The sequence below is a fragment of the Streptomyces sp. NPDC054813 genome (genome assembly GCF_053611365.1).
In genome coordinates this window covers 66,283-181,625 of sequence record NZ_JBSHAF010000013.1, presented here as the reverse complement: position 1 = coordinate 181,625, position 115,343 = coordinate 66,283, and the positions used below count along the sequence as shown (strand labels likewise).

Below are 115,343 nucleotides of genomic sequence, written 5' to 3'. Positions count from 1 at the left end.
CCACAGCGACACATGCAGATGCAGGCCGTTGGCCCGGCCGGTCTCGGGGGCGGCCATGAACGTGGGTGCTAGTCCGGTGCGCGAGCCCAGGCTGCGGACCGCGTGCTTGAAGAGCAGGTGCTGGTCGCAGGCGGCGAGCGCGCTGCCGTACGGGAAGGTCACCTCGACCTGGCCGGGGCCGGCCTCGGTCTTGATGGCCTCGATGGGCATGCCGGCGCCGGCGAGCGCACGCTGCAGGCGGCGGAAGAAACGGTCGCAGACCGGATCGTGGTCGAGGGCGTAGTCCAGGTTCTCGGTCGTCACCGGCCGCAGCCCGCGGTATCCGGCCTGTTCCGCTTCGGCGTAGGTGCCCTGGTAGAGGACGAACTCGGTCTCGATCCCCGTCTGGGGGTGCAGGCCGTGCCGGGCCAGCCGGGTCAGTTGCTGGTGCAGGATCTGGCGGGGCGCGATCTCGATGGGCGTGCCGTCGTGGTGCACGGCGTGGCCAAGCACCATGACGGTACGCGGCATCCACGGCACGACGCGCAGGGTCGCCAGGGCCGGCTGCACCGTCAGGTCCTGATAGCCGGTCTCCCACGAGGTCAGTGCGAAGCCGTCCGCCGGGCTCATCTCGACGTCGGTCGCCAGGGTGTAGGCGCACACCTCTGCACCGTTGTGCGCCACGCGCTTGAGGAAGTGACCCGCGTCGTACCGCTTCCCTTTCAGTCGCCCCTGCAGATCGGGTAGAGCAAGCAGCACCGTGTCGATCGTGCCCGCCTTAACCAGGCTGCGCAGGTCGGTCAGCGAGACCGGCTTCTCGGAACGCACGCCCGAAGCGGCCGGGGCCGCGGCGGCAAGACGTGCGAGCGTGCCGTTTGCCGTGTTGGTCGCCGTCATCACACGACCTCGTTTTCGTACCGGCTCGCCGAGCGGTCGGCGGTCTGAGCTGGGACCTCGTAGGAGCTGCCCTGCTTGTGCCACCAGCCCCACGCCAGCGCGAGTACGACGAGCAGAGCCACGGGGGCGTAGTTGAACGTCTCGACCGTGATGAAAGCGCTGCCTTCGGGGCGGGTCTGCGGCAGGCAGAACAGCACGGTCACGAACACCACCCAGATGACCGCGATCGTGCCCACGGTCACGCCCCAGCTGCCCAGGTTCCACGGGCCGGGCCTGAACCGGTGCCGGTTCTTCACCCGCAGGAAGATCGGGATCGCGTACGCGGGCGTGATGCCGACCACGTTGATGCTGGTGATCGCCGCGTACGCGACCGGGCTGTACAGGCTCGGCAGGGCCAGCACTGCGGCGCACACCACGGACAGCAGCACGGCCTTGCGCGGGGTACCGGTGCGGCGGTCCACCTGCCGCCACAGGTGCGAGCCCGGCAGCGCCCCGTCACGCGAGAACGCGAAGACCATCCGGCTGGCCGCGGCTGTCTCGGCGTTGCCGCAGCACAACTGAGCGACGATCACGACCAGGAGCAGCGCCTTCGCTCCCGCCACGCCCAGGGCGTCGAGGAAGATCTGCGCCGGTGGCACCCCCGTCGCCGTGCCCACGGTGCCCGCGTAGTCCTGGATCGCGAACGTGAGCCCGGCCAGCAGCACGAACCCGGCCAGCCACGACCAGCCGATCGCGTGGATGATCCCCCGGGACGCGGATACCTGGGCGTCCGTCGTCTCCTCACTCAGGTGCGCGGATGCGTCATAGCCGCAGAACGTGTACTGGGCCAGCAGCAGACCGAGGACCGCCACGTACACGGTGCTGGACCAGCCGGTGTTGTTGACGAACTCCCCGAACACGAAGTCGGCGGACTGGTGGTGGGACGGCACGATCACCAACGCGCCAACGATCACGGTGACGCCGGCCAGGTGCCACCAGACGCTGATGCTGTTGAGGATGCTGACCAGTCGGACCCCGAACAGGTTCAGCGTGAGGTGCAGGGCGAGGATGCACAGAAAGATCACCATGATCTTGCCAGGCGTCGGCGTGAAGCCCCACTGCAGGTTCAGGAAGGCCCCTGTGAACAGCGCGGCCCCGTAGTCGATGCCGGCGATCGCCCCGAGAAGGCCGAGTAGGTTGAGCCAGCCGGTGTACCAGCCCCACTTCCGGCCGCCGAGTTGCTCCGCCTGGTAGTACAAGGCGCCCGAGGTCGGATAGGCGGAGGTCACCTCGGCCAGCCCGGCACCGATGAACATCACCATGGCGCCCACGACGATCCAGCCCCACAGCATCACGGACGGGCCGCCGGTGTTCAGACCGAACCCGTACAAAGTCATGCAGCCGGACAGGACGCTGATCACCGAGAAGCTGATCGCGAAGTTACCGAACGGCCCCATGCGCCGGGTCAGCACCGGCTCGTAGCCGAGCTCCCGTAGGTACGCGTCATCAGCCTTCCGGGGCGCCGCGCGATGGCTGTGGCTTAAACGGGACACAGGACAACCTCCAAGATTCCGGGAAGTAAAGATGGGCGGGTTCATGCCAACTGCACGGAGTGGGCAGCCGGAAGTCGCTTACGGGTGCGGACCAGCGCGCCTCCCGTGGGAGCGGGCGTAGGAAAAGGACTCGGCACGTGCTCGAAGCAGCAGTGCTTCGCCGGGATCCGGTCCTGCGGCCCCTTCGTGCACCGAGGCCCAGGGCTCACGAGCCGCGTACGGGCCTATTACCGCGAGCACCTCGGCGGCTTCCAGATACTGATGCCCAGCCCACAACGCATAGGCGAGACAGTGAAGATCGGCGACCGAACACTGCTCAGGGGGCGTCTTGCGGAACCAGTCGTGGAAGGCGCTGAGCGTGTAATCGAGCGTCGACTCGTGCGCCCACTGCCGCCGCCACAACGGATCGGCGCGCGATCGGCGTCGCTGTTCGATCTGCGCGTACGCGGGCAGAAGCAACAGCGGAGACCCCACCGGCCGTTGTGATGCCACCCATCGCCCGAAGTCGAAGACCGCGGCCAAGGACGCGGCTTGGGGTCCGTCAAGGGCGAGCAGATACTGCAGCACGCGGTGGTAAGCCTCGCGGTTGTACGGATCACGCTGATTGACCTCGTAAAGCAACCCCCACGGTCCGCTCGGCAGCATCGGCTCGGCCGGCGCCAAGCGATGCTCATGACGTAGCTGCCGGGTGTCGATCTGCGCCAACGCCAAAAGGCACACCCACGGCACCGGATCCTGCGGTGCGTGGCGAGCCGCGAACAACGCCTCACGACGCGCCCTGAACTCCAACTCCAAGGTTCCCGGATGCCGTTGACGATGCGCACGCAGCGCACGCTCGACGGCTACGCGAGCACCCATGACCTGCGCGTCGTAGCTGCCGGGCTCCTCGCCGAGCCACACACCGACTACATCCGACCGAGCTGCCGCAACGGCCAACACCTGAGTGCGCGTCGTCCGCAGCGCCCAGTGCGTGCCAGTGTCCAGCAGTAGCTTCCCGACCGTTCGCCAGCGGCCCGCCTCCAGCTCTTCCAAGGCCACGCGCAGGTCGTCGTCATGACCCGCTGGGTGATACACAAGACGCATCACGCGTCCCCGAATCGGTGCGAACGACGTTCCGAAGGCTGAATAGGGCTGCTCGCCTGAGGAACACGAGCAGTTCGACACGGTGTGTGTTTCCGGTGGGGGGTGAGTGTCATCGATGGCCTCAGGGGGATTTGGGGTTTGGGCCGCAGAATGGAAAGCGTGAACCGTTCCATGCGGCGGTAAATGGTTCGGCTAAGGCGCGCGGGTCGTCCTAAAAGTGAATCTGGCCGATCATGTCCGCAACGCCGGTAACGAACCGATTGACGCTCGGCGCCATTGAGGTGCTCGCCAGGAAGAATCCGAAAAGGCTGCAGACGATTGCGTGCATGGCATTCAGCCCACTCTTCTTGACGAAGATGAAAACGAGAATGCCCAGGAGTACAACGGCGGAGATGCTAATGGCCACCGCACACCACCCGGTGACGGTGCACTCCCGCTGGATGAGGTGCATCAAGCAGACGCCGGGGGGACAGGAGCGGGCTCCTGGCCGCCCCTGCTCGTATGGCGGAGGGCAACGTGGACTCCGTTGGAAGAGAGCAGCGACGGGTTCGCGTTTCCCGCAGTTCGATGAGCAGCAGATCGACCGAATGATCACACTCTCATCCGGTTCGTCTCCACGCCATGCCGCGGGACTCCCCAACATTGACGGCAAAACGTGCCGTGCACACATTCCAAGGGTGATATCACTTGTGTGATTCCGGCTCTACCGGGCGTAATTGATTGGCGCGCTCGCTCACGGGGAGGCATGACGTGCGTCAGTAGTCGCTGCGAAGCTGTGACCGGTGCGGTGGCTCGCTGAGCAACTACAACACCGACACCCTGTGCTTCGCGTGCGCGCGCTCCCGAGCCCTGGAAGAGCCCACACCTCTCGTGCCGGAATTTGTGTGGTTCGACCCAGACGTCCGCAGCGCGCTTGCGGCGTGGGACTTCGGGCAGGCCAGCCGGCTGATCCGGCTGCGCGGCTCCCTCCGCCAAGACGAAATGGCCCAACTCACTGGATTGAGTCAGGCGTTCCTGTCCATGCTGGAGGCGGGCAGTCGGCGTCTCACCAATATCGACAAGATCGTCCAGTTCTTGACCGGCCTCGGTGTCCCTGCCGAACTTGTTCCCCTCCCCGTCCCAAGGGCCGCCGTCACAGTGATCGAAGATGTCCCCGGCCTGGTGCCGCGCATGATGGAACTCTTGCCGCAGCGCCTCGCCGCGCACGCCGACGACCTTCGTGAGCAAGGCGTGCTCCTGCCTGGCGCCGTGGACGCACTCAAGGCCGTGCACGCACAGCCGGGCTGCGTTCCTACCGTCGTCACGGGAAACCTCAAGCCCAACGCGCTGCTGAAGCTCGAAGCGTTCCACCTCGACGGGTTCCTTGACACGGAGATCGGCGGATACTCCTCGGACGACGACCACCGCCCGGCTCTCGTCTCCGTCGCACAGGAACGAGCCCAGGCCAAGTACGGAACCACCGCCTTCAGCCGCGCCGACACGGTCATCATCGGAGATTCCCTCGAAGACGTCCGTACCGGGCTTGAAGGCAGCGCTCCTGTGATTGGAGTCGCGTCCGGCAAGACCACCGCCGCCGAACTCTCCACGGCCGGAGCCGACGTGGTCCTCGACAGTCTCGAAGACGTCCCACGGCTCCTGGACGCGATCGTCAAGGCGACCCTCGGCCGCGCCTGATGGCGGCTGCCCGCCAGGGTGCCTCAACTGCCCGTATCACATGAGTGATACCGGCACGCGCGTACCCCGCCTACGCTGTCGGGCGCAGACGAGAAAAACGGGGGTGCGATGCCAAGGCACGCTCGCGTATGCGCTGACTGCGGATGCCGCTTGAGCCAGTACAACGACGAGGACTGGTGTTCCGCGTGCGCGCGCGTCAGGGTTCTCGACTCCCGCCTTCAACGCCGCGTTCCAGACACTGTCTGGCAGCATCCGGAAGTCCACTCCGCCATCGCGGCATGGGACTTCGGGCGCGCGAGCCGCCTCATCCGAGAGCGGGCGAAGCTCCGCCAGGACGACATGGCCCACATGACGGGGCTCAGCCAGGGTTTCCTGTCCATGCTCGAAGCAGGCACCCGCCGGCTGACGAGCCTCGACAAGGTCGCAAGGTTCCTCAACGGCATCGAAACGCCCGACGCCTTGCTCCCCCCACCGTTCCGTGAGCATCACGCAGCCCCCACGCCATTGCCGTTGCCGTACCCAGGGCCACCCGCAGTCGATCTCCAGCTCGCGACCGGCGAGCAGACAATGGACGTCTATGAGCTCGCGACACAAGCTGCGGCCCAGTCGCTGCAGTTCGCGGAAGTGGTCACGAAGAGCAACGTGAGCGACGTCGAGCTTGAGGGGCTGGAGTCCAGGATCACCCGGATCGCGACGGACTACGTCCACGCTCCGCTGTACCCGCTCTTCCACGACCTGCTGTCGACGAGAGACCAACTCTTCTCGCTGCTGGGCGGCCACCAACCCCCGGGCCAAACCCGCGAGCTGTACCTCCTCGCCGGCACGAGCTGTCTGCTCCTCGCCCACGCGTCACAGAATCTCGGTGACCAGGACTCCGCTGTCGCCCAACTCCAGACGGCCGGGACCCTCGCCGAGCATGCCGACCACGACGATCTTCGGGCATGGGTCAAGGGCACAGCCGCACTGATCGCAGAGTGGTCAATTCATCAGCACGCAGCCATCGAGTACACACAACAGGCGATCCGGCTGGCCCCCGTCGGCGAGACCCGGGTCAGAACCGCGGCGATCGGGGCCAGAGCTGCGGCACGCGTCGGAGACCGGAACACGGCACTGGCAGCACTCAAGGAACTTGAGCACGCCCGCGAGCAGCAAACAGCCCTCACCGGACTCACTCGATTCGGGGGGCTGCTCACTTTCCCGGAAGCCAAGCAGGAGTACTACATCGGCGGAACCTACGCGCTCCTCGGCGAATACGAGAGGGCCGAGCAGCACGCCGCCGCCGCGATCGATCTGTACGAGATGGGCCCGAAGGAGCAGCGGTCGTACGGCGACGAAGCCCTGGCGCGCCTGGACATCGTCACAGCGCGCATCGCCGCAGGGGAGATCGAGGGAGCCGCCGAGCAGCTACAGCCCATCCTGGAACTGCCGGGCGACCGTCGTATCCGACAGCTCGGCGACGCTGTGCAGGGAGTAGCTAGGCTTCTCGAAGAACCACGGTTCGCCCGGAGCCGGGTTGCTCGCGAGCTCGCCGACGCCACTCGCGGCTATCAGGTGATCGACACGAGAGCGAAGGCCCTCACCTCATGACAATGACGGTCTCTCCCGAGTCCGCCGCCCGCAAGGCCTGCCAGGCGTCAGGTCTGACAGACCGCTCCCTCGTCCCGCTTCACCACCACGCCACGTCCGTGTTCCTGCTCGCCGCGGAAGGCGTTGTGGTGCGCGTCAGTCCCGCCTCACAGCAGCAGCGCCTCGCGACCGCCGTCGCCCTCACGCGCTGGCTCGTCGCGAACGACTTCCCGGCGACAGAGCCTGTGGATGTACCCCAGCCGGTGGCATACGACCCATATGTTGTCACGTTCTGGCGGCACTACCCGCAACCGGAACACGGCGCACCTCCGCCCGGGCGGTTGGGCGATCTACTGAGAACGCTGCATTCCCTACCGTCCCCGCCGGTGTCACTGCCGCGGCACCAACCGCTTGCCTCACTCAAGACCGCCGTGGAAGCCAGTACCTACCTGGCGTCGAACGAACGGGTGTGGCTCATGGAGCGCAGGCAGGATCTCCTCCACGCATACGAACAGCTGGAATTTCCCTTGGGGCAGGGGCACATCCACGGCGACGCATATCCGGGCAACACGCTCTGGGACGGCGAGGACGTAAGGCTCGGAGACTGGGACGAGGCGGCATTCGGCCCGCGAGAGATCGACTTGGCTAATACGTTCCAAGGAGTCCGCTTCGGGCGAAGCGTCGGACAACTGGATGATTTCAGCGAACGGTACGGTTACGACTTCCGGCAGTGGTCTGGTCAATCGGTTCTCTGTGAAATCCGAGACCTTCACACACTCGGGTCCTTCATTCGACGCGCGGATCAAGGAGATACTGCTGCTACCCAGCAGTTGTCGTACCGTATTGAGACGCTCAGAAACATGGATACCCAAGCTCAATGGGGCGCCGCCTGAAAGAGTACAGGACTCTCGAAGGTCAGGCACCAATTCACGGCGCATTCATCGTGGCCACCATACCGACGATCTCGCGTGCGCAGCCCCACGACAGCGTGACGCCGCTTCCGCCGTGTCCGTAGTTGTGGAGCACGGTGATCATTTTTCCGTGGTTCTCCGCCTCGACGCGCACTTCGGGACGAGTGGGCCTGGCCCCCACTCGGTGGGCGACGACGCGTGCTTTCGCCAGTGCGGGTCTGATCGAAGCGCTGCGGTCCAGGATGGCTCGAGCGGCTTCGGGATCGTCCTGCAGACCCGCCTCACCGTCGAGCGCGGTTCCGCCAAGTACCACCGTGTCGCCGTGCGGGTAGATGCAGAGGAGATCGGAAGACGGACCCGTGTCCTCGGAGAAGAACTCCGTGATGCCGGGGTTCTCCACGACCACGTGCTGACCCCGGATCGGTCGGACATCGGGGTCCCCAGCGAGTTCCCCGCCTCCCAGACCCGCACAGTTAACGATCACGGAGGCATCTTCGAATTCGTCCAGTGAACCGATCACCGCGTGCTGCACCGTCCCTCCCGCCTTCTTGAAACGGCGGAGCAGGTAATCCAGGTAGACCGGCATATCGATGAGAGGCACCGTGAACCGGTAGCCGCTTGCGAAACCGGCGGGCAACTCGTCCGGTTCGCACATGCGGAAGTCAGGCAGCATCGTGCTCCACTCAGGCGCCGGCGTGGGATTGCGAGCCGCCTCGGTCCCGCTGACCATGCGCACGCCGGTCGTGGGGTCGCCTGCGAGGCTCTGGAATTCGCTGAGGGAGGTGAGACTCCACTCGCGTACTCGTGCCCACGGCTCGACAAGGTACGGCCCCCACATCGCCCCAGCAGCGAGGGACGTAGGACCAGGGATCTCTGCCGCCACCAGCCGTACGGGCACCCCTGCTTCGAGGAGGGCAACACCCGTGGTCAGGCCAGAGACGCCCCCACCGACAACGGCGATTCTCGTACCCACAGACATAGATCGACCGTAGCCTGCCGCCAGGCGCGGGCTCCTCTGAGGCGGGGTGGACCGACGCTCAGGCCCGTTCCGCCTCTTCCGATACGAGTCGGCTCGTGAAGCCGTCGCTACGCAACCGTTCGAAAGCCGCCGCCACGTCGTCGGGAATCGCCTGCTCGATCATGAACCCTTGTTGCGGGTACACCATGAGCCGCTGCTGGGCCCCCACCAGCATGTCGATGACCAGACGGGCATCCTGGATCGAATCGACGTACTCGGAGAGCGCCATGGGCGTGGAGGCGCTCACCCACTCGACATCCGGCCAGAGCTTTCGCGCCGTCGCGTAGGCCCGTCGCTCCTCGTACGGCTTGCTGACCAGCAGGACTGACGAGACGGGAACACGCTGTGCTTCGAGCAGAGCGCGGGAGAAACGGATGTTCTGACCCGTGTTCCGGGCCTTCGGCTCGACGATGATGGCGCTCTCAGGCACCCCGAGCGCCACCGCACGGTCCCGATAGTGTTCGGCCTCACCTCGGGGCATCCGCTCACGCGTCGTACGGCTGGTCGCTCCGGTGAAGACGATGAGCGGCGCCATGCCACGGTGGTAGAGGTCTGCGGTGGTGTCGGCCACTCCGAGGTCATGGCTGCCGAGTCCGATCGCCACGGAGCAAGGTCGCAGCTCGTGACCCATCTGCTGGAAGTCCCACAGCCGCCGAGCATCCGCCCATGCCTGCGTTGAGATCACTTGCTCTCGCCCTCCATGTTCGCCGAGGACCTGCTCCCCGCTGTTGCCCTCCGATGGGGTCAGCCTACGTTCCAGATCACACGCGCCGTCAGATGATGGTTCTCCTGTTCCCGCGCGCTCACGCCGTGTGAAACTCGATCGAGCAGGCTGAGGGGAGCACGCCAATGCGGGGAATGACCGACCATCTTCCGTTCGGCAAGCGAGTCCGGTTCTACCGGAAACGCCGAGGTCTGAGCCAAAGGCAGCTCGGCGAACTTCTGGGACGCTCTGAGGACTGGGTGTACAGGATCGAGTCCGAACGCATACCGGTGAATAACGTGAAGATGCTCGCGGACCTGGCACACGCTCTGCGAGTGCACGTTGAGGACCTTCAGGGCACGCCGACGCTCTTGGACGACCGCGGTCGTCACGTGGCCAGCATCCCGGCGATTCGCACCGCACTCATGCAGTCGCGACGGCTGGCGGGCTCGCTGTACGACGGCCGTGAAACCGTGCGCCTCGAACGTCTCTCGTTCGCAGTCGACGAAGCCTGGCGGCTCTTTCAGGATTGCCAGTTCGCGCGCCTTGGAGAGTGCTTGCCCGGGCTACTCGCGGACGCCCGGCTGGCAACACAGGAGCGCACGGCTGGCGCTGGACACGTCGAAGCACTCCGATTGTTCGCACTGACCTGCCACGTGGCAGCGGTACTTCTACGAAAGGTGGGTGAGACCAACCTGGCCTGGACCGCTGTAGACCAAGGCGACATGGCGGCCGCAGAGTCCGAAGACCCCGCCACAATGCTCGCTCTGCGCCGAGGTGTCGCGCATGTTCAACTCGGCGCCGGCATGTCGGCAGAGGCGGTGAACGTCACCCTCGACGCGGCAGACGACCTCGAACCCGGTTGGTGGCGCTCCACGCCGGCTTCTCTCTCCCTGTACGGGACCCTGTTCCTCAACGGAGCCGTCGCAGCAGCCCGGATGCGGAACCGGGCGCTGGCAGATCACATGATGGGTAAAGCCCAAGAAGCAGCGCACCTGCTCGGCGGCGACTCCAACGCGATGTGGACCTCCTTCGGGCCCGGCAACGTAGAGATCCACCGGCTGGCGCTCGCCCTGGAATTCGAGGACGTCCAACTGGCCGTGGACGTAGCGCCGAGAGTCAGAGCGGCAGGACTGCCGGTAGAACGAAGGGGGCGGGCGCGACTGGATGTTGCCCGCGCCTATGCTGAGGTAGGGCGGACAGATGAGGCGATAGACCATCTCAAGCGCGCCTACCGAACCGCTCCCGAGCAGATCAAGGCACATGAGTTCGCTCGGGACCTAGCTCGTCGGCTCCACAAGCGATCCCGCCGTCAGGATGTCCAGGACCTGGCCATGCGGCTCGGCGCCATCAAGTAGCGCTTGCTGTAGAGAGGTTCGTTGGCGGACCCGGAAAAAACCTCCGGGTCCGCCTCCCCATCGGCTTCTACGGTCGTTGCGACCAAGCCACTTGTACGGGGAGGCATCGCAGTGCCTGTGACCTACCAGCCGGATGATGGCGTCGGTCCCAAGAACAGAAGTGCGGTGGTGCTCCGCTGGAGTCGCCATCCGCGCTGCGTCGGCCTTGCGCGTCGTGAACTCCGTAAGGCGCTGGACGGTTGGGGTCTATCAAGTATTGAAGACCCAGCCGTCCTCGTTCTCTCGGAGCTCTTAACCGACGCAGTACGCCATGGTGTTGCGCGGCCGGACGCAGAGATCGAGACTCGGTATCTGCGAGTCGGAAGTGGCCTGCGCATCGAGGTGTCTGACACAGTCCACGAATTACGCCAGCTGACGGCAAGTTCCTCGGAGCCAGATGGAAATCCCCGGCTGAGGCTCGTAGACGCCATGGCCGACCGGTGGAAAATGAACGACCCTATCCGGCTTGGTACATCGGCGTGGGCAGAGATCGACTTTCCGTCGCAGACCGGTGCCCCCGATGTCGACTGATGCCAGCCATCGCTTTCCGCTCGCCTTGGCAGTAGACGAGGAAACCCGCAGGATCCCGACACTCGCAGGCGCAAAGACGGTTGAGGCGGGGATACGGGAAGGAAGCCCCTCGTCCTCGTCTGAGACGGATACCACTGAACGGCATGGACGCCAGTGTCGATGGTGTCGACGCCCCCTGAGCCGATACAACAATGAGCCGTTCTGCAGCGCTTGTTCGCGACATGTACCAGCTACCCCTTCGCCACCGCCCCAGGTGGAGCCAGAGGTCTGGCAGCGAGTAGACGTTCGGGAAGCTCTCTGGGCCCGTGACTTTGGCCGAGTGTGCCACCTTGTGCGAATCGGAAGCTCACTACGCCAGAGTGATATGGCGGAGCTCACGGGTCTGAGCCAAGCCTTTCTGTCCATGCTGGAGTCAGGGGTACGAAGACTCACCAACATCGACAAGATCGTCGAACTACTTGCTGGACTCAACACTCCGGCGGAACTCACCGGCCCCATGCTCCAACCGCTGACAGCGGAAGGCCGACCGTGCGGCCCGTCACTCACAGGGAAGAAAGGGGGATGGCCGGCGTGACGCTCGGCCCGGTAGACCACTCCAGCGACATCGAGAGGGTGCTGTTCGCGTAGAAGGGAAGGAGGGCCTTTTGGCCGCTTCCGTGGCCAGAACCGTCGGAAGACCCGAGCGGTTGGCTATTGCGCCCGGAATCCAAGGATTCAGACGAGATCCACGAAGATAGCTGATAAGTCCGCCGGTCAGATCGCGCCGCCTTACGGCTCGCCGAGCCAGGCATCGATACCCTGCAAGGCCCTTATGGGGACGTGGTCGGGTTGCCCCGGACGATTAGGTCGACGGGCGGGCCAGTGCGTGTCAGCAGTCGAAGGATTGCAACTTAGCGTACTCGCGTGATCCCGCGGATATCACCTCCGTGATATCACCCCCGAGATGTGCTCGCCCTGCGAATCCGGAGCACCCTCATGAGGGGCCCGAACTCCAGGCCTGCACAGCACGACATCAGATCCGAAATGCGCCGCGCCAGCGATAGGAGATGAGTGCCATGCCGACACCACGACGAAACAAGAACGATCACCTGCTCTACGCCGACGTCGTCGATTCCAAGCAGAAGGCCGGAGTCTGGATGGGCGAGCGTGACGCCTTCCAGGCCAAGCAGGCCGAGATCCTGGAAGCGGTGAAGGATCAGGCGGACTGGGTCCCGGTCGAGAACGCCATCATGGTGGTCAGCACCGAGCCCGCCGGCATCACGGTCATCGCCCCGAACCCGACCCTCCCCGGCGTGATCGTCCTCGCCGACGGAGGTTCACCGGAGGCCTCAGCACAGCTGCAGGCCGCCGGTGAGGAGCTCGTCCGCAAGGTTATGGCCGAGCGCGGCATCCTCGAAGAGGAAGCCGCGTAACACAGATGGTCACCTCACAGCTCCTGTGGGGGAAGTACATCCAGTACGTCCGGGATGGCGAGGGCGCTCTCCTCGACCCGGTCACGCTGGACAGTGTGTACCTCGACCGCGGGGAGGTCACCGACCTCTCCGCGGTTCCCCCGACCGCGACCCACAAAGCTCTCGCCGAGCTCGGCTTCACGCCCGACAGCCCTCGCGCTGATCAGCGTGAAGCACTCCATAACCGGCTCCACCAACTCGACCTGGATCCCGTCCCCGTACGGATCAGCGGCCTGCGCGTCGTCCTCACCGACGCCTGCAACATGAAGTGCAGCTACTGCTTCGTCGAGACCAACACCGGCAAGCCGGACATGACCGAGCAGGAAATCGCCGACGGCCTGACCTACCTCTTCGAGACGAACGCCGGTCGCGACGAGGTAGCCATCCAGTGGTTCGGCGGCGAACCGACGACCCGCTTCGACCTGATGCAACACGGGGACACCCTCGCGGACTCTCTCGCCGCGCAGTACGACGTCAAACGGGTCCGCCGAACAGTCGTCACCAACGGGGCCCGCATCACCGACGCCATGATCGACCACTTCGCCCGGTACGAGTACGGCGTCGGGATCTCGATCGACGGACCGCCCGCCATCAACGCCGAGCACCGGCGGCTCCTGGGCGGGCAACCGGCCGACGACCGGATTCGGCGCAACGTCCGCCGACTCCTCGACGCAGGCGGCATCCATGTGGGCTGCAACCTGACCCCCACACCCGCGAACATCGGCCGCCTGGCCGAAACCGTCACCTGGATCATCGACGACCTCGGGTTGAAGTTCATCTACGCCAACACCCCGATACCCACCAGCGGACGCTGGACGGTCAAGGGCAGGGAACTGGCCAGGGAGCTGTACCAAGCACGCCTCGTCGCCCTCGGGCGTGGCGGGATGATGTTCTCCGTCCTCGACCGGGCATTCCAGGCCCTCGACCGGCGCCGCCCCATGCTCTTCGACCACATCCAGAGCGACCGGACCCTGAACGTCGCCCTGCTGCCCGGCAACCGAGTCAGCCTCTGCGACATCAACTTCACCGCACCCTCCTTCCTGCACACCCTCGACGAACTGCGTGCGGACCCGAACCTGCTGGGCGGCATCGCCAAGAACGTCGCCCCCATCCCCGAGTGTGGCCAGTGCCCGGCTCTGGCGATCTGCGGGGGACCCTCACGCAACGAACAACTCCTGATTCGCGGAGACCGGCCGGACCCGCAGATGTGCGACTTCTACAAGAGCACCGTGGAGATCGCCGTATGGGACAGCACGGGGGTGCAGTGAACACCGTCACCCACCCCGAGCGCCCACCCTCGCCAGTCCGGCAGCGGTTCCGCTCCGCGCTCATCAGCACCGCCGGCCACTGCAAGATCGCCTGCGGATTCTGCTTCCGAGCCGACCGAGCCCACGGCTTCCTCGACATCCCCACCTACACCCGGGCACTGTCCCGACTGAAGGAGACGGGTGTCGAAGCGATCTGCCTGACCGGCGGCGAACCCACGCACCACCCCCAACTCCGCCAGCTCGTACGGCTCGCCCACCAGTTCGGGATTCCCGTGTCGATCGTCACCTCGGCCCGAGACCCCGAAGACGTAGACCGGTTGGCCGACAGCGCGCGCCTACTCGCGAACGTCACCGTGTCCGCCGACTCGGCCGGTGCCATGGAACTCGGGCGCACCACCCGTTCCGTGGCATCGGCGATCGCGACGCTCGATCAAGTCCCTACGGCAGAGAGAGTTCTCCACCTCACGTACTGGAAGCTCACAGCCCAGGAGTGCCAGGACATCTACGAGGGCGTCGACAAGTCAGGAGTCCAGATCCAGCTCAGCCCGGTGGCGCTCGACGACACGGCACGCCAGCGTGCCGGCTCCACCTTCTACAACTACCTGGCCCAGCAGCGGGAGGACACCGACCTTCTCGGACGCTACTTCCAGCTCACCCTGCGGTTCCAGGAGTACCTCACCGCCCTGCGAGCCATGCACCTGTACCCCGAGCGACGGCCCTCCTGCGCGTCCGCGACGCTGTACGTGTCCGCCAGCGGCGAGATCCGCCGCTGCCCCTACGGCAAAACGGGGGTGAGCGTGCGCGCGCCTCGCGCGGAGATCAGTCGCTTTCTCCACGCCGAACCGCAGGACCGGACCACCCCAGAGTGCGCGGCCATCTGCCGCGCCGACGACACCCCGTGAGTGGACGATGACGACCCCAGTCACCACACCAGAAGAGTTCATCGAACGGTGGCGGACCCCTCCCAACAAGCGCGTCAGCAACGTCCTCACCGCCACCGGCTTCAGCTTTCCGCCCGCCCTTGACGTCCTCGACGCCGTCCGGCAGGACGAGGAAGTGCGCTTCACCATCCTCGGAGACGAGGACTGGTCCGTACGCATGGACCGTACGTCGGCCTTCCGCACAGCCCCGGTCGAAGAAGTGGCCACCTGGACGTTCCGCCTCGTCCACTTCAACCTCACCCGCTTCTACGACGGACTCCTCAGCGGATTCCAAGAGCAGGTCATGGTCCCCTGGCGAACCCGGCTGTCGAGCTGGGGGTTCACGTGGCAACGGTGCGCGCCGCTGCTGTTCATCTCCACGGGCGGTGCCTCCTCGACGTACCACAACGACAACTCGCACGGGCTCGTGTGGCAGATCGAGGGCACGAAGACGTTCCACAGCTACAGGGACCCCGACCAGCACCTCACGGCCGAGGCCGCTGTGGTGGGCGAGACCACCGCAGAGGAACCGCCCGAACACGACCCGGCCGACCGCGAGTCCGTACGGATGGGGCCCGGTGACCGACTGTGGAGCCACGCCCTGACCCCGCACTGGGTGACCACCGAGTCCCCGCTCGCGATGAGCGTCACCCTCTCCCACGGCGGTCTATGCCGCCAAGGCCGCTTCGCTGAGCGTGAATTGGCACTCCGCGCTTACTGGGACCAGCACCCCGACGAGGCGTGGAAGCTCGATCTGCGTAACGTCCGCTACTGACCGGGCCGGGGCCGCTGCACCCTTCAGAGGAAGCAGCGGCCCCGGCCCTTGGCGTGACTACGGGGTGAGCCGGTTAGGACCACGGAACAGGAACGTGGCCTCCCGGATCGACTCGAGGCCGAGCATCACCATCAGGACCCGCCCGAGCCCCATGCCCAGACCGCCGTGCGGCGGGCACCCGTACCGGAACGCGTTCAGGTAGTCCTGCAGCGGCTCGGTGCTCATCCCCTTCTCCGCAGCCTGCTTCAAGAGCACGTCGTAGCGGTGCTCACGCTGCGCTCCGGTCGTGACCTCCAGGCCCTTCCACAGCAGGTCGAAGCTGAGCGTCACACCCGGGTTGTCCGTCGGCCGCATGTGGTAGAAGGGCCGGATGCTTGTCGGATAGTGCGTGACGAACACCCACTCGTGGCCGGTCTGCTCTTTGATGTGCGCTGCGACCCCGCGTTCGCCCTCCGGGTCCAGGTCCTCCTTCACACCCGCCGGGTCCCAGCCCTTGGATCGAAGGATCTCCTGCGTCTCAGCCATCGTGATCCGCGGGAACGGTGTCGTCGGCACCGTGACCTCGACACCGAATGTCTCCTGGATCGCCTCACCGTGTGCGTCGGCGACCTTGGCGATGGCATGAGCAAGCATCTGCTCCTCGAACACCATCACGTCCTCGACCCCGTCGATCCACGCCAACTCCACGTCCACACCAGTGAATTCGGTGGCGTGCCGGGAAGTGAACGACGGCTCAGCGCGGAAGACAGGCCCGATCTCGAAGACCTTGTCGACACCGGCCGAGATCGCCATCTGCTTGAAGAACTGGGGCGACTGCGCCAGGTAGGCGGAGCGGTCGAAGTAGCCGAGCTTGAATACCTCAGCGCCCGACTCCGAGGCGGTGCCCATCAGCTTCGGGGTGTGCATCTCGGTGCACCCCTGCCGATAGGCGTACTCGCGCATCCCTTGCTCGAAGGTGGTCTGCACAGCGAACAGCAGCTGCGCCTGGGGCCGGCGCCGTACGTCCAGGAACCGCCAGTCCAGGCGATGTTCGAGTCCGGTCTGGTCGTCGATGGGTAGTGGTGTTTCTGCCCGGTTCAGAACCTCGACTGATTCCGGGAGGATCTCCAGGCCGCCGAGTTTCACGATCCGGTTGTCCACCACGCGACCGGTGATCCGGACCGCGGACTCAGGTGTCAGCCCCTCCAGCGCGGCCTCAACCTCGTCACCTTCGCCGCCGCGTTTGTGGGTGACCTGAACCATGCCGGTGTGGTCACGCACCACGACGAATTGCATCTTGCGCTGCAGGCGGAGCGTGTTCACCCAGCCCGACACAGAAACGGTCTGCCCGACGTGTTCTCGCAGGTCGGACACCAGTACACGGCTAGTCGTGTGGATCATCGCAGCCCTCCAAGGGGCGTCGTCATGATCCCTTGGGGGCGCGGACGAGAAGGGTACTCGCGGTGCCACCGCGCCTTTACCGCAGCTCAAAGAGCCACAGCCTCATTCGTGCCCGATGACGGGGGCCAGCCGGCGGGGCATTAGGCCTTCCGTGAGGCCGTTCCTCCCCGCGCTCAGGAGGGTCTTCACCTCGGGGCGCAAGGCCGCCTTCCCAGCTACCAGCGGCTCTCTCTGCTTGCGTGATCCCGCAGCTACTCGTCTCCTTCAACGCGTTGCTGTTGAGCATAGCGGGGCTGGCAGGGATACGACAGCAAGATCACGCGAACGAGGCAGCCTGACACCAATCGGCCACCTTCTAGCACCCGCCTCTGACAATTCGGGCTGCCGAAGGGCTTCTTTCAGTCGTCCCGCCGTTCACCACATCTGAGGGTGCCCGGACGTCGCAGGGGACGCAGCCGGCCCCACCCCCCTTTCGCATCGACATGTGAGCTTTCAAGGAATTGGCCGGAAAACGTGGCTGGTGCCCCCTTCCGGACACACTGATGAGCACGATTCCCGGCAGGCACGCACAGGCATGCCGGTTCAGCGAGGGGGAACGGCCATTACACCGACGCAAGGCAGTGGATCAGGGGCGGGGTTCGGGGACGCGATCACCGCCCTGACACGACGGCGGATCGAGATCTTCGACGGGGCGGGAGGAGACTGGCGCTTCGCCGAGAGCCTGAAGTCCGTCAGCGAGGACACGGCCAAGGAGTACGAGGGCCGCACCATCCTGGAGCTCATCCAGAACGGACACGACGCCCTAGCCGCGGGCGGCACCGGCAGGATCGCCGTGCTGGCGACCCGCCACCAGGACGGCGGCGGTGTCCTGTACGTCGCCAACGAAGGCACCGGATTCACCGTGGAGAACTTCAAGGCCATCACCGAACTGGCCCTCTCCAGCAAGGAAGCCGGTGAGGGCATCGGCAACAAGGGGCTCGGCTTCCGCAGTGTGCTGCAGCTGACCGACTGGCCGGAGATCTACTCCAAGGCGTCGCCCGCCTCCGACTCGTTCGACGGCTACTGCTTCCGTTTCGCCCGACCGGACGACATCCACGCCGTCGTCGACGACCCGGCCCTCGCCGCCCGGGTGATCAAGGATGTCTCCCCGCTGGCACTGCCGGTGCCCGCCGAGGCCGCGGACCCCGTGCTCAAGGAACTCGCCACGGACGGCTACGCGACCGTCGTACGACTGCCGCTGCGCAACGACCACGCCTGGAGCCTCGTCGTGGCGCAGGCCGAGAACGTGGTGGACGACGAGGCGCCCCTGCTGCTCTTCCTCGACCGCGTACGGGAACTGGTCGTGGAGATCCGTGACGGGGCCGAGGACGGCACACGACATGTGCTGTCACGTGCCCAACGCCCCTGCGACATGGTCGCGTCCCGGACCGCGGACTGGATCAGCGAGGTCGACCTCGGTGACGCCGGGCGGTATCTGCTGGCACGGCGGACCCTGGACGCCGAGGCGCTGCGCGTGGCGATCGAGCGCAGCGTCGAGGTCCACGGGATCGACGCGAAATGGCTGGACTGGCAGGGCGAGGCGTGGGTCGGTGTCGCGCTCCGACTGGACCGGCCGCTGTCGCGGAACGGCCGGATGTACACTTTCATCCCGATGTCGGAGGCGTCCTCCGCGCCGTTCCCGGGCCACGCCCACGCGCCGTTCTTCACCAAGCTCGCCCGGCTCGACATCAGCGAGGCGGTGGCCCTCAACGATCTGCTGCTCGACCAACTGGCGGTTCTCTGCGTGGAATCGGCCAGACGCCTGCGTACCGAGACCCCGCACGCCCGCGCCGGGGACCTCGTCCTCGACCTCATGTGCTGGGACACTCCGGCCCGCCTCGGCAAGGCGGTGGACGGGCGGCTCGCCGTCGAGCCGTTCCTCCCCCTGGAGCGCGGGGAGTCCTGGGGCACTCTGAGGGACACCTACGCCTGGCCGGACGGCCGACGCCCCTGGCGGGTCCTCACCGCCGGGGCGCTCGCCAGGGCCGGAGCCCATCTGCTGGCCGCCTCCGCGGGCCAGGTCCGGCACGCCCGTGCCGACCGGCTGGCCAAGGCGGTCGTCTCCCGGGCCCTGCGTCCTCCGCTGCTCAGGACCGCCGACTGGGCCGAGGCGGTGGCCGAGGAGATCCGGGCAGAAGGCGGCGAGTCGCCGAGCCCGCGCTGGGCGGACTTCTACAACGACCTCGCCCAGGCCTTCACCGGCCAGCACACCGCGCTGCGGGGTCGACGGATCGTCCTCGACCAGGACGGCGGCCTGCGGCCGGCGCTCGGCGGTGCGGCGGAGCAGGGAAAGAAGGGCCAGAAGGAAGGCACCGTCTTCTTCCACCCCGGGGACGAGCACGACGACGCCGGCACCCGCGTCCCCGGCGACCTCAAGGCGCTGCGCCGCCGTATCGCCTTCACCCACCCCGACATCACCTGGGAGAGCCCCGGACGGGACTTCCTGCTGCGGGGCGGGCTGGTCCGCTCCTACCAGCTGGACCAGGTCCTCGACGCGCTGCACGACCTGCTCGGGGCACGGCCCTCGGAGGCCCTCAGCCGCGACGCCCTCACCTTCGCCCTGCGGCAGTTCCCGGCGCTCACGCCGGGGCAGCGCGACCGGCTGTCGCGGATCGCCTTCCGGGTGCCGCTCGCCGACGGCGGCTGGGCGAGGGCGGCACGCTGCTCGTACTCACCGGGCTGGGGCACCGAAGGCGCGCAACGGCTGGAGAGGTTCCTCAAAGCGGGCGGTTCCCGGATCCCCGAGCTGGCGGACCAGCGGCGGCACTGGATCAGCGGCCCCGACGACTGGCCCGCGCCGGTCCGGGACCGGGAGGCGTACCTCGAATTCCTCACGGCCGTCGGCGTGGTCGACGGACTGCGGCTGTCCGTTGTCGGGGACCGCCTGGGAGCCCAGCAGGGGAACGATCTGGCACCCCGTGGCCTGGCCCAGCGGTTCGGCCTCGGCGACGACCTGGGGCCTGTGTGGACGGCGGACGTACGGTCCCGGTGGACCAAGTTCGCCCACCCGTGGACGCCCTACGCGTTCCAGCGGCCACTGGCCCATCTCCCGGGAGCGACCGAGGTGGCGAACCTCGGCCCCACCGCACGGCGGGAGTTCGCCGAACTGCTCATCCTGGGGTTCCGCACCTGGGGCGACGAGGTGTTCGACGTCACCGTGTACCGGCCCGAGCACCCGCACAAGAGGGACGAGCACTCCTGGCCCACACCGTTCGCGTCCTTCCTGCGGCGTACGCCCTGGCTTCCGGTGGAGGACGCCGAGTCGGACGGCCCGGTCTTCGTCACGCCCGGCGAGGCGTGGTTCAGCACCGACGGGGAACTACCCGGCTTCGTCCCCTCGTTGCCGCTGCCGACCCGGCGGCTTCTCACCGACAGGATCGCGGCCGCCCGGCTGCGCCGGTGCGGGCTGCGGAGCTGGGAGGACCCTCGGCACGCCGGAGCGGCCGTCAAGCACCTCGGCGAGATCCTCCACCGGGGAGACGTGCCGACGCACCTGAGCGTCTCCTTCAAGAAGCACTACGGGCGGGCGTGGTCGCACCTCGCGCAGAACACCCGCTGGCCGTGGCTCATCGGTGAGGAGGTACGGCTCGTGGTCAGTCGCGGCAACGCCCTCGGCACCTTCGTACCGACGGCCGAGGACGTGGCCGTGCACGTCTGCGACGAGCAGGCGCCGCTGAAGGAGGCACTCGTCGAACTGGCGGGCCATCCCGTCCTGGTCGCCGGACCGGAGAGCGGGGACGCCATCGTGGAGATGGCCGACGCCCACGGCGTCCGCACCCTGCGCACGTCGGCGACCGATGTGCGGGTCCGCCACCGCGACGGCACACCGATCACCCCCAGCGGACACGCCGACACGCTCATCGACGGCAGGGAATGGCTGGTCACGGTGGTGGCCCTAGCCGTGGAACTGAAGTCCGGGTCGTTCCTGCGCCGCAGCGAGCGCGGTGTGCGGGCCCTGCTGGAGCGGCTGCGCACCGTGCGCGTCGTGCGCGCCGACGAGGTAGAGGTCGTCATCTCGGGCGTGCTCACCGAACCACCGCCCACCACCCGCGCGCTGCCGCTGCCGGACGCAGACCATCCCACGGTCGTCGTCTGGCGCAGCGAGGAGGGCTGGGACGAACTGCAGGCGTGCACGTCCGCGCTCGCCCAACTGCTGGGCAGGCCGGGGCTGCAGGACGCGCTGGAGCTGGTCCTGGTCAAGCTGGAACGGCAGCTCGACACCCATGATCCTGAAAGGATCGACGACCGCACCCTGGCGATGGCACTGGACACGACCGAGGCCAAGGTCGCCGAGATCAGACGCAATCTCACGGGAGACGTGCACGACACGGTACGGCTGCTGCGCCCGGTCCTGTGCTGTCTCCTCGGCTCCGCATGGGACGAGGAGGCGGCGCGGACGCTCGACCGCGCGGCAGGCGAGGACGAACTCGTCCAGATCGTCGACCGGTACACCGCCTCGCTGCCCGTACCGGCCGCCGAACTCGTCGCCCTTGTTCGCTCCTGCACCACACCGGCCGAACTCCGCGACGAACTGGGCCTGGACTTCCAGCGCTTCAACGAGGCGCTCACCACGCTCGGCCCCGGCTACGCCCCCTACTCCCACCCCGATCTCCACGAGCAGGCCTTCGGCGACTTCGTACGCGGCCACGCCGGCACCGTGGTGGACCGGCTGCGGGAACGGTACGTGGCGGCGGCCCGCGACGGCGCGGACCTCTCCGCGTACGCCGGGGCCCGTCGACTCCACGACCTGCTGCCCGACCCCGACTGGCTGCCCCGGTTCGTCACCCCGCCCGAGGACGAGATGCGGGCCAGGACACAGGCCTGGCTGCGCTCGCACGGCGCCGACGACGATCTCGGCCGAACCACCGATCTCCCGCCCGTCGACCGGCTCCGCGAACTCAACAACGCCGCACTGGACCCCCTGGTTCCGGCGCTGGCCCGGCTGGTGTCCGCCTGGTGCCGCCGGCACGGAGCACCCGTACCACCCGGCTGGCAGGGCGCGCCCCTGCTGGAGGCGCGGACCTTCCTCGACGGCTCCGGCCTGAGCGACCTCATCGAGCTGAGCGAGGGACAACTGCTCGACGTGGTGCGGCGCGGTGTGGGCTGGCCGACCGGCATGCCGCTCACCGCCGACGCGGGGCTCCTCGGCCTCACCCCCGCCGACCTGGCGCCCCGGACCGAACCAGCGCAGGGCACCGCCGGATCACGCGGGGCGGGCCCGGCCACGATCATGATCGGCGAGAAGGAGGTCGCCGTGGGACGCGACCACTTCTCGGCCATCGCGGACCTAGCCTCCAGGACCGTCGACGAGGCCTTCCTTGCCCAGTCCGGCAAGGTACGCCTGGACACGGTCGCGCCGGTGACCCAGCCCGGGCGGGGCGGGAGTTCCGGCACGTCGCGGGTGGTCGTGGCCCGTCTGCACCAGGTGAGTGAGGACCAGCGGTCGGCCATCGGTCTGGTCGGGGAGGTCGCAGCACGAGCCTGGCTCCAGCGCCATTACTCCGAGGTGCGCTGGCGGTCGGGGTACGCCGCGGTCATCAACGGCGACCGGGAGGCATCGGACAGCCTGGGGTACGACTTCGAGGTCGCCTGGCGTGACACCACACGGCTGTACGAGGTGAAGGCGCTGAGCGAACCCGTCGGCGAGCGCGTGGAGTTCGAGCTCGGGCCGTCCGAGGTGGATGCCGCGCGCACCCACGCGCGTGGCGGTCGGTACCGGATCCTGCTGATCACCGCCGCCCTGGACCCGGAGCACCGTCAGGTGTTCGAGCTGCCCAACCCGTTCTCGGCGGCCGGTCGCGAGCGGTTCCGGATCGTGGGCAAGGGTCTGCGCTATCAGTGCTCGCCGCTGCGGAACAGCCGACGGCCGTGAGCTGAAGTACACGATGTCCCGCGTGCCGGGGATCGAGCCCGGGCATCCCTGACGAGCTCCCGGCCCTGCACTGCATCCCTCTGACCAGGACGCTCCGCCCCCCAGGGCCGCGACATGCCGATCATCCGGCAGGTCACACACCACCTCTCCGCAGGGCCCACCGTGCCAGCAGATCTGCGGACCTTTTCGCCAGGGATTTCTTGGGAGATATCACGGGAGTGATTTTGGGTAGATGTCATCAAGCTTTACGCTGCGTTGGTCAGGTCCTCGCGCGGATTCGCCCACTCCAAGGGTCAGAATGATCTCGAATGCGTCGGCAATCTGCGCGACTCGGCATACATCATTGCCAATTCTAAGCCGACCTGCTTCACGATAACGGGCCCAGCACCCATGAATGATCGGCGAATGTGAACACCGGGCGAACCATCGTCCCGACTTTCCATCACCGACCCTGCGCGAGCGAATCAGCGAAAGGAGCCCTCGCGATGGAAGGAATATCCGCGCCCGGGAATTCGGTTGAGGTAGTCTCAACCCTGCCGTCGGAAGCGCCCGATCACAGTATCAAGTACGTCTTCAAGACGTCAGACAGGGCTACCTTCGAAGCCGTGCAACTCTGGGAGGGAGAGCATCAGGCATATTCAGTGTGCATGTCGGCCCAAGCAGGATGCAGATATGGCTGCACGCACTGCGCCACTACCTTCGCCCGCACGCCCTTCGTTCGAAATCTACAGACGGAGGAGATTACCTCTGCGGTGGAGCAGCTGAATGAGGAAGTGAGGACACAGCAAGGCCCCCTCGTCTGGGTCGATTTCGCCGGGGTCGGAGATGCTGCCGCCAACTGGACTCACGTCACCGCAGCCGCGAGAACGATCGTCGGCCGGGAGTTGGCTCGGGAGGTGAAGGTGACCAGCATCGCCCCGCAGGCTTGGGTGCGTAATCTCCTGAAACCCAAGGCTTGGCTCCCGGATCGCTTCATGTTCTCGCTGCATGGCGCCAATGCTGCTCAGCGCAGGGTAGTCATCCCACGCGCGGACGACCCGTCCACCGTCTTGCCTCTGTGGGCGGCCGTGGCTGAGATACGCCCGGTGCGGCTGAACTACGTTCTTTGCGAGCACAACACGCGACCGGAGGATGAGGCGGCGCTGATCGATCTGCTCGCTCCCTACGCCGGACGCTTTCTCCTGTTGCGGCTCTCCAGTTTCAACCCCGTAAACGGCAGCCCCCTGCGCCCAAGCCAGCGGGAAGAGGAATTCATCACCGCTCTCTCCCATGGCTTGAACGGCTGGACGGTCTCCCATCACTTGTCTGCCGGCCGGGAGTCGGCGGCTGCCTGTGGGCAGCTTCGTGCAGACATCCTGGAACTCGCTCCACCGACCAGGCGCCCAGGATGAGAACCTCAGAAAAAAAGTGACCAGTGCTGCTCTTCGTTCCCCAGTGAGGCGCCTGGGGCAACGGGGTCGGGACCGCACGCTTGTTGAGTGTGCGGGCAGTGCCGCCTTGCCAAGGGCGCCTACGGCGTCGCTACGCGATGGGTGGGTGTTTTTGACCCCTGACTCCGCAGGCCAGCCCGTCCCGAGCGGCGCAGCAGTCACGGGACTATTAGTAGACGCGTATCCGGCTGTCGCCGAGGACGTCGGCGGCCGCTGCTCGGAGGCCCTTCACGGCCTGGTACAGCACGTGCTCCCGCTCGGCGGCGAGCGCGGTGTCCGCGGCCTTGCGGGAGGTGTCTTCCGCGTGGGCATCACGCACCATCCGTCGCATGACCTCGGCGAGGTCGTCGGCCGCGCGGACCACAACGTAGAGCGCCTCCGCCACGGAAGGCGGACCCTCGAGGATGACGAACTCAGCGGCCCGGTGGACGCCGCGGACCTGGGCTGCGAAGCGCTCCATCTTCTCGTCGACGTCCCGCAGGTCCGGTCGGTCCGCCCGCAGCGCGTCGCGCACTGCGTCCAGGGCGACATCGCGGTCGTACACCGCGCCCAGGTAGTTCGCGTAGGCGTCCCGGCGGTGCTGCCGGCGCCACTGGCCGAACTGCGAGCGCGCCGCCGCGCGCCCAGTGACCATCGCGGAGCCCAGGGTGGCAAGTGAGCCTACAGCGGCGCCGAGCAGCGCGGTGAGTCCAGCATCCATGGCCCCATTCTGCCTACCGCCAGGCTGAGTTGAGGCGCAGCCAGAAGCGAAACCAGTTTGCGAGGCGGGGTTGAGCGCCAGGTCGGCTGGCTGTACTGGTAGCTGGTGGACTCCTGGTTAGCCTCGCGCTTTCGCGAGTGGGTCTGTACGGGCCTTGATCAAATAAGTGGAGAGTGCTGCTGACCTGCAACGATGGGACTTGTCGAGGGTCCTGTCAGCTGCGAGGAAAGAAGCACTCTCCAGGTGAAGAAGCGTAGCGGGTCGTATCCGCGTGTCCGTGTCGAGGGCGGTGGCCGTGGGGTGGTCTCGCAGACCGGGTCGATGCTGCTGGCCGAGACGGTCCGCAAGTCCGGTCTGGACACCGCGATATCGGCGGCACTCACGCCGTGGCGCAAGCCGCGGGCCGTGCACGATCCGGGGAAGATCCTGCTGGATGTGGCCGTAGCCGTCGCGCTCGGCGGGGACTGCCTGGCCGACATCGGCATGCTGCGGGCCGAGCCGGATGTGTTCGGCCCGGTGGCCTCCGATCCCACGGTCTCCGGTGTCATCGACACACTCGCCGCATCCGGCCCGAAAGCCCTCGCGGCGATCCGGGACGCACGTTCCCGAGCACGGGGCGGGTCTGGGAGCTGACCGGTGCGAACAGTCCGGCCGCCGACGGCCAGGTGATCGTGGACATCGGCGGAGTGCTGGTCCTCGCGCACTCCGAGAAACAGGACGCCACCGCGACCTGGAAGAAGACCTTCGGCCACCACCCCCTCGTCGCGTTCGTCGACCACGGCCAGGCCGGGTCCGGGGAGCGGGTGGCCGCCCTGCTGCGGCCCGGCAACGCAGGCTCCAACACCGCCGCCGACCACATCGAAACCGCCCGACTCGCCCTGGCACAACTCCCCAAGGCTCTGCGGCGGGGACGGCAGACACTGATCCGCACCGACTCCGGCGGCGGCACCCACGCCTAATGGGCAGTGGCGGGGGCGGCGGCTGTCGTATTCCGTCGGAATGACCATCACCGACGCCATCCACCAGGCCGTGCTGAAGATCCCGAAGAAGGCGTGGACGCCGGCCTACGACGCCGGCGGCACCGAGCGGCCCGGCGCCTGGGTCGCGGAGATCACCGATATGCCCGACCTGAGCACCTGGCCCAGGGGATGCGGCTGGTCGTCCGCAAGGAGCGGCCTCACACCGGCGCCCAACTGCGCTTCACCGACCTCGACGGACTGCGGCTGACCTGCTTTGCGACCAACACCAAAGGCGGCCAGCTCGCCGATCTCGAAGCGCGTCACCGACGGCGGGCCCGTTGCGAGGACCGCATCCGGGGCGCCCGCGACACCGGCCTGCGCAACCTGCCCCTGCACGACACCGCCCAGAACCGGATCTGGCTGGAGATCGTCTCCCTCGCACTCGACCTCCTCGCCTGGCTGCCGATGCTCGCCCTGACCGGCGACACCCGCCGCTGGGAACCCAAGAAGCTCCGCCTGCGGCTGTTCTCCGCCGCCGCCCAGTTCGTGAACACCGGCCGCCGCCACTGGCTGCGTCTGCCCACCCGATGGCCATGGACGCCCGTGATCACCAGCGCCATGAACCGGCTCCAGACCCTCCCAAACCCCGGCTGACCAGCCAATTCGACCGTCCCAACAACCCGCACGACCACCCCGGGAGTGGAACCCGGCGCCCACCCCACGCGACAACCGGGCCATCAGCCTGCCCTACCCCCGGAAAAGCCGCACCCCACACGCACAGAGTCCCCGTCAGCGAACTGACGAGGACTCGTGAACGATCGAGGCTAACCTCCATTCCATGCGGTTCACCCTCGATGGCGAATCCTTCGAGCTGACGCCCACGCTTGTTCGTGGGCGTCTTGCTGGTCACGTGCCCGAGGAGATCCGCGAGTACTGGGTCGAAATAGATGGTTTGCGTTGGCCGGTCAAGCAGGTCATCTCCCTTGCCACAGGTGCCAAGCGCAGCCGGTTTCAGTCGCATGACTCTCGGCGGTGGCTGCAGAACCTCGGGTTCTTGATCGGTGCCGGATCCTCGGCCACCGAGAGCGGCTCGGTCCCGCGGCTGACCGGCGCGTCTCGTCGTGGGTCTTTCGACGAGTCCCAGCTCAAGGAACTGGAGGCGCTCGATGTCCGTGTTGCGTTCTCGTGGCTGAGCGCCGGCCCGATCACGCTGGACGAAGCCGGCCTGCCGAGGTTTCCCGGACTCCCGCGAGTGCCGGGGCTCTACCGCTACGATTTCGGTGTGGACGACGACGGCATCCGCGTGCTCTACATCGGGGAGTCCGTGGAGCTGGCCAGGCGAGCCAGCAACTACCGCAACGCCAAGACGGATCGCTCTCGTCAGCGCACCAGCCGCCGCATCCACAAGGAGATCGTCGGCCACTTGGAGTCCGGTGGTTCGATCGAATTCGCCATCGCAACGTCAGTCCGCTGGGGTGACGATGTCGAGCTGGACCTGCGGCTCAAGTCCGCCCGTCACCTTGCCGAGAACGCTGCGGTGCTCCTCGCGCAGTCGCAGTCCGGGATCCGCGTGCTCAACATCGACGCGGAGCTGGGAGAGGACAGCGAGTGAGCAGTCTCCCGGACCTTCGCTTCCTGCTCTCGATCAACAGCGAGAACGCGTGGAGCGATCTGCTCGCCACCCTCATGAATGCCGACCAGGCGATCACCCGCTCCGTGCTCGGGATCGAGGCTGTTGGCCCGCTCCAGATTCGTCGGGAGGTCTCGAAGTCGCGGGGCCGGAAGGCATCGGATCGACCCGACCTGGTGGTGGAGGCGAACGGTCAGGTTGTCGCTGTCGTCGAAGTGAAGCTGCTTGCTGGCCTCGGAATTGAACAGCTGGAGCGGTACTACAAATACGTCGCCGAGGAGGACCGAGACGACTGCCAGTTCGTGGCGGTCTCGCTTCAGCGCATCCGCCTCGACACCACCCATGCCCAGGACTGGCAGAACCTCACCTGGGAGGAGCTCATCGCTCCCTTCGCCTCGTCCCCGGTGCCGTGGGCCGCGACGACCGCCACAGCCTGGACGAGCCACATCGAGTCCCAGGTGCCGGAGGTGGATGGCGACACCGTCTGGAATCAGATCGACGGTATCGACCTGTACCTCGCCCTCCGGCTTCGTGCTGCCTATATGTACGACAACGTCGCCTTGCCCGGCGGCTCATCGAAGTCCATCCAGGAGATCGGCTCCGGTGGCCTGTACGTCGCGATCGTGGACGCCCCGATTCCGGGCAGCGGTTACACCGTCCGCTGGGAAGCCACCGAGAGTTTGCCGACTCAGGACGTTGGCAAGCTCGTCGACAGCAGCGGGCTTCGTGGGGTCGACTTCCGCTTCTTCCTCGTGCAGCAGCAGGTCACCTCCTCCAAGGCCTACGACTGGGATCACCTGGCGCTGCTCTGGCAGGAGTACCTCGCCCAAGAGGACTGGATTCCGTGGAGACCCCATCCGCCGCGCAAGACGTTGCAGTGGGAGAAGGGTGGCGTGGCTCGGCTCAAGGAACTCGGCGCTCCAGCGTTCCTCGGCAATGGCTACGGCGAGGGGCAGGCCAAGCTCAGCGGTGAGGTCGAGTTCGGCGCGCGCTTCGTGCTGCCGCCCTCAACCACACTCAAGGAAGCCGCCGAGCTGCTTAGCAGGGTGGCCGTGATCGGGTCCCGGATGGCGCAGCACGCGACTCAGCCGCGAGGGAGACTGTGATCGCGTTGATCGACGAAGAATCTGATAGCGGCGATGCAGGGGTGGACGGATAGATGACGGGCGACTTTGGACCCGACCGCTTGCGGCAGCTCTTCGGCGACCCGAACGAGGACGGGGTCTACCTTGTAGGCGTCGTGGAATTCTCGGACGATGCGAGCGAGGACCAGTGGTCGTACGTCGGGAACACTCAGATGGGGACCCTGGAGTCAGTTGCCAGCAGGCTCGGCTATGAGCGGCGTGACATCACGATTTCGGAGCCTTACCGAGAGCCTGGCCGTGGGGTGCTGCCGGACGGAACAGAGCTGGCGGTCACCTCGATTACCGTGCGAGGGAGTGCATCCTGGCGTCGGAGTAGCCGGGAGCCAACGCCGGAGGAACGGCTCCGGTGGGCAGGGCATCCAGTGCCACCGCCACCTCCGCCCGAGCCGGTGCCGGTCGGTCCCAACATGGAGACGGCGAGGCCTCGGATCGAGGAGCACCAGGGGGAGGTCTTCTACACGAAGACCGGCAAGTCCTTCACCTACCGGACCAGCCGCTACACCCTGATCATCGTCGAGAGCCGGCGCAACGTGCAGTGGCACGAGATCAGGTCAGCGCTGGAGGCATGGCCGATCGCGGGGCCGTCGGAGATTCCACGATGCCCCGAACGTTCTGGGCGGTACGTCTACGGGATCGTGTCCGACGAGCGGATCCGACAAGGGGACTGGTGACAACCTTGGACCTGCGGCTCTGTGGCGGCTGATGCGATGCTCGCCGAACCTGCCAAATCGTCGGACGCTGCAGCTACGGTCATGGGTGAGGTTCTACTACCGCGTCTTCCTCGTCGACCGAGCGCCGAGGAAGACCCGAGCACTGACGAGGGCGCATGGCCGAGGACCAGGAGTACGACGAGGTCGACGCAGTTGTTCGTATCCCCAAGGGCGAGCGCCTCGCCGACTCGCGGAAGAGCGAAGGCTGGAGTCGTGGGTTCACTCCCAAGACGAGTGACAAGGGGCCGGAGCACGTCGAGATCCGCCTGAAGGCCGAAAAGGAGTCAGGTCTCACAGACAAGCCCGAGATCGTCTACGTCACCGAGTACGTGGAGGATCAGCGTCCTCAGCTCACCCCCGGCCAACAGGCCGTGGCTGACATCGCGGGCCAGATCATCGGTGATCTCGTAGAAATCGCAAAACCTCACGTTGCCCACTGGTGGCACACCCAGGCCGTGCCGGTCCTCGTTGCCAAGGGCGAAGCCTTGGTGCTGAAGCAACAGGCCCGCAGAGCCCAGAAGAAGGCCTTGCGGGCCGGAGCCACGACGACACCTCCTGTTGCTGTCCCGGGGGTCGAGGCTGACGCGCCTTCCCAAGATGTGGCCACCGCGCCCAACGACCCGAAGGTCACTGTGACGAGCGAGCAGTTCCAGCAGATGTTCATGACTTGGCTCGCTCGTGAGGACGCCCAGCAGGCGCTCTGGAGCCTCATCGTGAATGCCGAGGTCGAGGATGGCGGTGCTGCCACCCTGGCACGGCAGCAGGAACTGAAAGAGCTTTCGCCTGAGCAGCGAACCGAGCGGGTCATGGAGTTCTTCGCTACCAACCCCTCGATCCTGGAGGACTTCGCTCGTCAGCTCATGGGCAGCATGGCCCTCGGGCTCGGCGAGACGACTCTCAGGCGCGACCGGGTGTAGGGCCGTGCCGTTTCAGGATGGCGCGTCACTAGTTAAGGCGAGGGCGCACCACGATCACCCCTCTCGGCATACATCCCAATCTGGAATGAAGTGCGGTTCGAGGTGACCGCCTTGGAGGGCCTGGCCCGAGTGGGAGTCCGGACGGTTCTGGACCGAGGAGTTCGGTCGAGCATGGTGTAGCCGGACAAAGTGTCCGGCCCGTTTTAGGCCCGAGAGCGGATGTTGAGCACGGACCCGCAGCCCGAAACGCTCCCTGATCTCGCGGCCTGCTCGGCCGCTACCGTGGATGACGGACCAAAGAGGGGGAGGCAACGCGCATGCGTGGTCTTGGTGATCACCTCAGCATCGGAGAGCGGATCGCGTTCTACCGCGAGCGCCGGGGCTATACGCAGCCTGTGCTCGCCGGTCTCGTCGGTCACAGCACCGACTGGCTGTCGAAGATCGAGCGAGGCGTGCGGAAGCCGCCCAGGATCGACAAGCTCGCTGAACTCGCTCGTGTACTGCGTGTCCCGCTCGGCGACTTGATGGGCCAGCCCGTCCTCCTGGAGGACGAAGAAAAGCACATGGACGACGTGCCGGCCGTCCGCGATGCGTTGATGAGCCCTCGCCGGCTCTCCAAGCTGCTGTTCGGTCCCACGGCGGAGCGGCAGTTGCCGCGGCCGGACCAGGCGCAGGTCTTCGTTGAACGAGGCTGGGGCGACTACCAGGCTGGCGTTCTTGGCGACGTCATCGCCGTCCTACCCGGCCTGTTGAGGACCGCCCAGGAGCTGGAAGACCTTCCGCATGGCGATCAGCGGAGACACGGCCTCGCCGTCTCGGCTCGTACGCATCACCTGGCGGCGACCACCCTCGCCAAGGTCGGCGAGTCCGACCTGTCGTGGCTCGCGGCGGAGCGGGCCATGCGGGCCGCCGACGAATCCGAGGACCCGCTGTCGCTTGTGTCCGCTGCACGCTCCGGTACGCACGCACTGCTGGCTAACGGGCGGTACGAGGACGCTCTCGAACTCGGCGATACCGCGGCGGCCTGGCTCGCCGGTCAGGTTCGCGACGATGACCCGGCTGCCTTGAGCCTGCTTGGCATGATTCATCTGCGAGCTGCTGTGGCCGCCGCACGTCACCAGGATCGCCCCACCGCCAACTCCCTGCTGGAGAAAGCGAATCGGCTCGCCGACCGGCTCGGTTCCGACGAGAACCACTGGCGGACGTGCTTCGGTCCGACGAATGTCGAGCTGCACCGCCTGTCGATCGAGCTTGACCTGGAGAACATCCCGTACGTCGTCGAGCATGGCGGCATCGACGTCTCCCACATGCCGGCGGAACGCGCCGTGTCGCATCGCATCGACTACGCCCGCGGCCTCTGCCTCAGGGGTCGCGTCGACGAGTCCTTCAGCGAATTGCGGGAGGCCGAACGCACCTCGCCGCAGCTCGTGCGGAACAATCCACGCGTACGGGAGACCCTTCGCGACCTGAGGAAACAGTCCCCGGTCACCGGCGGCAGCTACTCGTCCGAGCTGCTGGCGATGGCCCAACGATGCAGGGCGGTGCAGTGAGTTCGATGCAGGGCAAGGTGCTGGGCGTCGTCGGATCGAGCGCCGGCGGGATCGAGGAACTGCGTACAGGGCTCGTGGTCCCGGCGCTCGAACGGGGCTGGACGGTCGCGGTCACGCTCACACCGACCGCAGGTCAGTGGCTCCGCGCGAGCGGGGAGACGACGGAGCTCGAAGGGCTGACCGGCCTTCCCGTACGGGCCGAATCACGCCTGCCGGGTGACTCCCGGCCGCATCCGCCAGTCGACTGCTACGTCGTCGCCCCGGCCAGTGCCAACACCGTCGCCAAGCTCGCCCTAGGTATCTCAGACAACCAGGCGTTGACGCAGGTCAACGAAGCCATCGGGACATTGGACCTCCCGGTAGTCGTCTGGCCCCGGGTGAACGCCGCGCATACTCGCCACCCCGCATGGGAGGGGCACATCAAAGCCCTTCACGATTCAGGGGTGCGGTTGATCTACGGAGACGAGGTGTGGCCGCTCGCCGAGCCGCGGGCAGGGATGCCGGGGCGCCGGTACCCGTGGGAAGCGGTACTGAATGAGGCCGACAGGATTATCTCCTGACGACCCTTCAATAACGCTAAAACCAAGAGGAATTGGACCCGGACAGTCTGTCCGGGTCCTTCGCTATGACTGGCGCCAGTCTGAGGGCATCACCGACTACCGGAGGCAACGGGTGCCCGATCAGGGATTGAGCACAGCGCTCCTCGACACGAAGGCCTGGGTGACGCATCCAGGAGCTGCCCGAACGCACGCACGGATGGGATGGCCGGCAGTGACTACTCGTCTCGACACTCGTCAGATGCCGCCCTCTCGCCGTCGGGCACGGAGCACATCGTCGTGAACGCCGTGAGAAGCGCTCCCGCACCTGCTGGTGCCACCCGGCTCTGCAGCCTCTGCCGATGCCGTCTGAGTCGGTACAACAGGGAAGACCTGTGTGCCGGTTGCAGTCGCGACAACCGGCACCAGGCACGGACCGCGTGCAGCGTCCCCATGGGCGTCTGGCAGTTACCCGATGTCCGGCAAGCCTTGATCAACCGAGACTTCGGGCGCATGTGCCAGCTGATCAGGCAGCACGGTGGGATCCGCCAAGACGACATAGCCGCAATCACCGGCTTGAGTCAGGCCTTCCTGTCGATGCTCGAGTCCGGAGCCCGCAAGCTGACCAACATCGACAAGATCATTCAACTGCTGGATGGTCTGCAAGCTCCGCCAGAACTCACCGGACCGATGCTGCGGCCTAGCATCCATCACGAGCTTCGTGGCTCTGCGTCGACGGCTCTCTCGCGGCGCTGACCTCGCTGTCTTCACCACCGCCGCCTGCGAAGACAGCACCACCGCCCGGAACCTCGCAGCCATCACAACGCCGTAGCACAACGGGCATCTGTCCGGTTCCGAAGATTCACATACCCAAACCGCGCCGGATGGCGGGCTCCACGGGCGAATAGCGTCCATCCGGCCGTTCGAGCCGATATTGCTCAGCCGGGTACAGCGGCGGTGTGCCAGGAACCGCGGGGACATCCCGCGATGAGGCTGGCAGCGGCGCCGCAGACACCGTGAGGGTGATGACCGATGGCCGATCCGTCCTACACATCGCAAGCGAGGTGTTGGCCGTCACCGGGTGGACCTGCCAGGTGCTCGTGAGAAATCCGTCGCGCAGACCGATGTACTTCCCTCACTCTGACGGAATGCCGAACACCATCACCCCGCGTCTCCAGTACAGCGCCACTGCCGTGCGCCCGCGCTGGGACGACCTCCCGCAGGACATCCGTCAGCTCATCTCCCGACGCCTGGGTGGTGTGGTGGACGCAGGGCCGAGCGCCGGAAGCGGGTTCACCAGCGGTTTCGCCGCCGTGCTCCGTGGAGTTGGCGAGCCCGAGTTCGTCAAGGCGGTCAACGCCAACGACAACGCGGTGATCGCCGACTGCTACCAGCGCGAGGCATTGATCAACCAAGCCCTGCCGATTGAGGTTCCGGCCCCCCGCCTGCGGTGGACTGAGGAGACGGAAGACGGATGGATCATCCTTGGCTTCGACGCGATCCATGGTGGCCGCATGCCGGCCGCTCCCTGGAAACCTGACGAGCTTGCCTCAACCCTCGACGCATGCACCATCAAGGCCGAGGCGCTCTCCACGTCCTCGGCGGCACTCCAGAAGGTCGGGCTCAAGCCGATCGGTGACGGCAGCGATTTCGCGGACTGGCGTGACCTCACCGGAGGCGCCACCAGCCCGAGCATCTTGCCGGAATGGGTGCCTACCAACAGGCTCGACGTCCTGGCCGAGCTGGAAACCCACTGGCGACAAGCCGTGGCAGGACATGCAGTCCTCCACCATGACCTACGTCAGGACAACGTCCTTCTCGATACGAACGGATCTGCGTGGATCTGCGACTGGAACTGGCCGTGTCTTGGAGCGAGTTGGTTCGACCTGGTGCTCCTCCTGGCCACAGCGCACGCCGACGGGCACGATGCCACGCCCCTCTTCGGGAGCCACCCCACCGGCCGTGGAGTCGACGACGAGCAGCTCGACTCAGCCCTGGCTGCACTCTCGGGCTTCTTCCTGGTCTCCGGAGCACAGCCCCCAGCGGACTGGTCCCCATACATTCGCCAGCACCAGACTTGGTGCGGCGAAGTCGCTCTGCGATGGCTGTCCGACCGGCGCAGCTGGACGTTCTGAGTCGGGCGGCAACCCGCGCGACTTCGCCACCCGAGGGCGATGGCGGGCACGACTGAGAAGCCTCCGCCGCCTCCCGTCGACGTGATCCGCCGGTTGTGCCTAGAAGTCGTACACCGCGAAGTCCGTCACCGGGCGGTAGCCGACCCGCTGGTACAGGCCGTTGCTGGTGGGGTTGGCCAGGTCCGCGAACAGCAGCACCTCCGCCGCGCCCGCCGCCAGTGCAGCCCGGCTGACCTCGGCCGTCGCGGCGCCCGCGTAGCCGCGGCCGCGCAGGTGGGCCGGGGTGTAGACGGGGGCCACCCTGATCTGGCCGGCGACCATCGGGGTCACCCCCGCCATGGAGACGGGGGTGCCGTCCGGGGTCTCCCAGAACGTGATGCGTCCGTGGGCGATGCGTGTGTCGGCCCAGGAGCTGGAGTCCGCGGAGGGGACTGCTCCGAGGGCTGCGGCAAACTCTCCGTGCCAGCACATGAGTTGATCGCGGTCCTGCTTGCCCGCGACCCGGCCCCGGCCCTCCGGATGCGGCTCCGGCGGGGTGAGCGTGCCGAGGCGGTACAGCCGCTGGCGCTCGTGGAGTGTTGGCGTCGCGCCCGTGTGCCGTTGCCAGGCCTCGGCGAAGGCGGCGGCGGTGTCGCGGTCCGCGCTGACGCCGGGAATGGGGAGGCCGAGGCCGGCCAGATGGGCGGCGAGGGCGTCGGACTCGTCGGGGGTGAGGGGGGTGAGGTTCAGGCGGTGGGGCGGGGTGCGGAAGTAGGTCGCGCGGACCTCGCCCGCCCTCTCCAGGCTGCCGAAGACAGGGTCTTCGGCGCCGTATGCGTGTGCTCCGCGCGTACGCAGCGCCTCGGTCACCGTCAGGGGGATGGTGTGTAGGGCGGGTCGCGAGTGCAGGAAGTCTCCTGCACGGGCTAGGAAGCTGTCGACGTCATCGGTGAGGTGCCAGTCGTCCGGGCGCATGCCTCATGATCCCGCGCCCTCACGGACTGCGCCCGTGGTTTTCCGACGGGGTGAGGCGACGGGCCGCGGTGAGGATGCGGCCTCCTCTCAGTGACCCCGCCGCCTACTCCAGCTCCGGGTCAGTCGCCAGGCGGCCGTGCATGTGTCCGTTCGTGACGCCACAGGTGTGCCAACAGCGTTGCGTAAGGGTGGAGATCAGCTCGAGTGGGGCAGCTCAGGCTGCGTGATGCTCGACTCGTGCAGGTGCACCGGCTATTGGCACGGGATGCCTTGCAGCGGCATCAGAGTGTGAGGCGGTCACGGCTGCGGTCTCCTCTACGAAAGCGGGGATCGCCAGTTCGAACCAAGTTTTCTTACCCGCTGTACAAGGCTGTGATCCCCAGTCGGTTGCCAATGCGTCAACGAGGAAGAGACCCCGCCCGTTTTCGTCCATCGCCTCGGCCTGGGACGGACGTACCAAGGTGGGGTCAACGTCGGTGACTTCCACGCGCAGCCGCTCTCCGGTCCACTGCACGGATACCACGCACGCGGCCTGCGTGTGCGTGACCGAGTTCGCGACCACTTCCCCGGTGAGCAACCGCAGGTCGTTGCTCAGTTCCTTATCCAAGGCCAGCCCAAGCCGCTGCGCACGGTTGACAACACGGTCTCGCGCGGCTGGCACCGCCTCGACCGAGGGCAGGACAGTGAACGCATAGGGCGAATCTCCGGGCAACCGGGGCATGGCTGTGACCTCTCGCGGGGCGGGAGCGCTAGGGCATCGACGCGATCTCCCATAAGTGAGCGGATCGCTCGCCGACTTCACCGGGCGCGTCCGCAGATACCCAAGCAATCCGACAGCAGCCCAGCAGGTGGCGGAGGACCACCATGGACCACGGGCGGCCTGACTCCCTATCCCTGAGGTGATATCACCACCGCAATGGTCATTTGAGAATGAGCCATTCGGTGTTCCGGGCCGCTGACGTGGTCCATGAACGCCTGCTGGCAGTCGGTCTACCCCGACAATCGAGTGATCAGCAGTGATCCACGTCCCCTCCGGACCGCGCCCCGCGCAGTGAGACTCGGCCCGGTGCCGGCGTACACGTGAACGGGCTCGATCCCGATCTTGCGATGGAGCCCCGTACGCACGACTGGCGCTTCGACAGGGCGAGCCCAGCCAGACCTGGTTGACCGACACCACACGCCAGCCTGGACGCCCCGCATCGTTCCCTATGAGCGGAATTCGGCGAGCGGGTTGGTGACCACCTGCTGCCAGCGCTCCCGGTGGCCAGCTGCGTGGAGCCGGTAGTACACCGTCTCGCGCCGCCGCCCGTCGGCCGTACCGTCGTGGTTGCCGATGTTGTGAGCGAGCAGGTAGTGCGCGAACAGTACGCTGCCGGCGGGGCCGACCGCCTGCAGCGGCTCGCCGAGCTCGATCTTCGGGTACGGGCCCGGATTCATCTCCTCGACGTGTGCCAGGGCATCCGCACCGCGTTCGACGAGGTACTGCCCGAATCGCAGATGTGTGCCCGGCCAGATCCACAGGTTCCCTCGGTGTGGCCGGTCATGATCGGTGAGCCATACGCCGGCCAACAGCGAGAAGGAGCCGGGGCGCCCGTCCGGTTCGCACGGCGTCAAGCCGTCGACGTGGGGACCGCCCGGCCGGTGCGGCCAGGGCGGGATTGTCGTCGCCACCTGCGCGAAATTTGGGTCCTCGACGACGAGATCCGAACGCAGCAGCTGGGCGGCGAGCTCCCCGATGCCGGTCTCGCGGTAGAAGTCGAGCAGCGGATGACCCTCCGCAGCGAAGCGTGGCCACAGGAAATACGGTCCGACGTGATCGTCGGCGGAGGGATGCTGCTCCAGCAGCGCAGTGATGATCTTGCGCCCTGCAGTGATCTGCTCGCCGCTGAGCACACCGGGAATCACCACGAACCCCTGTCGGCGGAACGTGGCCCGGGTCTCGCTGGTGATCGTCGTCGCCATACCGTCAGTGCAGCAGGCAGCGCCTTTCGCCAGCAACCAAATTGTTTTGCCACGGTCGGCACTCCGCAGGGGCACCTATGCCCTGTGCGAGAGGCTCTGGCGGGCGGTGCTGACTTGCTCTGTCTTGGAATCGCGCAGGCGGGTCAGCTTCCAGTCCCAGATGCCGTCAGGCTGTTGAGGAGGGCGTCGGCGACGGCCTCTTCGTAGAGAGCCTGGTTGGCGTGTTTCATGGCGTGTGCGAGTTCTGGGTCCCAGGGCGTGAACTGCGGCTTACCGCGGAGTTGGATGTGGTCGTCGTCCTGGGCGATGCCGGTGTTGTAGTCGGCTGCGGTCATCATCCACGGGCGGGCGTTGTGGCGAGTGGTGAGCTGGTTGGTCATGTCGATGCCGGGCCAGTCGAAGTCGCCGTGGTACAGCAGGGTTCCGCCGCCGAAGGTGATGGCGCGCGCGAGGCGGTGGAAGGCGGTGGAGGGGCGGCCTTCTGCGCAGATCAGCGGTGGGCTGTCGGGGCCGAGTTCTTGTGCGGCGCGGCGCAGGACGGCTGGGTTCTCGCAGGCGTAGACGGTGGGCAGGTTGACCGTGATGGGCAGGGTGACCAGTTGGTGGAGGGTGATGTGGAAGGGGGTTCCGTAGGTGGCGGCGCCGGTGAGCCATTCGCCCAGACCCTGTCCGCGGGCGGGGAGGTTGAGGACGAGGACGCGGCTGGCGAGGTCGTCGACGATGACATCGAAGGCGTCCCAGAGTTCCCGGCGTTCTTCGGCGGTGGACGGTAGGGGGACGCTGTGGGCGTGGGTCAGGGCACGTAGGACGAGGTTGGGCAGAGGGCCGCGGCCGTGGTTGAGGGCTTTTGTGTCGCCGGTGGCGGTCTCGGCAAGGGCCGGCAGCATGAGCGGCGGGGTGTCGGCGGGGCGGGCGTCGAGGTGTTCCAGGACCCGGATGGCGCGGGCGAGTGCTGGTGTGTCGCCTTTGTTGATCAGGGTGGTCACTGTTCCGTCGGTTGCGAGGTCGCTCAACCAGGCCCGGTACCAGGGGTGTCTGGCGTGGAGTGGGCTGGCCTCGGCTTGGGCGAGGAGCTGTGTGCGGGTGTGCTGGAGGGCAGACTTCTCGGCGGGGCGGTTGCGCAACGGTCCGCCGACTTGGGTGAGAAGGTCTGCGAGCGGGGCCCCGGTGGCGGTGTGGATGGCGGCGTCGAGGTCGGCGAGCCGAACAGTGATCTTTGCGGTGCCGGGTGGGCGGTAGGTGCCGGTGAGACCGATGAGGGCTTCGCGTTCGGCGTCGTTCGGTGCGCTGACGCTGATGGTGCCGTCGAGGCGTCCGCCGGTGCGTTCCAGTGAGCGGCGTGCGGCTGCCAGCAGGCGTGCGTATTCGGGCTGCAGGTAGCGCTCACTGGCTGTCACAGGGGTGGTCATGCCTCGTCCGCTTCTTCGTCCGGCTGATCATCTGGGGCGGCGTGGTCGTCCAGGCCGGCGAGCAGGCCGTCAGCGGCGGGGGCATGCCGGCTGGGCGTGAAGCCGAGGAGAGAGGCAGCCAGTTCATCGGATCCGGGATAGCCGAGGTCGTCGAGGATCTGCTGTCCGTCCCAGAGCATGAGCATGGCGGAGACGGTATGGCTGGCCTTGTCGTAGTTCATGTCGTAGTGCGCGATACGGGGAACGGTGGGATAGGTGACCCACAGGTCGTGGCCGGTCATGAACAGGTCGAGATCGAACTTGACGGTCAGGGCGAGCAGATCGGGGCGGTACTGCTCGTCGATGCCGGCGAAGGCTTCGTCGAGGGCGATCAGTCGGGGGCAGGTGGGATGGGCGGAGCCGTACTGGGCGTGGGCGGCGGCGAACAGCGGAAGGTGGATGGAGGCGGATTTCTCGCCGCCGGACATCTCGCTGTGCTTGGAGCGGGTGAGTTTTTCCTCCTTCTCGCCGGGCCGGGACAGCAGCAGTTCGAAGGTGCGCCAGGAGCGGTAGTCCAGGACGTCGGCGATGATCTGCTGGTACGTCTTGCGGCGGTCGCGTGCTTTGCCGGCGCGGATCTGGGCGCGTAGGAGGGAGCGCAGTTCGGCCAGTCCGGCGGGGCCCAGGGCGGCTGCGTCCTTCTTCAGCAGCTGGTTGACGGCGCGCTGTTCGTCGGTGAGCGCGTCGGACTGCACCCAGCGGATGCCGACGGTGGTGCCGGAGGACATGGGTTTGGCGCGGGTGTCGGCGTCCATGGCCTTGACCAGGTTGCGTGCCTCGATGGTGCGGGAGTGGATCTGCTGGGCCAGTCCGGTCAGCAGGGCGTCTTCCATGACGGTGCGTTCGCGGTCTTCCAGCAGGATGTGCTGGTCGGCGACCTGCTCGGCCAGGCGGCGACCGAACTCGGCGACGGGGGCGGGGCCTTCGGCGTCGGAGACGCGGGCGAGGATGATGTCGCCGTCCGGTTCCCACTCCAGGTGGTAGCCCTGATCGGATTCCGCGAGCGCGTTTTCGAGGTCGGTCAGGGCGGTCGAGATCTTCGTGGTGGTGGTCTTGAGAACGTTCTCGGTGGCCCGTCGGCCGTGGGTGGCGGTATCGACGGCGTCCAGGAGCGTGACCGTGGTGGACGGCAGGGCGCTGCGGGCGGCGTCATCCGGGGACAGCTGCGGTGGGTGTGCGGTGAGCTGGGTGATCACCTGGGCGGCGGCCTGTTCGGCGGTGGGCCACGCGCTGACGGGCGACCAGGGGGTGTCGGTGGGGGCTTCCAGCAGGCGAAGCAGGTCGGGGCGGGTGTACGGCTTGAGGCCGGCCGTGGTGCGCAGTTGTTCGTCCAGGGCTGTGGTGAGGGCTTCGCTGATGTGCTCCAGGGCGTTCTCGGCGGTGGTGAGGCGAGTCTGCTGCGCCTGGGCCTCCGCGTCGGCCTGGTCGTGGGCCGTATTGGCTTCCTCCAGCGCGCTCTGGGCTTCCTCGAGCTGCCTTTGAAGATCGCGCAAGGGAGCGTCCAGTAGCGCTTCCTCGGTGCGCAGGCGTTCCACCAAGGCCTCATGGTCGGCCTTGCGAGTGGTCAGCGCCTCGGTTTGTTCGGCATAGTCCTGGCTTTGCTCGGCGATGCTCGCACGGCGGTCGTCAAGATCTTTCTCGGTGCCGCGGATGGTGGATCGCGTGGTGTGGAGGTCATTGCCGGCGGTGACAAAATCGTTGACCGCGCGTTCGACGTCGGCGAGTGCTTCGCGCTGGGCGGGCAGGCCGGCCGCGGTGGCGGCGCGGCGCAGTTGGCGCTCTTTGTCGTGGGTGTTGGCGATGGCCAGATCGAGGGCCCGGTGTGCGGCATCCCTCCGTTTCCGGGCGCCGGCGAGCTGGACGGCGGTGACCTCGACGTCACGGACGGCTTTGGCGATCGACGCCGTGGGCGGCAGTTGCTGGCGAGCGGTGTCGAAGTCCGCCACGGTCTCGGCGGCGGCCTGCTGCGCGGCGACCAGGTCGGCGAGATCGTCTTCCAGCGCGCTGATCGTCTCGTCCAAGGCGTGCAGGCGTTCGCGGCGCCGGGCGGCGCGAGCGGTGGCGCCGATGTACTCGGGCCGGACCTTCGGGTGAGCGCCGAGCTGGATCCCCAGGGTGAACTGCGCTCGGCTGCTTACCGCGGGAGTCTCGCCGATGTCGGGGGAGAGGTCGTCGGTGAGACGCACCGAGGCCAGGACCGCGGCGACGGCTTCGGCCGGGACGCGGGACTGTTCCTCAGGGACGAGGACATCGGCCAGGGTCTGGCCGGTGGGGCGCTGGGCAGCGGGCAGTGGCAGCAGGTAGCCGTCGGACTCGCTGTCGGTGAAGGCCTGCACGGTGGCGTCGGCGTGGGGGTGAAGCCAGGCTGTGAGCAGCCCCGCCCCATACAAGGCACCTTCCACCGCTGCGGCCTGCTCGTGTGGCACGTGGTCGGCGAAGCGGATGAGTTGCCACAGTGGGGCGCCGGCACGACCGTTACGGTCTGCCGGGCGCAAGTCGCTGGCGGGGGGAGCGTCATCTCGTTCGGCGGCCACTTGCGCGCGCTCGGCGCGGACCGCCGCGAGCTGTCCCTGCGTCTCGGTATGGCGGCGCTTGAGGGATTCCTGCTGGGAAAGAGCGCTGGTGCGGCGTTCGTCGGTGAGTGAACGGAAGACCTCGGGCAGCGCGGGCGCATCCGGCTCGCCGACGGCTTCCAGCGCGTCGACGAGAGTTGGTGCGTCCATGGGGATGAGGACGGCGGTCGGGTCCGTGCCCGTCCAGCGGTCGATCATCTTCCGCAGCTCGGCGTCGGCATCGGACCGGGCGGCGGCGAGAATGTCGGCGGACTGGGTGCAGGCGATGTCGTAGTCCGTGACCTCCTTGTCGGCGGCGTCGAACCGGACCTGTTCACGGCGCTGGTCCTGTGCAGCGCGTTCGGCCGCGTCCAGGTAGCCGCGTACCTCACCGATGTCATGGCGGCGTACCGTGGCCCGGCTCTCGACGTGGGTCAGAAGATCAACGGTGAGGTCCAGCGGGTCGTCGTCGGTGACCAGACTGGCGGCCTGCCCTGCCGACAACAGAGTCTGCGTGTGCCGGTCGGCAGCTCCACGCAGCTGATCGAGCCCTTTCTCGACCCCGTCTGCCTCAGATGTCAGGCGGGCCACGCGCTGCCGCATCTTCTCTAGGCGGCTTTCGGTGCTGGCGATGTCCTTGCCCTCGCCACGGACGCGGTCACGGAGCTCTCGCAGCCCGACCTCCTGCTGCAGCGCGTCGTGGTTGCGCAGCCCTTCCACGTGGGCGCCGAGCTTCTTACGCTTCGCCCCTGCCTCGTCCCGGTCTGTCTTCGCGGCCTGGAGGGCCGCGTCCGCCGCACGTCGGTCCTGGGCCGCTGTGGCGATCTTGTCGCAGTGACCGGTCGTGGCTTCGCAGCGTGCGTTGATCTGCTCGATGCGGTCCCGGGCGTGCGCCCGCAGGTAGGCCGTGTAGTCCCGAAGGAAGTCCTGGACGGCACCATCGGCCTTGGTCAGGGAGTCCAGGACGGCTTGGATTTCGGCGAGGTTCTCGAAATCCCGTGCGGCTTGTGCGATCAGGGCATCGTCGACTGGCCGCAGCCCGGCGGTCAGGGTGTCGGAGAGCTTGTCCGGGTCGAGGTCCTTGGCCAGCAACGGGCGGCGCAGCTGGAGCAGCAGGTTGATCAGCTGGGCATAGCGCTGACGGCCCAGGCCGAACAGGCGGTCATCGATGGCCTCCCGGTACTCGGTGGCCGTCTTGCAGACAGCGTCCGGGCCGAGGAGCTTCTCCAGTTCCTTCTTGCGCAGCGGGCGGGAGTCGGCGGTGAGCAGGCCGAAGTCCACGCCGATCCGGCCATCGGAGACAAAGAAGAAGCGGCCCGGGCGTTCCTTGCTCTTCTGAGCCAGCAAGCCGAGGCCGACGGTCACCGCCTCCAGCAGTTCGCCGGCAGCGGTGGTTCGGGTGAACTCCATCCACACGTACCCGTATGCCGATTCCTGGCCCCGGTAGAGCAGGTTGGACTTCATCGTGCGTTCCTCGCCGCTGAACGGATCCAGCCGGCGCGGGTCGATGCTGCCGTCGAGGACCAGAGGGAAGAGCACCTCCAGCGCCTTGGTCTTGCCCGACCCGTTGTGGCCGCGCAGGACGAGACGGCCGTCGGCGAAGACGAACTCCTCGTCCCGGTAGTCCCACAGGCCGATGATCCCGGCGCGTGTGGGCTTGAAGCGGACGGTCGGAGCGTCGCCAGATGGGCTGGGCTCGGCGAGCATCGTCATCAGAAGGTGTCCTCCGCAGCGGAGAAGTCGAACGCGAACTGCCCGTCGGTCTTCGGATGGGGCAGGACGGCGGTGATGTTGCGGTAGCGGCCGGCGGCCGGGCGGACCAGCACGCCGCCGGGCACCGGGTGCACCAGTCGCAGATCGGCGAGGAGGACGAGTGCCTCGGTCAGCAGGCCACGCGGGTCGGCCTGCCACTTGTTGGTGAACGAGGCCGGACCGAACTCCTCATAGAGCTCGTTGATCATCTCGACCAGGCGGGCGTCTTCGACCAGGGGGAGCTCCACGACCCGGAGCGGCTCGGCCACCGCGTCGTCGGCTTCGGCTCTTTCCGGCGAAGCGCTGCTGTCGGCCGCGGGTGCGTCCAGCGCGAGAGCGGCCAGAGTGCCGGCGTGCGGCAGCGCCAGGTCGATACGGGCGAGCAGGTCGGCGTGCTCTTCCATGGGATCCGGCGGTCGCATGCGCTTCAGCTCGCGGGACCGGTCGGGGTCTTCCTGCAGGTCGGCGATCTTGGCCAGGAGCAGCCCGGCCGTACGGTTGACCGCGCCGCCACGGCCCGGGAAGCGCCTGTCGGTGAAGTGACCGGTGGTGTCGACGAGCATGATGCCCTCGGCCCGGCGCTCGATCTGCAATCCCGTCAGCCGCACCAAATCCTCCGCCAATGTGGGCTGCCGCAGTGCGGCGGCGGTCTCCGGGTCGGCGTCGGCGAAGTACACCACCGGATGCTCGATGACGGCGCGGCGCGCCCGCTGCGCGCCGTGCCGGCGTCGGGCATCGCGGCCGACACCGCTGGCCGGGATCTCCAACAATCCGGCGGCGCTCGTCAGGTGCTGCAGGGGCTTGCCGGGACGGAACAGTGCGCTGCACAGCTCATGGTCGATGTCGAACAGGGCGTCCCCGCGATCCGGATCCCGGGCCCAGGCTTGGGTCGAACCGTCCGAGACGCGTAGCACCCCGTACTGCACCAGCCAGTCGATGACGTCCACGATGGCGTCCTTGTGCCCAGGGGCGGTCGGGTCGAAGCCGAGGTGATCGATGGCGTTGGCGTGCGGACTGAAGTCCTTCACCAGGTCGGCGAGGGCGATCTCGACCCGGGAACCGTGCAGGCACGCCAGCACCAGACACAGGTACGCCAACCGTCGCCGGTCGAACGGCCTCCGGCCGCTGTTGGCCGCGACGATCGCCTGGCTGCCATCGAACACATCCAGACGCCGAATCAGCCTCGCGTGCCGGGCGGTGATGTGCAGGGTGTAGCCGAACAGCGAGCGGAAGTCCTCCGCCAGCTCGTCCGCCCAGCGCAGCACCACCGCCAGCGCCCCAGGGCGAGGGTGGCCCTCGCTGATCACACTGTGCAGCAACACCAGCCGGGCGGCCTCCTGGTACGAGCCCAGCTGCGCCGGCTCCACCGCCGCAGCGACCCGGTGAACGGTGGCCATCAGCCCGCCTCCGCCGCGCCGCGCCGGACTGGTCCGGCAGGGGCGAGCTCCAGCGTGAAGCCGGGCAGCACCAGCGTGCCGTGCACAGTGCGCAGCCGACTGCCGGTCTGGCTGGGGATGAGCCGCAACGTCATCACATCGCTCGCCCCGGTGGCCGACCGCAGCTGCCCCGCGACCACGGTCCGGGCCTCCAGCGCCCGGGTGAGCAGCTTCAGCACCGCCCGGGTCTCGGCCTCGTCCAGCACCCGCTCATGGGGACCGTGCTCCAGCAGCTGCTCGGCCGCCGCCCGCTCAGCTGCCCGGACTGCCCGCTGTTTCTCCCGCAGCCGGGCGCGTGCCCCGCGCTCCGTACGGATCGGCTGCGGCCCCCCAGGGGAGGGCCGCTTGCCATGCCGGAACAAGCTGATGCTCACCTCGACGCCAGGAGCGTCCCACCACGTGGAACGGGACGAGATCTGCTCACCATCGTCATGGGCCCCGCCCAGATGCCGGGCCGACCGCAGGTCGAACGCCGCAGCGATCAGCGCGTTCGCCGCCTGCTCGTCCGGCGCCCCCGCGACCCAGGCCGCCAGATGCCGCAACTGCGTCGTGCGGCTCACCCCGCTCCGCCGCGACTCGGTGACCTGCCGCAGCAACGCGATCACACCTGAGATCGCCGTACGCGTCGCCCCCTGCAACTGTTCTGCCTTCGAATCCGCCACTTCACTGGCCAGGAACCACTGGCGAAGCCCAACCCAGCGCCGCCGCCAGTCCTCCCGGCGCGCCTCCAGCCGCATCATCGGCCGCTCGTCTGCCTCCGCCGCCCGCTCCAGCAGCGTCTCGATCCCGCTGTCCTCCACCGCGCGGACCGCGTCAGCCAGGCGCGGCGCGTACCGCTCCAGCTCAGCGGAGAAATCGCTCATGTGCGCCAGTAGGGCGTGCTTGTGCCGCAGGAACGTCTCCGGAGAGACGTCCGTGGTCCGCGCCACGTCATTCAACGTCAGATAGAACCGTGCGGCCCGACGGGCCATGTCATCCAGCACGCTGTCCAGCCGGGAGAGCTTGCGGTAGATCTCTTCCCGGTCCGCACTGAGGTTCGCGGCGGCCAGGGCCTTGAGATCGGCCAGGATGTCGGCGAACACCAGCCGGGACAGGTTGGCATCCTCAACCCGCGCGCCGAGCACATCCTCCACCGCCATATAGGCCCGGTAGCCGATCTCCGTGAACTGGTACACCGACTGCCGGTTCCGGTACGCAGCCAGACTTCCCGCCCGAGCGGCATCCTCCACCCGGCACAGGACCCGGCCGCCGTCCCGTTCGCGGTCCCGGTCCCCAGACAGGACGTCCAGCATCGCCCGCAGATTGAGATCGGTAACGGCTGGAACGTCGGCATGGCCGGCAGCCAGGTCCTCCAGCGCCGCCGCCACGTCGCTGGTGTGCACCTGCACCTGATGAACCGCCCGCAGCGCGTTCATCGCCCGCAGCACCCACAGATACGATGCCGCGTCGTCGCGCTGGGTGAAGTTGAACAGCCTCAGCCGGTCAGCAACCACCAGACCATCAAGATCAAACGACCCCAGCGAATCGGAACCGTCAAACTGCGGCACCTACGCCCCTCCCTGCAGCCTGGACACCCGGGCGACCATCAGTTTCAACTCTGACACGCCCCTACGACAACCAGCGGACTGATACAGGACGTCAGCGAAGCAACACAAACCGCTACGAGAGACTTTCTGGGGTGTGGCGCCGAAACTTGGTCTGAGCCTGCCAGCTTCGTCAGCTTCCGACGCAGCGGCTCCAGCCCGCCCCGCACCGCGGTGTCCAAGCCCAGCACCTCGCCGATCTGCCGGGTTCTGACCGGACCGGCGGCCTGCCGCACGGCCGTCAGGATGCGCTGGTATTCCGCCGACGCGCGGACTGGGCCACCCCTGGCACACGGTCCGGGACCAGCCGCACCGCCCGGCCTGCCATCTGAACGACCGGTGACCCGGCCTCCGCCCGCTCATCGGCGATCTGCTCGCTCCACGGCGAGCTCGTCCCGCTCGGCCCGCACCTCCGCCAACTGCTTGGCCAGCTGTTCTTCGAGTCCGTCCAGCTCCGCACGTCGCGCGGCGATCCGCTCCAGCCTCGGGTCCATCATGCGCCGGAGCGTAAGAGCGGCACCCGCGACGACGGGCGGGAATCCACAAAACCGCCCCGCCAGACGATCTACACCGCAGACTGCCGCCCACGATCAGCACGAGCACCCCGGAACAGCGTCATGCCAGGCCCCTGACCAGCCACTTCAAGATGGCGCAGCTTCACTGATCCGTCTCATCCTCACTGCCTCGCCACCACGGGAGTTCATCGGCCTGAGACACAAATTCCTTGAGGTACTCCAGAACTTCATCCGATGCCTGATAGAGGAGATCTAGGCCATACCGGGCCAGGAGATGGGGTCCGATCGGCGCCTCGATCGAATCCACCACGGATCGATCAAAGTTGATTTCCAGCATTTCCCTGGAATGTGGAACCCTCAACTGGATTGAGTTAACGCGCGCAAGGTCTCCAAGGGCAGAATTCAAGGCATTCATGTCGGTGGAGTCGGTTAACCCGGCTGCCGTACTGCTCTGAATTCTCAGCTTGCTCGTCGGCGCCGTAAATTCGATACCTTCAGCGCTGAATCGATTAATTCGATCCTCGATTTCAGCCCAGCGAGGCGCCCGTCCGAGGTCCCTGTTGCGTCGAGAAATCTTTCTACGATCGTTGACGAACCTGAGTGCAAATTCTGGCGACCCCAGAATTAGCGTGGAATCGGCAATCTCCCAGTGGAGCGGATCCTCCTCATCGTCAAATAGAGTCAGCTCAGACCGGTCAAGTGCCATGCTCTTTGCTTTGACCCGATCCAGATTAACGTTAACGAGGTAGTTCAGGTTGCATCCCGCCTCTACGTGCTCGAGGTTTTCCAAGACATGCAGACTCAGGTTTTCACCCAGCTCCCGCCAGAAGCTGGTGTTGCGGATTTCATCCAACTTGAGAATGAATGGCAGAATCTCGGAAAGCTCTCCAGTCGAGAGCGCCCCGCCTCGCCCTTCACCGGGGAAGTCATCTGCATCACCGCCGCGACTTGCCCACAGAACCTTCATCACTTTCTGCATGCGCGAGAAGAATGGTGGAGTGAAACTACTACTCAATGAGTTGATCACAGCCGCAACAGTCGGTTGGCTGAGGGTCGCCACACCTTCGTCGGCATGACTGACCACCTGCGACATCCGCATTGCCGCTGAACCAACAAGGTATCCCCGACCTCCCTGCAAAAGGGACGTCTTGACCATCTGTGTGATCGGGGTTCGAGCACGTTCGCTGGAAATTGGCTCCAGGGCCGCAGTACTCGAAACCAGACAATTATCGAATACGCCAGCCACATCCGCTGTACGTGCACGCTCTTTGGCGTCGCCGGAAATCCCAATGAACGCAGGAGACTCGGCGTTCAAACTTTCCAAGTCTCTCCACACGGCTGGGCTATTAATGTCAAATCGAAGGTAGACGTCACGGGCCTCCTGTTCATTCCCGCTACCCCAACCGAGCACGAAATCGGGAACGAATGTGTGATTGAAGTAGTCCGTGGACTTAATTGCGACTCGCGGATCAAGAGCCTGTAATTCCCGAGCGACAGCATGTTTGACGTCTCGAATGATTGCTTCGGATGATGATTGCTGCAAGGCGTCTTGGATCTGAACTGAAATATTCGAGCCCATTGCCTATGCTCCCCTGGTCAGGTAGTGGCGAATGTGGCCTAGATAGTCTCGATCCATCATCAACTCTTCTTGCCTCCGGGAAAGGACTATGAGCCAGAGCCTCTCTGCCACCAAACGTCCAATATCCGGATCATAAGCTCGCCCGTCTAGCTTCTGGGGAAACTTTCCCAGAGCATCTTCTATTGCCGAAGGGTCGCAGAGTTTAGTCCAGGACTTCAACGCGAAAGGATGCCAAGTGATCCACATAAATTCATGTTTCTTGTCGTCGCCCTCCTCAATCATCTTGGCTGTCACCGAGTAGCAGTCGGAGAGGTATTCTCGATACGGGGTCCCTTGGTCGTCGGTTTCGTAATTCTTAACCTCGGCGTAGAACATGCTCTTGCCGCCGCCCGTGAAGAAGCCGGCTAGATCCCAAGACTCTTTACTGCCATCCAGGAGGGTCAGGGTGGTCATATGCGGAACCTCATAAACAACCCACGGCACCTGCACTCGCGTAGTGCTCTCGAGCCATTCACGCGCGAAGCGGACACCATCGCGTCCCTTCTCTTGTTGACGCTCACCAGCTGCCATGAGATCAAGTTAAGGGTGGTGACCCGTGGCTGTCACCAGGGCGGTCGGAGCGAGTGCTCTCTGTGATGTCCGTTTTGGCGACGTCGCTGGTAGCACCGCTCCGAGCGTCCTTACATGGGCGCGCGAGCTACCGGGCGCCCCGCCGGGGAGCAGCCGATGAGCACAAAGCCATACAGGCGTGAGGAGCCCAAGAAGTACGAAGTATGAGGAGGCATGGACGTGACAGACGATGAGCAGCGCCGGCAGAACCTTGCTGAGGAGGTCATCACCTCCTACTTCGCTCGGGAGATCGATGCGGCGAACGAGAAGGCGATGGATGCGGTCGGATCAGCGGGCGCTGAGGACCGGAGAGCTGCGGCACTGCAAGCCAGGAGCAACCAGGAGCTGTGGCACGCTCACCGAAACCTAGACAACGACACGGCTCAAACCGTGGCTCGCAGCGTCCTTGAGGAGGTGGAGGAAGCCGAGAAGCTGGTCATCTACGCCGGGGCGCTGCTGAAGGACGTAGAGCGCCACGGGGAGGCCCGGCAGAAGGCTGCCGTGACCCGGCAGTGGCTCTGCGATCAGGGCTACGACATCCCTGACTATGAGCGTGAGCCTGGTTTGTGATTGATCTCTACCGCAGGTAGCCCACGATCAGCACATGCCCCCAGAACAGCGTCACCGGGCCGGGATCGGCTGAGTGAGGTTCACCGGGTTGCCGTCGGGGTCCTGGATGTGGGCGACGCGCTGTCCCCACGGCATGTTGTTGGGGCCGCCGCGGACTGAGCCGCCCAGCGCCTCCACCCGGCCGAGCGTCTCGTCGACGTCGTCGACACCGATGCTGAGCAGGATCCGCGACGCCGCCCCGGTCCCCGGGTTCGCTTTGGCCACCAGCCCGAGGTCGGTGTCGCCGATGCGCAAGCCGAGGTAGAAGGCCGGGCCTTCCGCTGGTACCCGGAAGATCTCCTCTGCGCCGAACAATTTCGTATAGAAGCCGAGCAGAACGTCCTGGTCTGCAGTAATGATCACTGGCTGGATGGTGGACATGGCACTCCTGTCGAGAACGGTCGTGTCGCTGGGTAGACCGTTCGAGGACGGTGAACTCATCGGCAAAACCACCCCGCCGGACGATCTACAACACAGACTGCCGCCCACGATCAGCACGAGCACCCCGAAATGAGGTCACGCCACCCCGCTGACCAGCCACTTCAAGATGGCGGAGCTTCAATGAGAAGATCACATCTAGCAGCTGGCGATGGCGGATGCGGGGAATGTTGGTATGGCGAAGCGATCAGCACTACGGGGATACCTGTTGGAGGAGGCGCTGGCCTGGCTGCTGCGGCACAGCGGCTACCGGCTGCTTGTCGACGAGCGGCAGGATCGTGCCGAACTTACTGGAGCCGGTGGCGCGCTTCGTGTTCGCGGCCGTGGTGCCGTCCACCAGGTCGACGTGCTTGGGGAGTTCGCCTTCACACCCGCCTTCTCCCTCCCCATCCGGCTGTTCCTCGAGGCCAAGTACTACCGGGAAAAGTGCCGGCTGGAGGTCGTGCGCAACGCCCACGGCGTTCTACACGACGTCAACGAGAACTTCATGGACCATGAGGGCACGCGGCCCAGGAGGCGCTACCAGTACACGTACGCGCTGTTCTCCGCCAACGGCTTCACCCCAGAGGCGCAGCGGTATGCGCTTGCCCACCAGATTTCCCTGGTGGACCTGTCCGGGGAGTCCTTCACCTGGCTGCGCAAGGCGATCAGGACCGCGGCGGCTGACCTGTACGAGGCACAGGAAGATCACGCTGTGGGGCGTTTTCCCGTGGCGTGGATGCGTAGGGAGCTCCGTGAGGCCCTCGGCACCTGCCCGCCTGGGGTGCCGTTGTCGGGCGACACCAACGCTGTGCAGTTCAAAGCCTCGGCAACCGTGGTCCTCACGCACTTCGTCGATGCCTTGGAGCAGTACGCCGCGGCCGAGCTTCTGCTGGGATTCCCCTCGGCTCCGTTCATCCTGCCGTTGGCCGCCCAGGACCAGGAGCAGTTCCTGTCCTACGTCGAGCAGTCTCCCGACCACGCCGTGCGCCTGCGGCGCTCGGGGCAGGCGGCGACCGCCGAGTGGACGCTGTCTCCCCGGGAAGATGAAGACGCCTACCGCCTGGCCTTCAAGCTGCCGGAGCATATCGAGGAGTGGATCAGCGGGATTGCGGAGAAGGAGCGGCAGCGCACTCTCGACATCAAGGCGCAGTTCTTGTCAAGTATCACGATCTATCGAATGAACGGCAGCGGCGTCCGTGCTTACCAACTCCGTTACGAGCCAAGCGAGCTGCGACTGCCCTGACGGAGCTGGCGGCTGGGAAGGATCGAGGGGCAGTAGGCGCGGGGCCAGCCCCTCGGTCGTGCGGCACGCCGCCGGGTGCTGCGCGCCTGGCCTGGCGCGAGCCGCTGCCTAGCGGTCCAGGCGAGAGGAGAAGCGTACGGGTTCGTTGAGGACGGACGCCGCACGCTCGGTGGATGCAAGACGCTGTGCCACGGTAGTGCGGGCGAGATGGGGCGGGAGGGCTTCGCTGAACTTCAGGCCGCGGAGGGCCTTGTCGTCGATCTCAGGCAGGCACAGGCGTTGGGCCGCATCAGAGGTGTGCGTGGCCCACATCTGGGGTGTCAAGTCGGGACGCATCCGGACGAACAGTTCGTTGAAGCGCTGCTTTTCGTCGGTGAGCCCTGCGAGTGTGGCGGTCAGTGTGGCGTTGGCGCGAAAGCCGGCCCAGGTCCACCAGCGGACGTCGTCGCCGGCGCGTGTGATGACGGTGCCGCCGGGATGGGTCGTGTCGACGGCCGTCTCGCGGAGCTGTGCGAGGTAGGTAACGGCACGCTCGGTGAGCTGGACTGGCGGGTCCTGTCCGAGTACGACGTCACGCATGGCGCGGGCGAGTTCGTACGAGGCGCCGTCGAGGACGCTGCCGTACCAGCGGGCCTTGCCGCCGCCATCGGCGGGTTCGACAAAGCAGCGGCGTCGGGCCCAGTCGATCCAGTTGACGCGCCAGCTGCGGCCGGCGAGGAGCAGCAGGCGGGGGCCTTCGACCCTCTCGGTGAGCAGCATCGGGTCGGTGCGGCCGATCTCGGTGCGGCCGGACAGCACGACGAATTCCGGGGCGGCGGTGAAGACTGCGGTCAGGTTCATGAAGTGCCGTTGGCCGAAGCGCCGTTCGGCCTCCGGGCCGATGAAGAGCATCCCGTTGTCGGAGTCGACGAAGCCGCTGTCGACGAGGTGCTGGACGATGGGGGCTGCGCTCGGGCCGAAGGGTTCGAGGCCGTTCCAGTGCTCGGCCCAGGTCTGGTCGCCGACGCGCCCTTCTTGGAGGCACAAGGCGAGGAGCTGCTGGGCGGCGATGTGTCGCGGCTCGGGTGGGGCAGTGACGGGTTCGACGAAGCTGCGGCCCCATAGTGAGAGGAGGCCGGCAGCGTGCAGGAGGCGCTGTTCGTCCAGGGCGAGGAATAGACAGTTACGGGTCGTGTCGGCACGGCGTCCGGTGCGGCCGAGCCGCTGGAGGAACGAGGCGACGGTGGCGGGTGCGTTGATCTGGATAACCCGGTCCAGGTCACCCACGTCGATGCCGAGTTCCAGGGTGCTGGTGGCGACGATGACGCAGTCCCGCGCTTCGGCGAAAGCCTCTTCCGCACGGCGGCGTTCGTCCACGGAGAGGGATGCGTGGGAGAGGAACGTGGTGACGCCCTTGGCTCGCAGGGATGCCCCGAGTTCTTCCACGAGCTGCTTGGAGTCGCAGAAGACCAGCCGTTTCTCGCCGCGGTGGAGCGAGGCGATGACCTTTGCCGCGTTGGCGACGCCGCCGACGTAGTCCAGGGTGATGTCGCCTGACGGCGGTGTCGCGGCCTCCGCGGGCAGGGCGGGCATGTCCGGGGCTACGACCTGGGCGGGCCGGCTGTCCTGGCCGGAGCCCTGGAACCACGCCAGGAGATCCTGTGGGTTGCCTACGGTCGCCGACAGGCCGACACGCTGGATGGGCCGACCGGTGATGCGAGTCAGGCGTTCGAGCAAGGCGAGGAGGTGCCAGCCGCGGTCGTCGCCGGCGAAGGCGTGGACCTCATCCACGATGACGGTTCGCAGGTTGGCGAAGAACCACTGGTGCTCGACCTTGGTGCTGACGAGCATGGCCTCGATGGACTCGGGGGTGGTGAGCAGGATGTCCGGCGGGTCGAGAAGGATCTTGCGTCGGCTGGCTGCGGTGACGTCGCCGTGCCACAGGGCGACGCGGCGGCCCAGCCATCCCGTGTACGACTCCAGACGCGGCAGCAGGTTGTTGAGTAGGGCCTTGATCGGGCACACGTACAGGACGGACAGGCCCTTCCACTGCTGCTGTTCCATGGCGGACAGCACCGGGAACGCTGCGGCTTCGGTCTTGCCGCCGGCAGTGGGTGCGAGCAGGAGTGCGTCATCGCCGTTCAGCAGTGGCTCGATGGCGGCTTCCTGGAGCGGGCGCAGACCGGGCCAGCCCAGGGAGTTGGCGATGTGGTGCAGGACGACCGGGTGGAGTTGATCGAGAGCGCTGTCCGTCACAGGAGCCTCAGAGGTCCAGTTCTACGTCGCCAGCCGCTGCGGCGGGGGACATCGCGGCGTTGCGTTCGGTCTCGGTCAATTCGGAAGGCGCCAGGGTGAGGGCGTAGTGCTTGCGCGGGTCGAAGTCCTCGAACTGGTCGATGCGGTCGAGGACGTCGCTCACCAGCTTCTTGAGGAACACGCGGGGCGCGATGCCCACCTTGCCGCCCAGTCCTCCGGCGACGGCCTTGGCAAGGTCGGCCAGGTAGGCGTCGTCCGCGCTGGCGGTGATGCGGTCACTGGCGGTGGATCCGGCGGCGTACAGGTCGCGTACGTGTCCGCCGAGTTCGGTGAGGGACTCGACGGTGAAGCCGGGCAGCCGGATCTGAACCGCCCGGGGATTGTCGAACCGTGCGTCGGTGGTGAAGTCGGTGGCCAGGCGCTGGGCCAGGGGCGGCAGGCGCTGTACCCCTTGCTGGCCGTCGTAGAAGGCGGGCGTGCCGGTGATGATCAGGTAGAGGCCAGGGAAGCGGCCGGAGTGGACTTCGTCGATGAGCTGCCGCAGGGCGTTGAGGGCCTTGTCGCGGGCGTCGGACCGTACCCGTTGCAGCGTTTCGACTTCGTCGAGGACCAGCAGAAGCCCGGGGTGGCCGCAGTCGCGCAGGATGGCGAGCAGTCCTTGGAGGAAGCCGAGGGCGCCGAAGTGGTCGAGATCGCCGCGTACGCCGGCGGCCTTGCGGGCGTTGGCCGCTACATGGGGCTGTCCGCCCAGCCAGGCCAGGATCGCGTCGGCGGTTGGCGCGTCCCCTGCGGCGACTGCGGCGCGGTAGCCGCGCAGGGCTGCCGCGAAGGAGGGTGCGGTGCGGCTGACTTCGGTCAGTCGTTCTGCGAGGAGTGTGTCGACGGCGCTGCCCAGGGCGTCGGGAGTAGCCGTGTCGGTGTCCTGCTCGGCGAGGACGTCTTCTTCGAGCGCGTAGAACCACGAGTCGACGACCGCGCGCAGGGCGCTGGGCGGGAAGCCCGGGGTGGACAGGCGTTCGGTCAGGCGGCGGTAGACCGTCTCCAGCTTGTGCAAGGGGGTCTCGTTCTCGGAGACCTGGACTTCGGCGACGGCGAAGTTGCGGCGCTTGGCGCGTTCGCCCAGCCATCGGGTGACGAAGGTCTTGCCGGAGCCGTACTCGCCGCGCACCGCCTTGAACACGGCTCCGCCGTCGGCGACCGCAGACAGTTCCTCATCGAGTGCGGTGTCGAAGCGGGACAGGCCCACCGCGAGGAGGTCGAGCCCGGATTCGGGGACGGCTCCGCGGCGCAGCGCGTCGATGACCTCGCGCCGCTTGGCGGCGCTGACCTGGTTCACACATCCCCCTTCAGCTCGAACTGGCGGCGTAGCAGGTCCTTGTCCAGGCGGACATTGCGACTGCTGTCGGTCAGCGACAGCACGGCGTAGTCGTCGACGTTGAAGATCCGCTGCAGCACGGTGGCGAACCGTACAGCGCGGTCAGGAAGCTCCCCGGCGCGCTCGCCGAGCACGGCGGTGGGCAGGATGCCGCCCGCCTCCAGCAGGGCCCCGATCGCCGCGCGGATCTTCGGCTTGTGCACCACGCGGGGGGTGAGCGTGCGCCGTGCTTTGAAGATGTCGGAGTCGAGGAGTTCGTCGAGCAGGGCTTCCACACCGCGTGTGGCGGCGAGGTCCAATCCGATCTGTCCGTCTGTGGGTTCGGGCGCTTTCTGCTTCCCGCTCCGTGTGGCGGGTGCCGTCCCCGCCAGCTCGATGGCCGGTACGGCAGGGCCGGCTGTTTCCCACCAGGCTGGGCGGCAGTCCCCCAGGGGACGCCATTGCTCGGGCGGAGATGCGGCGCCCAGCGGCAGGAAGGCCAGCAGGGGGATGGTGACCTCGGCGGCCGAGGCTCCGCCGTGATAGCCCGCCTTGCGGGTCGTGTAGCGAAGCCCGGCGTCCCACAACGAAACCACGCGCTGGCCGGGTCCGACGACGCGCGGTCCGACCAATTCCACCTCGCCGGTGCTCGCCGGGGCAGTGCCCGTGCGGTGCCGGGCTGAGACCGAGTCCTGGGCAGTGCGCAGGTGGCCGTCGCGTTCCAGGACGTGGCCGTGGTCACTGGCGATGATCACCGCACGTCCGTGATAGCTCGCGTGCTCCAGCAAGATCCGCAGCACCCCTATGTCATCAAGGCGCCAGGTGGCGTCGCTGCGCTCGCGGTCCTTGTCCAGAGCATCGTCGATCGTGTTCAGGACCACCCCGACGAGCATGTCGGGAGTGGCCAGGGCCTGGGTGAGTTCGGCACCGAGCATCTCACCGGCTTCGCCCCGTACGTCGGCCTTGTGGAACAGGCGCGCCGTGCGGCCGTTCCAGAAGCCGTGCCGGGCAAAGCGGTCGCGCTCCAGATCTTGTCCGCCCTCGCACAGTTCGCCAGCGAAGAGTGAAGCGCGGGAAACCTTGGTGAGGGTGGGCAGCGCGGCCACTACGCCGCGGCGGCGGGCTGGCTGGCTCTTGGCATTGCGGCTGGTGCCGCCGAGAGGGTCGTACTCCTGCCAGGTGTGGGCCATCTCCGAGGCGATCTCCACCGCCGCGGCGGCACTCATGCCGTCGAGGAGCAGGAACAGCACCGGCCGTTCGCCCGCAGCGACCGGCGCAACGACCTTCTCGAGGAGGTTCTCGACCATGAGCAGCCCATCGCGGGCGGTGCCGTTGCGGGTCCAGTCCTGCAAGCGGAGTGCGAATGCCTCGTCCATGGCCCGGCGCCGCACGGCGACTCGCTCGTGCAGGAGTCGGTACGCGGTCTTGAGGCCCGGGTGGATGTCCTCGCCGGCCCATACCTGGGCTACGGCATGGTCGACCCACCCCCAGTCGCGGATCTGGGCGTCGATGCCGGCCGCGAGCGTCTCTGGGAGCGGAGAGGGATGTGCCAGCCACCGCACCAGGCGCAGCGCCATCCGTGCTCGTTCGACCCGGTGTTGGTGGAAGGTGTGCAGTTGGTGCTCGGCCAGGGCCGCCACGCGGGAGGCGAGAGTGTCCGCGGCAGGGCGGGTGTCGCCGCGCTTGGCCAGACAGGCCGTGAGCGCGTCGGCGACGGCATCGACACGGTAGTTGAACCCGGACCGCAGTACATCGCTGTACGTCGCCGCGTCCTGGGCCCCGAACTGCTCCAGCAGAGCTTCGGCTCGGTCAAGGACCGTGTGCAGCAGCCGGTTGGCGTCCGCGGGGGTGACGCCCGCGCGCTCGGGATCCCATGCTTCGTCGGCTAGTTGAATGACCACCTGGCGGGCGGCCTCCCCGAACGCCTGCATAGTGGCATCGTCGAGCTGCGCGTCGCCGAAGAACCGGTCGACACGGCCCTTTTGCCGGTCCATGCCGACGGCCTGCGGCGACCACAGGGCGTGGCACACCACACCGGCTGCCAGCGCGTCCGGCCCGCGGTCGACATCGATGAGGGCGAACAGAGCCCGGCCCGCTTTGCCCGTTGCGTCGATGAGCCATCGGGTGAGACCGACGCGTTCGGCTGATCGAAGGGAGGCAAGGGACTCGGTCGCGCCCCGCAGAGCCGACCAACGCAGCAGGGCCCTGATGTCCAGGCCCTCGGCACCCAGTCCGAGCCGCTGGTCCAGGCCCAGGCGACTGGCGGCCAGGTGCCGCAGCGCGGTGTCACGGCTGAGGACCTTGCCGGGCAGCCTCGGCCAGCCATTCTGCGGAGGACGGGCGGACATGAGTGCCTCGGCGGCCCAGGCTTCATCCGTGAGCCGCGGCTCCACCTGCTGCGCGCCGAACTGCTCGGCGACCAACGCCCACCGGTCAACGGTGTGCACCCGCTGGCGCAGAGCCACGCTCAGCACAGTGCGGCCGAGCGCGGCCTCCTCCTGGTCGGTGAGGACCACCAGAAGGTCCGCGTCCGGTGCGTCGGCGTGCTGCGTGATGTGGTCGAGCACGCCCAGGGGGGACACGCCCGCCGCCACGCGTACGGTGCGTCCCTGTACCCGCAGGGGCTGGTCCGACTCCCACACCGGTTCGGCACGCAGCAGTACGACCGAGGAGACGGTGTGGTCGGCGGCAGTCGGCCGGTCCAAGTGCTGGCGCAGTAGCTGGGAAACACGCTGCTCCACAGCTGCACGGCCCAGCCGGGGTGCGCGAGACGCGGCGGCCTCGTCCGTCATCGTGCTCACTCGACCACCCGCCACTCCAGCTCCACGACGGCCTGCGGGTTGGTCCGCAGGAACGAGGTGAGCTCCGCCAGCGCCTCGGTGAGGCCGTCGCCCGTGCCCCGGTGGCGTCCTGCCGTGGACGAGGAACTCTTGGCCTGGGTGGTCTCGGAGGAAGAGGAAGAGGACTGGTCGTCCGGAGCGTCCTTCGCGCCCTGCCCCTCAGCCGACGGGGAGGTCGACCTGCTGAGCGCCCGCTCCAGCAGGGCGGCTGCCTCCTTACGTGCCTGGGCCAGGACGTCGACCAGCCCCATCTTGAGCGTCATCTCATCGGCCTGCGCGGCGCCCCGCAGTTTCGCGAAGAGGTCGTTCGCCTCCACGGTGTAGGGACCACCGACTCCGGCGACCAACTTGAAGTTGTCCCAGGGGGCCTTGCGTAGCGCCTCCACCACACGGGCCGCAGATTTGATGGAGCGCCCGGCCCGCTGCGCGGGCCCGCCCAGGTCGGCGTCGGCCAGGTGCTCCACGATCTCCACGCTGCCACTGCGACTGCCCAGGCCCTCCAGCAGGTCGACGGCCATACGAGCGGTGTGCAGCCGACCGGAGGTGGCGTTGGGGTCGATGCCCAACTGCGCGGCGTGCTCTTCGAGCTCGGTGACCAGATCAGTGGCAGCGTCACGGTAGCGGCGGGCGTCATCCGACAGTTGGCGCACGAACATGCCCACCAGTCGCCCCCGCCGCAGCGGCGGCTGGTTGATCCCGAAGAGATCCATCGCCCTGGCACGAGCCCGGTCCCAACACTCCTGGTCGGGCAGGCGCTGCTCGCGCAGCACGAGGTCGTCGGAGATCTGGTTCAGCTCAGGTGCAGGATCGACGATGCCGCCGTGTCGGGTCCATACCCGGTCGGTCATCTCGGCGAAGCAGGCGATCACCAGATTGCCCACCAAGGGCTCCAGCCCTCGCGCCAGAGGGCGATTCGTCCACGCCCGCAGGTCGGGCACCTTCAGTTCGCTGCCGCGGCCGGCCTTGTCGGCCTCGCGCTCGAAATGCTGTGCCCAGGCACGGTCCAGGGTGAAACGAGCCTCGTGCATCGTGCCCAGCCCGAGCGCGTCGGCGACACGTTGCATCACCCCCCGGTCCCCCTTGGCGACTTCGATGCTCGGCTCGGACGACTCCGCGAGCTGACGGATGTAGCCCAGCACGGTGCGAGCGTCGGCCAGTTTGACCGTGGCCTTCACCCGGTCCGGGTCGAAGTCCGGGTGGCCGGGGAACTGATGGGCGAGAGCCTGGTCCGCGATGCTGTGCAGGGCATTCTTCAGGGTGTCCCCGAACGGCAGCGTCGGCTGCAGCGAGGGGCTCAGCGACAGAAGGTGGTCGTTGTAGGGAACCACGTGCCCGGACTGCTGCTGGGCCAAGCCGTACGCCTGCCGCAGCAGATCACGGAAGAGCGTCATCAGGGCTTCGCGCTGGCTCTCCAGCGCGGCACGGGCCCGCTGCCGGTCGGCAGGGTTCAGATGCCCCGCGTAGGAGTCGAACTTCTGGCCGGTCAGCACCTTGTCGATGACGACAAGCTGCCCGAGATCGTTCTCCCGCTCGTGCGTCAGGCCGGCGGGAATCCAGCACACGGTCTGGGCGTGTACCCCGCGTTCGTTGACGAGCTTGTGGACCCGGTCGCGGGCGTCGGCCGGCCCGTAGGTCCCTTCGTCGAACGGGTAGCCGAGGATGAGCCGCCAAGCGGTGTCCTCGCTGGGATGGAACGCATCGTCCCGCACATCGCGTGGATCCCGGACAGTGCCCAGGAGGACCTCGACGCTACGGCGTGAGCCCTTCCACCACACGTCCGCGCGGTTGACGATCTCACCCTCGATTACCCCGAGTTCCTCCCATAGCAGCCGCTTGACCATGGCTTTGCGGGCGCCGGAGGTGTTGTAGCCGGTGGCGGTGGCGAGCACGCTGTCCACGTCGACGCCGACGAGTTCCAGGCGCACGGCTGGGTCGTCACCGTTGTCGACCTTGATTTCGCCGTGCCGCGTGTGCCACATCCGCACCTTCGTGGCCACCTTGGTGACCTCGCCGCCGGGAATGGGGCTGGTGATGCTGCCGTGGTTGAGCGCGGACAGTCGGCGCACGGTCAGGTTCGCCAGCGCGGGAACTGACGGCGCGAGGGCGGAGAGCAGCAGCGTCTTCATCAGCCGGTCATCGCCGGTGAACTCCTTGACGCGGGCGGCCAGTTCTGCCGACACGCTCTCCCCGGTCGCGGTCTGCCCGGTCCCGCCGGCAAGGCGCACCCGCTCCACGTCCTCCTCGCTCAGGGAGTAGTCCGCCAGCAGGCGCGGCCTCAGCCGGGTGTCATACAGCTTCTCCGCATTTTCGAACTCGACCTTCAGCCGCTCGGTAAAGGGCTGCCCACCGTCCCGGGCGATCTCGTCGTACAGATCGCCCAGCGGTACCAGCTGGCCCAGGCGCAAGTCGTTACGGTGTTCGATCAGCAGGTTCCGCATGAGCTTCAGCCCGGTGCGGGATCGCTGCAGCGCGTTGGAGACGTGTACCAGCGTGTCGAGGAACGAGGGGGAGAAGGGGTACGTGGCGCGGAACGAGTCGATGTCGGCGCCGGTGGTGCCCTCGCTGCCCAGCAGCGTGTCCCACACCTCGCGCCGTACCTTGGTGGTGGTCTCGAATGCCTTGTTGATCGCGGCGGCGGCGTCGTCGTTCTTCGGCCTCAGCAGCCGGTGCCGGGCGATCTCCGGGAGGTTCCGGTCCTCCAGGGTGATCGTAGAGAACCTGCCGCTGGCGAGGTTGAGCGTGTCCTGGATCGTCAGCTCGACGGCGCCGGCGGCATCCCCCTTCACCAGGTCACGCATGTCCCGCTGCCGGGCGATGAAGCTGATCACGGGAATCGGCCGGCGGGCGTCGCCGCCCTCGATGAGGTTGCTGAGCTTCTGTACCTCTCGGGCGACGAGCTTCTGGTTGCCCAGCGAGTTGGCCAACCAGAGCACCAGTTCGTCGAGGAACAGGATCAGACCGTCGTAGTTCAGATCCTTGGCGTGCCCGGCGATCTCGCTCAGGCCCCGGTCCAGGGAGACGAACGCCTGGGCGTCTTCCTTCGCGTTGTTGAAGAAACTCGGGAACCAGCTGTTGATCAGGTCGCTGACCAGCTGCTTGCGCAGTCTGTCGTCATACGGGGCCGCCATGGCCTCGTCCAGCTTCGCGGATGTCCAGAATGGCTCCGTGTCACCCCAGGCCGCGTCCTCTTTGGCCCCGGGCAGCTTGGACAGGAACATCTCGTCGCCGAGATTCACCCGGTGGCTATGGACCTGCTCCATGAGGGCGTCGGTTCGATGTACACCCGGCACCGGAGCCTCCGGGTGGAGCTCGCGTACCAACGATGCGTACCCGCCGAGGATCCGCTGCTCCATCGACTTCGCACCCAGCATGTGGTACGGCACGAGCAGGAACCGCCGCCCCTGCATCCACACATCGTGCTTGTCCAACAGCCCCGCGAACTCATCCCGCGACCGGGCCGCGGCCTCCCCGTGGAGCAACGCGTGCAGCACCGCCATGAAGTGCGACTTACCGGAACCGAAGGAACCGTGCAGGTACGTCGCCTGCGACGTCCCACTGGTCACGCCTGCTTGGACCAGACCAAGCGCCTGATCGAAGTTCTCCACCAGTCGGTCTGTGATCACATAGTCGCGCAGGGTGGCTTCGGCGTCCGACACGCCTTCGGCCAACTTCAGGACGAAATCGGAGTCACTCGCCCGTTCGGGGATGTTGATGTACTCACGCAGCAGAGAACCGTTGGGACCAGCCATGGCGTACAGCCTACGGGCCAGCTCTGACACCCCGCAGGCACCTTGGCTCGAACCGATCTTCGACCCGTAGTAGCTGTCGCGTTCCGGCTACCGACTACACCCTGGGAGGCGGCGAAGAACGCCGCCGCTTGCGTCGCAGGGCACACGGTAGGCAACGCGAGTGTCTGTTCGGGAGCGCATCGAACGCTCTAACGCTCACCCGTACTACTCGGCTTGCGCCCACGGCCCAGCTTCTTAGGCGCTCTCCAGGAGGACAGCGCATCATCGGTCAGATGAAGACGGTTGGTTGTTTCGACCAGGAACCCGGCATACACGTTCGCGGGAGAGTCACCGTACGCGATGTTGAAGTCGCTGTGCCACTGTTGAACCCACGGCAGCACCTCGCGTAGACCAGCCAGCAGAGGCGTCAGCCGCTCGGTACTCCAGCCATCGCTTGCCTCTCGCTCCACGATGAGAGTGGCCAGCGCTTGTGCCTGCTCTCGGTGGTCCCAGCCGGCCCAGCCGAGAAGGAGGGCACTATCGCCGTCACGGGAGCCGTACGGATAGGAGACGAACCGCTCTTTTGGGGTGTCGAGCTTGCCGCGATTCCGCCAGTAGGAAGGCTTGAGGAAGTCGGCGGCACTGTATCGGGGAGGAACGCCGATGCTGTTTCGGATTTCTTCTTTCTCTTCCTCTGTCTGTGCTGCGTCCTCTCTGCGCTGCTCATCCCACGTGTGTTCCCAATCGGCGCGCTTGCGCAAGCCAGATTCCTTGTAACGCAGTGCCGAGAGGAAGGGGACATGCTCATCGGCGACCAGCTCAGCGACGAGTGCGCCGAGATCTTTCCCCGGTGCGTACAACTCCGCAACAGCCGCAAAATCACTGTCGAGGGCCAGTGCGTCAGCGAGTTCGGCAGTGGACATGACTCGCGGCTGCTCCATCCCATCCACTTCGTGGAACCATAGTTCCCGCGTCTCGGCACGGTCCAGCAGCCATGTCCGCAAAGCCTTTGCTTGCAGAGAGTCCCAACTCTCTGTGGCCCACCTACGCTTACATTCGGGCCGTTCAATCAGGCTAATTGACCGATTGGTCTCGATGGCTGCAATGCGTTTGGTGACGATATCCTTGTACGCCTGTGGCCAGTGGTTGGGCAAATCTGTGACTGGAATGGATCCGTGCCGGGCGAACCATTGGGTTTCAATCTCACCGCGAGCCATCCTGCGCGCTAGGTCGATCTCGAAAGCGCGTTCACCGAGTTTGATGGCAGGAACGGAATCCGCAGGTGCGCGCAAATCATCTTCCAGTCCGTAGAGAGAGTAAACGTGCCAATCCAGCTCTTCCTGCAGGGCGATCATGCGGGCGCGTGCGGAATGGTACGAGGTGCGGTCCTCGTCGAGCTGAGAGAGTGAAGGAACATCGGGTCTAGCAGGGGCGAAAGGGAACAGCTCTGCCGTACTTTGGGCCAGCTGATCAAGTTCGGTGATCAGACTTGTTGGATATTCTTCAGGTAGAGGGAACTCTTGGATTTTGGTTCCGGTGAACTCGTAACGCTCTTCCCATTCCTCATCCTGCACCCCGCGGCCAAGTCCGCTGCCGCCCTTACCCTGGCTTACTTGCTTCAGCCAAAAGCATGCAGTGGAACTGTTCAGCACTCCCAGAAGCCGCAGGTAATCCTCCTCGCTAGACCCTTCGGGCAGCTTGATGACCGGGGCTGTTCGGATACATGCAAGTGACTCTCGAGCGAACGTGAAGTGATTGTGCGTGGAAACGAACGGATAGCAGATGAATCCTGCCGTCTTGAGGCGGCGGGAATAAAGTTCGCGGAACTCTGTCCAGTGCAGGCCATCGATGTCTTGGACGGGAATTCCAAAGCGGCGGCGCATCTGCAGAACCCTGCGGGCTGGCCACAAGTACCTGTACGTGGGGTCTTCAGGTCCTGGCCTCAAGGGAACAAGGTCGGAGGTGTAGGGCCAGATGGCTTGGCTTTGTTGCTGTACACCATAGTCGCGGACTTGCTCGCCTCGAACGAGCGGGATTCTTGGGACTGCCGACATGCGTCGAATCAAGAAAGAAGGCGCTTCAAAGGCGTCGTCATCGCCCGTGATCGAGATGAAACCTAGATCTGTCGTAACGGAGGAGATCTGGTTCCTTTCGTTATTCAGATGGGCCAGGAGTTTATCGCTGCCGCCGCCGCTCAGGCTCCATGGGAAAGTCTTGAACGATGCGCGATCTGCATCAATTGAACTGACCCATTCGCTCTCGGAATCTGGCTTGTCGATCTGGTCGACGATGGCACGCCAGACTACGCCTCTGTGGGCTTCCTCTGGGACGCCCGGTTCGCCCTTGATCCCGAGCACGGCGCGGATGGATGCGCCGTGATGGAAGTGGGTACGGCGACGCCCTACTAGGATTGCTGTCGGAGTTCCGTGGCCCGGAATGTAGGCTCCGGACGTGTCGATGATCTCACTGAGTTCAGCCTTGAGGCTGAAGAACTCTGTGATTAGTTTGCGTCCAAATTCGCGCTTCATGAACGAGTTGGCGGTGATTTGGCCGACGAATCCAGACCCCCTGCCCTGCTTGTCGGCTTCGCGAGCCAACTGGAAGAATCGTTGAGCAAACGGTACCGACAGGGCGTAGGATCCAGCGCATGCCGAGTAAAGCTCCCTGTAAATTTGATTAAGATTCTTGTCCTTTACTTGAATGTACGGCGGATTGCCTACCACTACGTGGTAACGACCTTCTTGAAGGATGGGGTGGTACTCGCTCAGATCCTCGGTCGTGTATTGAAAATCGGCAAGTTCATCGTTTTCACCGCTGAGGTCTTCGAAGCCCGGCAGGGTGAATTCCCGAGATTTGATCAACGCGTCACCAATGGCGACATTGATAGGGAATCGATAGCCCGCCGCCTCGTTCAGGGTGTGAATTCCTGTTGCGCGCAGCGCTGCAATAACAAGGCGGAATCTGGCAATGGCGACAGCGAATGGATTGATGTCCACGCCGTGTACGGCCTCCAGTGCCAGCTTCACTCGTTCACGCAGCTCCCGCCCGGGAGCATTCCGTTCCCATTCCTTCAGCATGCGTCGGAACGTGCCCAGTAGGAAGTGACCTGATCCGCAGGTTGGGTCGATCATCTTGACTTTGTCGTGGCCGAATTCGTTGATAGCCGGTGTCAGCGTGCGATCGAGGATGAATTCCTCAACGAACTCCGGGGTCTGCAGGAGCGCGTACGTCTTGCGGGCCGCTTCTGAGAGGTCCTGGTACAGGTCGCCGAGGAAGCGGGTGTCCCAGTTGTCGTCGGTGAAGTCGTGAACGAGAGTTCCGTGCTCATTGCGGCGTCGCCAGAAAGCGATGAGTTCCTTCGCCGCGTCGTGTGAGAGCGGGATCTGGTAGAGCGCGTTGTGCCGCTGGTCGAAGAGTAGGGCGCCCGCTTGTGCCTTGGTCATCTCGTCGAAGGCGGCGAGCAGCCAGCCGCGGTCGGTCTGGTTGCCTTGGTGGTCGCGGTAGAACTGGGCCTGAGCCTCTTCTGCGAGGGTCATGCTTTCTTCGTCGGGACCGGCCAGGAATCCCCGCTTGCCCAGGAGCCCGTTGTCTTCGCAGAAGCGGACGAAGACGGTGCCCAGGCCCCAGGCCGCTGCTGCTTGGGTGACGCGTTCGTCGCGCCAGGCCCCCCAGGCAGCGGCGGTTCGCTTGAGCTTGAACGCCTTGTCGTATTCGGCACGCAGCCGGGTGTGTGTTTCCTCGACCGCGGTGACCTGCTGGCGCAGATCGGCTTCCAGGGTCTTCACCTGGCGCTGCAGGTCCTTGAGCAGCGCGACGCGGTCGATCACTTACCTGTCTCCTCGTTCGGCGTGGTGCGGTGTTGGTTGGCTACCCAGGCGTCGTTGAGCAAGATCCACTGCTCTTTCGTCTCCAGCGGCACGTGGGCATGATCCAGCATGGGTTCGGCCGTTGCGTCGCCCATGGGGCAGAGCAGCCACACCGTGCCGCCGAGTTCGAGGGGCAGATGCATGCGGTCGTAACGGGCGAGCGGGCCTGCTCCGTGCAGCAGCACAGGACCGGTGGCTGCTGAGACGATCTCTTCGATCTGGGGCTGGAGGCGGTCCCACGCGGGCTCGATGAACCGGGAGTGCAGTCGGCTGTGGGGGAGGGAGCCGGGTTCTGCTATGTCGGCCTCCACCACGGTCTCCCAGGTCGGGCGCGTGCCCTGGGCAACCAGGTTCCGCATGGTGGCGACGAAAAGGGCTCCGACGTCGATGGGTTGGGCGCCGAAGCGCCGTACGAGTTCCTCGCGGGCAGGCAGGTAGCCGGCCATGCTGACGGTCAGGGCACGGAAGCTGTCCCTGCCGCACGAGCCTGCCAACTGCTGCTCGGCACGCACGGCGCGTGCCAGCTCGGGTGATTCGGTGTGCCACTGCGAGGCGATGTCGCCGGTTGCCTTGCGCGGCTGGATGACGGCGCCGGTTGACGATCCAGCGCCGCGCGGCGTGACGTATCCGCCCAGTCGGCCGGATCCCTGCCACTCCAGGTTGAAGCCGGCGTCGTTGAGCAGCTTGTGCAGCTGGGGGTGGCCGGGGAGTGGGGCAAGTTCGGGGAAGCGTGCTCGTACTCGTTCCTGTACCTGCTCCGGGCGCAGGACGTTGGGACGGCTGCCAGGTGACGTGCCGCCCTCTCGAGCGGGAGGCGCCACGCCTGCCTGGGCGAGGCGCAGGGCTCGCTCCGGTGCCAGATCGCGAGGATAGATCTCCAAGCGGGGCGATGCCGCGGCCCGCGACGATGCGGCGGCGGCGAGGTGGACCAGGCGGGCGTGCTCGAAGTCGGTCGGCACGCTGTACGCGTGCGGCCGGATTATTGTCAGCTCGCGCAGCACGGACGCGGAGGTGGGCATGACGTCCATGCCGGCCAGCCGGTCGGCTGTCTCTCCGAGTTTGAGGGCGTATTTGATCAAGGCTGGGGCGGCGGGGGTGTCCGGGGTGGCGTCTTCGGGTGCTTCCAGCGCGATGAGGATCTGGTCGCCGAAGCGGCGGGTCAAGAAGCACCGGTCCTCGGCGGCGGCCGAATCGACTTCCACGGCCGCTCGCACGACCGCAGCGGCGGTCGCGCGCCGCACCTCGTCGCTGCCTTCGGAACTGCCACGCCGCGCCAGCAGCGCGTCAGCCAGTTCCTGGGCGCCAGCAATACGTCCGAAGCCCTCAAGCAACTCGACGAGTTCGGCAAGGATGCTGCGCATGATGGGCATCTCAGCCCAGTGCGTGCGCTGCTTGACGAGAACCTGGCCCACGCGACCCGTGGTGATGCCCAGTTGGGCGCCGACGGGCTGCTGCGTCGGCCAGGGCGGGAGATCGGGAAGGTTTCCGTCCTCGTCAGGCAGCCGCAGCATCAGGCGGGTGGCCTCGACTTCGTTCTCGTTTCGGCGTGTCTTCTGCATCGCCGGAACGAGCAGAGCGGCAATCGAATCCAGGCCGATGCGGCCCAACGCCGAGGCCGCAGCATCCGGCGGACTGCCGTCCGTCCCGGCGGGTATGGCTGCTGAGGCGCTCTCTTCCGCGGCGGCCAGTTCACGCTCGGCGGCCCGGCGCTGTTCCCGGTTGGTCGGTGAGGAACCCGTGCCGAAGCGGGTCCGCCACTCCTTGATGCGGGTCTGGAGTTCCTTGCGAGTCTTTGCCCCCAGCCCGGGCAGTGACGTGATGCGTCCGGCCAGCGGAAGCAGGTCGGCGACCTTTGTGGCCTCCAGCCGCTCCGCTGCCGAGATGGCTCGCGCGCTCAGGCCGGCCGCCACCAGCAGGGTGTCGGGGCCGGCGTTCGCTGCCGCGTCATCCCGTTCCTGCTCGGCGAGCTGCGGATCGTCATCGTCGGCCTCTAGTCCGGTCAGCCGTGGAGCCGCGCCTACGGGACGGGTGGCGTCAGCTGTATCGAAGATGCGTCGCCACGCAGCATGCATCTCCTGCAGGGATGCGAAGCGGTCAGCGGCGTCCTTCGCCAGAGCCCGGGCGAAGAAATCGACCAAGCCGCTCTCGCGCAGCGACGGGTCGAATGCCTCGACGGCCAAGGTGACCGGCTCATCCACCAAGGTGGCTTCGGTGGCACCATCGCCCCACACAGGCAGCTCATTGGATGCCATCTCGTGCAGGGTGACGGCCAGCGCGTAGCGCTCGGCGTGGACGTCGTAGACAGGGCGCCGGACCGTGCCGATGAAGGGATCCAGGTAGCGGGGGGTGCCCGCCTCGGTCTCCCGCACATCTATGCCAGCGAGGGAGAAGTCGAAAAGGACGAGTTGCTTGGTTCGGTTCTTGCGGACCCGGATGGCGATGTTGTCGGGCTTGATGTCGCGGTGGAAGATTCCTTCGCCTTCGAGGAAATCCAGCGCACCGAACAGGTACTCGCTGAACGTTTGTAGCTCTCCGGGCTCCAGCCGACCGCCCTCGCGCAGCTTGCGGGCCACAGTGTGCTCGCCCGCGTGCTCCAGGACCAGCACGGACCGGCCGCCGATCACTTGCGGCTCGCGGCGAGCGAGGCGGATCACACGGGAATCAGCAGGAAACGCGCCCAGGATGCGAGCCTCGTGATCCAGACGCTTGGTCTTCTCGTCGGACAGCGCGACCTTAAGGACCTCCTTGGCACCGGTCCGCTGGTTAACCGCGAGGAAGGCACGGCAGGTGGACCCGGTGCCGAGCCGCTGGCTGATCTTCCACTCGCCACCCACGACGTCGCCGGGCCGTGCCTCCAACGGGTCGAGCTCTACCTCGGCAGGGGCTTCCGCCGCAGCGGGCGCGGTCAGATCGTCTTCGACCTCGGTCAGCAGCTCCAGAAACTCCGCGACACTGGACAGCCGCTGATTGGGCACAGGAGCGGTCGCGGCCTGGATCAGCTCGTCCATCCACGGGGTCACGGCTTCGGCGACCGCGCTGGGCCGCAGGCCGTTGTCCTGGCTGACCCGCGCCAGGAGTTCGGCATGTGTATCGGCCGGTGCCTTCCCAGACACCAGGAGGTAGGACACGCTGCCCAGGCCGAATACGTCCATCGCCACGGAGTCAGGATTCGGCGCGGACAGCTCAGGAGCCAGATACGGCTCGGCCGCCGCGTCGGTGTGCCGACCGGTACGGCTGCTGGGGGTGGGCAGGGAGCCGCTCGACCCGAACGAGTCCGCCGAACGGACAGCGGCCTGCCAGTCACTGATCAGCAAGTCAGGCCGAAGCCATGCTTCGGCCAGGGCCTGCTCGGCCGTCACATCCGCTGGCTGCCCAGGGGCCGTGGGACGGCGCGGACCGGGAGCCACCAGGATGCTTCGCGCGGAGAGCATGCGGTGGAACAGCCGTCGACGGTGGGCGTATGCCATCGACTCGCCCAGCTGGCGGACCATGCCGACGCGCGTCTCCACATCCAGTCGCGGACCGAATTCCGCCATGTAACGGTCAAGGCGCATCGACTCGCGAGGATGCCGGAAAATCAGGGCCGGCCCGTTCTCGTGGGCCTCCATCGAGTCCGGCTGCACGATCCCGGGGTGGCTTATGCCGTGGAGCACCTGCATCTCACGACGAGCCGCGCGCTCCACGGAGGCCCGGTCGGTCTGCGCCGCGTTTCGCTCGACCAAGTAGATGCGGATGCGCCGCCGCTCTTTGGAGAGCTCGCGGTGACGGGCAAGATGGTCCTGCCACTCCTTGCCGATATCGAACGGCTTGGGCTCCAGGTCCCACATGCCGACCTGGAAGTGCTTCTTGCTGCGAGCAATCCCCACGCCTTCGAGCAGTCCGGGCAGCGCTCGTGAGAAGCGGGTGTCAACGCCCCCGCGCCCGCCGGCGGGCAGGGGAAGCAGTAGGTCCGAAATGACCGAGGGCAGTGCACCCGCTCGTGCTTCGCCGGGCCTCTCGGGACCGAAGAGCCAGTGCATCTGATTCGAGGGCAACTCGACGCGGAGGCCCGGCTCGGACAGAAACACGGCAGCCTGCATGAACGGCACCTGGAGTCCGGTCCGGCGATTGCGGTTCTCCTGGACCAGGAGTGACTTCAGCTTCTGTGCCTTCGTGTTCGCCAGGTGAAGCGGGTTGTCGAGGGCCCGCCCGTTGTGCATCCAGTTCGACCCGGAGGCCGTCACCCGACCGTTGAAGCTCTTGATCTCGACGAGGTAGAGGCCGCTAGGCGCCGCAACCAGGAGGTCGACCTCATACACGTGGCCCGTTTCCGCCGTGAACGTGAAGTTCGACCATGCACGGAACGGCTCTTGATCAGGCAAGCGCTCCTGCACATGCTTGAGTGCCTTGCGCTCGTGCTCGTACTGCGACGGGGTCACGGTCGTCCAACGGCCCGGCTCACGCATACCCCGTACGTCCCCTCTCGACCTGCCGCCCTCGGCGGCTCCCATACACCGGGCTAATCCTGCCAGGCGGCACCGACAAGCGGTGACGGCGGCAGGACAACATTGCTACAGCATGCGCCCTGCCAACTACGCTGGATCACGTGAAGCCGAAGGCTTCTGGCAAGCGCAGAGCACTCGGTCGGCTGTCCCGCGCGGCCTCCTCCATTCGCCAGCAGACCGACCAGGCGCACCGGGAGCTGTAAGCCTGGCGCACAGCCCACCGCACGACGTGAACGAGCGGCGAGCAGAATGCCGAAGCAGCGCGCTCAGACCTCGTCGAAGAGTTGTCAGTGATCACTGCCTTCTTGGGCTTTCCGTAGGTGCTTTGTGAGCAGTGTGCGGAGCACCGGCAAAGCCAAATGTTCACGCCCTGGAGTAACCGACGCGGAGCGACGCGGGCCACCGCAAACTTGTCGGCACGCCCAGATGCTCGGTCCGGCTGTGCGACACCACGCTCTACGCCAGCTTCGCCCGGTACGACGGCACACTGCTGGTCAATCCGCACGCCTGGGGACAGCCGGCCAGCGCGAACCCGCTGCTCCAACTGCGCCGGCTGGATGGGACGGGCTAGTTCGACCACTACACCGACGGCTTTCAAGCGGTCTGGAAGACTGCGAAGCCCTGGTCACCTGAGGCGATGTGAGGAGCCCACCCCACCATGGGACGCACGGAGTACTGGTACGACGCCAGCGCACCGAAGCCGAACACCCTGATCCCCGCTTGCAACATGCTGGCCGTCCGGGATGTGGACGGCGCGATTCTCCTGCAGCGGCGGCGGGACACCGGGCAGTGGGCGCTGCCCGGCGGCGCGATGGACATCGGTGAGTCTCCCTCGCAGTGCGCGGTGCGGGAGTGCAAGGAAGAGACCGGAATCGACGCCGTCGCCATCGGACTCCTGGGCGTGTATTCACCTCCAGAACACGTGGTCGCCTACACGGACGGGGAGATCAGACAGGCGTACGAGGTGACCGTGATCGGCCGCCCGGTCGGCGGCGAGCCGACCGTCAACGACGAAGCCGACGGCGTCCGCTGGGTCCTGCCCGGCGATCTGGACTTGTACGACATTCATCCCTCGATGCGGCGGCAGATCGCCCACTACCTGGACGGGGCATACCCCCACGTCGACTGAGCGCCGTCCGCTCCCTTACTGCTCCCGTCGAAGCGAGCCGGGTTTCGCCCCGGTGCACAGCAGCACGCTTCCCGTATGAGCCCTTCACGCCCTCCGATGTGGCAGCTGATGGCCGAAGCCCAGCATGTATGGGGTCTAGCGGCGATTGTCAGCGTGGCTGCGAACTCAGGAGACGCGTCTGCCTCCTATCCGCCCACAGCAGACGAGAAAGAGCCCCAAGGGACTGGAACTTACTGCTGGGACCATGTCAACGTACAACGTCCCCGAAAACACCAGGTCAGCGAAGGCTCGCAGGCGTCCGGGCCCTTGGCGAACATAGTCCCCGCCTCGTGCGCGCTCAGGCCAGCCGGTTGGCCTGAGCACTGATCCCTGCCTCCCCCGGGCCCGTCCCAAGGAGCCCCACCTGTCCAACGGCATGCTTCGATCCCTGCACTTCACTGCCCCAATCCTGTTCACGCTTGGCGCCCTGAACGCCTTCACTGCTCAGCAACGCCAGGACCACGCTGCCTTGGCCACCGCGCTGTGCCTCTGTATCTGCGCGGCCGGACTCCTCGCCGAAGACCTGCTGCAACACGCCTTCCGCCGTGACCGAGTCGTCCTCGCGCATGGCGCCGTCCACCCCGGCGCCGTAGCCCGGCACATCGCCCGCGCCCTCGGTGCTCGTGAGCGAGTGGTAGCACGCAGCCTCAGCCGCCTCACCGAGGAGGGGCTCCGCATGGTGGAAACGGACGGCGCCACACCCGCCGTCCGCGCGTATCGCGTGGCTCGCTGACCGTACGGTCCTGTCGGTCTGCTGGGCGATATATAGCCGACGATCCCCGGTTAGCCAAACCGGGGATCGTCCGGAGTATTGATGTCGTTCGCACCGGCTACTTGGCGGTGGACCTGGAGCGGACAGCGCCTTCCTGGTGCCCGGCGTGGCCTAGCGCCTGTTCAGCGCACAGGACCAGACTTCGGAAATCCAAGAAAGGCACGACACTCGCCCAACGGCCATCCACCTCGCCACAGGCTGCGGTGGATTCTGCGCCACTTCGTAAGGATCCCTCATGCGCCCTTTCGTGATACCCCCTGCCCAAAAACTGAATCGCACGTTCTCGCAGCAGTGCTTCTTCGTGCTTGATGGCGTAGCGGCAGTGGCGCTTCGGTCTTTGGCGATTCCGCACGGGAGCCGCTGAGTGAGGAAGGTCGACAAGGGTGACGAGTTGATGACCGTCCCCGAGGTGCTGGCAGAGCTGAAGGGCACATCCCGCCGAACCTTCTACCGGTGGCGCGAGATGGGCACGGGGCCTGCGGTACTGAAGCTCCCGAACGGCGAGTTGCGCGTCTGGCGGAGTGTATTCATGGAATGGCTGCATGAGAGAGAGGAAGCCGCAGCTTGAAGACGACGGACGTTCGGATATGGGACGTCAGGGTAAAGCAGCGCCAGGGCAAGGACACCTATGAGGTGCGCTGGGTCGTGGCAGGGCGCGAGGTATCTCGCTCGCGTCGCACTAAGGGGCTTGCCGACAAGCTGCGCGCGCAGCTCCTCATGGCCCAGGAGAATGGGGAGCAGTTCGACACAGGTACGGGCTTGCCTCCCTCGATGGAGGAAAAGGCACCTGCCCTCACCTGGTACGCCTTCGCCTTGAAATATCTGAAGATGAAGTGGCCCCATGCCGCACCGAACTATCGGGACGAGATCAATGAGGCGCTGACGGGTGTCACAAAGGCGCTCATGCCGAATCGTCCTGGGCGGCCGGCGGATGAGGCGATGCAGCGGGCGCTTCGGGACTGGGCATTCGTACTTCCCGGCCCGGAAGATCGCGAAATCCCGTCAGAGGCCAGATCCGTGGTTGACTGGATGGCAAGGAACTCGCCTTCGCTCGCCGATCTCGCCAAGCCAGCGGTTATGCGAGGCGTGCTCGAAGCGCTCAAGCTGAAACTTGACGGAGAAGCGGCTTCGAGTGAGACCTTTAAGCGCAAGCGTAAGGTCCTCGTCAACGCGCTGAACTATGCCACGGAGCTAGGGGAGCTCGACGAGAATCCCGTCAACTCGGTTTCTGTGCAGAAACCGTCAAGAATTGTTCCTGTCGACCCTCGCGTCGTGGCCAACCCGAAGCAGGCCAGCAATCTGATCGGTGCTGTCTCGTACGTGGGCGGTTACCACCGAGCCAGGGGCAGGCGACTGGCGGGCATGTTCGCCGGCATGTACTACGCCGGGATGCGTCCGGCTGAAACCGTCGGAGTCGCGATCCAGGACTGCTACCTCCCTGAGGAGGGTTGGGGACTGGCAAATCTCCACCGAACCCGGCCGACAGCGGGGAAGAAGTGGACCAAGACGGGCGAGGTGCACGACGATCGCGGGCTGAAGAACCGCGATCCCGAGGAAGTGCGGCCGACGCCGCTGCCGCCGATCCTCGTGGCCATCTGGCGAGAGGGCATCGACACGTTCGGCACCGCGGACGACGGCAGACTCTTCTTCAATGAGCGCGGCGGACTGGTCGGTTCCTCGACCTACTCGCGCGTGTGGGGCGAAGCGCGTGAGTTCGGGCTCCCACCAGAGCTTGTCAAGAGCCCGCTCGCCGACCGCCCGTACGACCTACGCCACTCGGCGCTCTCGACGTGGCTCAATGCGGGGGTCGACCCCACGGAAGTTGCTGAGCGTGCAGGCAACACAGTGGAGGTCCTCTTGGCTCGCTATGCGAAATGCCTCCACGGTCGTCACGTTGTGGCCAACAAGCGGATCGAAGATCTGCTGCTCGAATACGCGTGACGATGATCACACCAAACACCCCGAGGTGCCCGCCTCGGGGTGTTTCTTATGTGCGGGATCGGTCGGTTCGTCTATCGATGTCCGATCCCGCGTATGTCCCGCAGCGCCCGTCCTAGGGCTGCTTTCGGTGGCAGATAGCTGCATATAACAGCAGGCCCTCCAATCTGGCGTAATGCCTGATCAGAGGGCCTTTTAGGCACCTGACCTGCGGTGCCCCCGGCAGGATTCGAACCTGCGCACACGGCTCCGGAGGCCGTTGCTCTATCCCCTGAGCTACGGGGGCGTCTGGCGTTGAGCTGTTGCTCGCGGCGACGGGTAGAACACTACCAGCTCGGTCAGGGTGATCAGGAACGGGTTTCCCGGGGGTCGCTCCCCCTCGCGGTGCGGAAGTCGGGAAAACGCGGACGCGGTGGCCGGTCCGGACCTACTCTCGAGTTGTGCCAGGGGCGTCGGGCCGGGTGCTTGTTGTGGACGACAACAAGGTCATCCGGCAGCTGATCAGGGTCAATCTCGAACTGGAGGGTCTCGAGGTCGTGACCGCGGCCGATGGTGCCGAGTGTCTGGATGTCGTTCATCAGGTGCGGCCCGATGTGATCACCCTCGACGTCGTCATGCCCCGGCTCGACGGTCTGCGGACCGCCGCTCTGCTCCGTGCCGACCCCCGCACCCACGACCTTCCCCTCGCCATCGTCAGCGCCTGTACCCAGTACGAGGTCGAGACCGGTCTCGATGTCGGCGTCGACGCCTTCCTCGCCAAGCCCTTCGAGCCCTCCGAACTCGTACGGCTCGTCAGGGAGTTGATGGAGCGGCGGCGACGGCCGGAGGAGTCGGAGGAGCGGGAGCGCGGGGGAGGCGGCGGCGAGGCCGGCGAGGTCGAGTTCTCCGGGGAGCGGGCCGGGGGCAACCCCGTCTGCCCGTAGCGGCCGTGCAGTCGGTGGCCGACGAGTAGTCAATGACCGACGTGTAGTCGGTGACCGACCCTGCGGCCCGCATCAATCCGGTGGAGCCGTGGACCTGCCTGCCTATCTGCCTGCCTACGGTTTCCATCCTGCCCGTAAGTCTGTAGGCCCGTATGGCCGTAGCCCCTCTGGCGCGTCACGCCCACCGGCCTGCCGTCCACATGCCGGACCCACTCAAACCGGGTCGCCTGCCCCGCCCCCTCCTCCCCTAGGCTTGTCCCGTGACCCCCGTCGAGCTCTCCCGTACCGTGCTGCGCGCGGTGCGTCGTGCTGTTGACGAGGGGGAGCTGAGCGTGAGCGTGCCGGAGCGGGCCGTGGTCACGCCTCCGGGGCCCGGTGGGTGTGGGGACTACGCCACCAACATCGCGCTGCAGCTCGCCCGCCCGGCCGGGCAGTCCCCGATGCGGGTCGCCGAGATCCTGGTGCCCCATCTCGCGGACGCCGCCGGCGTTGAGGACGTCGTCGTCACCGGGCCCGGGTTCCTCAACATCAGCCTCAGCCCCACCGCGTCCCCCACGGCGACCCTCGTCGCCGAGATCCGCGCCCTGGGCCTCGGCTACGGCCACGGCGACGCACTCGCCGGGCAGGTGGTCGCGCTGCGTGTGCCGTACGACGTCCGGGCCGAGGTCGTCGCGGACGCCGTCGTACGGATCGTCGCGACCCAGGGCGGGCGCGGTGAGGTCGGTCACGGCGAGCCCGTCAGTCTCCGGCCCGTGCCGGCGCCCGAGGACCCGGCCCCGCTCGGGCCCGACGCCGCCCAGTGGGCCCTGCTGTATCCCGCCGCCCACGACCGGCCCCGGATCACCGCCGACCACCTGGTGCAGCGCGAGAGCAACCCGCTCTTCCGGGTGCGGTACGCCCATGCCAGGGCGCGAGCCGTCGGCCGCGGTGCCGGACGGCTCGGGTTCGACGCCGAACCCGGTGACGTCCCCGGCGCTCCCGGCACCCCGGGCACCACAAGCACCCCGGGCACCCCGCACACCTCAGGCGCCCCCGGCACCTCAGGCGCCCCCGGCACCTCAGGCGCCCCCGGCACCCTGGTCACCGCCCTCGCCGACTACCCCCGCATCCTCACCGCCGCGGCCACCCACCGCGCCCCCGATCGGCTCGCCCGGCATCTCGTCACCGTCGCCGATGCCGCCCTGCCGTTCCTGCCGACCGTGCTGCCCCGCGGCGACGAGAAACCCTCGGCCGCCCACCGTGCCCGGCTCGCCCTCGCCGAAGCCACCGGGACGGTGCTGGCCGGCGGCCTGTCCCTGCTCGGCATCGACGCACCCGATCACCTCTGAAGAGAGCGCCAGAAGAGCAATGAGCCGTTCCGCACACCCCGCCGGGCCCCGGCACGCCGATGTCCTGCCCGAGGGCCACTACGCCGCTCCGCCCGCCGACCTGAACTCCCTCGACTCCAAGGTGTGGGCCCAGACCGTCACGCGCGACGCCGACGGGGTCGTCACCGTCGGCGGTGTCGACGTGAAGACCCTCGCCGAGGAGTTCGGCACCCCCGCCTACGTCCTCGACGAGGACGACTTCCGGGCCCGGGCGCGCGCCTGGCGCACCGCCTTCGGGTCGGACGCCGACGTGTTCTACGCCGGTAAGGCCTTCCTGTCGCGGGCCGTCGTGCGCTGGCTGCACGAGGAGGGGCTCAATCTCGACGTGTGCTCCGGCGGCGAGCTGGCCACTGCCCTCTCCGCCGGGATGCCCGCCGACCGGATCGCCTTCCATGGCAACAACAAGTCGACGGAGGAGATCGAGCGGGCGGTCGAGGCCGGCGTCGGGCGGATCGTGCTCGACTCCTTCCAGGAGATCGTGCGGGTCGCCCACGTCGCCCAGTCCCGCGGCAAGCGGCAGCGCGTGCAGATCCGTATCACCGTCGGCGTCGAGGCGCACACGCACGAGTTCATCGCCACCGCGCACGAGGACCAGAAGTTCGGGATCCCGCTCGCCGGGGGGCAGGCCGCGGAGGCCGTGCGGCGGGCGCTCCAGCTGGACGGGCTGGAGCTCATCGGGATCCACTCGCACATCGGGTCGCAGATCTTCGACATGTCCGGCTTCGAGGTCGCCGCGCACCGGGTGGTCGGGCTGCTCAAGGACGTCCGGGACGAGCACGGGGTCGAGCTGCCCGAGATCGACCTCGGTGGCGGCCTCGGGATCGCCTACACCAGCGACGACGACCCCCGCGAGCCGCACGAGATCGCCAAGGCGCTCACCGAGATCGTCACCAGGGAGTGCGAGGCCGCCCGGCTGCGGACTCCGCGTATCTCCGTCGAGCCGGGGCGGGCCATCGTCGGGCCGACCGCCTTCACCCTCTACGAGGTCGGCACCATCAAGCCCCTCAACGGGCTGCGCACCTATGTCTCCGTCGACGGCGGTATGTCCGACAACATCAGGACCGCGTTGTACGACGCCGAGTACAGCGTCGCTCTCGTGTCGCGGACGAGCGATGCCGAGCCGATGCTCGCCCGAGTCGTCGGCAAGCACTGCGAGAGCGGGGACATCGTCGTCAAGGACGCGTTCCTGCCGGGCGACCTGGCACCCGGTGACCTGATCGCCGTGCCGGCCACCGGTGCCTACTGCCGGTCCATGGCGAGCAACTACAACCATGTGCTCCGGCCGCCCGTCGTCGCGGTGCGCGACGGCGAGTCCCGGGTCATCGTCCGCCGGGAGACGGAGGAGGACCTCCTGCGCCTCGACGTCGGGTGACGTCAATGGCGTCCACGGCGTCGGATGGCGTCCACGGCCTCGGATGGCATCCACGGCGTCCACGGCGTCGGACGGCGCCCACAGCGTCGCTTGACGTCCACGGCGTCTGACGGCGTCCGATGACGTCGGACCGCTTCGGATCCGATGTTCCCGTCCGACGGAATGACGGTCCCGTCCGAGGGAATGACGGTCCCGTCCGACGGAATGGCGACGGCATTTCGACGGCACTTCAACGGCATTCGAGGTCATTCGGCGACATCGGACGGCATTCTCGGATGGTGTCCGATGACCCGGATGACGCAGACGGAAGATCTCCTGTCTGCCACCGCCGCACAATGAAATAGATGTCTCACGATCCGGACGAAGGGTAGAAACTCCCGTCCGGTGAGTGAGACTGGTCCAACCGTAGACGGTATGAGGAAACGAGGTCGGATGATGCGTACGCGTCCGCTGAAGGTGGCGCTGCTGGGCTGTGGGGTTGTCGGCTCAGAGGTGGCGCGCATCATGACGACGCACGCCGACGACCTCGCGCAGCGCATCGGTGCCCCGATCGAGCTGGCCGGCGTCGCCGTACGACGGCCCTCCAAGGTGCGTGAGGGCATCGACCCGAGCCTGGTCACCACGGACGCGACCGCTCTGGTCAAGCGGGGGGACATCGACGTCGTCGTCGAGGTCATCGGGGGCATCGAGCCCGCCCGTACCCTCATCACCACCGCCTTCGAGCACGGCGCCTCCGTGGTCTCCGCCAACAAGGCGCTGCTCGCCCAGGACGGTGCCGCCCTGCACGCGGTCGCCGAGCAGAACGACAAGGACCTCTACTACGAGGCCGCCGTCGCCGGTGCCATCCCGCTGATCCGGCCGCTGCGCGAGTCCCTCGCCGGCGACAAGGTCAACCGGGTGCTGGGGATCGTCAACGGGACCACCAACTTCATCCTCGACAAGATGGACTCGACGGGCGCCGGTTACCAGGAGGCCCTCGACGAGGCCACCGCGCTCGGGTACGCGGAAGCCGACCCCACCGCCGACGTCGAGGGCTTCGACGCCGCCGCCAAGGCCGCCATCCTCGCCGGGATCGCCTTCCACTCGCGGGTGCGCCTCGACGACGTCTACCGCGAGGGCATGACCGAGGTCACCGCCTCCGACTTCGCCTCCGCCAAGAACATGGGCTGCACCATCAAGCTGCTGGCCATCTGCGAGCGCGCCGAGGACGGCGGATCGGTGACGGCCCGCGTGCACCCCGCGATGATTCCGCTGACCCATCCGCTCGCCTCCGTGCGCGGCGCCTACAACGCCGTCTTCGTGGAGTCGGACGCGGCCGGCCAGTTGATGTTCTACGGTCCCGGCGCCGGCGGCGCCCCGACCGCCTCCGCGGTCCTCGGCGACCTGGTCGCCGTCTGCCGCAACCGGCTCAGCGGGGCAATGGGGCCCGGCGAGTCGGCGTACGCCGCCCTGCCCGTGTCGCCGATGGGCGATGTCGTCACGCGCTACCACATCAGCCTCGACGTCGCCGACAAACCGGGTGTTCTCGCCCAGGTCGCCACCGTGTTCGCCGAGCACGGGGTTTCCATCGATACGGTTCGGCAGACGGGCAAGGACGGCGAGGCCTCCCTCGTCGTCGTCACCCATCGGGCCTCCGACGCGTCCCTGTCCGGGACCGTGGAGGCGCTGCGCAAGCTCGACACCGTGCGGGGTGTCGCCAGCATCATGCGGGTTGAAGGAGAGTAACCAGCAATGACCCACCAGTGGCGCGGAATCATCGAGGAGTACCGGGACCGGCTGCCCGTCTCCGACACCACGCCGGTCGTGACGCTCCGCGAGGGCGGCACGCCCCTCGTGCCCGCGCAGGTGCTCTCCGAGCGCACGGGGTGCGAGGTCCACCTGAAGGTGGAGGGCGCGAACCCGACCGGGTCCTTCAAGGACCGCGGTATGACCATGGCCATCAGCAAGGCCAAGGAGGAGGGCGCGCAGGCGGTCATCTGCGCCTCCACCGGCAACACCTCCGCCTCCGCCGCCGCGTACGCCGTGCGCGCTGGCATGGTCTGCGCCGTGCTCGTGCCGCGCGGCAAGATCGCGCTCGGCAAGATGGGCCAGGCCCTCGTGCACGGCGCGAAGATCCTCCAGGTCGACGGCAACTTCGACGACTGCCTCACCCTCGCCCGCAACCTGAGCGAGAACTACCCGGTGGCGCTGGTCAATTCGGTGAACCCGGTGCGCATCGAGGGGCAGAAGACGGCCGCCTTCGAGATCGTGGACATGCTCGGCGACGCGCCCGACATCCACGTCCTGCCGGTCGGCAACGCGGGCAACATCACCGCGTACTGGAAGGGTTACAAGGAGTACGCGGCGGACGGGATCGCCGCCGGGACCCCCCGGATGTGGGGGTTCCAGGCCTCCGGCTCCGCGCCCATCGTGCGCGGTGAGATCGTCAAGGACCCCTCGACCATCGCCACCGCGATCCGGATCGGCAACCCCGCCTCCTGGCAGTTCGCGCTCGCCGCCCGGGACGAGTCCGAGGGCCTCATCGACGAGGTGACGGACCGTGAAATCCTGCGCGCCTACCGGCTGTTGGCCGCGCAGGAGGGTGTCTTCGTGGAGCCCGCCTCCGCCGCCTCCGTGGCCGGTCTGCTCAAGGCCGCCGAACAGGGCAAGGTCGACCCGGGGCAGCGCATCGTCTGCACCGTCACCGGCAACGGCCTGAAGGACCCCGACTGGGCCGTCGCCGGCGCCCCGCAGCCGGTCACCGTGCCCGTCGACGCCGCCGCCGCGGCCGAGCGGCTCGGGCTCGCCTAGAGAACCGCTGGAGCGTTGCCCGAGAGCCGCACGAGCGCTTCCCGGGCAACGCTCGGCGAACAACGGCCGGGCAACCAGTGAACCGACTGTGGCGTCCTGAACAGGGGACTCCCTAAGGAGGGGGCACGAGGGGCTTACGACACGCATCGTGCGCCTCCTGTGCGCCCTATGTCGCCACAGAACCTTCCTTCGATAGGCTGTACCGAACCCGCCCGCTGCATATGCCTCCGCATATGGCGCGGTGCCGTGCCGCCTCCGCGGCCCGAGGTTCCCTCAGGTACCTATCGAGTGTCATTCGACCATCACGCAGCTCAAGGAGAGTCATCGAGCGATGGCCGGTCCAGCGTTCCGCGCCGCCGCCGTCCGGGTGCGCACCCCCGCCACCAGCGCCAACCTCGGTCCGGGCTTCGATGCCCTGGGCCTCGCACTGGGGCTCTACGACGATGTCGTCGTACGGGTTGCCGACTCCGGGCTGCACATCGACATCGCGGGTGAGGGCAGCGAGACGCTGCCGCGTGACGAGAGCCACCTCCTCGTACGCTCCCTGCGCACCGCCTTCGACCTGCTGGGCGGACAGCCCCGCGGCCTGGAGATCGTGTGCGCCAACCGCATCCCGCACGGCCGCGGACTGGGCTCCTCCTCCGCCGCCATCTGCGCCGGCATCGTCGCCGCGCGTGCCGTGACCATAGGCGGCGAGGCCAGGCTCGACGACGCCGCGCTCCTCGAACTGGCCACCGAGATCGAGGGCCACCCCGACAACGTCGCAGCGTGTCTGCTGGGCGGCTTCACGCTCTCCTGGATGGAGTCCGGCGCCGCCCGGGCGATCAGGATGGAGCCCGCCGATTCCATCGTTCCGGTGGTTTTCGTGCCCGGGAAGCCGGTCCTGACGGAGACCGCGCGCGGACTGCTCCCGCGCACCGTGCCGCACGTCGACGCCGCCGCCAACGCGGGCCGTGCCGCCCTGCTCGTCGAGGCCCTCACCAGGCGCCCCGAGCTGCTGCTGCCCGCCACCGAGGACCGTCTGCACCAGGAGTACCGCGCCCCGGCCATGCCGGAGAGCGCGGCGCTGGTGGAGCGGCTGCGCGCGGACGGGATCCCGGCCGTGATCTCCGGCGCCGGACCGACCGTGATGGCGCTGGCCGACGCCGCGAGCGCCGACAAGATCGAAGCCCTGGCCGGCTCGGACTGGGCGGCCAACCGGCTGAACCTCGACGTCCAGGGAGTGAGCGTGCTGCCGCTTGCGCCCACCAGTGACATTTAACTGCGCACGGTTGCCGGATTTGGAGAGGGGGAATGTTTGTTGGATCCGGTAGTGTTAACCTCAAGTCTGCACCCGACCCCACCATGGCGAGGTGCTTCACGTCCCCGTCCGGGACAGACATTCTTCCGGGAGTCTCCCAAGCCACTCAGCGTTCCGTATGCCGTACCTGGGCAGTACGTCGTACGCGGGCACTGAGCGGGCCGCTGGGCACGCTCCGGAATTGGTGCTACCACGCCACGTGACACCGGGTGCCACGGCTGAGGAAGCGCCGTCACCAGAAATTCTCTCTCCGCCGCTTTGGCGGACCACCGCCCCGGCACGGTCCACACAGCAAGGACCGCAGCCGGACAGCACAACCGGTCGCCGAGCCAGACAGGCCGACGTCCGCTCCAGGGAAGGACCCTTCGTGAGCGACACCACCGATCTGATGGGCGCACGTGTCGAGGAGACCGCTGCCGCGCCCGCCACGGACGCCTCCGCGCCTGCCACTGGTGCCGGCTCCCGGCGACGCCGTGGTACCGGCCTTGAGGGCATGGTGCTGGCCGAGCTTCAGCAGGTCGCATCCGGCCTCGGTATCAGGGGCACGGCGCGGATGCGCAAGAGCCAGCTGATCGAGGTCATCAAGGAGGCGCAGGCCGGTGGGGGCTCCGCCCCCAAGGCCGCCGAGAGCGCCACCGAGACCAAGCCGAAGCGCCGGGCCACCTCCAAGGCCCGTACGGGCGACGAGGTCGCCGAGAAGAAGGCGGAGCAGGCCGCCAAGGCCCCCGCCGAGCAGGCCGTGGCCCAGCAGCAGATCGAGATCCCCGGCCAGCCCGCCGGCGGCACCCGCGCGGGCGACGCCGAGCGTGGCGGAGATGACGCACCGGCCGAGCGCCGCCGTCGCCGGGCCACCGCCGAGGCCGGCAGCCCCACCGCGAGCGGCGCCGAGACCGTCGTCGCCGAGGCGAAGAGCGAGCCGAAGGCCGAGACCCCCGCCGCGCAGCCGCAGGGCGACGCCGACGGCGACGGCCGCGGTCGCCGTGACCGCCGTGAGCGCGGTCGGGACCGTGACCGGCGCGGCAAGGGCGACGAGCAGCAGGGCGGCGGCCAGGGCGGCCGTCAGGACCGTCAGGACCGGGACCGCCAGGACCGTCAGGACCGGGACCGTCAGCAGCAGCCGCAGCAGCAGGGCGGCGGCCGGCAGGACCGCAACGCCGGCCCGCAGGACGACGACGACTTCGACGGCGGCCGCCGTGGCCGTCGGGGCCGCTACCGGGACCGTCGGGGCCGTCGGGGCCGCGACGAGATCGGTGGTGCCGAGCCGCAGCTGACCGACGACGACGTCCTGATCCCCGTCGCGGGCATCCTGGACATCCTCGACAACTACGCGTTCATCCGGACCTCCGGTTACCTGCCGGGCCCGAACGACGTGTACGTCTCCCTCGCCCAGGTCCGCAAGAGCGGTCTGCGCAAGGGTGACCACGTCACCGGTGCGGTCCGCCAGCCCAAGGAGGGCGAGCGCCGCGAGAAGTTCAACGCGCTCGTGCGCCTGGACTCCGTCAACGGCATGGCGCCCGAACAGGGCCGTGGCCGCCCGGAGTTCAACAAGCTGACGCCGCTGTACCCGCAGGACCGGCTCCGTCTGGAGACCGACCCGGGCGTGCTGACCACCCGCATCATCGACCTCGTCGCGCCGATCGGTAAGGGCCAGCGCGGTCTGATCGTGGCCCCGCCGAAGACCGGCAAGACCATGATCATGCAGGCGATCGCCAACGCGATCACGCACAACAACCCCGAGTGCCACCTGATGGTCGTCCTCGTCGACGAGCGTCCGGAAGAGGTCACCGACATGCAGCGGTCGGTGAAGGGCGAGGTCATCTCCTCGACCTTCGACCGCCCGGCCGAGGACCACACCACGGTCGCCGAGCTCGCCATCGAGCGCGCCAAGCGTCTGGTGGAGTTGGGCCACGACGTCGTCGTGCTGCTCGACTCGATCACGCGTCTGGGCCGTGCGTACAACCTGGCCGCGCCGGCCTCCGGCCGCATCCTGTCCGGTGGTGTCGACTCGACCGCCCTGTACCCGCCGAAGCGCTTCTTCGGTGCGGCCCGCAACATCGAGGACGGCGGATCTCTCACGATCCTCGCCACCGCCCTTGTGGACACCGGGTCCCGCATGGACGAGGTGATCTTCGAGGAGTTCAAGGGCACCGGCAACGCGGAGCTCAAGCTCGACCGGAAGCTCGCCGACAAGCGCATCTTCCCGGCGGTGGACGTCGACGCGTCCGGCACCCGTAAGGAAGAGATCCTGCTCGCTCCGGACGAGCTCGCCATCGTCTGGAAGCTGCGCCGGGTGCTGCACGCCCTCGACCAGCAGCAGGCGGTCGAGCTGCTGCTCGACAAGATGAAGCAGACGAAGTCGAACGCCGAGTTCCTGATGCAGATTCAGAAGACGACGCCGACGCCGGGCAACGGCGACTGACGACTGCCCTAACCGGAAGCCGTTCCCCCACCTGGGGGGACGGCTTCTGGCGTCTTCCCGGCCGGTGTAGGATCTCGCCCTTCGGTCAATTGACCGAATCTCGAATTCCTGATCCCGAGGGGGGACTTAGGTGGGTACACCCACGTCCGGGAGCGGTCGCCACAGACGTCGGATACGGTTCGCGCTGCCCGTCGCCGCGGCCGCTGTCGCCGCGGCCACCGCCGCCGCACTGATCTCGACCTCCGCCAGCGCGGCCACCCAGCCGACGCCCACGGTCAAGCCGTCCGTCAGCACGACGTCACAGGCCGTCCTGAACAAGCGGATCGCCCGTGCGATCACCGCCGACAGCGGGACGACCACCACGAAGAAGCCGGCCGCCTCGAGCGGTTCGGCCGTCTCGCCGAAGATCATCGGTGGCGGTACGACCACCATCTCCTCGGCGCCGTGGATGGCCCAGCTCTGGTACTACGACGACAAGGGCACCACCAGCACGAGCGACGACGTCGGCTTCTTCTGCGGTGGCTCGGTCATCTCGCCCACGAAGATCCTCACTGCCGCGCACTGCGTCAAGGGCTTCAAGTGGAGCACCACCGACTCCGCGGTCGTCACCGGCACCGCCTCGCTGCCCACGAGCAACGCCGACGGCACCGCCAACCTGCACGGCGGCACCGCCACCGGCGTCCTGCGCCAGTGGAACCACCCGTCGTACACCGTGTCGGCCGACGGCGCCCCCAACAACGACATCGCGGTGCTCACCCTGGCGGCCCCCGTCAAGGCGACCCCGATCCGCATGACGACGAACACCGACACCGCGTCGTACACGGGCACGCCCGCCAAGACCGCCAAGGTCTACGGCTGGGGCCGGACCAGCTCCACCACGCAGGACATCTCCGAGACGCTGAAGACGGCCACGCTGCCGATCGACTCGGACGCCACCTGCACCGCCGCCTACGGCAGCACCGACTTCGTCAAGGGCCACATGGTCTGCGCGGGCGCGCCCGCCACCGGCAGCGACACCGGCACGACGACCACCTGCAACGGCGACTCCGGCGGCCCGCTGGTCGTCGGCGGCCGGATCGTCGGCGTGGTCTCCTGGGGCGTCGAGGACTGCGTCGCCAAGGGCGCCTACGGCGTCTTCACGAAGGTCAGCACCTACGTCGGTGCCGCCTACGCGCAGATCGCCGACACCAACCTGAGCTACACGGACGGCAAGGCCGACCTGTTCGCCCGCAAGTCGTCGTCCCAGGTCGGCTACGAGCTGGACTCCAAGGGCACCTCGCTGGCCGCCCGCCAGTCCTGGGGCGACTGGAGCGGCGTCAACCTCATCCTGCAGGCCGACCTCAACCGGGACGGCTTCCAGGACCTGGTCTACCGGGTGACCTCCACCGGTGACGTCTACTGGGATCACTTCGCGCTGAACAGCGCGCAGACCAGCGGCTCCTGGGTCACGAAGAAGATCTTCACCAACTGGAAGACCCGCAAGGCCACCATCATCCCCGGTGACCTCACCGGCGACTACCTGCCCGACGTGCTCTCCGAGGACTCCGCCGGTGTGCTGTGGCTGTACCCGGGCAAGGGCGACGGCACCTTCGGCTCCCGCGTCCGGATCGGCGGCGGCTGGAGCCAGTACAACCAGCTGCGCGGCGTCGGCGACTTCAACGGCGACGGCAAGGCCGACCTGCTGGCCCGCAAGAGCAGCGGCGGCGACCTCTACCTGTACAAGGGCACCGGCAAGTCCGGCACCGGCCTCTTCTCGGCCCGGGTGAAGGTCCGCTCCGGCTGGACCGGCTTCAACACCCTCGCCACGGTCGGCGACATGACCGGCGACGGCAAGGCCGACCTGGTGGCCCGTACGACCGGCGGCACGCTGTACCTCTACCCGGGCACGGGCAAGGCGACCAGTGAGATCTTCGGCACAAGGAAGTCGCTCGGTACCGGTTTCCAGCAGTACGGCATCTTCGGCTGAAACAGCTGGTGAGCGGGGTTCGCCCCACTTGCCCGACTACACGGTGTGCCCATCGCCCTACGCGGTGGGCACACTGCGTTGTGCAACCCTTTCCCGAGTTTCGCCGTCTGACCAGGCGGAGCGACGATGGTCCGGTACGTGCCGATGATCCGGGTACGCCGGGCCTGACCCTGAAAGCAGGGGGTAACCGACCAGTCGTACGAGAACAGAGGAGCCCATGTCCGCCGAGAGCACGCCGGAGCCCGGCATACCCGAGGCCGGCCCGAAGGCCCCTGACCGCAACGGCAAGGGCCGCCGCCGCAAGCCCCCGGGGCGGGGCCGCAAGGCGCTGCTCGTCACGGCCTGGACCGCGGCCGGAGTCCTCGTTCTCGGCGGCACCGGCCTCGGTTACGTGTACTTCAAGCTCAACGGCAACATCAAGAGCGTCGACATCAACCAGGCGCTGGGCGCCGACCGGCCCACCAAGGTCGACAACGGCTCCCAGAACATCCTGGTGCTCGGCTCGGACACCCGCTCCGGCGTCAACAAGAAGCTCGGCGGCGGCACCGACGACGGCAGCGCCCGGTCCGACACGGCGATGATCGTCCACGTGTACAAGGGCCACAAGAAGGCCGCCGTGGTCTCCGTTCCGCGGGACACCCTGATCCACCGTCCGTCCTGTAAGGACGCGAACGGCGTCACGCACGACGCGGCCACCGACGTGATGTTCAACTCCGCGTACTCGACGGGCGGCGCGACCTGCGCGGTCAAGACGGTCGAGTCCATGACGGGTGTCCGCATGGACCACTACCTGGAGGTCGACTTCTCCGGCTTCCAGAAGCTCATCGACGAGCTGGGCGGGGTCGAGGTCACCACGACCAAGAGCATCGACGACCCGCAGAGCCACCTCCACCTCAAGACCGGCAGGCACACGCTCGACGGCGAGCAGGCGCTCGGCCTGGTCCGCACCCGGCACGGTGTCGGCGACGGCTCCGACCTGGGCCGCATCCAGCTCCAGCAGGCGTTCGTCAAGGCCCTGATCAACCAGGTCAAGCAAGTGGGCGTCTTCACCAGCCCCAAGAAGCTGTACGACCTGGCGGACACCGCGACGAAGACGGTCACCACCGACTCCGACCTGGGCTCGGTGAACTCCCTGATCGACTTCGCGAACGGTCTGAAGTCCATCGGCTCCAAGAACATGCACATGGTCACGATGCCGGTCGAGTACGACCCGGCGAACCCGAACCGGGTGATCGTGGCCGAGGCCAAGGCCAAGCAGGTCTGGACGGCCCTGAAGCACGACAGGCCGATCCCGGCGAGCGCCACGAAGGGCACGGCGACCGGGCAGGCCAAGGGGGTCGTGACGTCGTAGTCCGGCTGCGGGTGCGTCGGGGTTGCTGGCGCAGTCCCCGCGCCCCCAGGTAACTGCGCTGGTCCCACCTAAAGGGGCGCGGGGAACTGCGCGAACGACCCACGACGACCCGCACTCGCGCACGACGAATCTGAGGCACCCCCTTCTGCGCGACCATCCCCCCACCCTTGGGAATACCGGACCGCTCCCCCCGGTTTTGGGCTATGCGCCCAGCCCTGGCAGACTGGTACGTCGGCCCCGGTTCACGCCCCGCAGCCCGCGGTAGCGACCCGGTGCCCTCCCGAAATCTAGGAGACACCTTGAAGCGCGAGATCCACCCCGAGTACGTCGAGACGCAGGTCAGCTGCACCTGTGGCGCGTCGTTCACCACCCGTAGCACCATCCAGTCCGGCACCATCCGGGCTGAGGTCTGCTCCGAGTGCCACCCGTTCTACACGGGCAAGCAGAAGATCCTCGACACCGGTGGCCGTGTGGCCCGCTTCGAGGCCCGCTTCGGCAAGGCTGCCGCCGGCTCCAAGAAGTAGCGAGCCCCATTTCGCCGGTCCACGGCCGTGTCCCTACGGGGGCGCGCCCGGGACCGGCGTTTTTGGTCGCCCGCCTTCCCTTCCGTACGCAGTATCAGGAGCCCAAAATGTTCGAGGCCGTCGAGGAACTCGTCGTCGAGCACGCCGACCTGGAGAAGAAGCTCGCCGACCCGTCGGTCCACGCCGACCAGGCCAACGCGCGCAAGCTGAACAAGCGCTACGCCGAACTCACCCCGATCGTCGGCACCTACCGCTCCTGGAAGCAGACCGGCGACGACATCGAGACCGCGCGTGAACTGGCCGCCGACGACCCCGACTTCGCCGCCGAGGTCAAGGAGCTGGACAAGCAGCGCGACGAGCTGACCGAGAAGCTGCGGCTGCTCCTGGTGCCCCGGGACCCGTCCGACGACAAGGACGTGATCCTGGAGATCAAGGCGGGGGCCGGCGGCGACGAGTCCGCGCTGTTCGCCGGTGACCTGCTGCGGATGTACCTGCGGTACGCCGAGCGCATCGGCTGGAAGACCGAGATCATCGACTCCACCGAGTCCGAACTGGGCGGCTACAAGGACGTCCAGGTCGCGGTGAAGACCAAGGGCGGCAACGGCGCGACCGAGCCCGGGCAGGGCGTCTGGGCGCGGCTGAAGTACGAGGGCGGCGTGCACCGCGTGCAGCGCGTGCCGGCGACCGAGTCGCAGGGCCGTATCCACACGTCGGCGGCGGGTGTGCTGGTGACCCCCGAGGCCGAGGAGGTCGACGTCGAGATCAATCCGAACGACCTCCGGATCGACGTCTACCGGTCTTCGGGACCCGGCGGGCAGTCCGTCAACACCACCGACTCCGCCGTGCGCATCACGCACCTGCCCACCGGAGTCGTCGCCTCCTGCCAGAACGAGAAGAGCCAACTGCAGAACAAGGAGCAGGCCTTGCGTATCCTGCGCTCCAGGCTGCTCGCCGCGGCGCAGGAGGAGGCGGAGAAGGAAGCCGCCGACGCCCGCCGCAGCCAGGTCCGCACCGTCGACCGCTCCGAGAAGATCCGCACGTACAACTTCCCGGAGAATCGCCTCTCGGACCACCGCGTCGGCTTCAAGGCGTACAACTTGGACCAGGTCCTCGACGGAGACCTCGACGCGGTGATCCAGGCCTGCGTCGACGCGGACTCGGCCGCCAAGCTGGCGGCCGCGTAAGCCATGCACGACTGAGTACGACACGGAGGACCAGCGTGAACCTGCTGCTCGCCGAGGTGGCCCAGGCCACCCAGCGGCTGGCCGACGCCGGCGTGCCCTCGCCGCGCAACGACGCGGAGGAGCTCGCCGCGTTCGTGCACGGCGTGAAGCGGGGCGCGCTGCACTCCGTCAAGAACTCCGACTTCGACGCCCGCTACTGGGAGGTCATCGCCCGGCGGGAGCAGCGCGAGCCGCTCCAGCACATCACCGGGCGGGCCTACTTCCGCTACCTCGAACTCCAGGTGGGTCCGGGCGTCTTCGTACCGCGCCCGGAGACCGAGTCCGTGGTCGGCTGGGCCATAGACGCCGTGCGCGCCATGGACGTGGTCGAGCCGTGCATCGTCGACCTGTGCACCGGCTCCGGCGCCATCGCGCTCGCCCTCGCCCAGGAGGTCCCGCGCTCGCGCGTGCACGCCGTGGAGCTGTCCGAGGAGGCGCTCCAGTGGACCCGCAAGAACATGGCGGGCTCCAGGGTCGACCTGCGCCAGGGAGACGCCCTGGACGCCTTCCACGACCTCGACGGCCATGTCGACCTGGTCATCTCCAACCCGCCGTACATCCCGCTCACCGAATGGGAGTACGTCGCCCCCGAGGCCCGCGACTACGACCCGGAGCTGGCCCTGTTCTCCGGCGAGGACGGTCTCGACCTCATCCGGGGCATCGAACGCACCGCGCACCGGCTGCTGCGCCCCGGCGGCGTCGTCGTCATCGAGCACGCCGACACCCAGGGCGGCCAGGTGCCGTGGATCTTCACCGAGGAGCGGGGCTGGGCCGACGCGGCCGACCATCCGGACCTCAACAACCGCCCCCGCTTCGCGACCGCCCGCAAGGCGCTGCCGTGAGCACCCCCCAGACCCATTCCCGGAAGTCCCGGACGCTCCGGAAGTCCCGGAAGTACGTGTACTTCGTGTACGAGGAGGCCCGCTAGACATGGCACGGCGATACGACACCAATGACGCGACCGACCGCGTGACGGGTCTGCGCGAGGCCGCGTCAGCCGTCCGCCGGGGCGAACTGGTGGTCCTGCCCACGGACACGGTGTACGGCATCGGCGCCGACGCGTTCACCGCGGAGGCGGTCTCCGACCTGCTCGACGCCAAGGGCCGGGGCCGCAACATGCCCACCCCGGTGCTGATCGGGTCCCCGAACACGCTGCACGGGCTCGTCACCGACTTCTCCGAGCTGGCCTGGGAGCTGGTCGACGCGTTCTGGCCGGGCGCCCTCACCCTGGTCGCCAAGCACCAGCCGTCCCTGCAGTGGGACCTCGGCGACACCCGGGGCACGGTCGCCGTACGCATGCCCCTGCACCCGGTCGCCATCGAGCTGCTCACCGAGGTCGGCCCGATGGCCGTCTCCTCCGCCAACCTCACCGGCCACCCGTCCCCGGAGACCTGTGACGCCGCGCAGGAGATGCTCGGCGACTCCGTCTCCGTGTACCTCGACGGCGGTCCGACCCCGGGCAACGTGCCCTCGTCGATCGTCGACGTCAGCCGTGAGGTGCCGCTGCTGCTGCGCGCGGGCGCGATCTCGGCCGAGGAACTGCGCAAGGTCGTACCCGACCTCGAGGTGGCGAATTGACAGCCCCTGACGCGGGGCGTGGCATAGGCAACGGGGAGCGGGCATCGGAGATCACGACCACGTTCGTGGGGCTTCCGCGCGACAGCTTCCGCATCCTCCACGTCAGCACCGGCAACGTGTGCCGCTCGCCGATCACCGAGCGGCTGACCCGTCATCTCGTCACGGACCGGCTCGGCACCTTTCTGGGCGGCGGCCTGATCGTGGAGAGCGCGGGCACCTGGGGCCATGAGGGCGCGCCCATGGAGGCCAACGCGGAGGCGGTCCTGGCCGACTTCGGCGCGGACGCGACCGGGTTCGTGGGGCGGGAGCTGCTCGACGACCACGTCATCCGCGCCGACCTGGTGCTGACCGCCACCCGCGACCACCGCGCCCAGGTCATCTCCATGGGCCACTCGGCGGGCCTGCGCACCTTCACGCTGAAGGAGTTCACCCGCCTGGTCCGCGCGATCGACCCGGCGACGCTGCCCCCGCTGCACGAGGGCGTGGTCGTCCGCGCCCGCGCGCTGGTCCGTGCGGCGGCCGCGCTGCGCGGATGGCTGCTGGCCCCCACGGCGGAGGCGGACGAGGTCTACGACCCGTACGGCGCCCCGCTGCCGTTCTTCCGTTCCATCGGCGACGAGATACACGAGGCCCTGGACCCCGTGGTCACGGCGCTGACCGGCGTCCCGGCGCGGATGTAGCCCGAGGCGACGCACACGCCGGGCACCCCACCCACCCCGGGCCTACATTGGATGTACGTCACCGTCGACCGCCCGGAGCCCGTCATGTCGGTCAGCCCTACCCTCGTCGAGGCCGGTCCGCTGCGCCGGCAGGACCCGGAGCTGGCGGAGATCCTGCTGGGGGAGCTGGCCCGGCAGTCGACGTCGTTGCAGCTGATCGCGGCCGAGAACTTCTCCTCCCCGGCCGTGCTGGCCGCCCTCGGCTCGCCGCTCTCCAACAAGTACGCCGAGGGGTACCCGGGCGCCCGGCACCACGGCGGCTGCGAGATCGTCGACGTCGCCGAACGGCTCGCCGTGGACCGCGCCAAGGCGCTGTTCGGCGCCGCGCACGCCAACGTGCAGTCCCACTCCGGCTCGTCCGCCGTGCTGGCCGCCTACGCCGCCCTGCTGCGCCCCGGTGACACCGTTCTCGCCCTCGGCCTGCCCTACGGCGGTCACCTCACGCACGGCTCGCCGGCCAACTTCTCCGGCCGCTGGTTCGACTTCGTCGGGTACGGGGTGGATCCGGAGAGCGGGCTCATCGACCACGACCAGGTGCGGGCGCTGGCCCGCGGCCGCCGGCCCAAGGCGATCGTGTGCGGGTCCATCGCCTATCCCCGGCACATCGACTACGCCTTCTTCCGCGAGGTCGCCGACGAGGTGGGCGCGTATCTGATCGCGGACGCGGCCCATCCGATCGGGCTGGTGGCCGGAGGAGCGGCGCCGAACCCGGTGCCGTACGCCGACGTGGTGTGCGCGACCACACACAAGGTGCTGCGCGGGCCGCGCGGCGGGATGCTCCTGTGCGGTTCGCCCGAGCTGGCCCAGCGCCTGGACCGGGCCGTGTTCCCTTTCACACAGGGCGGCGCGCAGATGCACACCATCGCCGCCAAGGCGGTCGCGTTCGGGGAGGCGGCAACACCGGCGTTCTCCGTGTACGCCCATCAGGTGGTCGCCAATGCGAGGGTGCTCGCGGCCGGGCTCGCCGACCAGGGGCTGCTGGTCACCACGGGCGGCACGGACACCCACCTGATCACCGCCGACCCCGCCCCGCTGGGCGTCGACGGACGTACCGCCCGGGGCCGGCTCGTCGCCGCCGGGATCGTGCTGGACAGCTGTGCCCTGCCGCACGGGGATGCGCGCGGCCTGCGGCTGGGCACCGCCGCCGTGACCACCCAGGGCATGGGAGCGGGGGAGATGACCCGGATCGCGGCCCTGCTGGCGGAGGTGCTGCGCGGTGCGACGGACGTGGGGAGGGTGCGTGACGAGGTGCGCGAGCTCACCGGTAGATTTCCGCCGTATCCCGGTGGAGACGGGGTAGGCGCAGCGTCGTAGAGCCGTTGTACGCCCGCCTTACAGGCACACGTGCAACCATCGTCGCTACCCGGAAGTCCCCATACATATGCGACCGTCGCTAGGGTGTGGGCTGTGATGGCCAGCGAGACCTGTGGGGAAGCCTGTGCGTGAATACCTGCTGACGCTCTGCATCACGGCCGCGGTGACGTATCTGCTGACAGGGCCGGTGCGGAAGTTCGCGATCGTGGCCGGGGCCATGCCGGAGATCCGGGCCCGTGACGTGCACCGGGAGCCCACTCCGCGGCTCGGTGGGATCGCGATGTTCTTCGGGCTGTGCGCGGGTCTGCTGGTCGCCGACCACCTGACCAACCTCAACGAGGTCTTCGAGAAGTCGAACGAGCCGCGGGCACTGCTCTCCGGTGCCGCGCTGATCTGGCTGATCGGCGTGCTCGACGACAAGTTCGAGATCGACGCCCTGATCAAGCTGGGCGGTCAGATGATCGCCGCGGGCGTCATGGTCATGCAGGGGCTGACCATCCTGTGGCTGCCCATCCCGGGCGTCGGCACGGTCGCCCTGACCCCGTGGCAGGGCACCCTGCTGACGGTGGCCCTGGTGGTCATCACCATCAACGCGGTCAACTTCGTCGACGGCCTGGACGGCCTGGCCTCCGGCATGGTGTGCATCGCGGCCGCGGCGTTCTTCATGTACGCGTACCGGATCTGGTACTCGTACGGCATCGAGGCCGCCGCCCCGGCCACGCTGTTCTCGGCGATCCTGATGGGCATGTGCCTGGGCTTCCTGCCGCACAACCTGCATCCGGCGCGGATCTTCATGGGCGACTCCGGCTCGATGCTGATCGGCCTGGTGCTGGCCGCCGGTGCGATCTCGATCACGGGCCAGCTCGACCCGGACGTCATGAACCTGTTCGCCGGGTCCGAGCGCAACGCGGTGCACCAGATGGTGCCGGTCTACATCCCGCTGCTGCTGCCGCTGACCATCATCGCGGTGCCGGCCGCCGACCTGGTGCTGGCGATCGTGCGGCGCACCTGGCGCGGCCAGTCGCCGTTCGCCGCCGACCGCGGGCACCTGCACCACCGGCTCCTGGAGATCGGCCACTCGCACAGCAGGGCCGTGCTGATCATGTACTTCTGGTCGGCGCTGATCGGTTTCGGGGCGCTGGCGTACTCGGTGAACTCCGCGTCCATGTGGATCGTGCTCGGTGTGGTCTTCCTCAGCGCGATCGGCCTGGGGCTGCTTCTGCTGCCGCGGTTCACCCCGCGCGTGCCGGTGTGGGGCCAGCGGTTCGTACCGCCGCGCTACCGGCGCCGCGGGCCCGCCGCGGAGGCCGCCGAGCAGGCGGCCGCAACTGCGCAGACGGCCACCCCCGTCGTGCTGGAGAAGGCCGAGGAACCGTGCGAGGGCCACCACTCTCCGGTGCCCGCCGGCGCGGCCCGGCTCAATGGCGCGACCGCGGTGGGCCCGCGGGCGCGCATCCTGGACCGGCGCACTTCCGAAACCTCCCGCTGACCTCGCGCCGGCCCCGCGTCGACCCTCGCAAGGTAAGAATCTGACTAGAGCATTGCCAAGTCGTGGGGGAACAAAGACCCCTAATACCAGACACAACGGCTCGGTTTTCGCTCAGACGCGCATGTTCACTCTCATGTGTGACAGTGAGCACACCTACCAGGTAAAGACCTCATCAAATAGTTTGTGATACGGTTCACGAGAACCCCGGACAGAGTCGATGGGCCCGACTGCGACGGTCCGTCAGCGTGAGGTCTTCGACCCTCCGACCGGGACTACGCTCGTCCATGACGACACCTGCCCCCCTGTGAAAGCGGAGTTGCCGCCATGCCGTCCAATGACGCCCGGATCCTGGCCCAGGCCGCCGTACCCACGGCCGCCGTCGGCGTGCTCGCTGCCGTCGTCAGCGGAGTCGTCGCGGGCGGCAAGGGGGCGATCGGGGCCGTCGTCGCGACGGTGATCGTGATCCTCTTCATGGGGGTCGGTCTCTATGTTCTGCAGCGCACTGCCAAATCGCTTCCGCAGCTCTTCCAGATGATGGGCCTGATGCTCTACGCGGCCCAGCTCCTGCTGCTGTTCATCTTCATGGCCGCGTTCAAGAACACGACGCTGTTCAATCCCCGGGCCTTCGCCCTCGTGCTCGTGGCCGCCACGCTCACCTGGATCGGCGCCCAGACCCGTGCCCATATGAAGGCCAAGATCCTCTACGTCGAGCCCGACAAGACCGGGCAGTCGTCGTGAGAGGTAGGCCCGGGATAAAGGCGCAGGAGAGATGCTGCTATCGTCCGGTGCCAACTGCGGCATCGCGGGCGCGGGCATCTGAGCTGACGCCTGCTCAATCGCGAGGCGAGATGCCCCCCAGCCGCCCCCACATCCGTAACACCAGTCCCGTGCCGAACCGCGGCCCTGCGCCGCGCCGACACAACGAGGTTGCCGTACCTATGCGCCACGCTGAAGGAGCCCGCGGTGAGTGCTGACCCGATGCAGACGCTCGCTTTCGACACGAGCTGTCACCTGTTCGGAAACGACGGGTGCGGTTTCGACACGGTCGCTCCGGGCCTGCACTCGTTCCTGTTCAAGCCGCTTTGGGGCGGCGCGGACAGCAACGTGTACTTCAACAAGACGATGCTGCTGGCGCTGCTCGGGTCGATCATCGTCGTCGGCTTCTTCTGGGCCGCCTTCGCCAGGCCGAAGGTCGTCCCGGGGAAGCTCCAGATGGTGGCCGAGGCCGGATACGACTTCGTCCGCCGCGGTGTCGTCTACGAGACCATCGGCAAGAAGGAAGGCGAGAAGTACGTCCCGCTCGTCGTCTCGCTCTTCTTCTTCATCTGGATGATGAACCTCTGGTCGATCATCCCGATCGCCCAGTTCCCGGTGACCGCGATCATCTCGTACCCCGCCGCCCTTGCCGCGATCGTCTACATCCTGTGGGTCTCGCTGACCTTCAAGCGGCACGGCTTCGTCGGCGCCTTCAAGAACTTCACCGGCTACGACAAGTCGCTCGGGGCGGTCCTTCCGCTCTCGATGACGATCGAGCTCTTCTCGAACCTGCTCGTGCGGCCCTTCACCCACGCCGTCCGGCTCTTCGCGAACATGTTCGCCGGCCACACCCTGCTGCTGCTCTTCACGGTTGCCAGCTGGTACATGCTCAACGGCGTCGGCATCGCCTACTCCGGTGTCTCGTTCGTGATGGTCCTCGTGATGACCGCCTTCGAGCTCTTCATCCAGGCTGTCCAGGCATACGTCTTCGTACTGCTGACCTGCAGCTTCATCCAGGGCGCGCTCGCCGAGTCCCACTGAGCTCCCTGTCTGTCCATCCATGACATCCGGTGGCCAACCCCCACCGGTCATTGAAAGAGAAGGAAGAACCGGCATGTCCGTTCTGCACGAGACCCTGGCCGCTGTCCAGATCAAGGGCAACCTCGGCTCCATCGGTTACGGCCTCGCCGCGATCGGCCCGGGCGTCGGCGTCGGCATCATCTTCGGTAACGGCACCCAGGCCCTCGCCCGCCAGCCCGAGGCGGCCGGCCTGATCCGCGCCAACCAGATCCTCGGCTTCGCCTTCTGTGAGGCGCTCGCCCTGATCGGTCTGGTCATGCCGTTCGTCTACCCGGCCTCCTGACCCGACCGCAGCGCACGTTTAGACGAAAGGCACTGATATGAGCCCCCTGGTTCAGCTGGCGGCGGAGGAGGCCGAGAACCCCCTCATCCCGCCGATCCCAGAGCTCGTCATCGGCCTCATCGCCTTCGTCATCGTCTTCGGCTTCCTCGCCAAGAAGCTCCTTCCGAACATCAACAAGGTTCTGGAGCAGCGCCGCGAGGCGATCGAGGGCGGTATCGAGAAGGCCGAGGCCGCGCAGACCGAGGCCCAGAGCGTCCTTGAGCAGTACAAGGCGCAGCTGGCCGAGGCCCGGCACGAGGCCGCGCGCCTGCGCCAGGAGGCTCAGGAGCAGGGCGCCACCCTCATCGCCGAGATGCGCGCCGAGGGCCAGCGGCAGCGTGAGGAGATCGTCGCCGCCGGTCACGCCCAGATCGAGGCCGACCGCAAGTCCGCCGCGCAGTCGCTGCGTCAGGACGTGGGTCAGCTGGCCACCGACCTGGCCGGCAAGCTCGTCGGCGAGTCCCTGGAGGACCACGCCCGGCAGAGCCGCGTGATCGACCGCTTCCTCGACGAGCTTGAGGAGAAGGCCGAGGCGGCCCGATGAACGGAGCGAGCCGCGAGGCACTGGCAGCCGCACGTGAGCGTCTCGACGCGCTGACGGACTCGACGTCCGTGGACGCGACGCGGCTCGCGGACGAGCTGGCGGCCGTCACCACGCTGCTCGACCGCGAGGGCGGCCTGCGCCGGGTCCTCACCGACCCGGCGCAGTCCGGCGAGGCCAAGGCCGAGCTGGTCCGGCGCCTGATCGGCGGCCAGGTCGGCGAGTCCACCGCCGACGTGGTGTCCGGCATGGTCCGGTCCCGCTGGTCGCAGTCCCGCGACCTGGTGGACGCGCTGGAGGAGCTGGCGAACACCGCCGAGCTCACGGCCGCGGAGAAGTCGGGCACGCTGGACGACGTCGAGGACGAGCTGTTCCGCTTCGGCCGGATCGTCTCCTCCAGCACCGAGCTGCGCGCCGCGCTCACCGACCGCAAGGCCGGCACCCCGGCCAAGACCGAGCTGCTGCACCGGCTGCTCGGCGGCCGTGCCAAGCCGGTCACCGAGCGTCTGGTCACGCGCCTTGTGACCGCGCCGCGGGGACGTAGCCTGGAAGCGGGCCTGGAGGCCCTCTCCAAGCTCGCCGCGGAGCGCCGCAGCCGCGTCGTCGCCGTCGTCACCTCCGCGGTGCCGCTGAGCGAGCCGCAGAAGCGACGCCTGGGCGCCGCCCTCGCGAAGCTCTACGGCCGCGCGATGCACCTCAACCTCGACGTCGACCCCGAGGTCGTCGGCGGGATCCGGGTGCAGGTCGGTGACGAGGTCATCAACGGTTCCATCGCGGACCGGCTGGAGGACGTGGCCCGCCGCATGGCGAGCTAGCACCTCGGTAGTCGAGAACAAGCAGTACGTACTTACGACGGCCCGGGTTGGGCCGTACATGAAGAATCCTGGGGGTCGCCCCCAGACCCCCCAAGTGAAACTTCGGGCCCAACAAGGAGAGCAGGGAACCCAGATGGCGGAGCTCACGATCCGGCCGGAGGAGATCCGGGACGCGCTGGAGAACTTCGTCCAGTCGTACAAGCCGGACGCGGCCTCGCGCGAGGAGGTCGGTACGGTCACCCTTGCCGGCGACGGCATCGCGAAGGTCGAGGGCCTGCCCTCGGCCATGGCCAACGAACTGCTGAAGTTCGAGGACGGCACCCTCGGCCTCGCGCTCAACCTGGAAGAGCGCGAGATCGGCGCCATCGTCCTCGGTGAGTTCAGCGGCATCGAGGAGGGTCAGCCGGTGCACCGCACCGGTGAGGTCCTCTCCGTCGCGGTGGGCGAGGGCTACCTCGGCCGCGTCGTCGACCCGCTCGGCAACCCGATCGACGGCCTCGGCGAGATCGAGACGTCCGGCCGCCGCGCCCTGGAGCTGCAGGCTCCGGGCGTCATGGCCCGTAAGTCGGTGCACGAGCCGATGGAGACCGGCTACAAGGCCGTCGACGCGATGACCCCGGTCGGCCGCGGCCAGCGCCAGCTGATCATCGGTGACCGTCAGACCGGCAAGACCGCCCTGGCCGTCGACACGATCATCAACCAGCGTGACAACTGGCGCTCGGGCGACCCGAAGAAGCAGGTCCGCTGCGTCTACGTCGCCATCGGTCAGAAGGGTTCGACCATCGCCTCCGTGCGTGGCGCCCTCGAAGAGGCCGGCGCGCTGGAGTACACGACCATCGTCGCCGCCCCGGCGTCCGACCCGGCCGGCTTCAAGTACCTGGCGCCGTACACCGGTTCGGCCATCGGCCAGCACTGGATGTACGACGGCAAGCACGTCCTCATCATCTTCGACGACCTCTCGAAGCAGGCCGACGCCTACCGCGCCGTGTCGCTGCTGCTGCGCCGCCCGCCGGGCCGCGAGGCCTACCCGGGTGACGTCTTCTACCTGCACTCCCGTCTGCTGGAGCGCTGCGCCAAGCTGTCCGACGAGATGGGCGCCGGTTCGATGACCGGTCTGCCGATCGTCGAGACCAAGGCCAACGACGTCTCGGCGTTCATCCCGACCAACGTCATCTCCATCACCGACGGCCAGTGCTTCCTGGAGTCGGACCTGTTCAACGCCGGTCAGCGCCCCGCGCTGAACGTCGGTATCTCCGTCTCCCGAGTCGGTGGTTCCGCGCAGCACAAGGCGATGAAGCAGGTCTCCGGCCGCCTCCGTCTGGACCTCGCCCAGTACCGCGAGCTGGAGGCGTTCGCCGCCTTCGGTTCCGACCTGGACGCCGCGTCGAAGTCGCAGCTGGAGCGCGGTTCCCGACTGGTCGAGCTGCTGAAGCAGGCTCAGTACCAGCCGATGCCGACCGAGGACCAGGTCGTCTCCGTGTGGGCCGGCACCACCGGCAAGATGGACGACGTCCCGGTCTCCGACATCCGCCGCTTCGAGAAGGAGCTCCTGGAGTACCTGCACCGCAAGGAGCAGGGCCTCATGACCTCCATCAAGGAGGGCGGCAAGATGTCGGACGACACCCTCACCGCTGTTGCCGACGCGATCGCCGAGTTCAAGAAGCAGTTCGAGACCTCGGACGGCAAGCTTCTCGGCGAGGACGCCCCGGCCGCGGCCAAGTGACGTAAGGAAGGGACCTGACTCATGGGAGCCCAGCTCCGGGTCTACAAGCGTCGCATCCGATCCGTCACCGCGACCAAGAAGATCACCAAGGCGATGGAGATGATCGCCGCCTCACGTGTGGTCAAGGCACAGCGCAAGGTGCGGGCCTCCGCGCCGTACGCGACCGAGCTCACCCGCGCGGTCACGGCGGTCGGTACGGGTTCGAACACCAAGCACCCGCTCACCACGGAGGCGGAGAACCCGACCCGTGCCGCGGTCCTGCTCCTCACGAGCGACCGCGGTCTGGCCGGTGCCTTCAACTCCAACGCCATCAAGTCCGCCGAGCAGCTGACGGCGCGTCTCGAGGCGGAGGGCAAGGAGGTCGACACGTACATCGTCGGCCGCCGCGGTCTGGCCCACTACAACTTCCGCGAGCGCAAGGTCGTGGAGTCGTGGTCGGGCTTCACCGACGAGCCCTCGTACGCGGACGCCAAGAAGGTCGCGGCGCCTCTGATCGAGGCCATCGAGACGGAGACGGCGGACGGCGGCGTGGACGAACTCCACATCGTCTACACCGAGTTCGTGTCGATGATGACGCAGACGGCGCTCGACGCCCGACTGCTGCCGCTGCGCCTCGAAGAGGTCGCGGAGGAGAGGCCCCCGGGCGAGATCCTCCCGCTGTACGACTTCGAGCCCTCGGCGGAAGACGTCCTCGACGCCCTTCTGCCGCGCTATGTGGAGAGCCGTATCTACAACGCGCTCCTCCAGTCGGCCGCTTCGAAGCACGCCGCCACGCGGCGCGCGATGAAGTCGGCGACCGACAACGCGGGCGAGCTGATCAACACGCTCTCCCGGCTTGCCAACGCGGCCCGCCAGGCCGAAATCACCCAGGAAATCAGCGAGATCGTCGGTGGCGCCAGCGCCCTGGCCGACGCGACCGCGGGGAGTGACCGCTAATGACCACCACTGTTGAGACCGCGACGGCCACGGGCCGCGTCGCCCGGGTCATCGGCCCGGTCGTCGACGTGGAGTTCCCCGTCGACGCGATGCCGGAGATCTACAACGCCCTGCACGTCGAGGTGGCCGACCCGGCCAACGCCGGCGAGAAGAAGATCCTGACCCTGGAGGTCGCCCAGCACCTGGGCGACGGCCTGGTCCGGACGATCTCGATGCAGCCCACCGACGGTCTGGTCCGCCAGGCCCCGGTCACCGACACCGGCGACGGCATCACCGTCCCGGTCGGCGACTTCACCAAGGGCAAGGTGTTCAACACCCTCGGTGAGGTGCTGAACGTCGACGAGCAGTACACGGGCGAGCGCTGGTCCATCCACCGCAAGGCCCCGAACTTCGACGAGCTCGAGTCGAAGACCGAGATGTTCGAGACCGGCGTCAAGGTCATCGACCTGCTGACCCCGTACGTCAAGGGCGGCAAGATCGGTCTGTTCGGCGGTGCCGGCGTCGGCAAGACGGTGCTCATCCAGGAGATGATCTACCGCGTCGCCAACAACCACGACGGTGTCTCCGTGTTCGCCGGTGTCGGCGAGCGCACGCGTGAGGGCAACGACCTCATCGAGGAGATGGCGGACTCGGGCGTCATCGACAAGACCGCCCTTGTCTTCGGCCAGATGGACGAGCCCCCGGGCACCCGTCTGCGCGTGGCCCTCGCGGGTCTGACCATGGCGGAGTACTTCCGCGATGTGCAGAAGCAGGACGTGCTGTTCTTCATCGACAACATCTTCCGCTTCACGCAGGCCGGTTCCGAGGTCTCGACCCTGCTCGGCCGCATGCCCTCCGCCGTGGGCTACCAGCCGAACCTGGCCGACGAGATGGGTCTCCTGCAGGAGCGCATCACCTCGACCCGTGGTCACTCGATCACCTCGATGCAGGCGATCTACGTCCCCGCGGACGACCTGACCGACCCGGCCCCGGCCACCACGTTCGCCCACCTCGACGCGACGACGGTGCTCTCCCGTCCGATCTCCGAGAAGGGCATCTACCCGGCCGTGGACCCGCTGGACTCCACGTCCCGGATCCTGGACCCGCGCTACATCGCGGCGGACCACTACGCCACCGCCATGCGCGTCAAGACGGTCCTGCAGAAGTACAAGGACCTCCAGGACATCATCGCGATCCTCGGTATCGACGAGCTCGGCGAGGAGGACAAGCTCGTCGTCCACCGGGCCCGTCGCGTGGAGCGCTTCCTGTCCCAGAACACCCACGTCGCCAAGCAGTTCACCGGCGTCGACGGGTCGGACGTGCCGCTGGACGAGTCGATCGTGGCCTTCAACGCGATCATCGACGGCGAGTACGACCACTTCCCGGAGCAGGCGTTCTTCCTGTGCGGTGGCATCGAGGACCTCAAGGCCAACGCCAAGGAGCTGGGCGTCTCCTGAACTCACCTGAGTTCGTGTGAGGGGGCGGGCGCGTCCCGCCCCCTCACTCACGCCCATTAGACTTGTATCCAACACCCGGTGATCCCACCGGGTGGTGACCCGAGGAGCCACCTTTGGCTGCTGAGCTGCATGTCGAGCTGGTCGCCGCCGACCGTCAGGTCTGGTCCGGCGAGGCGACCCTGGTCGTCGCGCGCACCACGTCCGGCGACATCGGCGTCATGCCCGGTCACCAGCCGCTGCTGGGTGTGCTGGAGTCGGGCCCGGTGACCATCCGTACGAGTGAAGGTGGGACGGTCGTCGCCGCGGTGCACGGCGGTTTCATCTCGTTCGCGGACAACAAACTGTCGCTGCTGGCCGAGATCGCCGAGCTCTCGGACGAGATCGACGTCCAGCGCGCGGAGCGGGAGCTGGAGCGCGCGAAGGCGGAGGGCGACGCCACTGCCGAGCGACGCGCCGACGTCCGACTGCGGGCGGCGACGTCTCGCTGACACACTGCGCGTATGCGTTGACGTAACTCAGCCGCGGCTGGGACCGGAGCCATCCGGTCCCAGCCGCGGCTGAGGTAGATCTGGGTCTTTTTACGTTCCATTACCTAGGAGACGAGGAGGTCGGTGCCGATGGTCCTCGCTCTGACTGTGTGCGGAATCGTGGTCGCGCTCGTGGTGGTGGGACTCTTCCTGTTCGGGCTGCGGCGCAGACTGATCCAGCGCTCCGGCGGCACCTTCGACTGTTCGCTGCGCTGGGACGTCCCCGAGAAACCGGACACCAACGGCAAGGGCTGGAGCTACGGCGTCGCCCGCTACAACGGCGACAGCGTCGAGTGGTACCGGGTCTTCTCCTACGCCTACCGGCCCCGCCGGGTCCTGGAACGCGACCGGATCGAGGTGGCCGGCCGCCGCCTCCCGGAGGGCGAGGAGGAACTGGCGCTGCTCTCCGATGCGGTGATCCTCACCTGTCTCCATCGGGGCATCCGCCTCGAACTCGCCATGAGCGAAGACGCGCTGACCGGATTCCTCGCGTGGCTGGAAGCAGCCCCGCCCGGACAGCGGGTGAATGTGGCTTAACCACATTCGCCCTTCCCCGGACGGAGTCCGGGGAAGGGCGAATCTTGCTCAGGTGGGTTACTACAGGTTCGAGTTGATGGCGCTCACCAGTTCGCCGTCGCTGGTGTCACCGCTGAAGTCCCAGAAGAACGCGCCGCCGAGACTCTGGGACTTGGCCCAGCTCATCTTCCCGGCGATCGTCGAAGGCGTGTCGTAGGACCACCAGTTGCTGCCGCAGTGCGCGTACGCCGTGCCCGCGACGGTGCCGGTGACCGGGCAGGACGTCTTGAGCACCTTGTAGTCCTCGATGCCCTGCTCGTAGGTGCCCGGCGCCGGACCGGTCGCCGTACCGCCCGGCGCGTCCTGCGTCACGCCCGTCCAGCCGCGGCCGTAGAAGCCGATGCCGATCAGCAGCTTGCTCGCGGGGACGCCCTTCGCCTTGTACTTGGCGATCGCGTCGGCCGTGGTGAAGCCGGGCGTCGGGATGCCGGTGTAGGTGGTGAGCGGGGAGTGCGGGGCGGTCGGGCCGTCCGCGTCGAAGGCGCCGAAGAAGTCGTACGTCATCACGTTGTACCAGTCGACGTACTGGGCCGCGCCCGCGTAGTCCGCGGCGTCGATCTTGCCGCCGGAGGTGCCGTCCGCGGTGGTGGCCGCGGTGACCAGGTTGTTCGAGCCGAACTTGGCGCGCAGCGCGGCCATCAGGTTCTTGTAGGCCGCGGCCCCGCTGGTGTCGCAGCTCAGCCCGCAGGCGTTCGGGTACTCCCAGTCGATGTCGATGCCGTCGAAGACATCGGCCCAGCGCGGGTCCTCGACCAGGTTGTAGCAGGAGTCGGCGAACGCGGTCGGGTTGGCCGCGGCCTGGGCGAAGCCGCCGGACCAGGTCCAGCCGCCGAAGGACCACAGGACCTTGATGTTCGGGTACTTGGCCTTCAGCTCGCGCAGCTGGTTGAAGTTGCCGGCCAGCGGCTGGTCCCAGGTGTCGGCGGCACCGCTGACCGACTGGTCGGCGGTGAACGTCTTCTGGTAGTCGGCGTAGGCGTCGCCGATGGCGCACTGGCCGTTGGTGACGTTGCCGAAGGCGTAGTTGATGTGCGTGATCTTCGCGGCCGATCCCGACGTCACCAGGTTCTTGACGTTGTAGTTGCGGCCGTAGATGCCCCACTCGGTGAAGTAGCCGAGCTTGACCTTGGAGCCGGTGGTCGGGGGAGTGGTCGTACCGCCCGTGGTGTGGACGGAGACCGCGCCGCTGACCGGACCGGTCTGGTTCGCGGTGTCGCGGGCCTGGACCGTGTAGGAGTAGTCGGTACCGGCCGTGAGACCCGTGTCGGTGTACGACGTGGTGGTCACCGTGGAGACGACCCTGCCGTCGCGCAGCACGTCGTAGTTCTTGACGCCCTTGTCGTCGGTGGCGGCGGACCAGCTCAGCTTCACCGAGGTGTCGGCGATGGCGGAGGCGGTCGGGGTGCCGGGCGCGGAGGGCGCCGTGTCACCGGGGACGGTGGTGCCGCCGTCACAACTGGCGCCGTTGAGAAGGCAGTTGCTCGGGGCGCCGGAACCCGCGCCGTTGAAGCCGAAGGAGACCGAGGCGCCGGGGGCGATGGAGCCGTTGTAGGACTTGTTCTTGGCGGTCCAGTGGGTGCCGGAGGAGGTGACGTCCGCGTCCCAGGCGGAGGTGACCGAGGTGCCGGAGGGGTAGTCCCACTCGACGGTCCAGGAACTGATCGACGTGGTACCGGTGTTCTTGACGGTCCACTGGCCGCCGAAGCCGGTGCCCCAGTCCTGGGTCTTGGTGTAGGTGGCGGTGGCGGTCGTCGCGGCCTGGGCGGGGGCCGCGAGGCCGACCAGGCCGGCCAGGGGGAGCAACAGGGTCGCGAACCCTGCCGCGGCTCTGTGTCTGAAGCGCATCGTGCGCCTCCTATGGGGAGTTGGGGGGTGCGACTGAGCCTTCGCACCCACAGTGCCGCGAGAATAGAAAGGTCTGGACCACCGGTCAATAGGTCTGGACCACTATCCGGAAGCGGGTGCCGGCCGCCCAACTCCTCCGCCGGTGGCGCCGCTTGCCCCGGCTGTGTGGCTCTGGCCCGCCCGGCGGCCGACTGACGTGCGTCTTCGCCGTGGCCTCGGCCGGCTCCGGCCGGCCCGCGACACCGCCCCCGGACGGCCTGCCGTACCCGAGGCGGATCGACGGATCCCTCGGCCGGCCGCCCGAACGGGGACCGTACGCTGGCCGGACACCGAGCGAGGGAGGCGGGCATGAGCGAGGCGGACCGGCCGGGGGCCGTGCTGGTCGTGGACGACGACGCGGCCATCCGGCGCTCCCTGGAGCGCGGGCTGCGGCTGAGCGGCTTCGCGGTGCGCACGGCGGAGAGCGGACCGCAGGCCCTGGCCGCCGTCCGGGACGCCCCGCCGGACGTGCTTGTCCTCGATGTCTCGATGCCCGGCATGAGCGGCATCGAGGTCTGTGAACGGCTCCGTGACGACGGTCAGGACCTTCCCGTCCTCATGCTCTCCGCGCTGGACGAGACCGCCGACCGGATAGCCGGACTCCAGGCGGGCGGCGACGACTACCTGGTCAAGCCGTTCGCGCTGCAGGAACTGGTGCTGCGGCTGCGCGCGCTGCTGCGCCGCCGGCCGCCCGCCGGGCGGGAGGTGCTGCGGGTGGCCGGGCTGGTCATCGACCCGGCGGCCCGCACCGCCGCGCGGGACGAACGGCCCCTGGACCTGACCCGCCGCGAGTTCGAACTCCTCGAGGTGCTCGCCCGCAACGCCGGGCTGGTCCTCACCCGGGACCAGCTCCTGGACCGGGTGTGGGGCTACGACTTCGACGTGCGCACCGACACCGTCGACACGTTCGTCAGCTATCTGCGCCGCAAACTGGAGGCGGACGGGCGGCCCAGGCTGGTGCACACCGTACGCGGCGTGGGTTTCGTGCTGAGGGAGGAGCCGTGAGGCTCTCCACCCGCATCGGCCTCGCCGTCGGGGTGACCGTGCCGCTGCTGGTGCTGGCCTCCGGCTGGCTGCTGCTCCAGCTGGTCGACCACGACCTGCACAGCGCCGAGGACGACCACCTCCGGGCCCGCGCCACCGCCGTGGCCCCGGACGCCCGCGCCCTGCTGCGGGCCAGCGCGGGCGGCCGGCCCAAGGCGGCCGACACCAGGGAACGACAGCTGTTCAGCGCGGCCCTGGACGTCGGCGTACGGGTCGTCGCACCGGACGGCACCTTCAGCGGCGGCCCCCAGCCGGACGCCTCGGTCCGGCTGCCGGACCGGGCGGCCCGCACCCCGGTCACCGTCCGGGACGGCGGCACCAGCTGGCGGGCCCTGTCACGGCCGATCACCACCGCCCGCGGCTCGGGCACCCTGTGGGTCTTCGCGCCCAACGCCGCCGACCAGGCCCAACTCCGTCTCGTCCGGCGCCGCGTGCTCGCCACCACCCTGCTCGCCGCCCCCCTCTCCGGCCTGCTCGCCTGGGGCATCGCCACCGGCGCCACCGGCCCCCTGCGCCGCCTCGGCCGCCGTGCCGCCGGCCTCGACCCGCGCACCAGCGCCACCCGGCTGCACCACGAACCGACCGGCGTCACCGAGGTCGACGACCTGGCCGCCACCCTCCAGAAAGCCCTCGCCCGCTACGACGAACAGGCCGCCCGCACCGCCGAAGCCCTGGACACCGCCCGCTCCTTCTCCTCGGCCGCCGCCCACGAGCTGCGCACCCCGCTCATGAGCCTGGGCACCAACCTCGACATCCTCGTCGCGCATCCCGACCTCGCCGAGCCGGACCGCGCCGAGGTCCTCACCGACCTGCGTCACGAGCACGCCCGGCTGTTCGGTCTGCTGGTGATGCTGCGCGAGCTGGGGCGCGGCGACCTGGTGGAGGCGGAAGCGCTCCGGACCGTAGACCTCTCCGAGGTCGCCGACGCGGCGGTGGCCGAGGCCCGGCGGCGCACCCCGGACGCCCTGATCACCGTCGACGCGGCCCCCGGGCTCACGGTCCACGGCTGGGAACCGGGCCTGCGGCTGCTGCTCGACAACCTGCTGGCCAACGCGCTGGCCCACGGCCGGGACGCGGACGGCCGGGCATGCGTGGGGGTCGGGCTGCGGAGCGCGGGCGAGCAGGTCGTGATCACCGTCGACGACCACGGACCCGGCGTGCCGCCCGGGGAGCGGGGCCGCGTCTTCGAGCGGTTCCGGCGCGGGCCGGGCAGCACCGGCTCCGGGCTCGGCCTGACTCTGGTGGCCCAGCAGACGGCACTGCACCAGGGCGAGGTCACGGTCACCGGCGGTCCGGACGGCTCCGGCGCCCGCTTCCAGGTGCGCATGCCCCGGGCCGGCGGCGAACTGCCCGCCCACCGGGACTGGCTGATCGACACAGCCGGGGCAAACCGGTCACAGAGTTTCCCCAAAGACGGTCCCTAGCGTCCGTCGCGTCGGGCGGACCACGGGACCGCCCGGGGAACGGAGGCAGAGATGTATGTACGACGAAGGCGGCGCACCCTCCTCGTGGGGCTGGCGGCGGCCGCGCTGATGACGACCGGCACCGGCGTGGCGACGGCCGACAGCACGCCGGCCCCGGCGGCGACGCCGACCGGTGACGGCGCACAGGCGCTGTGCAAGCGGGCGCCGAAGATCGACCGGCGCATCGACCGCGCGCTGCAGCGGCTGAACGCCGGGGCGGACCGGCGCGGTTCGATCGCCCGGTTGCAGCAGCGGGTGGACAACGCGAAGGCGGCGGGGCACAGCGAGGTCGCCACTTATCTGCAGGACCGGCTGACCTTCCGCAAGTCCCTCGTCCCCACCCTCCGGCAGCGGCAGAGCGATCTGGCCGACGTCCGGACGTGGTGCCGGAACAACGACGCGGGCGCGAGCTGATGCGCCCGAGGCTCGCGGCCGTCGCGGTCGCCCTCCTCGCGGGGCTCTGCGTCGGCTGCGCCCACGACGGCGGTACGGCGCAGCACGCCCCCGCGACCCCCTCCGGCTACCCGGAGATGCAGCAGAAGGTGGCCGCGGCCGAGTCCGCGGTCGCGCGGGCGGACAGCGACGCGGCCCAGGACGACACCGGCCGCTGAGCAGCGGGGGAGGGGCGGGGACCGCCCGGACTCAGCGCTCCCCGCCCGGCACCCACAGCACGTCCCCGACGTCCTTGTTGGCCGTGCGGGCGAGAATGAACAGCAGGTCCGACAGCCGGTTGAGGTAGGTCGCGGCCAGCGGGTTCATGCCGCCGTCCTTTCCCTGGGTGCCGTGCACCTCCAGCGCGGCCCACGTCGACCGCTCGGCCCGCCGCACGACCGTGCAGGCCTGGTGGAGCAGGGCCGCGCCGGGGGTGCCGCCGGGCAGGATGAACGAACGGAGCTTCTCCAGCCGCTCGTTGAAGCGGTCGCAGTCCGCCTCCAGCCTGTCGATGTAGAACTGCTCGACCCGCAGCGGCGGGAACTGCGGGTTCTCCACGACCGGCGTCGACAGGTCCGCCCCCACGTCGAACAGGTCGTTCTGCACCCGGGTGAGCACCTTGACGACCTCCTCGTCCAGCCCGCCCAGCGCGATCGCCGTGCCGATCGCCGCGTTCGCCTCGTTGGCGTCCGCGTACGCCGAGATCCGCAGATCGGTCTTGGCGACCCGGCTCATGTCCCCGAGAGCGGTGCTGCCCTGGTCGCCGGTCCTGGTGTAGATGCGCGTCAGATTGACCATGCGACCAGCGTAGTTACGCTCCGGCCGTCCGGAACGCGCGTGTGCCCACCGTCACGGCGAGTGTCGTGAAGGCGACGGCGACCAGCACGCCGTACAGCATGTGGGCGGTCGTGTACGCACCGGCGTACGCGTCGCGCATCGCGTCCACCAGGTAGCGGAACGGGACGAGGTGCGAGAGGACGTCCAGCCAGGCGGGGCCCAGCGAGATCGGCAGCATCAGGCCGGAGAGCAGCATCGAGGGCATGGTGACCGCGTTGATCACCGGGCCGAACTCCTGCGGGGTGCTCACCCGCATCGCCGCCGCGTACGACAGCGAGCCCAGCGCGACCGTGAGGAGTGCCACGAAGCCGAAGCCGATGAACACGCCCGGCAGCGGGGCGCGCAGCCCCAGCGGCAGCGCGGCCAGGACCAGCAGCACCGCCTGGAAGACGATCACCGTGGCGTCCCGCAGCACCCGGCCGAGCAGCAGGGCCGGCCGGCTGACCGGAGTCACCCGCATCCGCTCCACGACCCCCTGCGCCTTCTCGACGATGACTCCGAAGCCGGCGAAGGCGGCACCGAACAGGCCGAGTTGGAGCAGCAGTCCGGGGACGAGCACCTGCCAGGAGCTGCTCCGGCCGCCCAGGGGCAGCCGGGTCAGCAGCGGGCCGAAGAACAGCAGATACAACAGGGGCATCAGCAGGCCGAAGAGCAGTGCGAGCGGCGAGTGCAGGGACTGACGCAGACAGCGGCCGTAGACCAGCGCGGTGTCGCGGACGAACGTCATCGGGATCCTCATGGGGGTCCTCATCGGGCTCCTATACGGCGACGGGGGCGGGGTCGGCCGGGGCGGGGCTGCGGCCGGTAATGGCGAGGAACGCGTCCTGGAGGGAGGCGTCGGGAGAGCCGCCGTGGCGGAGCCTGAGGGCGGCCGGGGTGCCCTCGGCCGCGACCTCGCCGCGGTCGACGATCACCAGCCGGTCGGCCAGGGCGTCCGCCTCGTCCAGGTAGTGGGTGGTCAGGAAGACCGTCGTGCCGTGCTCGTCGCGCAGCCGCCGGACCAGGTCCCACAGACCGGCGCGGCTGCCCGGGTCCAGGCCGGTGGTCGGCTCGTCGAGGAACAGCACGCGAGGGCGGTGCGTCAGCGCCAGCGCGATGTCCAGGCGGCGCCGCTGACCACCGGACAGCGTGGCGACCCTGTGGTCGAGGAGGTCGGCGACCCCCAGGTCGAGCGCCAACTCCTCGGCGCGAGCCGTCGCCTGAGCCCTCGTCAGCCGGTAAAGGCGGCCCTGGGTGACCAGTTCCTCCCGGGCGGCGAGCTGTCCGTCGACCCCGCTCGACTGGGCGACGTAACCGCAGGCGGCGCGCACGCCCGCCGGGTCGGAGGCCAGATCACGGCCCGCCACCGTGGCGCTGCCGCCGGTCGGGGCGAGCAGGGTGGTGAGCATGCGCAGGGTGGTGGTCTTGCCGGCGCCGTTCGGCCCGAGGAAGCCGAGGATCTCGCCCTCGTGGATGGTGAGGTCGATGCCGCGGACCGCCTCTACGGGGCCGCGTTTCGTCTGGAAGGTACGGGCCAGTCCGGCCGCGCTGATGACTGCTGTCATGGCGTCCAGAAAAACAGAGTCTCTTAAAGTTTGCAATGACTCCAAGATTTCATGCTGCCCAGAACGGCTAGGATCCGGACATGGCAGAGGGGCTCAGGGAGCGGAAGAAACGGCAGACCCGGCAGTACATCTCGGACATGGCCACCGGGCTGTTCCTCGAGCGCGGCTTCGGCGCGGTGACCGTCGCGGAGATCGCGGAAGCCGCCGACGTCTCCGTGAACACCGTCTACAACTACTTCCCGGCCAAGGAGGACCTCTTCCTCGACCGGGCCGCCGGAATGGTGGACCGGCTCTCGCGCTGGGTGCGCGGCCGGGACCCGGGGGAGTCCGCCGCCCGGGCCGTCCTGCGTGAACTGCGTCGCGAGGTCGAGGCGGTGTCGCCGGGCATCGGCCTGGCCGCGGGCTACGACCGCTTCATGCGCGTCCTGCATGACGCGCCCGCCCTGCGCTCCCGGCTGTGGGGCATGCAGCAGCAGGTCCGGGAGTGCCTGGAGCAGACCCTGCGCGAGGAGGCCGGTGCCCCTGCCGGCGACCCGCTGCCGGCCCTGATCGCGGGTCAGATCGACTGGGCCCATCAGGCCGTCATGGCGGCCATCGGGCGGGCGATGCTCGAAAAGCGTGATCCGGGTGAAGTGTCCAGAGAAGTCCTGGTCCTCCTGGACGACATCGAGGAGCTGTTGAGCGAGAAGGTGCTCAACTACGCGGTACGTGGCCGGGAATGAACCTTGCCGCAGGGCACGGCTGACGAGACGTGACGGTTGTCTCACGCCCTGAGACCGTGACACGCATTACTTACCGGGTTTCCCGGCCCCTCACGAGCGCTAGGGTCCCGCCCAAGAGGCATACCTCAACAGCGTGTAAGGGGAGCGGAGTGGCACGGAAGCTTGCCGTCATCGGTGCCGGCCTGATGGGTTCCGGCATCGCCCAGGTCGCCGCGCAGGGCGGCTGGGACGTGGTCCTGCGGGACGTCACCGACGAGGCGCTGGACCGTGCCGTGGGGGGCATCCAGGCCTCGTACGACAAGTTCGTGAGCAAGGGGAAGCTGGAGGCGCACGACGCCGACGCCGCCCTGGCCCGCATCACCACGACCACCGACCTGGACGCGGTCGCCGACGCCGACATCGTCGTCGAGGCCGTCTTCGAGAAGCTGGAGGTCAAGCACGAGATCTTCCGTGCGCTCGACAAGATCGTGCGCCCGGACGCCGTGCTCGCCTCCAACACCTCCGCCATCCCGATCACCAAGATCGCGGCGGCCACCGAGCACCCCGAGCGGGTCGTCGGCGTCCACTTCTTCTCGCCGGTGCCGATGATGCAGCTCGTGGAACTGGTCCGGGGCTACAAGACCAGCGACGAAACCCTCGCCACCGCACGGGAGTTCGCCGAGTCCACCGGCAAGACCTGCATCGTCGTCAACCGGGACGTCGCCGGCTTCGTGACAACCCGGCTGATCTCGGCGCTCGTCGTCGAGGCCACCAAGCTGTACGAGTCGGGCGTCGCCACCGCCGAGGACATCGACCTGGCCTGCAAGCTGGGCTTCGGTCACGCCATGGGCCCGCTGGCCACGGCGGACCTCACCGGCGTCGACATCCTGCTGCACGCCACCGGCAACATCTACACCGAGTCGCAGGACGAGAAGTTCGCCCCGCCGGAGTTGATGCGCCGGATGGTTGACGCCGGTGACATCGGACGCAAGAGCGGGCAGGGCTTCTACACGTACTGAGACATCAGTGCGTCATCAGCCCGGCACCCGTACCCAGAGCCTCTGAACCGCCTCCGAAAACGCACAGGCCCCGAGAGTTTCACTCTCGGGGGTGAATTCGGTATCGGTTCGCTTACAGATGGCAACCTCTGACCGTCGAACGCAGTCAGACGTTGCATCTCCGGACATCACTTTCACGGAGTAGGACACGCACTCTCGGGGAGCGCATATGCACATCAGGGGCGACCACGCCGAGCTGGTCGTCGGGGGCCGCCTCGACGTTCGCAGCGCGGCGGACGCCCGTACGGTCCTGCACTCGGCCGTCGACGACGGAGTCGGCGATCTGGTGCTGGACCTGTCCGAGCTGGACTCCTGGGACGCCACCGGACTCGGGGTGATCATGGGGGCCCACCGGCGGGCCGGCCGCTGCGGCCGCCGTCTGGTGCTGCGCGGCGTACCGCCGCAGATGCAGCGCCTGCTGGTGGCCACCAGGCTGCACCGGATCCTGGCGATCGAGGGGGGTATCGGGGTGGAGTCGTCGCCCCGGGTCTGACCCCGGGACCGGGGTGTCACGCCTGCCCCGGGTGTGCGGCGGCGAACGGGTGGGACACGGTGTGGACCGGGCGACGGGGGAGACCCGGACGGACCGCGCACAAGCGAATGTCGTGCGCAATCCTCACGAGACTGTGATGTCTTGGACGGCGCGGTACCCCGGACTGTCGTAGATACTGTGCGAAGGTTTAGGGTTCGGTCGCCCGCTGCCTTGTCACCCTTCGAGCGCGGGCCCGGACCAGAAGCGACAGCGCAGTGTGCAACAGGCCGGGAGGGGCCCGCATTCACGGCACACCACGCTTTTGGGGGGCTAGGAACCTATGGACCCGATCAACCCGGGACCCGAGGCGTACGGCCACGACGGCGACGGCACCACGCCGCGCCAGCGCCCGCCGAGGGAATCCCTCACCAACGACTTCGGCCAGAGCGCGTCGGCGCTCGTCCGCACGGCGCGGCTGGTCTCCGGCGACTTCCTGCTGACCGTGAACCCGGTCGACGGCAGCGAGATAGAACCCTGCCCGCCGACCGAACGCCCCGCCAGACCGGAGAAGCGCACCGCCGCCGAACGCGCCGAGTACGAACGCGCCGCCCGGCCGCCGGTGCCGCCCGGTCCCGCCCAGCCCGAGCTGCCGCTCCTGGAGCGCCAGGACGACCGCGAGCGTCTGGTACGGCTCCTCGCCCGCGGCCGCTCCGTCCGGCTCACCGGCCCCTCGGGCTCCGGCCGCACCGCGCTCCTCGACCTGGTCGCCGACGACTGCTCGGACCTCGCCCCCGACGGCGTGGTCCGCCTCAACGGCTTCCACCGCACGCCCGCGGACCTGCTCCACGACCTCTTCTACGCCGTCTACAAGGCGCCCGCGCACCGGCCCGACCACGACGAACTCCTCGAACTGGTCCGTGAGATCGGCGCGGTCGTCGTCCTCGACGACATCGAGTTCGGCGGCTCCGGGCTCGACGAGCTGGTCGACGCCACCCCGGAGTGCGCCTTCCTCATCGCCGCCACTCCGGACGTGCCGGCGCCCACCGTCGACTCGGCCGTCGAGGAGGTCTTCCTCAGCGGCCTGGAGCGGGCCGGGGGAGTGGACATCCTGGAGCGCGCGGTCGGCCGGGTGCTCAGCGAGGAGGAGGCCAACTGGGCCGGCGACCTCTGGTTCGAGTCCGAGGGCCTGCCGCTGCGATTCGTCCAGGCAGGCGCGCTGCTGCGCCAGCGCGACCAGCTGCGGGCCAGCACCGGCGCCGTCGACGAGCTCGGCGTCTTCGCGTCCGAGCTGTCCGACATGTCGGTCGAAGTGCCCTTCGACGCCGAGGCGACCGAAGAGGTCCCGCTGCCGTCCCTCGGCGAGGCCGCCGCGCCCGCCCCGCTGCTCGCCGCCCGCCTCAGCGCCTCCGCCCGCGCCACCCTGCGCTTCGCGGTCGCCCTCGGCGGTGAGGTCCCGCACCAGGCCCATCTGCCCGCCCTGGTCGGCGACACCCACGCGGACGCCGCCCTCGGTGAACTGGCGGGCTGCGGACTGGTCTCCCCGGTCGGCTCCCGCTACCGGCTCGCCGCGGGCGTCCAGCAGCAGCTGGAGGCCGCCGGATACGCCGACGACATCGACGCCCAGGCCCTGACCGCCGGCCAGCACTACTCCTGGTGGGCCGGCCACCCCTCCGTCACCCCCGACCGGGTGTGCGCCGAGGCGGACGCCGTCCTCGCCGCCCTGGCGGTTCTCGTCCCGGCCACCGTGCCGCCGGCCGAGGACGAGGAGTCCACGCCGGTACGACTGGCCCGCACGGCCGCGCCCGCGTTCGCGGCCGGGCTGCACTGGAGCGCGTGGGAACGTGCGCTGCGGGCCGGTGCGGAGGCCGCCCGTCTGGCCGGCGAGGTAGGTGAACAAGCCTATTTCCACCACGATTTGGGGATACTCGCGCTCTGCGGCGACCAGCTGGACCGGGCCCGGGCGGAGCTGGAGGCCTCCATCGGGCTGCGCGGAGCGCTCTCCGACAAGCGGGGTACGACGGCCGGCCGACGTGCGCTGGCGCTGGTCGCCGACCGTTCGGGCGAGGTGATTCCCAGCCTCGCCGCGATGGCGGGCGACGAGATCCCCGACGCCCGCCACGAGGAGTCCATATCCCCGGCGGGCGGTGTCACGACGCCCTTCCCGGCCGTCCACTCCCCGCTCTCGGAGACGCTGGTCACCCGCCGCGTCCCGGAGCACTCGCCGGCGGCGCAGGGCGGCGGCGGACTGGTACGCATGGCCCGCCGCAACCTGGTGGCGGTGGGCTCGGGCGTCCTCCTCACCGCGGTCCTCGGCACGGTGGTGGGGCTCGGCATGACCTCCCACGACAACGCCGACAACCCGGCCAACAACGTGAGCGTCAACCCGTCGGCGAGCGAGGGCACGGGCGACGGCAGTCTGGGCGCCGATCCCAAGCAGTCGTCGGGTACGGGCGACACGGGCACGGCGACCACCAAACCGACGGACCCCGGCCCCGACGGCACGCTCGGCACGTCGGACGACCCGACGCCACCGTCGGACGAGGTGACGCCTTCGGCTACTCCGACGGGAACGAAGAGCTCTTCCGGTGGCGGTACGACTCACTCGCCGTCCAAGTCGCCGTCGCCGACACGGTCGACCACGAAGTCACCGTCGCCGACCCCTTCGAAGTCGACCGAGTCACCGACGCCGAGCGATTCGCCTTCGCCCTCGTCGTCGGGCCCGACCGACACCCCCAGCACAACCGACTCGGCCAGCGGCCCGACCTCCGACTCCCCGACCGTCACGACGTCGAGCGCGGCGGAGGGCACCACTCCCGGCACCGCGACCGGCACGGTGATCTGACCCGGCCAACCGCCCACCCCGAACTCCCACGCCCGTCCCGGCTTCCGGTGGCCGCTCCGGCTTCCGGCGCCCGCCCCGTTTTCCGCCGCAGCGGTGCTCAACCACCAGGGTGCGGGCCGGTGGTGCCGAACCCGGTTCAGGCCGTTCCGGCACCGCCGGCCACCGCCGCACGGGCTGAGCACCCGAGCGGGGGTAAAGTGGGGGGGGGGGCCCCCGGTGATGGGGGGGGGGGCGGGGGGGTGGGGGGGGGCAAGTGGACCGGGT

The 115,343-nt window shown here is 67.9% G+C and carries 88 protein-coding genes, 1 tRNA gene and 1 pseudogene (1 of these 90 running past the window's edge); 59 read left to right on the top strand and 31 right to left on the bottom strand.

Going from position 1 to position 115,343, the window contains the following annotated elements; translation table 11 throughout:
* From ACWGJB_RS26550 to ACWGJB_RS26535, 4 genes are all read right to left on the bottom strand, one after another.
* Nucleotides 1-876, bottom strand: the 5' portion of a protein-coding gene (locus tag ACWGJB_RS26550; RefSeq protein ID WP_453382586.1) for a glutamine synthetase family protein. 555 nt of this gene lie to the left of the window's left edge; the window shows 876 of its 1,431 coding nt (coding positions 1-876); it begins with the start codon at nt 874-876; its stop codon lies off the left edge, out of view.
* Nucleotides 876-2,408 carry an amino acid permease gene (locus ACWGJB_RS26545; RefSeq protein ID WP_453382585.1) on the bottom strand — a complete coding sequence of 511 codons (1,533 nt, stop codon included), beginning with the start codon at nt 2,406-2,408 and terminating at the stop codon, nt 876-878. Before ACWGJB_RS26545 ends, ACWGJB_RS26550 begins: the two co-directional genes overlap by 1 nt.
* A gap of 78 nt (nt 2,409-2,486) precedes the next feature.
* Nucleotides 2,487-3,491: a hypothetical protein gene (locus ACWGJB_RS26540; RefSeq protein ID WP_453382584.1), complete on the bottom strand. Its 1,005-nt coding sequence runs from the start codon at nt 3,489-3,491 to the stop codon at nt 2,487-2,489.
* 211 nt (nt 3,492-3,702) lie between these two features.
* Nucleotides 3,703-3,897, bottom strand: coding sequence for a hypothetical protein (locus tag ACWGJB_RS26535; RefSeq protein WP_453382686.1), 195 nt, complete (start codon nt 3,895-3,897; stop codon nt 3,703-3,705).
* 464 nt (nt 3,898-4,361) lie between these two features.
* Here ACWGJB_RS26535 and ACWGJB_RS26530 point away from each other — a divergent pair, with 464 nt between their 5' ends.
* The 3 genes from ACWGJB_RS26530 to ACWGJB_RS26520 all read left to right on the top strand — a co-directional run bounded on the left by ACWGJB_RS26530 (nt 4,362) and on the right by ACWGJB_RS26520 (nt 7,624).
* Nucleotides 4,362-5,165 (top strand): HAD hydrolase-like protein, encoded by an 804-nt coding sequence (locus tag ACWGJB_RS26530; protein WP_453382583.1) that lies wholly within the window; start codon nt 4,362-4,364, stop codon nt 5,163-5,165.
* Nucleotides 5,166-5,315: 150 nt separating this feature from the next.
* Complete coding sequence (locus ACWGJB_RS26525; protein ID WP_453382582.1) at nt 5,316-6,752, top strand: helix-turn-helix domain-containing protein; 1,437 nt, start codon at nt 5,316-5,318, stop codon at nt 6,750-6,752.
* Nucleotides 6,753-6,850: 98 nt separating this feature from the next.
* Nucleotides 6,851-7,624, top strand: coding sequence for a phosphotransferase family protein (locus ACWGJB_RS26520; protein ID WP_453382581.1), 774 nt, complete (start codon nt 6,851-6,853; stop codon nt 7,622-7,624).
* 34 nt (nt 7,625-7,658) lie between these two features.
* On the opposite strand, the gene ACWGJB_RS26515 is transcribed toward ACWGJB_RS26520, so the two are convergent.
* Together ACWGJB_RS26515 and ACWGJB_RS26510 are read right to left on the bottom strand one after the other, a co-directional pair.
* The gene (locus ACWGJB_RS26515; RefSeq protein ID WP_453382580.1) at nt 7,659-8,621 is read right to left on the bottom strand and encodes an FAD-dependent oxidoreductase; all 963 of its coding nucleotides are present in this window, start codon (nt 8,619-8,621) and stop codon (nt 7,659-7,661) included.
* Nucleotides 8,622-8,679: 58 nt separating this feature from the next.
* On the bottom strand, nt 8,680-9,345 hold the full coding sequence (locus ACWGJB_RS26510) for a YdcF family protein (protein WP_193380647.1): 666 nt from the start codon (nt 9,343-9,345) through the stop codon (nt 8,680-8,682).
* A 173-nt stretch (nt 9,346-9,518) separates the two neighbouring features.
* Here ACWGJB_RS26510 and ACWGJB_RS26505 point away from each other — a divergent pair, with 173 nt between their 5' ends.
* From ACWGJB_RS26505 to ACWGJB_RS26480, 6 genes are all read left to right on the top strand, one after another.
* A complete protein-coding gene (locus tag ACWGJB_RS26505) occupies nt 9,519-10,721 on the top strand; it encodes a helix-turn-helix domain-containing protein (protein WP_453382579.1) in 1,203 nt (400 codons plus the stop codon).
* A gap of 559 nt (nt 10,722-11,280) precedes the next feature.
* On the top strand, nt 11,281-11,865 hold the full coding sequence (locus ACWGJB_RS26500) for a helix-turn-helix domain-containing protein (RefSeq protein WP_453382578.1): 585 nt from the start codon (nt 11,281-11,283) through the stop codon (nt 11,863-11,865).
* A 481-nt stretch (nt 11,866-12,346) separates the two neighbouring features.
* Complete coding sequence (locus tag ACWGJB_RS26495; protein WP_099964115.1) at nt 12,347-12,703, top strand: hypothetical protein; 357 nt, start codon at nt 12,347-12,349, stop codon at nt 12,701-12,703.
* A gap of 5 nt (nt 12,704-12,708) precedes the next feature.
* Nucleotides 12,709-14,010, top strand: coding sequence for a radical SAM protein (locus ACWGJB_RS26490; RefSeq protein ID WP_383902218.1), 1,302 nt, complete (start codon nt 12,709-12,711; stop codon nt 14,008-14,010).
* Entirely contained in the window at nt 13,986-14,912 is a 927-nt protein-coding gene (locus ACWGJB_RS26485; protein WP_453382577.1) for a radical SAM protein, read from the top strand. The genes ACWGJB_RS26490 and ACWGJB_RS26485 overlap by 25 nt, the downstream gene beginning before the upstream one ends.
* Nucleotides 14,913-14,919: 7 nt before the next feature.
* Nucleotides 14,920-15,705, top strand: coding sequence for a hypothetical protein (locus ACWGJB_RS26480; protein WP_383902224.1), 786 nt, complete (start codon nt 14,920-14,922; stop codon nt 15,703-15,705).
* Nucleotides 15,706-15,762: 57 nt separating this feature from the next.
* Here the strand turns inward: ACWGJB_RS26480 and aspS are convergent, their stop codons facing one another.
* A complete protein-coding gene (gene aspS / locus ACWGJB_RS26475; RefSeq protein ID WP_453382576.1) occupies nt 15,763-17,085 on the bottom strand; it encodes an aspartate--tRNA(Asn) ligase in 1,323 nt (440 codons plus the stop codon).
* 574 nt (nt 17,086-17,659) lie between these two features.
* Here aspS and ACWGJB_RS26470 point away from each other — a divergent pair.
* Together ACWGJB_RS26470 and ACWGJB_RS26465 are read left to right on the top strand one after the other, a co-directional pair.
* Complete coding sequence (locus ACWGJB_RS26470; RefSeq protein ID WP_453382575.1) at nt 17,660-22,996, top strand: sacsin N-terminal ATP-binding-like domain-containing protein; 5,337 nt, start codon at nt 17,660-17,662, stop codon at nt 22,994-22,996.
* Between the two features lie 752 nt (nt 22,997-23,748).
* Nucleotides 23,749-24,387: a hypothetical protein gene (locus tag ACWGJB_RS26465; RefSeq protein ID WP_453382574.1), complete on the top strand. Its 639-nt coding sequence runs from the start codon at nt 23,749-23,751 to the stop codon at nt 24,385-24,387.
* Between the two features lie 208 nt (nt 24,388-24,595).
* Here ACWGJB_RS26465 and ACWGJB_RS26460 read toward each other — a convergent pair whose 3' ends face one another.
* Entirely contained in the window at nt 24,596-25,126 is a 531-nt protein-coding gene (locus ACWGJB_RS26460; protein WP_453382573.1) for a proline dehydrogenase, read from the bottom strand.
* A 243-nt stretch (nt 25,127-25,369) separates the two neighbouring features.
* On the opposite strand from ACWGJB_RS26460, the pseudogene ACWGJB_RS26455 reads away from it, so the two are divergent.
* The 9 genes and pseudogenes from ACWGJB_RS26455 to ACWGJB_RS26415 all read left to right on the top strand — a co-directional run bounded on the left by ACWGJB_RS26455 (nt 25,370) and on the right by ACWGJB_RS26415 (nt 34,708).
* A pseudogene (locus ACWGJB_RS26455) lies at nt 25,370-26,739 on the top strand (IS1380 family transposase).
* 184 nt (nt 26,740-26,923) lie between these two features.
* Nucleotides 26,924-27,697, top strand: coding sequence for a hypothetical protein (locus ACWGJB_RS26450; protein WP_453382572.1), 774 nt, complete (start codon nt 26,924-26,926; stop codon nt 27,695-27,697).
* Nucleotides 27,694-28,821: a PD-(D/E)XK nuclease family protein gene (locus tag ACWGJB_RS26445; protein ID WP_453382571.1), complete on the top strand. Its 1,128-nt coding sequence runs from the start codon at nt 27,694-27,696 to the stop codon at nt 28,819-28,821. Before ACWGJB_RS26450 ends, ACWGJB_RS26445 begins: the two co-directional genes overlap by 4 nt.
* 446 nt (nt 28,822-29,267) lie before the next feature.
* Entirely contained in the window at nt 29,268-29,531 is a 264-nt protein-coding gene (locus tag ACWGJB_RS26440) for a hypothetical protein (protein ID WP_158778598.1), read from the top strand.
* Nucleotides 29,532-29,686: 155 nt separating this feature from the next.
* Nucleotides 29,687-30,487: a hypothetical protein gene (locus ACWGJB_RS26435; RefSeq protein WP_383902239.1), complete on the top strand. Its 801-nt coding sequence runs from the start codon at nt 29,687-29,689 to the stop codon at nt 30,485-30,487.
* A 317-nt stretch (nt 30,488-30,804) separates the two neighbouring features.
* Entirely contained in the window at nt 30,805-32,037 is a 1,233-nt protein-coding gene (locus tag ACWGJB_RS26430) for a helix-turn-helix domain-containing protein (RefSeq protein ID WP_453382570.1), read from the top strand.
* A gap of 5 nt (nt 32,038-32,042) precedes the next feature.
* Nucleotides 32,043-32,597: a flavoprotein gene (locus tag ACWGJB_RS26425; RefSeq protein ID WP_453382569.1), complete on the top strand. Its 555-nt coding sequence runs from the start codon at nt 32,043-32,045 to the stop codon at nt 32,595-32,597.
* A gap of 429 nt (nt 32,598-33,026) precedes the next feature.
* A complete protein-coding gene (locus ACWGJB_RS26420) occupies nt 33,027-33,329 on the top strand; it encodes a helix-turn-helix domain-containing protein (protein ID WP_453382568.1) in 303 nt (100 codons plus the stop codon).
* Between the two features lie 392 nt (nt 33,330-33,721).
* Entirely contained in the window at nt 33,722-34,708 is a 987-nt protein-coding gene (locus ACWGJB_RS26415) for a phosphotransferase family protein (RefSeq protein WP_453382567.1), read from the top strand.
* A gap of 99 nt (nt 34,709-34,807) precedes the next feature.
* Here ACWGJB_RS26415 and ACWGJB_RS26410 read toward each other — a convergent pair whose 3' ends face one another.
* The 10 genes from ACWGJB_RS26410 to ACWGJB_RS26365 all read right to left on the bottom strand — a co-directional run bounded on the left by ACWGJB_RS26410 (nt 34,808) and on the right by ACWGJB_RS26365 (nt 49,059).
* On the bottom strand, nt 34,808-35,662 hold the full coding sequence (locus tag ACWGJB_RS26410) for a GNAT family N-acetyltransferase (protein WP_453382566.1): 855 nt from the start codon (nt 35,660-35,662) through the stop codon (nt 34,808-34,810).
* Nucleotides 35,663-35,876: 214 nt separating this feature from the next.
* Nucleotides 35,877-36,383, bottom strand: a complete 507-nt coding sequence (locus tag ACWGJB_RS26405; protein WP_453382565.1) for an ATP-binding protein — start codon at nt 36,381-36,383, stop codon at nt 35,877-35,879.
* A 485-nt stretch (nt 36,384-36,868) separates the two neighbouring features.
* Complete coding sequence (locus ACWGJB_RS26400; RefSeq protein ID WP_453382564.1) at nt 36,869-37,624, bottom strand: phytanoyl-CoA dioxygenase family protein; 756 nt, start codon at nt 37,622-37,624, stop codon at nt 36,869-36,871.
* 143 nt (nt 37,625-37,767) lie between these two features.
* Nucleotides 37,768-39,033, bottom strand: a complete 1,266-nt coding sequence (locus tag ACWGJB_RS26395; protein WP_453382563.1) for a TIGR02679 family protein — start codon at nt 39,031-39,033, stop codon at nt 37,768-37,770.
* On the bottom strand, nt 39,030-43,337 hold the full coding sequence (locus ACWGJB_RS26390) for a TIGR02680 family protein (protein WP_453382562.1): 4,308 nt from the start codon (nt 43,335-43,337) through the stop codon (nt 39,030-39,032). The genes ACWGJB_RS26395 and ACWGJB_RS26390 overlap by 4 nt, the downstream gene beginning before the upstream one ends.
* Nucleotides 43,337-44,773: a DUF2398 family protein gene (locus ACWGJB_RS26385; RefSeq protein ID WP_453382561.1), complete on the bottom strand. Its 1,437-nt coding sequence runs from the start codon at nt 44,771-44,773 to the stop codon at nt 43,337-43,339. The genes ACWGJB_RS26390 and ACWGJB_RS26385 overlap by 1 nt, the downstream gene beginning before the upstream one ends.
* On the bottom strand, nt 44,773-46,359 hold the full coding sequence (locus ACWGJB_RS26380) for a TIGR02677 family protein (protein WP_453382560.1): 1,587 nt from the start codon (nt 46,357-46,359) through the stop codon (nt 44,773-44,775). Before ACWGJB_RS26380 ends, ACWGJB_RS26385 begins: the two co-directional genes overlap by 1 nt.
* Nucleotides 46,360-46,754: 395 nt before the next feature.
* On the bottom strand, nt 46,755-46,892 hold the full coding sequence (locus ACWGJB_RS26375) for a hypothetical protein (RefSeq protein WP_453382559.1): 138 nt from the start codon (nt 46,890-46,892) through the stop codon (nt 46,755-46,757).
* Nucleotides 46,893-47,052: 160 nt separating this feature from the next.
* Entirely contained in the window at nt 47,053-48,489 is a 1,437-nt protein-coding gene (locus ACWGJB_RS26370) for a hypothetical protein (protein ID WP_453382558.1), read from the bottom strand.
* A gap of 3 nt (nt 48,490-48,492) precedes the next feature.
* Nucleotides 48,493-49,059: a hypothetical protein gene (locus ACWGJB_RS26365; protein WP_453382557.1), complete on the bottom strand. Its 567-nt coding sequence runs from the start codon at nt 49,057-49,059 to the stop codon at nt 48,493-48,495.
* A 213-nt stretch (nt 49,060-49,272) separates the two neighbouring features.
* On the opposite strand from ACWGJB_RS26365, the gene ACWGJB_RS26360 reads away from it, so the two are divergent.
* Nucleotides 49,273-49,668 (top strand): hypothetical protein, encoded by a 396-nt coding sequence (locus ACWGJB_RS26360; protein WP_453382556.1) that lies wholly within the window; start codon nt 49,273-49,275, stop codon nt 49,666-49,668.
* 51 nt (nt 49,669-49,719) lie between these two features.
* Here the strand turns inward: ACWGJB_RS26360 and ACWGJB_RS26355 are convergent, their stop codons facing one another.
* Nucleotides 49,720-50,088, bottom strand: coding sequence for a VOC family protein (locus tag ACWGJB_RS26355; RefSeq protein WP_384460317.1), 369 nt, complete (start codon nt 50,086-50,088; stop codon nt 49,720-49,722).
* A gap of 232 nt (nt 50,089-50,320) precedes the next feature.
* Between ACWGJB_RS26355 and ACWGJB_RS26350 the strand changes: the two genes are divergently transcribed.
* The gene (locus ACWGJB_RS26350; protein ID WP_453382555.1) at nt 50,321-51,370 is read left to right on the top strand and encodes a hypothetical protein; all 1,050 of its coding nucleotides are present in this window, start codon (nt 50,321-50,323) and stop codon (nt 51,368-51,370) included.
* 108 nt (nt 51,371-51,478) lie between these two features.
* Here ACWGJB_RS26350 and ACWGJB_RS26345 read toward each other — a convergent pair whose 3' ends face one another.
* The 6 genes from ACWGJB_RS26345 to pglW form a co-directional block, all read right to left on the bottom strand.
* Nucleotides 51,479-53,605: a DEAD/DEAH box helicase gene (locus tag ACWGJB_RS26345; protein WP_453382554.1), complete on the bottom strand. Its 2,127-nt coding sequence runs from the start codon at nt 53,603-53,605 to the stop codon at nt 51,479-51,481.
* 7 nt (nt 53,606-53,612) lie between these two features.
* Entirely contained in the window at nt 53,613-54,941 is a 1,329-nt protein-coding gene (brxD, locus tag ACWGJB_RS26340) for a BREX system ATP-binding protein BrxD (RefSeq protein ID WP_453382553.1), read from the bottom strand.
* Nucleotides 54,938-57,751: a BREX-2 system phosphatase PglZ gene (gene pglZ, locus ACWGJB_RS26335; RefSeq protein ID WP_453382685.1), complete on the bottom strand. Its 2,814-nt coding sequence runs from the start codon at nt 57,749-57,751 to the stop codon at nt 54,938-54,940. Before pglZ ends, brxD begins: the two co-directional genes overlap by 4 nt.
* A gap of 5 nt (nt 57,752-57,756) precedes the next feature.
* On the bottom strand, nt 57,757-61,548 hold the full coding sequence (locus ACWGJB_RS26330; RefSeq protein WP_453382552.1) for a BREX-2 system ATPase PglY: 3,792 nt from the start codon (nt 61,546-61,548) through the stop codon (nt 57,757-57,759).
* Between the two features lie 188 nt (nt 61,549-61,736).
* A complete protein-coding gene (gene pglX / locus ACWGJB_RS26325; RefSeq protein ID WP_453382551.1) occupies nt 61,737-65,354 on the bottom strand; it encodes a BREX-2 system adenine-specific DNA-methyltransferase PglX in 3,618 nt (1,205 codons plus the stop codon).
* Nucleotides 65,351-69,838, bottom strand: coding sequence for a BREX system serine/threonine kinase PglW (pglW, locus tag ACWGJB_RS26320; protein ID WP_453382550.1), 4,488 nt, complete (start codon nt 69,836-69,838; stop codon nt 65,351-65,353). The genes pglX and pglW overlap by 4 nt, the downstream gene beginning before the upstream one ends.
* A gap of 697 nt (nt 69,839-70,535) precedes the next feature.
* Here pglW and ACWGJB_RS26315 point away from each other — a divergent pair.
* On the top strand, nt 70,536-71,006 hold the full coding sequence (locus ACWGJB_RS26315) for an NUDIX hydrolase (protein ID WP_453382549.1): 471 nt from the start codon (nt 70,536-70,538) through the stop codon (nt 71,004-71,006).
* A gap of 337 nt (nt 71,007-71,343) precedes the next feature.
* Here ACWGJB_RS26315 and ACWGJB_RS26310 read toward each other — a convergent pair whose 3' ends face one another.
* Nucleotides 71,344-71,613 (bottom strand): hypothetical protein, encoded by a 270-nt coding sequence (locus ACWGJB_RS26310; protein WP_453382548.1) that lies wholly within the window; start codon nt 71,611-71,613, stop codon nt 71,344-71,346.
* A 598-nt stretch (nt 71,614-72,211) separates the two neighbouring features.
* On the opposite strand from ACWGJB_RS26310, the gene ACWGJB_RS26305 reads away from it, so the two are divergent.
* Nucleotides 72,212-72,385 carry a helix-turn-helix transcriptional regulator gene (locus ACWGJB_RS26305; protein WP_266965365.1) on the top strand — a complete coding sequence of 58 codons (174 nt, stop codon included), beginning with the start codon at nt 72,212-72,214 and terminating at the stop codon, nt 72,383-72,385.
* Entirely contained in the window at nt 72,382-73,758 is a 1,377-nt protein-coding gene (locus ACWGJB_RS26300) for a tyrosine-type recombinase/integrase (RefSeq protein ID WP_453382547.1), read from the top strand. The genes ACWGJB_RS26305 and ACWGJB_RS26300 overlap by 4 nt, the downstream gene beginning before the upstream one ends.
* Nucleotides 73,759-73,969: 211 nt before the next feature.
* On the opposite strand, the gene ACWGJB_RS26295 is transcribed toward ACWGJB_RS26300, so the two are convergent.
* A tRNA-Arg gene (locus ACWGJB_RS26295) sits at nt 73,970-74,041 on the bottom strand.
* 154 nt (nt 74,042-74,195) lie between these two features.
* Here ACWGJB_RS26295 and ACWGJB_RS26290 point away from each other — a divergent pair.
* The 26 genes from ACWGJB_RS26290 to ACWGJB_RS26165 all read left to right on the top strand — a co-directional run bounded on the left by ACWGJB_RS26290 (nt 74,196) and on the right by ACWGJB_RS26165 (nt 102,763).
* Nucleotides 74,196-74,678 carry a response regulator gene (locus tag ACWGJB_RS26290; protein WP_453382546.1) on the top strand — a complete coding sequence of 161 codons (483 nt, stop codon included), beginning with the start codon at nt 74,196-74,198 and terminating at the stop codon, nt 74,676-74,678.
* Between the two features lie 260 nt (nt 74,679-74,938).
* Nucleotides 74,939-76,006 (top strand): ArgS-related anticodon-binding protein NrtL, encoded by a 1,068-nt coding sequence (gene nrtL / locus ACWGJB_RS26285; RefSeq protein WP_453382545.1) that lies wholly within the window; start codon nt 74,939-74,941, stop codon nt 76,004-76,006.
* 19 nt (nt 76,007-76,025) lie between these two features.
* Complete coding sequence (lysA, locus tag ACWGJB_RS26280; protein WP_453382544.1) at nt 76,026-77,417, top strand: diaminopimelate decarboxylase; 1,392 nt, start codon at nt 76,026-76,028, stop codon at nt 77,415-77,417.
* A 432-nt stretch (nt 77,418-77,849) separates the two neighbouring features.
* Nucleotides 77,850-79,142, top strand: coding sequence for a homoserine dehydrogenase (locus ACWGJB_RS26275; RefSeq protein WP_453382543.1), 1,293 nt, complete (start codon nt 77,850-77,852; stop codon nt 79,140-79,142).
* A gap of 6 nt (nt 79,143-79,148) precedes the next feature.
* Nucleotides 79,149-80,207 carry a threonine synthase gene (gene thrC, locus ACWGJB_RS26270; RefSeq protein WP_453382542.1) on the top strand — a complete coding sequence of 353 codons (1,059 nt, stop codon included), beginning with the start codon at nt 79,149-79,151 and terminating at the stop codon, nt 80,205-80,207.
* A 331-nt stretch (nt 80,208-80,538) separates the two neighbouring features.
* Complete coding sequence (gene thrB / locus ACWGJB_RS26265) at nt 80,539-81,468, top strand: homoserine kinase (protein ID WP_453382541.1); 930 nt, start codon at nt 80,539-80,541, stop codon at nt 81,466-81,468.
* Nucleotides 81,469-81,874: 406 nt separating this feature from the next.
* Nucleotides 81,875-83,926, top strand: coding sequence for a transcription termination factor Rho (rho, locus tag ACWGJB_RS26260; RefSeq protein ID WP_453382540.1), 2,052 nt, complete (start codon nt 81,875-81,877; stop codon nt 83,924-83,926).
* 130 nt (nt 83,927-84,056) lie between these two features.
* Nucleotides 84,057-85,892 carry a trypsin-like serine protease gene (locus tag ACWGJB_RS26255; protein ID WP_453382539.1) on the top strand — a complete coding sequence of 612 codons (1,836 nt, stop codon included), beginning with the start codon at nt 84,057-84,059 and terminating at the stop codon, nt 85,890-85,892.
* 217 nt (nt 85,893-86,109) lie between these two features.
* Complete coding sequence (locus ACWGJB_RS26250) at nt 86,110-87,243, top strand: LCP family protein (RefSeq protein ID WP_453382538.1); 1,134 nt, start codon at nt 86,110-86,112, stop codon at nt 87,241-87,243.
* A 299-nt stretch (nt 87,244-87,542) separates the two neighbouring features.
* Nucleotides 87,543-87,767: a 50S ribosomal protein L31 gene (gene rpmE, locus ACWGJB_RS26245; RefSeq protein ID WP_190206740.1), complete on the top strand. Its 225-nt coding sequence runs from the start codon at nt 87,543-87,545 to the stop codon at nt 87,765-87,767.
* Between the two features lie 107 nt (nt 87,768-87,874).
* Nucleotides 87,875-88,951 (top strand): peptide chain release factor 1, encoded by a 1,077-nt coding sequence (gene prfA, locus ACWGJB_RS26240; protein ID WP_453382537.1) that lies wholly within the window; start codon nt 87,875-87,877, stop codon nt 88,949-88,951.
* 35 nt (nt 88,952-88,986) lie between these two features.
* Nucleotides 88,987-89,832, top strand: coding sequence for a peptide chain release factor N(5)-glutamine methyltransferase (gene prmC, locus ACWGJB_RS26235; protein WP_360477373.1), 846 nt, complete (start codon nt 88,987-88,989; stop codon nt 89,830-89,832).
* Between the two features lie 88 nt (nt 89,833-89,920).
* Complete coding sequence (locus ACWGJB_RS26230) at nt 89,921-90,568, top strand: L-threonylcarbamoyladenylate synthase (protein ID WP_450767267.1); 648 nt, start codon at nt 89,921-89,923, stop codon at nt 90,566-90,568.
* A complete protein-coding gene (locus ACWGJB_RS26225; protein ID WP_453382536.1) occupies nt 90,565-91,248 on the top strand; it encodes an arsenate reductase/protein-tyrosine-phosphatase family protein in 684 nt (227 codons plus the stop codon). Before ACWGJB_RS26230 ends, ACWGJB_RS26225 begins: the two co-directional genes overlap by 4 nt.
* An 84-nt stretch (nt 91,249-91,332) precedes the next feature.
* Nucleotides 91,333-92,601, top strand: a complete 1,269-nt coding sequence (locus ACWGJB_RS26220; RefSeq protein ID WP_453382535.1) for a serine hydroxymethyltransferase — start codon at nt 91,333-91,335, stop codon at nt 92,599-92,601.
* A 124-nt stretch (nt 92,602-92,725) separates the two neighbouring features.
* A complete protein-coding gene (locus ACWGJB_RS26215; protein WP_453382534.1) occupies nt 92,726-94,090 on the top strand; it encodes an MraY family glycosyltransferase in 1,365 nt (454 codons plus the stop codon).
* Between the two features lie 324 nt (nt 94,091-94,414).
* Nucleotides 94,415-94,828: a hypothetical protein gene (locus tag ACWGJB_RS26210; protein ID WP_453382533.1), complete on the top strand. Its 414-nt coding sequence runs from the start codon at nt 94,415-94,417 to the stop codon at nt 94,826-94,828.
* A 225-nt stretch (nt 94,829-95,053) separates the two neighbouring features.
* Nucleotides 95,054-95,887, top strand: a complete 834-nt coding sequence (gene atpB / locus ACWGJB_RS26205) for a F0F1 ATP synthase subunit A (RefSeq protein WP_453382532.1) — start codon at nt 95,054-95,056, stop codon at nt 95,885-95,887.
* 73 nt (nt 95,888-95,960) lie between these two features.
* Nucleotides 95,961-96,209, top strand: coding sequence for an ATP synthase subunit c family protein (locus ACWGJB_RS26200; protein ID WP_067003022.1), 249 nt, complete (start codon nt 95,961-95,963; stop codon nt 96,207-96,209).
* 37 nt (nt 96,210-96,246) lie between these two features.
* Nucleotides 96,247-96,792 (top strand): F0F1 ATP synthase subunit B, encoded by a 546-nt coding sequence (locus ACWGJB_RS26195; RefSeq protein WP_351936896.1) that lies wholly within the window; start codon nt 96,247-96,249, stop codon nt 96,790-96,792.
* Nucleotides 96,789-97,604, top strand: a complete 816-nt coding sequence (locus ACWGJB_RS26190; protein ID WP_453382531.1) for a F0F1 ATP synthase subunit delta — start codon at nt 96,789-96,791, stop codon at nt 97,602-97,604. The genes ACWGJB_RS26195 and ACWGJB_RS26190 overlap by 4 nt, the downstream gene beginning before the upstream one ends.
* A gap of 133 nt (nt 97,605-97,737) precedes the next feature.
* Entirely contained in the window at nt 97,738-99,327 is a 1,590-nt protein-coding gene (gene atpA, locus ACWGJB_RS26185; protein ID WP_360477400.1) for a F0F1 ATP synthase subunit alpha, read from the top strand.
* 21 nt (nt 99,328-99,348) lie between these two features.
* Nucleotides 99,349-100,263, top strand: a complete 915-nt coding sequence (locus tag ACWGJB_RS26180; RefSeq protein ID WP_453382530.1) for a F0F1 ATP synthase subunit gamma — start codon at nt 99,349-99,351, stop codon at nt 100,261-100,263.
* Nucleotides 100,263-101,699, top strand: coding sequence for a F0F1 ATP synthase subunit beta (gene atpD, locus ACWGJB_RS26175; RefSeq protein ID WP_351710508.1), 1,437 nt, complete (start codon nt 100,263-100,265; stop codon nt 101,697-101,699). Before ACWGJB_RS26180 ends, atpD begins: the two co-directional genes overlap by 1 nt.
* 113 nt (nt 101,700-101,812) lie before the next feature.
* The gene (locus ACWGJB_RS26170) at nt 101,813-102,187 is read left to right on the top strand and encodes a F0F1 ATP synthase subunit epsilon (RefSeq protein WP_351710510.1); all 375 of its coding nucleotides are present in this window, start codon (nt 101,813-101,815) and stop codon (nt 102,185-102,187) included.
* 129 nt (nt 102,188-102,316) lie between these two features.
* Complete coding sequence (locus ACWGJB_RS26165; RefSeq protein ID WP_453382529.1) at nt 102,317-102,763, top strand: DUF2550 domain-containing protein; 447 nt, start codon at nt 102,317-102,319, stop codon at nt 102,761-102,763.
* Nucleotides 102,764-102,823: 60 nt separating this feature from the next.
* Here the strand turns inward: ACWGJB_RS26165 and ACWGJB_RS26160 are convergent, their stop codons facing one another.
* A complete protein-coding gene (locus ACWGJB_RS26160) occupies nt 102,824-104,647 on the bottom strand; it encodes a glycosyl hydrolase family 18 protein (protein WP_453382528.1) in 1,824 nt (607 codons plus the stop codon).
* 348 nt (nt 104,648-104,995) lie between these two features.
* On the opposite strand from ACWGJB_RS26160, the gene ACWGJB_RS26155 reads away from it, so the two are divergent.
* The 4 genes from ACWGJB_RS26155 to ACWGJB_RS26140 are packed head-to-tail and all read left to right on the top strand — an operon-like array spanning nt 104,996 to nt 107,804.
* On the top strand, nt 104,996-105,691 hold the full coding sequence (locus tag ACWGJB_RS26155) for a response regulator transcription factor (protein WP_453382527.1): 696 nt from the start codon (nt 104,996-104,998) through the stop codon (nt 105,689-105,691).
* On the top strand, nt 105,688-107,154 hold the full coding sequence (locus ACWGJB_RS26150) for a sensor histidine kinase (protein ID WP_453382526.1): 1,467 nt from the start codon (nt 105,688-105,690) through the stop codon (nt 107,152-107,154). The genes ACWGJB_RS26155 and ACWGJB_RS26150 overlap by 4 nt, the downstream gene beginning before the upstream one ends.
* Before the next feature lie 51 nt (nt 107,155-107,205).
* Nucleotides 107,206-107,607 carry a hypothetical protein gene (locus ACWGJB_RS26145; protein ID WP_450767293.1) on the top strand — a complete coding sequence of 134 codons (402 nt, stop codon included), beginning with the start codon at nt 107,206-107,208 and terminating at the stop codon, nt 107,605-107,607.
* Nucleotides 107,607-107,804 carry a hypothetical protein gene (locus ACWGJB_RS26140; protein ID WP_453382525.1) on the top strand — a complete coding sequence of 66 codons (198 nt, stop codon included), beginning with the start codon at nt 107,607-107,609 and terminating at the stop codon, nt 107,802-107,804. Before ACWGJB_RS26145 ends, ACWGJB_RS26140 begins: the two co-directional genes overlap by 1 nt.
* Before the next feature lie 31 nt (nt 107,805-107,835).
* Here the strand turns inward: ACWGJB_RS26140 and ACWGJB_RS26135 are convergent, their stop codons facing one another.
* From ACWGJB_RS26135 to ACWGJB_RS26125, 3 genes are read right to left on the bottom strand one after another with little or no spacing between them, the layout of a single operon-like run.
* Nucleotides 107,836-108,423 (bottom strand): cob(I)yrinic acid a,c-diamide adenosyltransferase, encoded by a 588-nt coding sequence (locus tag ACWGJB_RS26135; protein WP_453382524.1) that lies wholly within the window; start codon nt 108,421-108,423, stop codon nt 107,836-107,838.
* 13 nt (nt 108,424-108,436) lie between these two features.
* Nucleotides 108,437-109,201 (bottom strand): ABC transporter permease, encoded by a 765-nt coding sequence (locus ACWGJB_RS26130; protein ID WP_453382523.1) that lies wholly within the window; start codon nt 109,199-109,201, stop codon nt 108,437-108,439.
* Nucleotides 109,202-109,220: 19 nt separating this feature from the next.
* The gene (locus ACWGJB_RS26125) at nt 109,221-110,006 is read right to left on the bottom strand and encodes an ABC transporter ATP-binding protein (protein ID WP_453382522.1); all 786 of its coding nucleotides are present in this window, start codon (nt 110,004-110,006) and stop codon (nt 109,221-109,223) included.
* A gap of 80 nt (nt 110,007-110,086) precedes the next feature.
* On the opposite strand from ACWGJB_RS26125, the gene ACWGJB_RS26120 reads away from it, so the two are divergent.
* The 4 genes from ACWGJB_RS26120 (at nt 110,087) to ACWGJB_RS26105 (ending at nt 115,079) form a co-directional block, all read left to right on the top strand.
* Entirely contained in the window at nt 110,087-110,728 is a 642-nt protein-coding gene (locus ACWGJB_RS26120) for a TetR/AcrR family transcriptional regulator (protein WP_453382521.1), read from the top strand.
* Between the two features lie 149 nt (nt 110,729-110,877).
* The gene (locus ACWGJB_RS26115) at nt 110,878-111,726 is read left to right on the top strand and encodes a 3-hydroxyacyl-CoA dehydrogenase family protein (protein ID WP_362175702.1); all 849 of its coding nucleotides are present in this window, start codon (nt 110,878-110,880) and stop codon (nt 111,724-111,726) included.
* A 208-nt stretch (nt 111,727-111,934) separates the two neighbouring features.
* Nucleotides 111,935-112,258 (top strand): STAS domain-containing protein, encoded by a 324-nt coding sequence (locus tag ACWGJB_RS26110; RefSeq protein WP_453382520.1) that lies wholly within the window; start codon nt 111,935-111,937, stop codon nt 112,256-112,258.
* Nucleotides 112,259-112,577: 319 nt separating this feature from the next.
* Nucleotides 112,578-115,079 (top strand): ATP-binding protein, encoded by a 2,502-nt coding sequence (locus ACWGJB_RS26105; RefSeq protein WP_453382519.1) that lies wholly within the window; start codon nt 112,578-112,580, stop codon nt 115,077-115,079.
* The last annotated feature ends 264 nt before the right edge of the window (nt 115,080-115,343 follow it).

Bases quoted from the DNA above. Each gene is read 5' to 3' on its own strand.
- ACWGJB_RS26540 (WP_453382584.1), bottom strand. From the start codon at position 3,491: ATGCGTCTTGTGTATCACCCAGCGGGTCATGACGACGACCTGCGCGTG.
- ACWGJB_RS26515 (WP_453382580.1), bottom strand. From the start codon at position 8,621: ATGTCTGTGGGTACGAGAATCGCCGTTGTCGGTGGGGGCGTCTCTGGC.
- ACWGJB_RS26505 (WP_453382579.1), top strand. From the start codon at position 9,519: ATGACCGACCATCTTCCGTTCGGCAAGCGAGTCCGGTTCTACCGGAAA.
- ACWGJB_RS26500 (WP_453382578.1), top strand. From the start codon at position 11,281: ATGTCGACTGATGCCAGCCATCGCTTTCCGCTCGCCTTGGCAGTAGAC.
- ACWGJB_RS26495 (WP_099964115.1), top strand. From the start codon at position 12,347: ATGCCGACACCACGACGAAACAAGAACGATCACCTGCTCTACGCCGAC.
- ACWGJB_RS26490 (WP_383902218.1), top strand. From the start codon at position 12,709: ATGGTCACCTCACAGCTCCTGTGGGGGAAGTACATCCAGTACGTCCGG.
- ACWGJB_RS26485 (WP_453382577.1), top strand. From the start codon at position 13,986: ATGGGACAGCACGGGGGTGCAGTGAACACCGTCACCCACCCCGAGCGC.
- ACWGJB_RS26480 (WP_383902224.1), top strand. From the start codon at position 14,920: ATGACGACCCCAGTCACCACACCAGAAGAGTTCATCGAACGGTGGCGG.
- aspS (WP_453382576.1), bottom strand. From the start codon at position 17,085: ATGATCCACACGACTAGCCGTGTACTGGTGTCCGACCTGCGAGAACAC.
- ACWGJB_RS26470 (WP_453382575.1), top strand. From the start codon at position 17,660: ATGCCGGTTCAGCGAGGGGGAACGGCCATTACACCGACGCAAGGCAGT.
- ACWGJB_RS26460 (WP_453382573.1), bottom strand. From the start codon at position 25,126: ATGGATGCTGGACTCACCGCGCTGCTCGGCGCCGCTGTAGGCTCACTT.
- ACWGJB_RS26450 (WP_453382572.1), top strand. From the start codon at position 26,924: ATGCGGTTCACCCTCGATGGCGAATCCTTCGAGCTGACGCCCACGCTT.
- ACWGJB_RS26440 (WP_158778598.1), top strand. From the start codon at position 29,268: ATGGAGACGGCGAGGCCTCGGATCGAGGAGCACCAGGGGGAGGTCTTC.
- ACWGJB_RS26435 (WP_383902239.1), top strand. From the start codon at position 29,687: ATGGCCGAGGACCAGGAGTACGACGAGGTCGACGCAGTTGTTCGTATC.
- ACWGJB_RS26430 (WP_453382570.1), top strand. From the start codon at position 30,805: ATGCGTGGTCTTGGTGATCACCTCAGCATCGGAGAGCGGATCGCGTTC.
- ACWGJB_RS26425 (WP_453382569.1), top strand. From the start codon at position 32,043: ATGCAGGGCAAGGTGCTGGGCGTCGTCGGATCGAGCGCCGGCGGGATC.
- ACWGJB_RS26420 (WP_453382568.1), top strand. From the start codon at position 33,027: ATGGGCGTCTGGCAGTTACCCGATGTCCGGCAAGCCTTGATCAACCGA.
- ACWGJB_RS26415 (WP_453382567.1), top strand. From the start codon at position 33,722: ATGCCGAACACCATCACCCCGCGTCTCCAGTACAGCGCCACTGCCGTG.
- ACWGJB_RS26410 (WP_453382566.1), bottom strand. From the start codon at position 35,662: ATGCGCCCGGACGACTGGCACCTCACCGATGACGTCGACAGCTTCCTA.
- ACWGJB_RS26405 (WP_453382565.1), bottom strand. From the start codon at position 36,383: ATGCCCCGGTTGCCCGGAGATTCGCCCTATGCGTTCACTGTCCTGCCC.
- ACWGJB_RS26400 (WP_453382564.1), bottom strand. From the start codon at position 37,624: ATGGCGACGACGATCACCAGCGAGACCCGGGCCACGTTCCGCCGACAG.
- ACWGJB_RS26395 (WP_453382563.1), bottom strand. From the start codon at position 39,033: ATGACCACCCCTGTGACAGCCAGTGAGCGCTACCTGCAGCCCGAATAC.
- ACWGJB_RS26390 (WP_453382562.1), bottom strand. From the start codon at position 43,337: ATGACGATGCTCGCCGAGCCCAGCCCATCTGGCGACGCTCCGACCGTC.
- ACWGJB_RS26385 (WP_453382561.1), bottom strand. From the start codon at position 44,773: ATGGCCACCGTTCACCGGGTCGCTGCGGCGGTGGAGCCGGCGCAGCTG.
- ACWGJB_RS26375 (WP_453382559.1), bottom strand. From the start codon at position 46,892: ATGATGGACCCGAGGCTGGAGCGGATCGCCGCGCGACGTGCGGAGCTG.
- ACWGJB_RS26370 (WP_453382558.1), bottom strand. From the start codon at position 48,489: ATGGGCTCGAATATTTCAGTTCAGATCCAAGACGCCTTGCAGCAATCA.
- ACWGJB_RS26365 (WP_453382557.1), bottom strand. From the start codon at position 49,059: ATGGCAGCTGGTGAGCGTCAACAAGAGAAGGGACGCGATGGTGTCCGC.
- ACWGJB_RS26360 (WP_453382556.1), top strand. From the start codon at position 49,273: ATGGACGTGACAGACGATGAGCAGCGCCGGCAGAACCTTGCTGAGGAG.
- ACWGJB_RS26355 (WP_384460317.1), bottom strand. From the start codon at position 50,088: ATGTCCACCATCCAGCCAGTGATCATTACTGCAGACCAGGACGTTCTG.
- ACWGJB_RS26350 (WP_453382555.1), top strand. From the start codon at position 50,321: ATGGCGAAGCGATCAGCACTACGGGGATACCTGTTGGAGGAGGCGCTG.
- pglZ (WP_453382685.1), bottom strand. From the start codon at position 57,751: ATGACGGACGAGGCCGCCGCGTCTCGCGCACCCCGGCTGGGCCGTGCA.
- ACWGJB_RS26330 (WP_453382552.1), bottom strand. From the start codon at position 61,548: ATGGCTGGTCCCAACGGTTCTCTGCTGCGTGAGTACATCAACATCCCC.
- pglW (WP_453382550.1), bottom strand. From the start codon at position 69,838: ATGCGTGAGCCGGGCCGTTGGACGACCGTGACCCCGTCGCAGTACGAG.
- ACWGJB_RS26315 (WP_453382549.1), top strand. From the start codon at position 70,536: ATGGGACGCACGGAGTACTGGTACGACGCCAGCGCACCGAAGCCGAAC.
- ACWGJB_RS26310 (WP_453382548.1), bottom strand. From the start codon at position 71,613: ATGCGCGAGGACGACTCGGTCACGGCGGAAGGCGTGTTGCAGCAGGTC.
- ACWGJB_RS26305 (WP_266965365.1), top strand. From the start codon at position 72,212: ATGACCGTCCCCGAGGTGCTGGCAGAGCTGAAGGGCACATCCCGCCGA.
- lysA (WP_453382544.1), top strand. From the start codon at position 76,026: ATGAGCCGTTCCGCACACCCCGCCGGGCCCCGGCACGCCGATGTCCTG.
- ACWGJB_RS26275 (WP_453382543.1), top strand. From the start codon at position 77,850: ATGATGCGTACGCGTCCGCTGAAGGTGGCGCTGCTGGGCTGTGGGGTT.
- thrC (WP_453382542.1), top strand. From the start codon at position 79,149: ATGACCCACCAGTGGCGCGGAATCATCGAGGAGTACCGGGACCGGCTG.
- thrB (WP_453382541.1), top strand. From the start codon at position 80,539: ATGGCCGGTCCAGCGTTCCGCGCCGCCGCCGTCCGGGTGCGCACCCCC.
- ACWGJB_RS26250 (WP_453382538.1), top strand. From the start codon at position 86,110: ATGTCCGCCGAGAGCACGCCGGAGCCCGGCATACCCGAGGCCGGCCCG.
- prfA (WP_453382537.1), top strand. From the start codon at position 87,875: ATGTTCGAGGCCGTCGAGGAACTCGTCGTCGAGCACGCCGACCTGGAG.
- ACWGJB_RS26230 (WP_450767267.1), top strand. From the start codon at position 89,921: ATGGCACGGCGATACGACACCAATGACGCGACCGACCGCGTGACGGGT.
- ACWGJB_RS26220 (WP_453382535.1), top strand. From the start codon at position 91,333: ATGTCGGTCAGCCCTACCCTCGTCGAGGCCGGTCCGCTGCGCCGGCAG.
- ACWGJB_RS26210 (WP_453382533.1), top strand. From the start codon at position 94,415: ATGCCGTCCAATGACGCCCGGATCCTGGCCCAGGCCGCCGTACCCACG.
- ACWGJB_RS26200 (WP_067003022.1), top strand. From the start codon at position 95,961: ATGTCCGTTCTGCACGAGACCCTGGCCGCTGTCCAGATCAAGGGCAAC.
- ACWGJB_RS26195 (WP_351936896.1), top strand. From the start codon at position 96,247: ATGAGCCCCCTGGTTCAGCTGGCGGCGGAGGAGGCCGAGAACCCCCTC.
- ACWGJB_RS26190 (WP_453382531.1), top strand. From the start codon at position 96,789: ATGAACGGAGCGAGCCGCGAGGCACTGGCAGCCGCACGTGAGCGTCTC.
- atpA (WP_360477400.1), top strand. From the start codon at position 97,738: ATGGCGGAGCTCACGATCCGGCCGGAGGAGATCCGGGACGCGCTGGAG.
- ACWGJB_RS26180 (WP_453382530.1), top strand. From the start codon at position 99,349: ATGGGAGCCCAGCTCCGGGTCTACAAGCGTCGCATCCGATCCGTCACC.
- atpD (WP_351710508.1), top strand. From the start codon at position 100,263: ATGACCACCACTGTTGAGACCGCGACGGCCACGGGCCGCGTCGCCCGG.
- ACWGJB_RS26165 (WP_453382529.1), top strand. From the start codon at position 102,317: ATGGTCCTCGCTCTGACTGTGTGCGGAATCGTGGTCGCGCTCGTGGTG.
- ACWGJB_RS26160 (WP_453382528.1), bottom strand. From the start codon at position 104,647: ATGCGCTTCAGACACAGAGCCGCGGCAGGGTTCGCGACCCTGTTGCTC.
- ACWGJB_RS26155 (WP_453382527.1), top strand. From the start codon at position 104,996: ATGAGCGAGGCGGACCGGCCGGGGGCCGTGCTGGTCGTGGACGACGAC.
- ACWGJB_RS26145 (WP_450767293.1), top strand. From the start codon at position 107,206: ATGTATGTACGACGAAGGCGGCGCACCCTCCTCGTGGGGCTGGCGGCG.
- ACWGJB_RS26140 (WP_453382525.1), top strand. From the start codon at position 107,607: ATGCGCCCGAGGCTCGCGGCCGTCGCGGTCGCCCTCCTCGCGGGGCTC.
- ACWGJB_RS26135 (WP_453382524.1), bottom strand. From the start codon at position 108,423: ATGGTCAATCTGACGCGCATCTACACCAGGACCGGCGACCAGGGCAGC.
- ACWGJB_RS26130 (WP_453382523.1), bottom strand. From the start codon at position 109,201: ATGAGGATCCCGATGACGTTCGTCCGCGACACCGCGCTGGTCTACGGC.
- ACWGJB_RS26125 (WP_453382522.1), bottom strand. From the start codon at position 110,006: ATGACAGCAGTCATCAGCGCGGCCGGACTGGCCCGTACCTTCCAGACG.
- ACWGJB_RS26120 (WP_453382521.1), top strand. From the start codon at position 110,087: ATGGCAGAGGGGCTCAGGGAGCGGAAGAAACGGCAGACCCGGCAGTAC.
- ACWGJB_RS26110 (WP_453382520.1), top strand. From the start codon at position 111,935: ATGCACATCAGGGGCGACCACGCCGAGCTGGTCGTCGGGGGCCGCCTC.
- ACWGJB_RS26105 (WP_453382519.1), top strand. From the start codon at position 112,578: ATGGACCCGATCAACCCGGGACCCGAGGCGTACGGCCACGACGGCGAC.